This is a genomic window from Acidovorax sp. IB03, from assembly GCF_016406015.1.
In the GTDB taxonomy this organism is placed as follows: Bacteria; Pseudomonadota; Gammaproteobacteria; order Burkholderiales; family Burkholderiaceae_C; genus Acidovorax; species Acidovorax temperans.
Genome location: NZ_JAEFCH010000010.1, coordinates 1 through 113,291 on the forward strand (window position 1 = coordinate 1; position 113,291 = coordinate 113,291).

Here is a 113,291-nt window from a genome sequence, read left to right on the forward strand (position 1 = left end):
GCCCATTCTGTAACAATCAGCAGGGTCTTAGCAACCCCTTAACGGAACGGCTAGCCAGATTGGAGCCATTTTGTTTTCCAGAACATGCTGCGCACGTGGTGGTGCATGCTCTGCAAGAAGTGATTTGACGGGTCAGTCGCGCACCACCAGCACAGGCACATGCACCAGGCCCAGCACGCGTTGTGTGACGCTGCCCAGCACGAGCTTTTCGAGGCCACGGCGGCCATGGGAGCCCATCACGATCAGGTCAGCGCCAGTGCTTTCCAGTGCGCGCACGATGCCGTCGTGCACTGCGTGGCCTTCGCCCACCACGGTGGTCACGGAAACGCCCGCTTCGGTCATGGCCTTGCGCGCTGCGTCCAGGGCAGTGTTGGCTTCGGCCGTAGCGGCGCTCAGGTACTGCGATTGGCCGTAGGCAAAATCAGCGCCCACGCCGGTAAAGGGATAAGGGTCCACCACGTACAGTGCCGTTACGACGCTGCCGAAAGTCTTGGCCAGGGCAGTCGCCTTGGATACGGCGAGCATGGAGGTTTCGGAACCGTCGATGGGAACCAGAATGTGCTTGAACATGGTGTTGCTCCTTAGGTAGTGGAAATCAGGCGGTGGCCCGAATACAAGCCAGAGTGTGACCCCGCACCGCCTTCAGCGACTTGATTCGCATCAAATCTGGGCGGTTCATTGCGTGGCGTTCTGATCAGGCTCGGGTGTTTATAAACCAGAGGCTCACGCCCCCAGCACATCAGCGCCCTGAAAGTTGCCGCGCCGGCAGGTGACGACCAGTGTGTCGCGGTAACCACCTTCGGCCACAGGCTGGATTGGCGTGGTTTCGTGGATCATGCGCGCGTCATCCAGCAGCAGCAAGGACCAGGGCTCGGTCAGGGTAAATCGCACGCCGCTGGGGCCGTCGGCCTCAAAAACACGGGTTTCACCGCCTTTGACGGCGTGGCGCCCCACCAGGAACACAGCCACCAGATCCACACCATCGCGGTGCGCGCCTTCCGGCGTCGGGCGGCCAATGCCGTCCCTGGTGTCGATGCGGAACTGGTGCGCTTCCAGGTACCAGGGCTCAGCACCTGCGGCATGGGCAAAGACTTCACCAGACACACCCGCCAAAGAGCGCAGCAGCTGGTTCCACACGGGGGTTGTCACTGTCGCATCCTGCATGGGGGCAAACAAGCGCTGCATGCCGCCGTGCAAGGCGTTGTACTCCACCGGCTGCCAGTGGGGTCGATGCGGCACCTGTTGCACCTCCGCGCCCGTCACCACAAAGCACGAGTGGCGCCTGCGCCGGTAGCGCCCGCCGTCTTTCAGGAATTCATCGGGCGGCAAGCCACTCCAGTCGGCATTCAGCGCCATCAAGGCTTGCAAGTCGCATCCAGCCCAGGCGGCCACATCGGCGGGGGCCAGCACCGCGTAACCGGCACTGCGCAGTTGCTCAGACACCTGGGAAGGACGAACAAAAGGCGGTGAAAAAGTGATTTGGCTCATAGAGCTGCCGAGCTTAACCGCAGCGCGGGCCTGCCAGGGCGAGCTGCAGCGCAAGCCACACCCGGCACAAGGCAGATCAACAAAAAAGCCGCTTGCCCGTGCGGGGAAGCGGCTTTGTTGAGGAACACGGCTCAGCGCCGTGCCAGGGGCAAACGCCGTGGTTACACGCGCTCTGCCACCCAGGCTTGCACCGATGCCAGCGCGGCAGGAACCTTGCTGGCATCTGTACCGCCTGCCATGGCCATGTCGGGCTTGCCGCCGCCCTTGCCGCCCACTTGCTGGGCCACAAAGTTCACCAGCTCACCAGCCTTGACCTTGCCCACGCTGTCAGCCGTCACCCCAGCAGCCAGTTGCACCTTGTCACCGTCCACCGCGGCCAGCACGATGGCGGCGGTCTTGAGCTTGTCCTTGAGCTTGTCCATGGTGTCGCGCAGGGTCTTGGCGTCCGCGCCAGGCAGTGCCGCAGCCAGCACCTTCAGGCCCTTCACGTCCACAGCCTGGGTCAGCAACTCGTCGCCCTGGGCAGAAGCCAGCTTGCCCTTGAGGGCGGCCACTTCTTTTTCGAGCGCGCGGGCGTTTTCCAGAGCCTGGGCGATGCGGGCATTCAGCTCGGCCACGGGGGACTTGAGCGCGCCAGCAGCCTGGTTCACGGTGTCTTCCAGGCTTTGCAGGTAGGCCAGCGCGTTGGCACCCGTCACGGCCTCAATACGGCGCACACCAGCGGCCACGCCGCCTTCGGCCACCACCTTGAACAGGCCGATATCGCCCGTGCGCTGCACGTGCGTGCCGCCACACAGCTCGCGGCTGGTACCGATGTCGAGCACGCGCACGGTCTCGCCGTACTTTTCGCCAAACAGCATCATGGCGCCGGTCTTCTGGGCGGATTCAATGTCCATCACACGCGCATCGGTGGCGGTGTTGGCCAGAATTTCTTCGTTCACGCGGCGTTCAATCTCGCGGATCTCGGCGTCGGTGAGGGGAGCGTTGTGGGCAAAGTCAAAGCGGGTGCGGTCGGCATTCACCAGGCTGCCCTTTTGCTGCACATGGCTGCCCAGCACTTCGCGCAGAGCCTTGTGCATGATGTGCGTGACCGAGTGGTTGCGCATGGTGGCAGCACGCACGGCCGTGTTGACCTGGGCCTGCACGGTGTCGCCCACGTTCAGGGTGCCTTCTTCCAGCGTGCCGTGGTGGCCGAACACATCGGCCTTGATCTTGAGGGTGTCGCGCACCGCAAAACGTGCCGAGCCGCTGGTGATCACGCCTTCGTCGCCCACCTGGCCGCCGCTTTCTGCGTAGAACGGAGTCGTGTCCAGCACCACCACGCCGTTTTGACCAGCCTTCAGGGCTGCAGCGCTTGTCCCGTCTACGTAGATTGCTACGATTTTTGCAGTTTCTGCAAGATGCTCATAGCCGGTGAACTGGTTGGCTGCACCGGTGTATTCCAGCGCCTTGTCCATCTTGAACTTGCCAGCAGCGCGGGCCTGGGCCTTCTGCTTTTCCATGGCCGTCTTGAAGCCAGCCTCGTCCACTTCCACGTCGCGCTCGCGGCACACGTCGTTGGTCAAATCGAGCGGGAAGCCATAGGTGTCGTGCAGCTTGAAGGCCACTTCGCCGGGCAGCACCTTGGCACCGCCGTCCAGCGCAGCGTCCAGAATTTCCATGCCGTTGGCCAGCGTTTCAAAGAAGCGCTCTTCCTCAGTCTTGAGCACGTCGGTGATGCGCTGCTCTTGCTCGCGGATAGCGGGATAGGCGTCGCCCATCAGGCGCACCAGGTCGGCCACCAGCTTGTGGAAGAACGGTGTCTTCTTGCCCAGCTTGTAGCCGTGGCGGATGGCGCGGCGCACGATGCGGCGCTGCACGTAGCCGCGGCCTTCGTTGCTGGGGATCACGCCGTCGCTCACCAGGAAGGCGGTAGCGCGGATGTGGTCAGCAATCACGCGCAGGCTCTTGTTGTCCAGGTCGGTCACGCCGGTCTCGCGGCCTGCGGCCTTGATGAGTTGGTCGAAGATGTCGATTTCGTAGTTGCTGTGCACATGCTGCAAGATGGCAGCCAGGCGCTCCAGGCCCATGCCGGTGTCCACGCAGGGCGCAGGCAGCGGCACCACAGAGCCGTCTTCCTTCATGTCGAACTGCATGAACACGTTGTTCCAGATCTCGATGAAGCGGTCGCCGTCTTCTTCAGGGCTGCCCGGAGGGCCGCCAGGAATCTCGGGGCCATGGTCGTAGAAGATTTCAGAGCAAGGGCCGCAAGGGCCGGTGTCCGCCATCATCCAGAAGTTGTCGGACTTGTAGCGGCCACCCTTGTTGTCGCCAATGCGGATCACGCGCTCGGGCGGCAGGCCGATTTCCTTGGTCCAGATGTCGTAGGCCTCATCGTCTTCCTGGTATACCGTGGCCAGCAGGCGCTCGGGCGGCAGCTTGTAGACCTCGGTCAGCAGTTCCCAGGCCCACTTCAGCGATTCGCGCTTGAAATAGTCGCCAAACGACCAGTTGCCCAGCATTTCAAAGAAGGTGTGGTGGCGCGCGGTGTAGCCCACGTTTTCCAGGTCGTTGTGCTTGCCGCCCGCACGCAGGCAGGCTTGCACCGACACAGCGCGGTTGTAGGAGCGCTTGTCGGTTCCCAGGAACACGTCCTTGAACTGCACCATGCCCGAATTGGTGAACATCAGCGTGGGGTCGTTGCCCGGCACCAGCGACGACGACGCCACGATGGTGTGGCCCTTGGAGGCAAAGAAATCCAGGAAGGTCTTGCGGATATCGGCAACGGTGAATGTGGGGGTCATGGGCTCTTCTTCACGAACAAGAATGCTGCGGCAGGATTGCACTGCAAAAAGCAGGCGAACTGGGCATTTTAGGGGGTTTCAAGCGGATTCTGGCGGCGCACCGCCGCAGTGCCTCACCTCCACCTGCCTGTAGAAGTTCTCAAAGTCCAGCATGCAGCCATGCGGGGGCAGGCCGACCACCGGCGCACGGGTACCGTGGGTACACCGGGCGCATTGCTGGTGCTTGCAGCCTGGCCAAGCGGATACCGCGCATGGCAAGCCCTGAGCCACAGCATATTCAGAAGAACTTGTCGTGCAGCACAAAGGCGTTCGCGGTGCTACGCTCCCGGTTTTCAGCCGCAAAACATCAGACAACGATACGAGGCAAACATGGACATCCAAAGCACTCCCCTCGCCCTGTTGAAAGACCCCAGCTTGCTCAAGACCGCTGCCCTGGTCAACGGCCAGTGGCTGGACGGCAGCAACCGCTTTGACGTGAACGACCCGGCCACCGGTCTGAAGCTGGCCGACGTGGCCAACCTCGGCCCGGCAGACGCCGAAGCCGCCATCGCCGCCGCCAACGCCGCCTGGGCCCCCTGGAAGACCAAGACGGCCAAAGAACGCAGTGTCATCCTGCGCAAATGGTTCGACCTGCTGATGGCCCACCAGGACGACCTGGCCCGCATCATGACCGCCGAGCAAGGCAAGCCCTTCCCTGAAGCCAAGGGCGAAGTGGCCTACGGCGCCAGCTTTGTCGAGTGGTTTGCCGAAGAAGCCAAGCGGGTCAACGGCGAGACGCTGCCCCAGTTCGACAACAACCGCCGCCTGCTGGTGCTCAAGCAGCCGATTGGCGTGTGCGCCGCCATCACGCCATGGAACTTCCCGCTGGCCATGATCACCCGCAAGGTTGCGCCGGCCCTGGCCGCCGGCTGCCCCGTGGTCATCAAGCCTGCTGAACTCACGCCCCTCACCGCCCTGGCCGCAGGCGAGTTGGCCATGCGCGCGGGCATTCCTGCAGGTGTGCTCAACATCCTCACGGCCGACAGCGCCAACTCCATCGCCATTGGCAAGGTGCTGTGCGCAAGCGACGTGGTGCGCCACATCAGCTTCACCGGCAGCACCGAGGTGGGCCGCATCCTGATGGCGCAGTCGGCCCCCACCGTCAAGAAGATGTCGCTGGAGCTGGGCGGCAACGCGCCGTTCATCGTGTTCGACGATGCCGATGTGGACAGCGCCGTGGAAGGTGCTTTTGCCAGCAAGTACCGCAACGCGGGCCAGACCTGCGTGTGCAGCAACCGCTTTTATGTGCAGGAAGGCGTGTACGACGAGTTCGTGGCCAAGTTTGCCGCCAAGGTGAAGACTGCGAAGGTGGGCAACGGCTTTGAAGACGGCGTGAACCAGGGCCCGCTGATCGAGGAAGCCGCGCTGAAAAAGGTGCAGCGCCACCTGGACGACGCCCTGGCCAAGGGCGCTCAAGTGGTGGCCGGCGGCCAGCGCCTGAAGACCCTGGGCTCAGGCCAGTTCTTCGAGCCCACCGTGGTGGCCAACGCCACGCCCGACATGCTGTGCGCCCGCGAAGAAACCTTTGGCCCCTTCGCCCCTGTCTTCAAATTCAAGACCGAGCAAGAGGCCATTGATGCCGCCAATGCCACCGAGTTTGGACTGGCCAGCTACTTCTACAGCCGCGACGTGGGCCGCATCTTCCGCGTGGGCGAAGCGCTGGAATACGGCATGGTGGGCATCAACGTGGGCATTCTGGCCACCGAACATGTGCCCTTCGGCGGCGTGAAGCAGTCCGGCCTGGGCCGCGAAGGATCACACTACGGCATGGATGACTACGTGGAAATCAAGTACCTGTGCCTTGGCGACATTCAGAAGTGACCACCCCGCGCAGGGCGCGCCAGCGCCCCTTAAAGCGCGCAGGACATGCCTATAATGCGCGGCTGTGCGGGTGTAGTTCAATGGTAGAACGGCAGCTTCCCAAGCTTCATACGAGGGTTCGATTCCCTTCACCCGCTCCACTGCATCATTCTGCGGACTTCCGCAGAAGTCCAAGAGAGTCTGCAAGTCGTTGCCGCACAAAGACTTTTCCTCTCTTTGACGGTCTGCCGTAGTCCACTGCGATCCATCTACAGCCGGGACTTTTAAGTCCACAAACAAGTCCATTTTTGTGGGCGCGGCTGATTCCGGATTGTTGATGGAGGGGCGAGGTCGACGTGACCAGCATCTGGTTCCTGACTCATGTTCAGGAGCAAGAGCATGGCACTCTCAGACCTGGCCGTTCGACAGGCCAAGGCAACTGGCAAGGCATACACCCTCCCTGACTTGGATGGCCTCTCCCTGGCCGTCACGGCTGCAGGGGGCAGGACTTGGCACTTCCGCTACTACTGGGCGGGCAAGCAGAAGCGGATGTCGCTCGGCACCTACCCGGAGGTGACGCTTCGCGAGGCCCGCAGCCTGCGCGACGAAGCGCGCGCCCTGCTGGCCAAAGGCACCAATCCTCGCGTTCACCGCAAGCAGAAGCGCACCGCTGTCCGGCTCGCCGACGAAAACACCTTCGAGGCGGTGTATCGCAAGTGGCTCAAGCATCGCGGGCTCAGCCTCAAGGAAGGCCGGCAGACGACCCTCTCGATACTTCCGCGCATCTTCGACAAGGATGTGCTGCCCGCCTTGGGCAAGCGGTCGGTCTATGAGATCAAGCGTCCCGACCTCTTGGAGGTGATCGCCAAGATCGAGAAGCGCAAGGCGCTCTCCGTCGCCGAGAAAGTCAGGACGTGGTTCAACCAACTGTTCCGTTACGCGCTGGTGATCGTGCCGGGCCTGGAGCAGAACCCGGCCTCCGATCTCGATGTGGTGGCGCTGCCGCTGCCACCTGTCAACCACAACCCGTTCCTGCGCATGGCCGAGCTGCCGAAGCTGTTGCAGCGGCTGCGCAGCTATCGCGGCAGGCGGCAGACCCAGCTCGGGCTGCGGCTGTTGCTGCTGACCGGCGTGCGAACCGGCGAGCTGCGACAGGCGATGCCGGATCAATTCGATCTGGACCGTGGGTTGTGGATCATCCCGCCCGACGTCGTGAAGCAACTCCAGTTGGATATGCGCAAGAAGCGGCAGCAGCCGAAGGACATCCCGCCCTACATCGTGCCTTTGTCGATTCAGGCCATGGAGATCGTCCGGCACCTGCTGGATGAGTTCAAGCCGGCCCAGCGCTACCTGTTCCGGCACGACAGCGACTTGAAGAAGCGCATCAGCGAGAACACGCTCAATGGTGCCCTCAAGCGCATGGGCTATCAGGAACGCCTGACCGGACACGGCATCCGCGGCACGATGTCCACTGCGCTCAACGAGATCGGCTACCCGAAAGTCTGGGTGGATGCACAGCTCTCGCATGTCGATCCCAACAAGGTCAGCGCGACCTACAACCATGCCGAGTACGTGGAGCAGCGTCGCCGCATGATGCAGGACTGGGCCGATCGGCTCGACCTCTTCGAGCAGAACCAGGTCGAGGCGGCCAGCATGCCGCTCACCGTGCATCTGGAAGGCGTGCCCGCGTTCCCGAATGAGCAAACCGCAAGCGCACCCTCCACGCCGGTTGCCGCTTCGCCAATCCTGCTCGTGACGAAGCCGGGTGACGCCATGCCGTTGGTTTCTGCCGCCGCACATCGGCTGCCGGCGGTTCCGCCCCCTCGATCGGCCGCGCCGCTGGTGCCTTCGGACATTCAGCGCGAGAGGATGGAACTGTTCGATGTCTTCGAAGCGCCGCACAACCTTCCCGTCGCGGCGTTTGCCAAGATGGCGGGCAAGTCCCGCAGGTGGATCAGCTACGAGATCAAGGCGGGCAACTTGCTGGCGTTGAACGTGGGCAACCGCGGCCAGCGCGTGCCGGACTGGCACCTCGACCCACTCAAGCACGAGCTGATCCAGTCCGTCCTCAAGCTGACCAGGGGTGCGGACCCTTGGCAGATCTACCATGCACTGCTGCAGCCGCGCTCGATGCTGCGGGGGCATTCGGCACTGGAGGGCGTGACGGCCGGCAATCTCGACAAGCTCGTCATGGCCGTGAGCACAGCCGTGAAGGAAAGCGAATGGACCCCGCCGCGAGTCGTGGTCGCCTAGCAGCAGGAATGCGGGATCGTGGCGAAACCGCGATCCCCGCGCGTCCGTCAGGACACCAAGCGCGCGCGGCGGGCGAATCTTGCCTGGGTGTCCGACAAGGAAGCCTCGCGACGGAGCAGATAAGCCATCACGATCGTTGGTGCGCCGGCCAGCGGCCGCATGGCGATGCCTCGGCGTAGGTAGCTCGCCAGTCTCGCGGCGGGCGCAATGGTGATCCCGTACCCGGCGGCAACCAGCGTCATCACCACATCGAATGTCTCCACCGTTTGCTCCCGCTCCTGCAGCGCGTTCTCGAACACGCGCTGCACGGTCATGCGCCATGGTTCATCGGCCGTGGACTGCGAGCAGATCAAGGGCTGCTTGAGCACTTCCCCGCACGGCACTTCACGGTGGGCCAGCAGGTGGGAGCGCTTGGCCACGGCGACCGCCAGCGTGTCATGCCACAGCGGTTCGCATACCCAGCCAGGCCACTGCCGGGCAACCGCAGACAAGGCGAAGTCGAAGCCGTCGTCCGGCATCTCCGCGCCTCGACCGGGATCTGTCCAGCCGGCCAGGACGGCATGAGTCTCCGGCTCTTCGGCACGCTGCAGGGCGAGCACGTCGGCGAGCTGGGGAGGCACCCATTCGCCGAGGACGGCCATGCGAATTTCGGCGGTGATGTCACTCGATTCCACGTCCAGCTCCCCCCAGGCGGTGAACTCGTGGCAACTGATCTCGAAGCCGTTGAATGAGTTAAGTTTAACGTGGTTTAAATCGTGACCGTGTTCGACGCTCTTGGCAATGCCAAAGCGTTCGATCCAAAGGGGCCGCCCCACCGGCACCACTACCTACGAAGCGGAACCAGCCATCGCGTTTGGGGCTGCCGTGCGGGAAGAGAGAACCAACCAGGGCATCGCTCAGGAAACGCTGGCCCACATGGCCGGCATCGAGCGGTCTCACATGGGCAAGATCGAGCGCGGCGAGCATGTCCCCACGCTCCCTCTCATCCTCAAGATTGCCCGTGCGCTGAAATGCAGTTCCGCCCACTTGATGACTCTGACCGAAGCCAAGCTGGCAGAGTCGGCCCCATCCGCGGATTGAAGCCGGCCTGCGCAGCGGCCGCACGGCTACCCCTGATCGTCGTTGTCCTTGCCCCCAAGGGCTGAATCTTCGCGCTTTGCGGCCTCGTTGAGGAGCCGCAGGTATGGGTTGTCTGGCGGCGTCTCCCGGAACAGCGCCTCCGGGCTGGCGAGCAGATAGCCGTGCAGCCGGCGCGACTTGCGCGGCCCCGTGACTTCGCAGGTCCAGATGTTCAGCCCGCTCGGCTGCTTGCGGTGCTGTCCCAGCTTCTCGAAGCGCTTCTGTACCCACTGCCACCCCTCCAGCTTCTCCTGCTTGGCCAGCGCGGCGACTTGAAGGTACTCCTGCGCGTAGCGCTGGAACACGCCGGGGCTGACGAGGTAGCTCGTACCGGCGACGGTATGCACCAGGGCCTTGGCGTCGTTGATGATGAGCTTGCGCGTCTGGATGCTCTGACGCAGCCAGGCCATGAAGTGCGCCCCGGAGGGCTCCGCGCGATCCTGGGAAGGCGCGAGGCTCATCTGCGGCGGGGGCATGGTCGAAGGGGCCGGCTCGGGCTCGGCGATCTCCGGCGCTGTGGATGGAGCAGTGTCGCCCAGCAGGTCGAGCAGCGCGGCCACGCCGATGTCCGTGGCTGCGGATGCGATCGGCGCCGCGCTCGCGGATGCAGCTTCGATGCCTTCGGCGCGCGGCCCATCGGCCACCGCCGGCGCCTGCGGCTCCGCCTGTTCCTCCTCGACCTGCACACGGCCTGCGAACGGCGCCGGCCGGTCGACGGCATCCCAGATCATCGCCGGCGAGAGTTTCAGGAAGGTGAAGGCGTGCGACCAGCCGGCGTCGCTGGTGACAGAAGCCTTCCAGATCGCCTTGCCATCCGGCGTTGGCTGCACGATGCCGTGATCCTGCAGCACGTTGAACACCGCCGTGTTGCTCGCCGGAATGCCGTCGATGCCTTGCGATAGCAGATGTGCGCGCAGCTTGTCGGAGACGGTCTTGCTCACCAGCCACAGAGCGTCTTGGGTCAGCCAACCGTCCGCCGGACCGGCCTGGTTCAACTTGAATTCTTCCTTGAGCAGGTAGCGCAAGCCGTCGAGCAATTTGCGTTGCAGCGCATGCTTGGGCGCCGCCAGCGCCTTGCTGGGATCGCCGCCGAGTTCTTGGGCGACCGATGCCTGGTCGGCCTGCACGACCAGCTCGCCGAGCGTGCCGGCGTGCTCGTACTGGCCGGCCAGCACGTACCGCAGCGCGGCCCAGAGGTCGGGATAGCCGCTGAGCCAGTCGAAGATGTCCCGATCGAGAAGGCGCGCGTAGAGCAGCCCGGTGGCGGCGCTGTGCAGGCGGTACTCGCGCTCCTTTCGGTAACGGAAGCGGTAGGGCTTTCGCAGCGGGCCGTGCCAGGGATGCCAGACGCTGCCGTCGGCATGCTCGACGTGCAGATCGACCGCAATCTTGCCGATGTCGTGCAGCAGGGCCGCGTAGGCCGTGCCTGCGGTCCAGGCTTCGGCCTGGGCCGCCTGTGCCTCCGGCGTGACGCCCGCAGGCAGCAGGTATGACTGCCGCAGCTTCAGCGCATAGGCGACGATCTCCAGGCCGTGGTCCAGCATGCCGCCCGGATAGGCGTGGTGGTGGTTCTCGGAGGCCGGGAACTGCTGGACCAGCTCGGCGTAGCGCTCCAGTGGGGCGAGGTAGAGCGTGGCGAACTGCCGGCGCGAGAGCGAGGTGCGCTGCCAGATGTGTTCCAGCAGTTTCTGCCGGCGCGGCGTGGCCAGCAGCGATGCGGCCGACTCCGGCCGCGTCAACCCTTTCGGAGTTTCGATGGCGGAGGTGGGCGGTGTGCCGGCGGTGGGTGGCACCCGTTTGCGCTGGAACAGCGAGAGCATGGCGAACCCCGGATGACGGGCTGCTCGGGGCGCCTTTTGGCCTTTTCAGGATAGGGCCTTTCCCCTTGGCGCCCTTCCTTTGCCCCTTCCCAGCCCTTTGGCCTTTGTCGGAAGCCTTTGGGTATAGGGCCGCTGCTTCGCGGCTGCCACGATGAATGCGGCATGGGGCAACCCCGGCAAGTGGGGCGCTGCGGGACGTTCGTCAGCTCTGGCCCAAGCCGGTGTCGAGGGCGGCGGATTGCGCTGCGAAGTCGTCGGGACGGCGCTTGCGGAAGGTTTCGAGATTGCTCAGCTTCCAGCGCAGTGCCGGCAGTTGAGCGGCGTGTTGGCATTGCACCAGCGACCAGTCCGGTTCTGCGCGCACCAGCCCGCTCAGAAACTGCTTGTGAGCGGTGCTCAGTCGCTGTGGCAGCTCGCGCCGCACCCTGGCGCGAGCTTCGAGCAGTGTCTCCAGGGAGCAGTCCACTTCGGTCATGCCGACAAAGGCCCGCTCGTACTCGCCGGCGATGTCCTTGTCGTTGCCGAACAGCACTTCGTGGGGCGGCCGGTTGTGGCCCGCCAGATAGATCACGAAGCACTCGACCATGCCGTCGCTGATGTCGCCCGATTCGTAGAGCTGCCACACGTCGAACAGGTCGCGGGGGTGCTGCCGATCCAGCGCAGCCACCAGCTTGCTGGCGTACAGCTCGTCCGGTGCCAGAACCGGCAGCTCGAACTCGACGCCGAACAGATCGCTGGTCTTGGCACTCAGCGGCCGCCGCTCCACGGGCAGCACGCTGCCTCGGAACACGACGTTGACCTCGATCTTCACCTGGTTGGCGTCGTTCTCGACGATCAGCTTGGTGTCCCCCAGGTCCTTGGCGCGAACCAGGCGTGTCTGCACGCCCAGTGGTGCAACGCGCGTGGCGATGGCGGCCAGCTCCTGGTTGATGGCTTGCAGCGCTTCGTCGCGCGGCGTCTGCCACGGGAGGTACACCACGTCGATGTCCACCGACAGGCGCGGCATGTCCCGCACGAAGAGGTTGATGGCCGTGCCGCCCTTCATAGCGAAGATGTCGTTGGCGAACACGTCGGGCGCGACGGCCAGCAGCAGGCGAACGGTGTCCGCGTAGGTCTTATCCATGAGGTCTCAGGCTCAGCAAGGTGCCGTCATCGAGCCGGCTCATCCAGCGCGTGTTGCTGCCGGTGCGAACCGGGTACTGCTCCAGCAGGGCATCGACATCCACGAGGCTGGTCTCGCGCGCCCAGGTGAGGAACAGGCGCACGGCCTTCACGCTGGTGCAGCAGGACAGCAGTTGTCCGAGCAAGTCCTTGCGGGGGGAACGCAGTCCATCAAAGAGGTTGCGGGCCTCTTCGAGGCTCTGCTTGACGCCGGCTTCGTACAGCAGCTCCAGAACGGCACGCTCGGGGGCTGCCACCCGCAGATCCTCGGGCAGGCCAGGCGGCGTGGTCAGGGTCTTGCCGGCCAGCACCGTGTCCGGCCAGTCGAACAGGCGGGCGTGGACGTAGCGGGCCGGAAAGCGCGAGGTGAACCAGGCCGGCAACGCGAAGCGACCGTCGCCCCACAGCACCAGCGCCTCCCGGCTGCCCAGGTTGTGCCGCACCCCCTGCAGGGCCAGGGCGCTCTTGCCGCCGACGTGCAGGCCGGGCACGCGCTGTTGAAGGAACTTCAGCGCACCGTAGACCCCGAACTCATCGTTCGGGAAGGCATAGACGCCATGGGCCAGGCGCACGAGCCACCCGCCGTCGGCATAGTGGGCGGCGAGCTGGGGCGACACCCCGAACTGGCTCAGGGTGGCAAGGTCGAACGGCGCCCCGCGGGGGAGTCCCGCCTGCAGCCGCTTGATTACCTGGTGCCTAGAATTTCCATCCATGGTGTAAAAATAGCACGGAATCCAATCAGCCCCTAGAGCTATCGCAGGAACGTGCATGGAAAGTAGCATAAGGTTTGATTTATAGTGCAGAATCTAATCGCCCTGCGACCCGAGCCAACCCGGCTCTGCCAGCCGCAACCCGGCCTCCTGATCGCGGTCTATGCTGGAGGGCAAGCCCCAACCGGCCGCTCTTGAGGTGAGGCACCACTGAAACCGAGGCACATGAGCATGACCACCAACACGCACAACGGGCGCTGGAGCCACCGGCTGGGCCGGGGGGCTGGCCGTGCCTGGCGTGGATACCTGCGCCGCGAGCAGCGTGTCGCCGGCTGGCTGGTGACGCGCGGGGTGCCCGCAGGCGCGGCGACGGCGGTGCTCTGGATCGTGAAGCTCGCCGTGCTTGGTATGCTGCTGTACTCCGTATCCTGGCTTGTCCTGCTGCTGGCCTTTGCTGTGGTCGCCGCATGGCTCGCGCGGAATGCCGATGAGGACGACGAGAAGCAGCCGGAACTCAGAGACGGACACTCGGGCGTCGGCCTGTACGACAAAGATGACTGGCGGATCGACATGGGCGATCCCGACGAGCCGTAGCTGTCGCATCAACGCGAGAGAGTGCTCCTTACTTCGCCGCACCTTTCGATACGGCCGTCATCGCAAGGCGAGAGCCACTACCTCCGGCCGACTTCGCATCGGACGTGCCAGTGATGAGACCGCCTAGGAAGTTTCCAGCGCGAACTCCTGCCCATCCGAGTGCCATGACCCAGAACGTCGGCAACACGATGAACATCGTTGCCATGACGAAGTTCAGCAGCATGTCACCGAACGCATTGTTCAGGCCGATCAATGGGTCGAAGTTGGCGTGCGGCCTGTCCGCGCCAAACCCCCAGCCGTAGAGCGCGTCCAGGATCGTGCTGTCGATCCAGCGCGCGAGCAGGAACCAGAAGTCCACGAAGAACAGCGCGAACTGGACGCAGCTCACCGTCACCACCGTCTTCAGGTCGTAGGTGCCGATCAGCAGCACCAGCGGGATGCAGATGACGAGCGCCATCTTGAGCATCGTCAGCACCATCGGCAGCGCCTGGCGTACCACGTCCATCGCGGGGAAGAAAGCCAGCGAGCCGACGGTCAGCCCCAGGTCGCCCACGCCGCGCGTGACGACGTTCGGCAGCGTCTTGTCGATCTGGCCGCCGTAGTCGGTGTAGACGACGCCCTGGTTCATCTTCTGCTGTCGCGGTGAGACCACGGCGCGGATCACCGAGTCATTGACCTCGCTCTGCGACAGGAAGCCCGCCCAGCGCCCGATGCGGGTCAGCAGATCCGGGTCGACCTGTGCCAGCAGCCGGCTGCGCAGTCCCTGGCCGCCATCGGCCCACCACTGTCGGCAGGACGGATAACCGCCACCGCTGTCCACCTGTGCCAGCCCTGCATCGCGGGTCGCGTCGTAGGGCCAGGCCGTGCGTGGGGTCTTGGAGCGATAGGTGTCATAGAAGCCGGGCGTGTCGAGGAAGTAACTCGACCCGATCCAGGTGACGTCGTTCATCTGCTCGTCGGAGAGCGTCGGCCGGTTCATGAACAGCTTGGCGCGCGACGGCCCGTAGCAGTCGTGCGTGAAGTCGGCGACCTCCTGTGCCAGAACCGGATCGTCGATGCGCGTGGCATCGACATCCATGCGAATCTGACGCAGGTCCGTGCCGCAGGGAATCGCCGCCACCGCGGCGCCCGTCACGGCTTTCGACAGCGCGTGCATGAAGAACCACCACACCGGCACCAGCGCGCTCTGGTCGTTGAGCGCCGTGTAGACGTTGGACCAGCCCGTGTCGTTGGGCAGCGGGACGTTGACCTGGCATTGCGCGGACCGCGTGGTGTCGAACTTGATCGTGGCGAGATCCACCGGGATGAACGGGATGCCGGCGAACAGGATGACCACGATCGCCACCCACACCCGGTTCTCGATGCGCATCGACGACAGCACGCCCTTGTTGCCCTCGTCCGCACCTTCGCTGCGGGCCTTGAGCCATTCCTGGATCACGATGGCCACGAACGGCAGCGCGAACACGCCGCTGGCCACGAGGATGCTCCAGATGCCGTTGTTGACCACCCAAGCCACCAGGGTCAGGTAATACTCCAGGTAGTCCGTGGTGTAGAGCGTCATGCCTGCCTCCCGGTCTCAGCCGTGCCGCAACAGTTGGCTGGCTTCCAGCGCGACCACGGCGATCACGGCCGCGATCTCCGTGCGCAGCAGGCGCTGATGCGTCTCGCGGGACGGCTCCCGCCGCAGCAGGCGCCGGCGCATCCACCACCAGCCGTAGGCCGTCGCTCCGTAGAGGCACAGCCGCCACACGAAGAAGTGGCCGGCATGCGCCTGCAGCCAGTGCTGCCAGCCCTCGACGCCGCCGACCAGGTGGATGCCGGCGATGTTCACTGCTACTGCGGCGGCCACCACCAGCAAAGTCCACAGCAGCGCCACGCCGACGCGGCGATTGAACAGCCATGGCAACCGCAGCCAGACCAGCCGGCTCATGGCGTACCGCTCCGCGGCTTCTGGACTTCCCGCAGCCGGTCGCGCGTGGTGTCGCCCTCGAAGACGCCGCGCGAGCCGGCAGCGCGGGTGCTGTGGCGCTGGATGATCGCCATCGCCGAGTTGCCGGCCAGCGTGCGGCGCAGCTCCAGCTCGGTCTTGAGGTTGTTGATCTCCTGCTCCAGCGCGCTGTTCTCCTGGTCGACCGCCCGCACGGCCAGTTCGTTGGCGGCGACGTTCGGCTCCTTCTTGCCGGTGAGCAACGTGCGTTGCAGCAGCAGGGCTTTCTCCAGCACGCTGGACAGCGCCGCCTCCGACGCCAGGCGCTTGCCCAGCACGTCCTGGTCGGGTTCGTCCCGCAGGGCCTCGATCACGCCGCGGGTGATCGGCAGCGAGCTGCTGCCGGCTGCGTCGAGATTGGCCGGCGTCGTCGGCCGGGCGCCCGTCACCAGCTCCTGCAGCACCTGCAGCTTGGTCTCGTACTCTTCCTGGATCACTGGCGTGAGCCCGACGCCAGGCGTGGTCTGGGTCTTCGTGCAGTTTTCGCAGGTGCGTTGCTCGCGTTCGCCCAGCACGCGGTTCGCAAAGGCCGCGGCCGCGCCAGGCGACGACCAGGTCTGGCAGGTCAGGCGGTTGCCGCAGGCGCTGCGCGCGATCGACGAGGTATCGGTGACGCTGCGCCCGTTGAGCAGGTTGTAGCCCGCTCGCGTCACGTCGCCGACCACCTTGATCGAACTCTGGCCGGAGCCACCCGCGTTGCCGCCGCCGACCCATGGCACGCCGTTGTTTCCTTTGTTGGACTCGGCCTGCTCGATGGCGGAGACGGCATCGGTGCTGCTGACCGCATCCCGCAGCGCCATCCCTTCGGCGAGCTGGTCCCAGCCGGCCTGGCCGCCGGCCATGTCCGCCATGCGATTGGCGATGGCCCGGCAGGTCATCTTCGAGCGGTCGAAATCCAGGCGCGCCTGCAGGATGCCGTTGGTGAGCAGGTTGTACAGGCCCGGGTCAGCGCGCTGGATGATCAGGGCCGGCAGCGAGGCCACGGCGCTGGTGGCGTTCTGGATCACGTTGCTCATGATCGTCTGGAAGCCGTTGGTAATGCCGTTGAGCTGGTTCTGCAGCGTCGTGGTGATGCTCATGTCGCCGCAGATCAGGTTGCTGTTCCAGCCGATCCCCACGCCGATGCTCTGCATGTTGCCGGCACCACCCATCGACACGGCCCGGCCGCCGCCAATGCTGTAGAGCACGTCGTCGCCGATCACGCTACCGCTGACGTTCACGCCATTGGGATCGATTCGGGTCTGCGCCCAGGCGAGCCCACGACCAGCGTGATGGCCGCCACGAGCAGCGTGGCCCGCAGGGGCGACTTCGCGCGGCGCAGGAAGTCAGGGAGGGATGCGGTCATCGTGGGTTCCTCACATGAAATCGACGCTGCCGAGGAAGACCTGGCCACGGCGCCGGCAGCAGGAGTACGGCCGCCACAAGGCCCAGGCGTAGTCGCCCTGCTGGGCCTGCACGCGGGTGCGGCTGTGCGGGAAGACCACGCAACTGTTCGAGAGCGTGGGCGTCAGCTCCTGCCACTTGCCCGTCGAGGCGTCGGTCTCCATCAGCGCGCCGGCCGGCCAGTAGCCGTCGCGGGCGTTGGCCAGCAGGGGCTGATACACGTGAATCTGGTTGCGGCGCGTCACGATGTCGCCGGCGCGCTGCGCGACTACGGCGCCGCTCTTGTGGTCGTCGGTCTGGTGCAAGAAACCGCCGCGGGGATACACGTTGCCCCAGAGGTTCAGGCCGGTGCGCGTACCGATTTCGCGCCGGCCGGGGATGAGCGCTTCGGGGTAGAACGCTTCCGGGATGTTGTAGCGCCAGGCGATCGTGTCGAGCGTGCTCAGCAGATACGGCATGAAGGCCGTGCCAGCGCCTTCGCAGGTGTAGCCGGAGGCGCTGGCGAACTGGCTGAACACCATCCCGGCCGGATGGCCGATGACATCGGCGTTCTTGAACTTGGCGAGGTTGTTCTCGTTGTCGTGATTGGTCGTGCCGTCACCGCCAGCCTTGGCGCTCGGGTTGGGCATGCTCATCGCCCTGACTTCCAGCCACGGGTTTTCGCCGGTGTTCGAGTAGCTCGACACCACCGCATCGGGGACGTAGTGGCGCACCTTGACGGAAGTGCGAACCGAGCAGCCGAAGGGCGTGCAGTACAGCCAGTAGCAGATTCCGACCACGCGGTATTCGAGGCAGTCGGGGGACAACGCCGACGAGACGATGGTGGCGGTGTCCAGGGCGAACGTCGACGTGGCCGCGCACAGCAGCAGCGAGGCGACGGTGGCGCGCAGGCGCCGGGATGCCAGCAGGAGGCTCATGGCTGCGTGCTCCGGTAGGCGTTGATGCGCGCGACGGCGCGGGGCACGTCGGGCTCGCCGTAGACCACGTAGCGTCGATCGACCACCACGGCGGGAATCTTGGCGATTCCCAGCCCCCAGGCATCCGCGACACCTTGGTAGGCATGGCCGATGCGGCGCTGCAGGGCCTCGCCGCCGTCATGCAACCGCTGCCGCACACGGGCCGCGGCCTGTTGGGGGTCGGCCGGCAGGTGCGCCGCGAGTTCGACCTCGATGCGCGTGGCCTGGTCCAGCTCGATGACCTGCACGCCGGCCGGGGCCTGCACCGGATGACGGCTGTCGGTGACGACGAGCACATCGGCTGCTGCAGTCTGGGTGAACAAGAACAGCACTGCCCACAGTCCGGGCGCAATGCTGATGGTCGGCAGCCGGGGCGAAGCCTTGAAGAAGGGGACCGGCATATCGGGCGTCCTTGGAGTCGATCAAGGTCACAGTCGACTTCAAGTGCCGATGTGGCGCGACAAAGAAACCGCATCCGGCCCCTGCCGGTTTCATACCCTATGCCGTTGTGAGCGTTGTGATTGCCTCCTGCCGGAGGCGGAGATCAGGTGCGGGACGCTGAGGTGCCCGCGAACCCAAGAAACGCGTGATGTAAGCGAATCGGCATCGACGGCTTGGAGCGTGCATGTAGGCTCTGCCAAGTCCCGTCACTGATGTCGCTCGGGGCGAGGCAGTCTGAGCGCGAAACTCGTCTCAAGTAAGCGTTGACGCCATCCGCGGATTCCGAAGGCGAGCCGGAGAGAACATAGCCCACCATGAAGCCGATTGCGTGGTTCTCTCCGTACTTCTCCCGGACGAATCGATCCATGCCTTCGACCACGTACTCGCGGCACAGGTGGGTGTCCGACCCGGCAATGCGTTTGCATTCGATGACTGCATGCGGGTCATGCTCCTGCGTGCGGAGGAAGACTTCGATCAACATCAGAGGAATATCGGTGCGCCCGTCCGGCAACACCACGCTTGCTTTGGATCGCGACTCAGTTCCAGGCAGCACGATCAGCTTCCATGGGGAGTTTCTTAGCGCTCCACGCATTCCATCGCGCAGGCGCTCCGTCATGAGCACCTCGCCAGCGTTGGCATTCACGTCCTCGGCTGCGCATGCTCGCTGCCAACCTGCGGCCAGTGTCAGCAGAATGACCGCCACGACCTCAGGCCCCAGTTCAATGAACTCTCTGCCCAATGCGGGAGGTGTCTCATAGGGAATCCTCAAACTTTGCCCCCTGAAAAGCTCTCCGCGACCACTGCGTCGGCATCTTCCAATGCCGCTATGCCCATCCAGTGGCGCCGTGCTGCTGGCTTGATGATCACGACTTCGTTGCGTCCGTGTACTCGCAATTCCCGCTCTGCACTGAGCGCGGTCGCGATCTTGACTTTCAGGCGCCTGCCGATACGTGCCAGTACGTCACCCAATTCGCCTTGTGGTGCCACAACGCTCACGCTCGCATTGCCCGGTCCCTCTTCCAAGACAAAGCGCACGACGCGCAAGGCCGAACTGCTTGGCAAGTCGAGCACTTCGGCGCGCATGTGCCGCTTATTGCGAACGGAAAGCCAACCCTCGATAACGGACAGGAACGTCTTGGCATACGCCGCGACCTCAGTACGGCTGTCCGAAGGGAAAATGGACGACTCGCGACCGCTTTCCCATTGCCACCCGGCGCGTAGAAGCCCGTCTCGAATAACAACTCGGTCAGCATCGTTCAGCTCGTACAGGTCGAAGACTGCCTCATCCAATGCGTTCCACTCTTCTGCCTCGACTTCACGTTCGCGCAGCGCCTTCTCCAACACCAACAAGCGCTGGCCAGCCTGCGACCTCACGGCAGATGTGAAGTCGGGCACCGGCAGGAAGGCGACGTCGCGCATCAGCAGCTTTCGCTTGTAGATGCCGAACTCGGAGGCCGTCAAACCGAAGAACCACGATGCCAGCGCGGAACTCAGGATCGCTGCGAGCAGATGCGCCGTTTGCTTGTGACCTGAAGGCAGTGACGCGGCGAAATAAGAGTCCGTGAAGACAAGGTCTCGATCGGCCACAGCAACCAGAGCCCGCGGGTGACCCACCACCATCTCTTTGACGATCAACAGGGGGGCTCGGTAGGTGTCGCGAGAGCGTGGCCACTGTGCTTTCGAGCGGTTGTACGTCAGAAGATCGTCGGGAATGCAAAAGTGCTGCATGTCGTTGGCCTGCAGCAGTTCCAAGCCTTTCATTTCACGCGCATCGCGCGTCTGGTTCGCAGGACTGCCTTGAGTCAATCCATCGCGGAATTTTGTGCCGAGTGATGCCAGTCGCTCGCCCAGGCCTTGATGCACCGATGTCAGCTCCTCCAACAAGAGAAGATCGCGGCGACGACCTACGGCAGCAGCCTTCAATTTCAGTGGTTGCCTCTCGATCTCACCCAGGCTCAACTTGATGACGTCACTCGGCGCCACTTCGAACGAATGAGTCCTTGCGCCACTCGGCGTCCACGGAATCTGAACGACCGTGATCTGATCCGCCCGCTGAGTCGGCCGATGACGTGCAAAGAGGACCACCGCTGGCATCGTTGCGGTCGCAAAGAGCCAACTGCATAGGTTGGACAGGTTGACCAAGGTGACAGGGGCCAAGGTGCTCATTACATGCTGCGCCGCCGCCATGCCCGTCCCGCTGCGGCTGAAGAATGGCGTCGCACTGAGAATGACGCCGAAACGCGTCTTCCCATGCGAAAACTCTGCCGCCCGCAATACGAAGTCGAGACCTTCTCCGCGCGGCTGCGCGGGAATGCCCGCAACCCTGGTCTTGCGCCGCGCTTCGGTTCCTGTCTGCCCTTTAAAGCTCCAAGGGGGATTGCCTACGATCAGGTCGAACTGCTTCAGTCCTGTCGGCGTCGCCAGCACGGCCTTGCCATCTCCATCACGTTCGACCGTACGAGCGTCACCGACGAGCAATGTCCTGCCGATCAATGGCTGGAACTTCAGGGACTGCGGTGGCTGCGGGTCAGGGTCCAGCTCAAGCGCTGCCAGGTACAGGCTAAACGCAGCGACGCGAATCACGGCTTCGCTAATGTCCACGCCATAGACTTGCCCGTAGAGCGTCGAGCGGATCAGTTCCCTCGTGGGCGGCTGACCTTGCGAGCGAAGATGAACCAAGCGCCGCAGCGCTTCGACCAGGAAAACACCGGAGCCGCACGTCAAATCCAGCACCGACTCCCGTCCCGATAGGCCATCCATGACCTCATCGAGGATCAGCGAGACGACGGACAGTCGCGTGTAGTGCACGCCGTTTCGCAACGCTTCTGTGCGCTTTCCATCCGTCCGCGGCTCAGCGTGCGCAAACTGCTCGTAGATCGAGCTGATGAGCTCGACCGGAATCACGTCGAACTGGTAGGGGAAGAAACTGAGCTGCCCGCTTTCAGGATCGACAGCCTCCAGGAACTCCGCAACCCGCGTCAAATGGTGAGCGGCTGGTGTCGTTTTCACCGACGAGGGCGGAAACATGTCGCCGTTGAAGGTCTGGGCCAGCCATGCGAACAGCTTGTTGGTCGCTGGCCGGTCTCGCAGGATCGCCGGCAACGCCGTGCGGCCGCATACCCGCTTCAACCGCGCCGCACTGACGATCTCGCGGTCAATCAGGTACTGGGTGAAGATCACGCGCCCGATCAAGGCCTGCGCCGCATCGCGCGCGAGATTGCCTGCGACCAAATCGCGTTCGAGACATCCAAGGTCAGACAGGAGCTTCTGATCGACGCTGGTCTTGCGATCGATGGCCGGCACCTGGGCCCAGAATTGGCCCGTCTCGATCGCCAGTCGGCCGGCCAACTCGTCCAGTTCATGAAGCGAAGCTTCGATGTTCTCGAAACGCCGAATCAAATGTCTCTGGGCATCGCCTTCTTTCGCGGGTGTGCCGAAACCGTTGTACAGGTCGATACGCTGCGGCGAGATCACCCACAGCAACGGCGCGACCCCCTCGTTCCAGACCTCTCGTCGCCACTGGCTGACCAGATCGTCTGCAGGCGCGCTTTGCTCAAACTTGAAGTAGACGGTCAACGACGACGCGCTGCGCCACAATGCGTCCGGAACAAAAACGCGGCCGTGGCGCGAGGACTGCGCCTCAGCCCCCAACCGAAGGCCGGGCGCGGGTCGCCCGTCCGGCAGGTAGCCGGTTGCGGCGAGCACCTGTTCCAGCGTGGCAGTGTTCACGCCCTACTCCGGATAGCTTCGGGCGGAAACGGCAACGCTGCCTGGCTCGGGGCCGGGACGATCGGCAGCATGTGCTGCTGAAGCCGCGTGATCAACGGATCGAGCGGGATGACGAGAGTCGGTTGCGTCGGCGCCGGCCCAATCCCCTCGGGGCCGATATCGCACAGGGCCGCCGAAGTGGGCGTCACGAACGCCACGGCCCCATTCAGCGCCAATGCGCTACTCGTGCCCAGCAACCGAAAGAGCGCGTCAACGCCGACGCTGACGGTGGCGATGTGCACTCCCAACGAGCTGACCAACTCATTGGTAACGGCCAAGCCGAGGAGATCGGCGAAGGTGAAACGGGCGGCCTTCCCGGTCTTGGACGCCAAGTAAGGCACGGTCTTGCGCCAATGCCGCACCGTTTCGACGGACACGCCGGTTAGCGTGCGCATCTGATCCTGAGTGTACTGGATGGCGGTAACGGCAGACATTTGCGTTGTTGGCAACTAGAAAATTTACATATTCTGCCATGTAAAGGTGTTCTTCTCAACAGATACAGGCCGGTTCAGCCGCCTATCCCACAAGTCTTCCAAGCTTCCGGAAGTCGCGACCATCAGAGCGCATCGCGAACGTGGCAACCGGAACTTTCCATGGCAGTTCGTGTGGATAGGGGCAAGACGCAGGCGCCCCCGGAAGGGGCGCCTGCGGACTACAGCAAGCCGGCTTCGGCGAACGAGTACGGGCTGCCCTTGCCGACGATGAAGTGGTCCAGCACCCGGACATCGACGGTGGCTAGGGCGCTCTTCAGCCGCTCGGTGATCGCACGATCAGCGGCCGATGGCTCGGTGGTCCCCGAGGGGTGCTGATGCGCCAGGATCAGCGCCGAGGCGTTGAGCGCCAGCGCACGCTGGACCACCACCCTCGGATACACCGAAGTCTGGTCGACCGTGCCCTGGAACAGCGGCTCAAAGGCGAGCACCTGGTGCTGGTTGTCGAGAAACACGACGGCGAAGATTTCGTTCGGCTCCGCGACCAGTTTCAGGCGCAGGTAGTCGCGCACGGCGGCGGGACTGCCCAGCGCTGGACCGGCCTTGAACACGCGGTTCTCCAGCAGGGTGATGGCCTGCCGGATGATCCAGTCTTCGTGCTGGGCGGCGATCAGGGTGAGCGACTCCGGGCGGGAGTCGGCGATGACGAGAGACATGGCGAACCTCCAATGGATGAGATCGGAGGGCGCCTGCCCCTGGAGGGCAAACCCTCCTGGGGACGATGGGGATGGAACGGGTGACGAGCGGGCATCCACCACCGCGGATGCGGTGGCTGTTCGCGTCAAGGGATGCGATGCGAACGGGTTTCGATCAACGCGGACGAGCCGCGCCGCAGCCTTGAAGATCGATGGCTACCTGGGCATGTCACCGGCAACGCCGGCGGGCATGTCTGGGGAATGGGCGGGTTCGGCTGCGGTCGTGCTGCCGGCGGCGAGCAGGTCGATGGCCGACAGCAAGGCATCGCCTTCGACGGGACCGTGCAGCAGGAGGGTCTTGCCGGACTCGCGGTCGCGCAGTTGCAGGGCCGGCGTCGCCGCGATGCCCTGCTGTGCCGCTTCCACCGCCTGGGCACGGATGACGGCATCGGGGCGATCGCTGTCGAGACAACCCTGCATGGCTGGCGTGAGGTCGGGATAGCGCAGGCCTTCCGGCAGGCCCTGCCCGTCGCCACGGGTGTTCGCGTAGAGCCACGCCACGGCTTGCCAGAACGTGGCATGCCCGCCCGTCTCGCCCGCGCACTCGGCCAGGCGTGCCCCGGCAGTCGCAGCCGGCTCGTGCATGGACAGCGGTAGGTGGTGCCACTGCCAGTTCACCTCGGGATGGGCGTCGATCCAGCGCTTGAGCGCGGGGAAGTAGGCCCGGCAGTACGGACACTCCAGGTCGGCGTACCCGACCACCGTGAAGCGCGCATCGGCACGGCCATACAGCCAGGGCGGGCCGGCCGGTTTCGACGCTTCGGACCCGGCGGCGGCCAGGGACATGGGCTCGGTTGCAGGATGCGGCGCGCGCAGCAGCATCCACGAGGCCACCGCAATCGTCGCCACGATCAGCAGACCGATCCGGGGATGACGGCGGGCGAATGAAGGCAGGCGCATCGTGTCGCTCCCGTCAGGCCAGCGTGTCCAGCGCCAGGGGTTCGATGCCCCGCGCACGGTCGATCTTCTCGGCCACGCGGAAGGCGGCATCCAGCTCGCTGATGCCGTGCTGCTGCATCAACTGGAAGCGTTCGGCTTTCTCTTCGGGCTCGGTCATCGCCATCGCCAGGTAAAGGCTGGGCGGCACGGCGCGGAACAGCACTTCCATCGACTTGGACAGGATGACGCCTTCGGAGAACTTGCCGGCCTCCTTGCGTGCCGAGAGCATCAGCGCCTTCTGCGAAGCGTTGAGTTCGCGGAAGCGCGCGATCTTCTCGACTTCATCGGGTGGCATCGACAGGCAGATCCACCACTCGATCATGTTGAGCATGGGCTCGGCCGCTTTCGGCAAGTCGTCCAGGTTCTGCGTGGCGAGCCAGAACCAGGCGCCGAGCTTGCGCCACATCTTGGTGATCTTGACCACGTAGGGCGCGAGCAGCGGGTTCTTGGTGATGATGTGGCCTTCGTCCGTCACGTTGATGATCGGTCGGCCCAGGAACTGGTCGCGCTCGGCGATGTTGTTGACGGTGTTGATGAGCGAGATGTAGGCAATCGAGAGCTGGGCGTTGTAGCCCTCGCGCGCGAAGGTGGCGAGATCCACGATGGTGATGTCCGCCTCGGGCCACGGCGTGCCGGACCGGTCGAACATCTCGCCGTCCACGCCCTGGCAGAACATATCCATGGCGTCGGCCATCTCCAGCAGCCGTGCGCGCCGCATCTCCGGCAGCGTCGCATCGCGGGCGCGCTCGCGCAGCGCCTCGCGCACATCGCGGGTCAGTACCGTGCGCTTCTCCGCTACGCAGTGCTGTGCCGCATCGAGAATGCACTGGCGGATCAGGCTGCGGTCGGCGCGCGTCATGCGCGCTTCTTCCTTGTCCTCGCCGCCGGTGATCATCAGCCGTGCAGTGATCTCCAGCTCCCCGAGCACGTCGCGCTGCTCGTCGCCTTCCACGGCCATGCCGGCATCGGTCTGGTCTTCGTCGAGCGCATCGGCGTCCAGCGTCTGTACCTGGCTCGGCGTATCGACCAGGCGCCAGGCGTCGGCGAACGGAGCCAGACTGACGCCCGCGCCGGGCGCGAGCTTCACGCGATGCACGGTGAGGCCCAGCCGTGCCGCGAAGTCGCCGAACAGGCCGAAGCTGTTGCCAGCCTCGACGATGAACAAGCGCGGCCGATAGATCGCCGTCACCTGATTCAGGATGTTGTTGAGCGTCGCGCTCTTGCCCGAACCCGTGGGGCCGAACAGGAACAGGTGCGCGTTCATCTGCCGGTCGAGGCGGTTCAACGGATCGAAGGTGATCGGGCCCCCGCCGCGGTTGAAGAACGTGATGCCCGGATGCCCCGTGCCCTGGCTGCGGCCCCAGACCGGCGCCAGGTTCGCCGCGTGTTGCGCGAACATGAGCTGGGTGTACCACTGGCGCTTGTCGGCCGCCGGATCGAACACGCACGGCAGCCAGCGCAGATAGCTGTTCAGCGGCGCCACCTCGTCCTCTTCGCGTACCGGTTGCAGACCGGCGTTGAGCATCACGTTGACGAGCTGCAGGCCGCGCGCATCGAGCTGGGCCAGGTCGCGGCCGCGCAGGTAGAACGCCAGCGTGCCGCGGTAGAGCTTGTGCGCGCTGCCGATCAGGCCGCGCGCCTGCTGCACGTCCTGCCGGGTCTGCTCCGAGGCCAGGGTCTCGCCGACGGCCTTCCTGGCGAGGTGGTTGAGGTGCGCCTCCAGCACGTCCTGGGGCGTGGCGACCAGCGTCAGGCACATCACCGTGCCCTCGGGCATCTGGTCGAACAGCGCGTTCATGGCATCGCCGCCCTTGCGCGTCTCGCCCGTCAGATGGCCCGTCACGGGTGGCGTGCGCAGACGATCCATCACGATCACCCGATGCGGCATGCCGTCGAAGAACCACAGGCCGTTGGGCACGTCCGAGCGCGGTTGGCCGAAGAACAGGCGCTGCGCGAAGTCGGTGCCGCTGGCGAGTTCGATCTCGCCCTCCTCCCGCTCTTCCGGGTAGCAGGTCAGCGCGTAGAAGCGTTCCCGATCTTCGGCGGTGGCGCCGAGCAGGGTCGGATTCGGGTTGAACCAGCGCAGCAGCCAGGCGTGAATGTCCGCAGCGCCGAGACGCCGGGCTTTCACGCCGGCATTGGCCAGCCCGCCGGCGAGACGGTCGCAGATCGTGGTCAGTGCCTGCTCGGGCGACTGGCCGCGCCGCGGGGTCGGCGCCGCGGACGTGCTGCGGTAGACGACCATGCGCACGCGCCGGACCTGGCCGCGCCACGGCAGGCGCGTCACCGTGGTGTCCTCGAACAGGCCCCCCGGCTTGGCGATGGCCCGCAGGTGATGGGCGAAGAAGCGCAGGTAGAAGTCGCTGAACGCGCTGCCCTGCGCACGCGGCTGCAGATAGTTCGCCAGGGACCGCAGATAGTTGTCCCAATCGGCCTCATCCTGGGCGTAGAGCTGCACCACCCAGGGGTTGTCGTCCAACTCGTCGAAGGAGTCCTGCAGGGCGTTCTCCAGCGCATCGCGCGCCTGCCATAGCCAGGCCATCTCGCGGCCCTCGGTGCCGACCGGCGCCAGCTCGAAGAATGCCGCCACCGACTGGCCATCTTCCAGCAACATGCACTTGCTGCCGGGCAGTTACTCGACCCAGGGCAGCAAGTCAGCGAACGACGGCGCAACGCCATAGAGCGCATCGCGGTCGGCCTGGGTGGCCGGCCGGCGCCGGCCCCGGCCCCGGCCGAACGCGCTGCCCGGCTCGGCGACACCCTGTGCCGCCAGCGCCGTTACGTGCCGTGCCCAGGCATCATCGGCCGCATCCATGGCATCAGCAGGCGATGCGTCGGGCTTGCGTGACCACGGCAGCGACCAGGCCATCAGTAGTCCTCCACGCGCTCGCCCGGCATCGCGTACTGCACGCGCTGGTAGAGCGGGAACACCGTGCTGTAGCCGGGCACCGGCACCGGGTCGGTGCCCGCCAGGTGCGGGAACACGTACATCACCAGGTCGGGGTTCGGCAGGCGGTGGAACTGGCGGTAGATCTCGTTCTGCGCGGTACGGGTGTAGCGCGCCTGCACGCCGGGCGCCGCCTGCACAGCGGCCTCGGTCAGCGGCCGGCGCAGGCCCTGGCGCGCGTCGAGCAGTTGCCGCGCGGCCTGGCCGCCGCCCGCGCCGCCGCCGGTCTCCTGATGCCAGATGTCGAGCATGGTGCTGTCGCCGTGTGGCAGCAGCTTCTCCTTGCTGGTGGCGCAGCCGCCGAGCAGGGTGGCCGCCAGCAGCACGGCGGCCGCGTCAATCCAGATCCGAGGCATGGGCTTCTCCGGTGCGGTGGTGGACCCGACGCCCCTTGGCGTCGTAGTCGATGTCGAGCGGCTGCTCCAGATGCACGGCCACCCTGGCGCCGGGCTGCACGTAGACCGCCGCGAAGGCCTGGCCGTAGAGCTTGTTGACCCAATCGGCCATGTCGCGCACGCCGCCCGCGAGGATGCGGCCCATCGCTTCGTTGCCGCTGATGCCGACGGTGCCCAGCGAGCCGTTGTTGTTGGCGACCACGGCCACGCTGCCGTTGTCGGACTTGATGAGCGAGGCCGCGCCGGCGCCGGCCGCGGTGATGAGCGCCTGGCTGCCCAGGTACTGCTGGGCGTTGCTGCGCCGCTCGCCGCTGACGCAGGGAATGCCGTAGGGGTCGCTGATCCAGCCCAGGCCGCCCTGGATGCTGGCGCCGTTGTGACCCGAATTGCCGCCACTGCTACCGCCCTTGCTCCTGTCCTCCGGCACCGTGCGGATGGTGCCGTCCTGGAACACGAACGTGACCGAGCGGATTTGCCCGCGCACGCACGAGAGCGTCCAGTCGCCCGAGGCCGTGCCGCTGACCACGGCGCCGGCCACGTCGGGGATGTCGATGCCGTTGGCCGTGAGGTTGTCCGGGCCGATCAGCACCTTGAACGGATAGGGATCGTTGACGGTTCCATCGATCGGCACGCGCCCGATCAGCGCCGTCATGGCAATCGACCCCATGAGCGTCGAGTTCGACGGCACGGTGTAGACAGCCTTCGTGGATGCGCCCACCGCGCGGCTGCCGACGTCGGCGACGGATTCCACAGCGGCCGACAGGCTTTTCTGGGCCGGCCCGAAGCTCAGGGGAAAGCTCGGCTCCTTGCTGCCGCTCTTGGCGTCGACCTTGGCATCGTCGGGCTCGACCCACTGCGTGCCACCGACGCCGCGGTTGAAGCGCTTGCCGTCACCCTCTTCCAGCCCCAGCCCGACGGGCAGGTCGGACGGGCTGTTGAATCACGTTCAAAACTGAGCCGGGCGTCACGTTCAAAACTGAGCCACTAGGTTGAAGAAGAAATGGCTTGCTCGGTTGTGGACAAGTCTACTGTGTGGTCGGTCTGTGGTGCTCCTTTCTGGGCTTTGGTGCGAGTGGTTTTTGCTGTGCTGGGTGCGTGGGCACTGGAGTTGCGAAACCGCCAGCTCTGATTGCCGGTCTCCACGATGTGGCAGTGGTGGGTGAGGCGATCGAGCAGCGCGGTGGACGTTGGGTGCGGCGATGTCGCCGAGCGTTACGCAGGGGGCAAACCTCCTTGCGGAGCCCGCTACACCTCAACCATAATGCACCTGCGAAAAATCTTGTTACCGGCGCAACGGTCTGAAAAGCCGCGCATCCAAGTTCGATCAGGAAGGGATGCCGCGCTTTACCGGAAAACCAGGGCAAAGTTTTCGTAGGAATACGGGCGGGGTAAAGCGCCAATGCGACTTCCGGCTGAGCCGGTTTGCATCCAGCAAGGGCTCATGCGTTCTGCGTCACTGCTGTGACCTCGACAGCTTGAAGGTGCCTTGCTTGATGCCGGGTGGATTGGCCCGATTCGCCATCCATGCCCGTGACGCAAAAGGTCGGCCGCCGATGCAATGCGGGTCAAGGTCCAGACCGAAAGGGAATCGTACCGTCCAAAATCCCCGCGTCACATCGGGCGTTGATCGGTGCCTTGCGGGCGTCCGACACGCTCCACGCGGTCGATGAACTGCCGCAGCGGCTCCATGATTTCGCCTTCGGGTCGCAGTAGATAGGTCGTCAGCGAAGCGGTCTCGTCGGCCAGCGGCCGCACCGACGACATCGGCCTGATGGCAACCCGCCAGATGCGCCGCGCTCGAAAAGCCCACGCCGTAGCCGGCGGCCACGAGGGCCAGCATCAGGGAATGGGTCTTGACGTACTCGGCTACCGTCGGCTGCGCATCCACCGTGCGGAGCAGCCGTTCGCGCTGCCGGCTGCAACCTTCGCAGACCTGGGGATCGCACAGCACCAGCGGATAGCTCGCCACTTCCTCCAGCGGCACTTCCTTGAAAGCCAGCAGCGGATGCCTGGCGGGCAAAGCCACCACCAGCGGGTCTCGCCACACCGGCATGGCGACGATGCCGGCGTCCATTTCACCAGCCAATGCAAAACCTGCGTCATACAAGTCGTTGCGCAGTCCAGTCACCAACTGCGCCAGTGGCGTTTCAAATATCCGAATGCCGACCTGTGGTGCCTCCTCGCGGCAAAGCGCAAGCAACGCCGACAAGCGGGCCTGCCCCATGTCACCAGATAGTGCGATGCGCAGCGTGTTCCGCTGGTTCGCTGCGGCGCGTGCCTTGGTCTGCGCTTGCTCGAAGGCCAGCAGTACGCGCCGGGCTTCTTCGAGGAAGACCTGTCCCGCCGGTGTGAGACGAACACTGCGTGGCAAGCGGTTGAGCAGCGGCACCCCTAAATCCGCCTCCATCTGGCGGATCGTGCGCGACAGTGGAGACTGTTCGATGTGCAGCCGTCGAGCAGCCCGGCCGAAGTGCAGTTCCTCGGCTACGGCGATGAAGCAGCGAAGATGGCGTAAGTTCATGCTTTCTCCCTGCCGATGTGATCAGTCCATATCATCGTAGGGAGCCGAATAGTGCGGAGGATTCACCTCTGTATCGAGATGAGAGCCATCCTGGGGGGTGATGCTCGGATGCTTTTCGCCCATGTCGGCGCCTACGGCGAAGCTCTCGTTCGAGATCGCCCAGCTGCGACGCCTGAAGTTCGGCAAGAAGAGCGAGCAGCTCGATGCCGAACAACGCGCGCTGTTCGACGAGGCTCTGGACGCCGACCTTGCCGCGGCTGAGGCGCAGCTCCAGGAACTGCTGGGCAAGAAGAAGCCGCCGGCTACGCCTGGCGCGATGCCTAAGCGCACCGCCTTGCCGGCGGACCTGCCGCGCGTGGACTGCCACCACGAGCCCGAGAACACCCGCTGCGCGTGCGGCTGTGCGCTCAAGCGCATCAGCGAGAAGCTGGACTACACGCCGGGCGTGTTCACGGTCGAGTGCCACATCCGCAGCAAGTGGACCTGCGCATAGGTGCCGAACGCTGACCCAGGCGCCGGTCCCGGCGGAGATCATCGCCAAGGGCATCCCCACCTCCGGGCTGCTCGCGTAGGTGCTGGTCGCAAAGGACTCCGACCATCTGCCGCTTACATGGTCGTCCCTAGGCAAGCAGGAATAAGCTGCGTGAGTGAATCGGGAGGTTTGCGTAGCTGATGGCTGGCCAGCAGCGTCTGCGCCGGCGGCTTCACCGGCACGAAGCGCATGTGCGGGCGGGTTGCCGCCTCGCAGATCGCTGCGGCATCGGCCGCACCGTTCTTGCGTCCCTTGCCGGCCATGCGGTAGGGCGTGACGAAGTGGCCTGCAATCAGCCGCGCATCCAGCCCATAGCCGCGCAGCTTGCGTGCCCAGTGATGCGCACCGCCGCAGGCCTCCAGGGCCACCAGGCAGCCGGGAGGCAACTGCGCGCACCAGGCCGCAAACTTGTCAGCGGCCAGCGCCTTGGCAACCACCACGCGCGTCCACCGCATGCACCTAGATAACCCGCTTGGCCAGATCCACCCCGACTCGGGCAATCTCGTTCATGGACTTCCCCTTTCACATGGCTGCAGATTGATGACTTGGGGAGCACCATCGCGGTGGCAGCCAACATTTGTTTCCTGGCTGCTTACGATTGAGTCACATCAATCGGCCAGCAGATCGCTGGACGTTGACTCTTGACTGTCGGCATGTTATGCGCAATATCTTGCAAGAATTTCCTCAGGCGAGGCCGCGTTACGACGGAACTTGTGGGGTAATATGACAGCGCGCCAGCAGGCGATCTGCACACTCGACGAGTTCGCTGCCTACTTGAAAGTCGGCAAGCGGACGCTCTACCGGCTCGCCGCGCACGGGGATATTGCGGCCTTCAAGGTCGGCGGGACGTGGCGGTTTCGTCAAAGTGAAATCGATCGATGGATCAATGATCAGACCCAAGCAGGCAGAAAAAAGGAGGTGATACGTACAGATGAGCAGCCGAAGTCAGCGAAACATCCCGTGTCGCCTGGGCGCGCTGTCCGTCGCCGCAGGCAAACGGAGTGAGCGAGAGTCTTCAATTTTTCTTCTGGAGGTATGACATGGACATTGATTTCAAGAAATTGGCTCCCTGGAACTGGTTCAAAAAGGAGCAGGAAGAACAACAGAGCACTGCCTCGCTGCCGGTGCAGCGCAATGACCTGCCGGTGGCGGGTGGGCCCGTCAGTCCCATCCTGCAATTGCATCGCGAGATCGACCGCCTGTTCGACGACGCGTTTCGAGGCTTCGGTTTCCCGACGCTGGCCATGCCACGCTGGCCGTCGGACTGGCCGGGCATGCTGAAGCCGGCGCTGGACATCCAGGAGACCGACAAGCAGTACAAGATCGCCCTGGAAGTACCCGGCATTGAGGAAAAAGACATCCAGATCACGCTCGACAATGACGTGCTGCTGGTGCGCGGTGAAAAGCGTCAGGAGCAGGAAACGAAAGACGGTGGTTTCCACCGGGTGGAGCGCTCCTACGGCAGCTTTCAGCGCGCTCTGAACCTGCCGGCCGATGCCAACCAGGACACGATCAAGGCCGCTTTCAAGAACGGCGTGCTCACGATCACGATGGAAAAGCGCGAGGCCAGTACGCCCAAGCAGGGGCGCTCGATCCCGATCAACGGCTGACGCGGGGCAGCGCGTTTTTCTCAAAAACCACAAAGAGATGAGGCACCGTGATCGGCGGTGCCTCGTCAGATCAATCTTTACAGGAGCATCAGTATGGCCAGAAAACAATGCCAAGTCTGCGGCCAGCCCGCCACGGTGCGGGTGGAAGCCAATCTCAATGGTCGCCACAGCACCATGCTGTTGTGTGACGATCACTATCGCCAACTGGTGCGCCAGCAAAAGCGCACCGTCTCACCGCTGGAAGCGTTGTTCGGCTCGCGCAGCGGGCTGTTCGAAGACTTCCTTGGCAGCGACTTCTTCCGCATCGGTGACGATGCACCGTCCATGGCGGCCGATACCGACGAGGTCGTCGATGCCTCGTTCGGCGAACCCGCCCCGGCCGGTACGGGCACCGCGCGCCGTCGCGGCAGTGGGCTCGCCAGCCGCATCAGCGAACAGTCCGAGGCCCTATTGCAGGAGGCCGCCCGACACGCTGCAGAGTTCGGGCGCGCCGAAGTCGATACCGAACACCTGCTGCTGGCGCTATCCGACAGCGACGTGGTCAAGACCATCCTGGGGCAGTTCAAGATCAAGGTCGATGACCTCAAGCGGCAAATCGAATCCGAAGCCAAACGTGGCGATAAGCCGTTCGAGGGCGAGATCGGCGTGTCGCCCCGGGTCAAGGACGCGCTCAGCCGTGCTTTCGTGGCCTCCAACGAACTCGGCCACTCTTATGTCGGGCCGGAGCATTTCCTGATCGGGCTCGCCGAGGAAGGCGAAGGTTTGGCGGCCAACCTGCTGCGCCGTTACGGCCTCACGCCGCAAGCGCTGCGCCAGCAGGTAAGCAAGGTGGTCGGCAAAGGGGCCGAGGATGGCCGCGCCGAGACGCCGACCAACACGCCGGAACTCGACAAGTATTCGCGCGACCTCACCAAGATGGCGCGCGAGGGCAAGCTCGATCCGGTCATCGGCCGCGCGCAGGAGATCGAGACGACCATCGAAGTGCTGGCCCGGCGCAAGAAGAACAACCCGGTGCTGATCGGCGAGCCCGGCGTCGGCAAGACCGCCATCGTCGAAGGGCTGGCGCAGCGCATGGTCGCCGGCGAAGTGCCCGAGACGCTGCGCGACAAGCGCCTGGTGGAACTCAACATCAACGCCATGGTGGCCGGCGCCAAGTACCGCGGCGAGTTCGAGGAGCGCGTGCAGAAGGTGCTCAAGGAAGTGACCGAGCACCAGGGCGAGCTGATTCTCTTCATCGACGAGGTGCACACCATCGTCGGTGCAGGCCAGGGTGGCGGCGAAGGCGGGCTGGACGTGGCCAACGTGTTCAAGCCGATGATGGCGCGCGGCGAACTGAACCTGATCGGCGCTACCACGCTCAACGAGTATCAGAAGTACATCGAGAAGGACGCCGCGCTGGAGCGTCGCTTCCAGCCGGTGATGGTGCCCGAGCCGACCGTGGCGCAGACCATGATGATCCTGCGCGGCCTGCGCGACACCTTCGAGGCGCACCACAAGGTCAGCATCACCGAGGATGCGATCATCGCCGCCGCCGAGTTGTCGGACCGCTACATCACCGCGCGCTTTTTGCCGGACAAGGCCATCGACCTGCTCGATCAGGCTGCCGCACGCGTGAAGCTGTCGGCCACGGCCCGCCCGGTGGCGGTGCAGGAGCTGGAGTCCGAACTGCACCAGCTGCGGCGTGAGCAGGACTATGTGGCCTCGCGCAAGCAATACGACAAGGCCGCCGAGCTGGGCAAGCACATCGAGGCCAAAGAGGCCGAACTCAAGAAGCTTGTCGAGGAATGGGAACGCGAGCGCGCCTCGGGCAGTGCCGAAGTCAAAGCCGAGCATGTCGCGCAGATCGTCTCGCGCCTGACCGGCATTCCGGTCAACGAGCTGACGGTGGAAGAACGCGAGAAGCTGCTGCATCTGGAGCAGCGGCTGCACGAGCGCCTCGTGGGCCAGGACGAAGCGGTGCGCGCGGTGGCCGATGCCGTGCGGTTGTCGCGCGCGGGCCTGCGCGAAGGCAGCAAGCCGGTGGCGACTTTTCTGTTCCTCGGGCCGACCGGCGTGGGCAAGACCGAGCTCGCCAAGGCGCTGGCCGAGTCCATCTATGGCGATGAAGGTGCGCTGCTGCGCATCGACATGTCCGAGTACGGGGAACGCCATACCGTGGCACGCCTGGTGGGCGCGCCTCCGGGTTATGTGGGCTATGACGAGGGCGGCCAGCTCACCGAGAAGGTGCGTCGCAAGCCCTACAGCGTGTTGCTGCTGGACGAGATCGAGAAGGCTCACCCCGACGTCTACAACATCCTGCTGCAGGTGTTCGACGACGGGCGGCTCACCGACGGCAAGGGCCGGGTGGTGGATTTCACCAATACCATCATCATCGCCACCTCGAACTTGGGCTCGGACATCATCCAGCGTCGGCTGAAGGCCCGTAGCGCCGCCGGCGAGGAATACGAGAAGACCAAGTCCGAGGTGATGGACGTGCTGCGCGGACACTTCCGCCCCGAGTTCCTCAACCGCATCGACGAGATCATCGTCTTCCATGCGCTGGGCAAGGAGGAGATCCGCCATATCGTCGGCCTGCAGCTCGATCGTGTGGCCCGCAACGCCGCCAGCCAGGGCGTGACGCTGACCTTCGATCAGACCTTGATCGATCACTTCGCGGAGGAAGGCTACAAGCCCGAGTTCGGCGCGCGTGAGCTCAAGCGGCTGATCCGCAGCGAGCTGGAAACTGCTCTGGCGCGCGAGATGCTGGGTGGCGGTATCGGCAAGGCCGATCACGCCAGCGCCCGCTGGGACGACAAGGCCGAACGGGTGGTCTTCGAGCGCCAGGAGCCACCCGCAAAGCCGGCCGAGCCTGAGAAGCCCGATGCCGCGAACGTGGCCGAGACGCCGCCTAGCGACGCGAGCAAGCCTGCGCGCAAGAAGAAGTCAGCGGGCGGCGAATCTTGAGCGATGGGAGGCTGTCGTGTCCGACCCCAACGGGCTGACATGGGCAGCCACCCTCGTGTCGCTGGCGGTCGCTATCCCCACAGCGGGGCACGCGGTCATCTACAAGCGTGACCCTCGATCGGCCACGCTGTGGATACTGCTGATCGCCTTGTTGCCGCTGGGCGGTTCGCTGCTGTATGGGCTGTTCGGCATCAACCGTTACCAGCGGCGGGCGCGGCGGCTGTTTCCGGGGGCAGATCCTGCTGTTCGGCAGGATCTCGCGCCTACGATGCCCCAGGCCGTATCGGCGCCGTTTGCCGGCCTGGCGCACCTGGTGGGACGTGCCACCGGCCAGTCGCTGACCAGCGGCAACCGCATCGAGCCGCTTGTCGATGGCGAGCAGGCCTACCCGGCCATGCTCGCTGCCATCGAGTCGGCGCGGCACAGCGTCGCGCTGGCTTCGTACATCTTCGACAGCCAAGGCATCGGGGCGCAGTTCGTCGATGCGCTGCGCCAGGCTCATGAGCGCGGCGTGCAAGTGCGGGTGCTGATCGACGACGTGTATGCCCGCTGGACGCCCCGCAGCGCCTACCGCGCCTTGCAGCGCGCCGGCGTTCCGGCGGCGACGTTCAACCCGACGTTGATTCCCGCGCGCCTGCATGCCGCGCATCTGCGCAATCACCGCAAGCTGCTGGTGATCGATGGCGAGACGGGTTTCACCGGCGGCATGAACATCTTCGGTCCGTATTGGCGGCCCGATGCGCCGGGCCAGGCCTGTCACGATTTGCACTTTCGTCTGCGCGGGCCGGTGATTGCGCATCTGATGCGGTGCTTCACCGATGATTGGTGCGATACCACGGGCGAGCGGCTCAGCAAGGGTTTCTGGGGCGAACCGCCCGTAACGGCTGATGAGCCGGGAACCAGTTGGGCGCGCGGCATCGAGGCCGGTCCCGATGAGGCCCTGGACCGGATGCGCTGGACCTTCATGGGCGCTTTGAGCGCCGCGAAGCATTCGGTGCGCATCTGGACACCTTACTTCGTCCCCGATCAGCCGATGATCGCGGCGCTAAGCACGGCCGCGTTGCGCGGCGTGCGTATCGACGTGCTGACGCCCGCAAACGGCGACCATCCCACGGTGCAATGGGCCGCACGCGCCCACTACTGGCAGGTGCTGGAGCACGGTGTGCGCATCTTCGAACGGCCGGGCCCGTTCGACCACAGCAAGCTGATGCTGGTAGACGGAGCGTGGTGCTGCCTGGGTTCGGCCAATTGGGATGCGCGCAGTTTGCGCCTCAACTTCGAGTTCAATGTGGAGGTGTACGACACCGCGTTGTCTACGCGGCTGTCATCCCTTTTTGATGCCGCTCGTGATGCGTCGGGCGAGATATCGGCGAAGGCGTTGCGCGCCCACCCGCTGGCCATCCGCTTGCGCGACGGGGTGGCCCGTCTGTTCACCCCCATTCTCTAGCGACACGACTTGCGAGGAACATTGCCCATGGAAAAGAAAGATCAATGGAACATTGGCTACTGGATCGTCGCCGGCCTGTTGCTGCTGACGCTGCAGAACTACTGGCAGGCGGCCAAGACCGTCGAGCCCGTGCCCTACAGCGAATTCGAGAAGGCGCTGGCCGAGGGGCGCGTCGCCGAAGTGCTGGTGTCGGACCGCACGGTCACCGGGCGCCTGAAATCGCCGGACAGCCGGGGCAAGACCACCATCGTGGCCACCCGTGTCGAACCCGACCTGGCCGAGCGGCTGTCCAAGTACGACGTGCCCTATGCGCGGGTGGTGGAAAGCACCTGGCTGCGTGATGTGCTCTCCTGGATTCTGCCGGCCGTGGCCTTCTTCGGCGTCTGGTTCTTCCTGTTCCGTCGCTTCGCCGAGAAGCAGGGCATGGGCGGTTTCCTGAGCATCGGCAAGAGCCGCGCCAAGGTGTTCATGGAGAAGAACACCGGCGTGACCTTTGCCGATGTCGCTGGCGTCGATGAAGCCAAGGCGGAGTTGGTTGAGATCGTCGATTTCCTCAAGAATCCGCAGGAGTATGGACGGCTCGGGGCGCGCATTCCCAAGGGCGTGTTGCTGGTCGGCCCACCGGGCACCGGCAAGACATTGCTGGCCAAGGCTGTTGCCGGCGAGGCGGCGGTGCCCTTCTTCTCCATCTCCGGATCAGAGTTTGTCGAGATGTTCGTCGGCGTGGGTGCGGCGCGCGTGCGCGATCTGTTCGAACAGGCGCGTGCGCAGGCGCCGGCGATCATCTTCATCGATGAGCTGGATGCTTTGGGCCGCGCACGCGGTGTCGGAGGACCGATCGGTGGACACGACGAGCGTGAGCAGACGCTGAACCAGTTGCTCACCGAAATGGATGGCTTCGACAGCTCGGTCGGGCTGATCATCCTTGCAGCCACCAACCGGCCGGAGATCCTCGATCAGGCCTTGCTTCGCGCCGGTCGCTTCGACCGCCAGGTGCTGGTGGACCGGCCCGACAAGAAGGGACGGCTGGACATCCTGAAAGTCCACGTCAAGAAGGTGACGCTGGCTCAGGATATCGATCTCGAACAGGTGGCTGCGCTGACCACGGGCTTTTCGGGTGCAGACCTCGCGAACCTGGTCAACGAGGCCGCGCTGGCCGCGACCCGGCGCAAAGCGTCCGCCGTGGAGTTGCAGGATTTCACCGCCGCCATCGAGCGCATCGTGGCGGGCCTGGAGAAGAAGAACCGAGTGCTCAATCCCAAGGAGCGGGAAACCGTGGCCTATCACGAGATGGGGCATGCGCTGGTGGCGCTGGCGCTGCCCGGCACCGACCCCGTACACAAGATCTCGATCATCCCGCGCGGCATCGGCGCGCTGGGCTACACCTTGCAGCGCCCCACCGAAGACCGCTTCCTGATGACGCGTACCGATCTCGAGCACAAGATCGCCGTACTGCTGGGCGGGCGTGCCGCCGAAAAGCTGGTGTTCGGCGAGTTGTCTACCGGGGCGGCGGACGATCTGGCGCGGGCCACCGACATCGCCCGCGACATGATTACGCGCTTCGGCATGGATGAGGGCTTGGGGTACGTTGCTTTTGAGGCACAGAGGCCGCGTTTTCTTGATGCGCCTGAACTGGCCCACGGCGGCTGCCGGGTGGCCGAATCGACCCAGGCGCGCATCGATCAGGCTATCCGCGACATCGTGATGGGCGTGTTCGAGCGCGCCTACCGGATCCTCGACACCAACCGCGCGGTGCTGGAGCGTTGTGCGCGCGAACTGCTGGCGCGGGAAACGCTCGACGAAAGCGATATCCGTCAATTGACTCAAGGACTTGTTCGGAACTGAAAACAGTAGTAGGTGCCATTCAGAGTAAGCCGGCGGCTCTGTTCGGTGCGTCATCCAATTCGCCGGCATTGTTCAAGGAGAACCGATATGTCTGCATTGACTCCGTGGGACCCCTTCCGGGAACTGGAAGAATTGCAAAACCGCCTGGCGACGATGTTGGGAGGGACACCCCAGCGACAGGGCGCCCGTACCGGCAACGAAGCCATGACCACGGCGGACTGGGCACCAATGGTGGACATCAGCGAGGATGAGAACGCATTCATCCTCAAGCTGGATCTGCCGGAGGTCCCCAAGGATGCCGTGCGCGTCAGCGCGGAAAACGGCGTGCTCACCATCAGCGGCGAGCGCAAACTGGAAAAAGAGGAGCAGGGCAAGAAGTTCCACCGCATCGAACGTGCGTATGGCCGCTTTGTGCGCAGCTTTGTCTTGCCTGACAACGTTGATCCGACCAAGGTGACGGCTTCGATGAAAGACGGCGTGCTGGAAGTGCGGCTTGTCAAGGCCGAGCAAGCCAAACCGAAACAGATTGAAATCTCAGTCAACTAACTTCAATCAAGAGCCCAAGATCATGAATATCAAACAGCCACAATACATCTTCTCCGCACTTGCCCTGGCGGTCGTCGTCGGACTGAGCGGACCGGCTCTGGCCCAATCGGCGGCAGGTTCTAGCCCAGGTGCTGCAGCACCCTCTGCCGCATCCAAGGCGGCACAGCCACAGGTAGATGACAAGGCCGCCCGGGAAGCCGATAAAAAGCGTGCCGAGCTCACTCAAGACGCCATCACTGCGCTCACCAAGACCCAGGAGGCTTTGACACTCCTTGATGCAAAGAAGACCAAGGAGGCGCTCGCTGCGCTGGAACTGGCCAGCGGAAAGCTGGAACTGGTATTGGCGCGTGAGCCAAAACTTGCTTTGGCGCCCGTCGATGTAAGCGTCATCACCCATGACATCCACGCCGACGTGGAATCGGTCAAGAAAGCGGTCAAGTTGTCTCGGGAGTTGTTGGATGATGGCGAGGTGCAAAAGGCACGGCCCATTGTTGCCAATCTTGCCAGCGAAATCGTGATCGAAACCGACAACCTGCCGATGGCAACGTACCCGGCAGCGATCAAGTCGGCCGCACGGCTCATCGACAGCGGCAAGATCGACGACGCCAAGGCGGAACTCGCCCGAGCACTGAACACGCTGGTGGTGACCTCGGTCGCCTTTCCTCTGCCCGTGCTACGGGCTGAAGCCGCGATGGCAAAAGCTGAAAAGCTGGCCGAGACCGACAAGCGCGATGCCAAGCAGAACGAGGAGCTCAGCGCCCTGCTGGCCTACGTGCGCACGGAAATCGAGCTGGCGCAGATCCTGGGTTATGGCAAGAAGGCGGACTTCAAGCCCATCTTCGATCAGGTGAAGTCCATTGAGCAAAAGTCGGCTGGTGGCAAAAGCGGCAAGGGATGGTTCGACGAGTTGAAGACGCGCATCCAAAAGCTGTTTTGAGGTGATGAAGGGGCTGACTGCTCTGTCGGTCAGTCTCGCGATGTTCGCAGTCAGCCCCAATAGATTCGCCTATTTTCACTATCTCATACGAGGCATATCACCATGAATGAGCAAACACCGAATCCCAATGCGACGAACGAAGGAATAAACGAACAGGCCGCGGTAAGCAGCCTTCCTGTCAGTCCAGAGTCCAAGCCTGAAGTCGTCACGGAGGTACAGCCTGAGGTTCAGAAGGAAACGGACTCGCTGGCGGCAGACAAACGTAAACAAGTCCTCGATGAGGCCGTCTCGGCCTTGGCGCTGACCAAATCAGCGCTGGCCGCACTTGACGGCAAGGACGCTGCACGCGCATTGGCAACGCTGGCCGAAGTGACGGGAAAGCTGGAGCTGATCGTTGCGCGCGAACCCACGCTCGCCCTGGCCCCCGTTGATGTGCGCACCATCGTGCACGACTTGTTCGCCAACACGGAAACCATTGAGGCGATGACCGACGAGGCGCTGGATGCCCTCAAACATGGCGAGGTGCAACAGGCTCGCCACGTGCTGGCTTTGCTGGCCAGTGAAATCGTGATCACGGTCACCAACATCCCTTTGGCGTCCTATCCCGCAGCCGTGAAGGCAGTCGTGCCGCTGATCGATCAGGGCAAGATCGAAGAAGCCAAAGCCGCGCTGCAGGCAGCGCTCAGCACGCTGGTCGAGACGCGCAGCGTGCATCCGCTGCCCGCCCTGCGCGCCAGGCTGCTCCTGAAGCGCGCCGAGACCTTGGTAGAAGATGGTCAGCGGAGCGAAGCGTCCAATGAGAGCCTGGAGACATTATTGAACGAAGCGCGGCAGCAGTTGGAAATGGCAGAACTGCTGGGCTATGGAAAGAAGAAGGACTTTGAGCCCCTGTATGCTGAACTCAAGAAAGTCAAGCAAAAGACGGCTGGGGGAGGCGGCGGAAAAGGCTGGCTCGATGAAATCAAGGCAAAACTGTCCAAGTTGTTCTGAAACCCCTGGAGAGGGGGCGCATAGCGCCCCCTCTCCAGTCCCATGAGTGTTTGATTTTTTATTTTGTATAGATCTTTAGGAGATATTGCATGAACACAGACACCATCGCTAATTCCAATGCGGATGACCCCACCAAAGCACTGTGTTCGCTGAGCCAAAATTGGTGGCTTTTTGTGCTGCGCGGTGTCTTGGCATTGATTTTTGCAGCCCTTGCGTTCTGGATGCCACAATCGGCTCTGTTGGCCATGACCATCATGTTCGGCGCATTTTCCTTGGTCAATGGCGCTTTCAACTTGGTTGCAGCGGTGCGCCATATCCAGAAAAAAGAGCGCTGGGGCTGGCTGCTGTTCAGCGGCATTGTCGGCATACTTACCGGCGTCGTCGTCCTGGTTGCTCCTTGGGTCGCCACGATGGTCATGGCTTCTTTTTTATGGGCTAGCGTGGGGTTCTGGGCGATTTTCACCGGTGTGCTGGAGATATCCGCCGCCGTTCGGCTGCGTCAAGAAATCAAGGGTGAAATCTGGCTTGCCTTCAGTGGACTGCTCTCGATTGTCCTTGGCGCTATCGTCTTGTGGATATTTTTTTCCCGTCCGGTCGAGTCATTCCTGGCCGCAGGCTGGCTGTTGGGCTTCTATGCGGCAGTCTATGGTGTCACGCTTTTGTTCTTGAGTTGGCGTCTTCGCAAAACGCGCCAGGGATAAGAGCGGGTCAAACTAAATTCTATGGATATGAGCATTTTCGGTTCGTGCCTCCATAGAAATGACATCGAAGGAGTCATACATGCAGATTCAATATAGCTATCGAGCTATCGACAAAGAGTTTCATGAACCTTGGCAGAGAGCTTTGGGAAATGTGATCGAGCGCGACCTCAAGCCATTGCTCGACAAACACACTAAAGATTCAGTGCGACTTCAAATCGTCCTTGATCGCGACAAGATCAAGCGGCAATTTCTGGCCAGTGGCTATATGCACCTGCCCGGCAAAAAGACTGTCAGCGTTACTGCATCACATGACGAGCTGACGCCCCTCGCGCAGATGCTCGCACAGTCGTTGTTCCGTCAGGCCAAGAAGCATTTTGACCGACTGCATGCTCAGGATCAAATCAAGCGCAAAGCACGACGCGAGCGCTTGCGCGAGCTCAAGGTGCGAATTGCCGCAAAACCCGCGTCAGCCGCCCATGAGGCCAAAGAGACCCGAATGCCTCTACTGTCGAAACTTGAGGCTGTCGCAAGGCGTGAGCTGGCTTATCTGCGGGCCGTCGGCGATTTACCGCGCGATTATCCGACGCTGCGCGACGTGGTGGATGAAGCGATTGTCCAAGCTGAGGTTGGATGGCAATCCGTGCCGGGGGAAAAAGAGGCTTACACCGGTCTTTTGAAGCATCTGTTCGCCGTCCTGGATAACGAAGTGGCAAACAGCCGGCAATTTGGCGAATTCGTTTCTCTGGACGCGCCGGTCGAAGCGGATGCCCAGGACGTCGCCGAGGCCATGGTGGAAGAGGAAGTCTTCGAATTTTATCAGCCCGATGACACACTCAGGCTGGCCGATATCATCGCTGACAGTCAGCATCCCGATGCCGCAACGATCGCGGAACAGGAGGAGCTAGTTGATCGGTCGAGCGAGTTCGCTTTTGCATTCGACCTGCTGAAGGACATGCCGCGTTTGTGGCGGCGCATTTTTCTGCTTATCCGTGTGGACGGGCTGGATGCCAGCAGCGTCTCTGAAATCCTGCTGATTCCTAGTAAGGAAGATACTGTCCAAAGGTGGCTCATGCAGGCCGAAGCGTTTATCGCTGCTCATTTGGAAGAGGCCGGAGTAAGCAAAGACGGGAACGATTGGCTCCAAGGCGTTGATTGGTCGGCATTGTCTGTGACCCGAAGCGCGGCAGCCTCACTGTGGTCCAAGGAGGCGAACCATGAAGAATGATCTTCACCTCGTCTGTCCGCATTGCCAGTCCATCAACCGCGTACCGACTGCGAAGCTATCGGAACATCCCAACTGCGGCCGCTGCCAGCAGCCCTTGTTCACGGGCGAGCCCATCGAGTTGACCACGGCGACGTTCTCGCGCCACGTGGAGCGCAGCGATTTGCCGCTGCTGGTCGATTTCTGGGCGCCATGGTGCGGGCCGTGCAAGATGATGGCCCCGCAGTTCCAGCAAGCGGCGCGCCAGCTCGAACCCAGGGTCAGGCTGGCCAAGGTCAATACCGAGGCAGAACCCCACCTGGCCGCGCAGTTCGGCATCCGCAGCATTCCGACGCTCGCCCTGTTCCAGGGTGGGCGGGAGATCGGGCGTCAGGCCGGCGCCATGGGCGCGCAGGACATCGTGCGCTGGGTATCGGCACAGCTTGGGCGCTGACCGATGCAGGGCCTGCTGGGCGTTACGCTGAGTCTGCTGGCGGCGTGCAGTCTGGCGGCCGTGGTGACGGCTGCGCTCAGAGTGCCCGCCTTGCTGGGTTACCTCGCCGCCGGCGCCTTACTGGGCCCCTCAGTCACCGGCGTGATCGCGCCGGGAGAAGCGCTTGATTTTCTGTCCGAGCTGGGCGTGGCGCTGCTGCTGTTCATGGTCGCACTGGAATTCTCCCTCGGGCACTTTTGGCTCACTCGCAAGACCGTACTGGTGGCTGGCAGTTTGCAGATGGTCGTTGTGGCCGCACCTCTGACCCTGATGCTGATGGGGTTGGGGCAGCCAGCTCAGAGCGCTGCGCTGCTCGGCGCTGCGGCGGCCATGTCTTCCACGGCGCTGGTCAGCCGGCAGTTGGCCGACCAGGGTGAACTCACCACACGCCATGGCCGCAGCGCCATCGCCGTGCTGGTCTTTCAGGACCTGGCCAGCGTGCCCCTGCTGGCCCTGCTGGCGATCTGGGCGCGCGGCGAGTCGCCGAAGATCGAGAGCGTGCTGCTCGAAGTGTTGGGCGTGCTGATGTTGTTCGCGGCAGCGGCCCTCGCCTCCCGTCGTCTGTTGCATGGCCTGCTGGGCTGGGTGGCGCGGCAGGGCCACGAAGAATCCTTCGTGCTGGTTTCCTTGTGCGTGGTGGTGGCTGCCGCCGCTGCTGCACACGCGGTCGGCGTATCCGCCGCCCTGGGTGCGTTTTTGGCCGGCATGGTGCTGGGCGAGAGCGACTTCCGTCACCACATGGAAAGCCACCTCAAACCGTTTCGCGATGTGTTGTCGGGGGTGTTCTTCGTGACCATCGGCCTGCAGTTGGACGGAGCGCAGATTCTTTCGGCACCACTGGCGGTGTTCGCGTGGCTGGCAGTGCTGGTACCGGTCAAGATCGGGCTCAACACCCTGGCCTTGCGGGCGGCGCGCCTGTCCGCCCTCGATGCCTGGCGCACGGGCATAGCGTTGGGGCATGGCGGCGAGTTCGCCCTGCTGTTGTTGGGCATGGTCTTGCAGCAGCATCTGATTCCCGCGACCGTCGTACAACCCATGCTGGTCGCGCTGGTGCTCAGCATGGCCTTGGCACCGCTGCTGATCCGCCATCACGATGTACTTGCCCGGTTCTTGAGCCGCACCGGCGGCGTCATTCAGCCACCCCAGGCTGAAGAAGTCGAGATCGCCGCGCAGACAGCGCGATTTCGAGACCACGTCATCATCTGCGGCGCGGGCGAGCTTGGCCTGACAGTCAGCGAGATTCTTCGCCACGCCGGCGTGGCGCATCTGCTGCTGGAGGCGGACGCGCAGAAGGTAGAGGCCGCGCGTGCCGCCGGCGTGCCGGTGTTCCATGGCGATGCGAGTCGGCCCGATACCCTGCTGGCTGCCGGGTTGGCGCAAGCGCGTCTGGTGGTGCTCACGTTCGACCATGCCCAGCAAGTGCTGCGCATCGCCCTGGCGATTGCCGAGCGCCGTCCGGTGCTGACCTTGTGGGTGTCATGCAGAAGTACGACCACGGCCGATGCATTTCGCGCCAAGCCCAACGTGCGTGTGTACCAGCAATCCTTTGCCGCAGGCCTTGGGCTGGCGGAACAAGTGATGTCGTCGCTTGGCATGTCGGCCGAGCTCGTCGAACGAAACATCAGTGCTATGCGCCGCCGTCTCGACAGCGGCAATGTCGCAGGGAGTCCATCTGCATGAAGTCAACAGGCCGCAATCCATTTCAGGTCTTACGTGACCAATGGGCCATCATGAGTTTATACGAGCGCTTCGAGCAGGTCGTCGCGCTCGTGCTGTCGGCGGTGATTGCCGTCATCATCGTGGTGTCGCTGGTCCAGCTCATCTCCATCGTCTTCACGATGCTGGTTCTCGATGCCTTCAATCCCCTGGATCACGGGGTATTCCAGAGTGTGTTCGGCATGATCATGACGCTCTTGATCGCGATGGAGCTCAAGCATTCCATCGTGCGCGTGGCGCTGCGTCGGGACAGCATCATCCAGGTCAAGACCGTGATCCTCATCGGCCTGATCGCGCTGGCGCGCAAGTTCGTGATCCTCGACCCCGAGGCGAGCCCTGGCAAGATCGCCGCGCTTGCAGGCGCCACGCTGGCGCTTGGTGCCACTTACTGGCTGCTGCGCGAGCGCGAGGACCGCGCCGCCGAGACATCTGAGCATGACCCGTCATCATCCCAGTGACCCGCGCACGGCGCTGTTGCAACACCGCTGGCTCAACCGCCTGCAGACCGGACTGTTGGTCCTGACCCTGGTCGGGATCGCAGCCGCAGCAGGGAGACTGCCGTTTGGGGAAGGCGGCCTGTGGCTCGCGCTGTTTGCCGTTGCAGGTGCGTTGCTGCTGGAACCGGTAGCCGCGTCGGCGCTGAGCTTGCGCCTGTACCGCGTACGGGCCTTGCACCCGCAAGAAGCCCACGAGATGTGGGCCCTGTTGCGCGAGCTGCCCGCCCGTGCCGGTTTGCCCGCCACGCCGGTGCCGCACTATGTGCCCAGTGCCGTCGTCAACGCCTTCGCCACCGGATCGAAGCAGGAGGCATCGATCGCCCTCACCGATGGCCTGCTGCGCCGCCTGAGCCCTCGCGAGCTGGCGGGTGTGCTCGCGCACGAGATCGCGCACATCACCAATGAGGATCTGCGCGTCATGGGGCTGGCGGATTCCGTCAGTCGCCTCACGAGCCTGCTGGCCCTCATGGGACAAATCGCGATCCTGCTCAACCTGCCCGCGCTGCTGGTTGGCGCGGCGGAGGTCTATTGGCCTGGTCTATTGTTATTGGCCGCATCGCCCCAGCTGGCCCTGCTCGCACAGCTCGGCTTGTCTCGCGTGCGTGAGTTCGACGCTGACCGCCTCGCGGCGGAACTGACTGGCGACCCGCAGGGGCTGGCGTCCGCGCTGGCGAAAATCGAGCGGGTCAGCCGCTCCTGGCGCGCCTGGTTGTGGCCGGGATGGGGCAATCCCGAACCCTCCTGGTTGCGCACGCATCCGGCCACGCAAGAACGCATCTCACGCCTACTGACGTTGGCGCCTGGGCCAGCATCAGCGTTGCCACTCCACGCGCCCCATTTCTTGCCGGAATCCGCTGTGACGCCGCGCCCACCGCGCTGGCGCCCGAGCGGGCTGTGGCGCTGATTGCCTATCAACAGGAGACTTCTCATGGCCTACCCCGACCCGTACCAACGTCCCGCGCCGGACCACTTCGTCCGGCGCTGGCTCTTCATCACCGCCTGTATTGCCGCGCTCATGCTGCTGTGGCAGTTCCTGCCCGCCATCGAGGCCTGGTTCAGTCCGCGCGAGGCGGCAGATCGCACCGTGACGGCGCGTGGCGATCTGGCGGCGGACGAGAAAGCCACCATCGAACTGTTCGAGAAATCGCGCGCCTCGGTGGTCTACATCACTACCGCACAATTGGTACGCGATGTCTGGACGCGCAACGTCTTCTCCGTGCCGCGCGGCACTGGCTCGGGCTTCATCTGGGACGACGCCGGCCACGTCGTCACTAACTTCCACGTCATCCAGGGCGCGTCCGAAGCCACCGTCAAACTGGCCGACGGCCGCGACTACCAGGCCGCACTGGTGGGGACGAGCCCCGCGCACGACATCGCTGTGCTCAAGATCGGCGTCGGTTTCAAGCGCCCGCCGGCCGTGCCGGTCGGCACCAGTGCCGACCTCAAGGTGGGTCAGAAGGTGTTCGCTATCGGCAACCCCTTCGGCCTGGACTGGACGCTCACCACCGGCATCGTCTCCGCGCTCGACCGCTCGTTACCCGGAGAAGCGGGCGGCCCGGCCATCGATCACCTGATCCAGACCGACGCCGCCATCAACCCTGGCAACTCCGGTGGGCCGCTGCTCGATTCGGCAGGAAGGCTCATCGGCATCAACACGGCGATCTATAGCCCCTCCGGCGCCTCGGCCGGGATTGGTTTCGCCGTGCCGGTGGACACCGTCATGCGCGTAGTCCCGCAACTCATCAAGACCGGTAAGTACATCCGTCCGGCGCTGGGCATTGAAGTGGACGAACAGCTCAATCAGCGCCTGCTGGCACTGACGGGAACCAAGGGCGTGTTCGTGTTGCGTGTTACCCCTGGTTCGGCAGCGCACAAGGCCGGCCTCGCGGGTGTCGAAGTCACGCCGCAAGGCATCGTGCCCGGCGACCGCATCACCGGTGTTGATGGCAAGGCGACGGACGATGTGGCCAAACTGCTCGCGCGGCTAGACGACAGGAAGGTCGGCGATGTGGTGGTCTTGTCAGTGGAGCGGGCCGGCAAATCGCGCGAGGTGCGTGTGGAGCTGCAACCCGGGAATTGATTGAACTGAACCTGTGGATCAGGCGGTAGTGCAGCGTCGCGGCGATTGAGGTTCTCAGGTCTTCGGCCAGGTAGCGTTCCGCCTCAACCTCCGTAATTTTCGGATGCGATCTGCCTATCCGAATAGGCAAGCATGCAACGCCGGAGCCTCTTGCCAATCATCGAAGGAGAAAGCGAGGCGCAATCCGCATGAGGTGGACGCAGGCCAGGAACGAGGCAAACAGGAGGCCGCATTGGAACTCAGACTACTGCGCTATTTCGTTGCGGTCGCGGAAGAACTGCATTTCGCGCGAGCGGCCGAGCGCCTTGGCGTAGAACAATCGCCTGTGTCGCGCGCAATGCGAAATCTCGAAGCCACGCTCGGCGTGCAGTTGTTCGACCGCAGCGCGCACCAGACGCGACTGACCTGGGCCGGTCAAGTGTTCCTCGGTGAGTGCCGGCGCGTGCTGGCCACCGTGGAGCAGGCGGTGAGTGCCGCAAAGGCGGCGGCGCAGGGCTATCAGGGTTATCTGCGCATCGCCATCTGCGACAGCTTGGCGCAGCCCCACATTGCCACCTTGCTGGCGCGCAGCCGCGAGGAAGAGCCCGAACTGGAGATTCGCGTCTTCGAGCTGCCTTTCGCGCAGCAGCTCAAGGGCCTGCACAACGATCTACTGGACATCGGCTTTGCGCTGTCGGACGCGGTGAGCGAAGGCCTTGTCGCCGAGCCCGTGTGGACCGATCCTCTGTCGGTGATCGTGCCCGTGCGCCACCCCTTGTTGGCGCACGCGGAAGTGCCATTGGATGAAGCCTTGAAGTTTCCGTTGGTACTGTGCCATCCGGACGCGGGATCGGGCTGCCACCACCAGATCCAGGCGGTGCTTCAATGTGCGTCCAAGCCGCTCAAGCTGGTAGATCAGGTGACGAGCCTAGGCGTGATGCTGACTCTGGTCGGTGCCGGTTATGGCCTAGGTTTCGCCATTGCCTCGCAGGTGCAGACCCTGAACCGCCCCGACATAACCGTTCGCCCCTTGGCCGGCACGCCGCCCATGCTGTCCACCTACCTGCTGCGCCGCAGCGCCGAACCCTCTGAGCCCATGAAGCGGTTTCTGCAGCGCGCACGCGAGGAGTTCTGCCAAAGGGAGATGAACCGGCCTCGTGACGTTGAGCGCTCGGGTACATTGGCTACTGCTGGCTGTCCATGGCTCGCACTGGACTTGCTCGGAGCGCGCGTTGACCAAGCGTGGTTTTCAGTCCATAGTTATGTCCATCTCGGTTCGCCGAGTGCGGAAAACTCGTTATCAATCAACGAGTTGGGAACACGATGATGTTCCCTTCACCCGCTCCAAAAATACTGAAAAGCCCGATGTGCCTTGCGCCCATCGGGCTTTTTCTTTGGGCGCGCCTGTCGCGGCAATTTTCAAAAGCCAGGCAGCGCTTGGGTGTCACCCCAGCAAGCCCCCTCGATCTGCAGCATGCGCAGCTTGGTGGCTGTGCCGCCGGTGGCAGAGAAGCCGCCCGCCTGAAACCCCGCACCCAGCACCCGGTGGCAAGGCACCACGGGCGCAAACGGGTTCAGGCCCAGTGCCTGGCCCACGGCGCGTGCCAGGCCTTTGCTGCCCAGTTGCTCGGCGATGTCGCCGTAGGTGCGGACTTGGCCGGGTGGAATGGCGCGGGTGATGGCGTACACGCGTTGGTGAAAGTCTGACACCTGGGTCATGTCCAGCACCACCTCGCGCAAGTCCAGCTTGTGCCCCTGCAGCAGCGCCTGTATGCCTTGGATGGCAGCAGCAGCATCGGGTGGCGGGGTCGCTGCATGACAAGGGCCGCTGGCGCGCAGCAACCGGGCCACCGTGGCCGCGTCGTCCTGCTCGGGCAACTGCACCGCGCGCAAGCCTGCGGCGCCCCATGCCAGAGCGCAACGGCCCACGGCCGTGTCGAACAAGGCATGGCCCAGCGCGGGGCTGGGCCGCATGGATGGCTCACGCATTGCTATACAAACAATAGCTGCCTGCGCTTATATCTCAAGCGCTAGCGGCCCATTTGGCTTCAAAAGCACGGCCAGCACTGCCGGTGCTCAGTCTTCGCTACGCAAAGCCGCGCGCAGCTTGGCGCCCAATTCAGGCTTGCCGGCAAAGGGGTCGGTGGGGTTGCGCACCTGCAGCACATCTTCCATGCGCGTCTGCACCGAAGCCAGCGCCTGAGGATGGCTGTAGATGTAGAACTGGCCTTGCGCGGCCGCGTCGAACACTTTCTGCGCTACCTCGGCTGCCGTGACCTTGCCGCTGCCCACGGCCTTGTCGCTCATGGCCTGGCCGATGAGCTGGCTCTTGGTGGGCTTTTCAGAACGCAGGTCCTGCGGGCGGTTGCGGTGGCTCTGGCTGATGCCGGTGGGCACAAAGTACGGGCACAGCACGCTGGCGCCAATCTGGTCGGTGACCAGCGACAGGTCCTGGTACAGCGTTTCAGACAGCGACACCACGGCGTGCTTGCTCACGTTGTAAATGCCCATGTTGGGCGCGTTCAGCAGGCCAGCCATGCTGGCCGTATTGATGATGTGGCCACGCCAGGCGGGGTCGGCCTTGGCAGCCGCCAGCATCATGGGGGTGAACAGGCGCACGCCATGCACCACGCCCCACAGGTTCACACCCAGCACCCATTCCCAGTCTTTGACCGAGTTCTCCCACACCAGGCCACCAGCGCCCACACCGGCGTTGTTGAACACCAGATGGGGGGCGCCAAAGCGCTGCTGCACATCAGCGGCCAGTTGTTCCATCTGGGCGGCGTTCGACACATCGACCTTGCGGGCCAGCACCTGGCTGCCTGCGGCCTGCATCTCGGCAGCGGCGGCGTCCAGCGCGTCTTGCTGCACATCCACCAGCACCAGGTTCATGCCCAGGCGCGCGCCAATGCGGGCACATTCCAGTCCAAAGCCCGAGCCTGCGCCGGTCAGCACCGCCGTCTTGCCAGCAAAGTTGTCGATCATGTTTTTATCTCCTTGAGTTTGTTGTTGGATGTTCTGTGAAGGGCACGGCCCGCGCCGTGCTTCAGCCAGCAGCCTTCTTCAGCACGTATCCGATGCGCGGAAAGTGCACATGCACCGTGCCTGCGCGCGGGTCGGTACGGCGCAGGGTGTAGCGGGTGCGGGTGGCGGCCAGCAGCTCGCCTTCGGTTACTTCAGTGCCGAAGCTCTCGGCAGCAATTTGCACCTGGCTGCCCAGTGCAATGCCGTGCTCGTCCTGAAAAATATCGTCCAGCAGCGGCATGGGTTCGGCCCCTGCCGCCACGGTGATCGCGTCGGTAGCGCTGAATTTTTCGATGCGCCCCTGGCCCAGTGCCTCGATGCGGTCCATCCACTCCAGCACGGCGGGGGTGGCGTCAAAGATGCTGTCCATCAACGGCACCACGCGGCGGGTGAACCACAGCGGGTGGTAGGCGGCAAAGTCGGCCACGCAAGGCTCGGTGCCGAAGAGGAAGTCGTGCTCTTCCACCATGTGCGCAATGCGCCGCAGGTACGAGCGGTAGGCGGCCGTAGCGTCTTGCGGGCGCTGGCGCACCATGCCTGCACTCATGGCCTTGCGGTCTTCTGCAAACGCCTGGGCGGCAGCGGGCGGCAGGCTGGCAAACAGCATCTCAGCGCCTTTGGGCTGCAGGTTGTAGGCCATGGAGGCCCAGAACAGCGTGCTGTCGGCCCACTGCGCAAACACGCGCGACACACCCTTGAGGTGCGGCGGGTACAGCACCGGTTCAGGCTGGATGTGCTCCAGCACGTCGCAGATCAGTGCGGTGTCGCAATAAATATCCGCCCCCACCTGCAGCACGGGGGTTTTGCGGTAGCCGCCCGTCAGGGCCACCAGATCAGGTTTGGGGCTGATGCTGGGGATGATGACGGACTTCCACGCCAGTTGTTTGAACCCCAGCACTGAGCGGATTTTTTGCGCAAAGGGCGATGAGGGGTAGTGGTGAAGAATCAGGGCAGACATGGCGAAATCTCCTGTACAGCGTTTTCAACCAAAAGCACTTGCGTGTGCACTGCGGCGTAACAAGCTGGGGCACACGCGCGGCGCGCCCGTTCAGCCCTGCACCACGGGTGGGGTCCACAGCATTTCGATGTGGGGGATGTCATCTTCGAGGTATTCGTCCGACACCGCCACAAACCCAAAGCTGCCGTAAAAGCGCTGCAGGTGCGCCTGCGCACTGATGCGCACCGCCCTGCCCGGCCACACCTGCTGGCAGCGGGTCAGCCCTTCGGCCACCAGCAGACGGCCGGTGCCGTTGCCACGCGCTTCCTTGGCGGTGACCACGCGGCCAATGGAGGGCTCGGGGTAGTTCACGCCCGGGTCCACCACGCGCAGGCAGGCCTGTAGCACGCCCGCCTCGTCGTAGCCCAGCAGGTGATAGGACTGCTTATCAGCGCCATCCGGGTCCTGGTACGGGCCCTGCTCCAGGATGAACACCTTGCAGCGCAGGGCCAGCGCATCGTGCAGCGCATGCACGCCCAGGTCGTCAAAGCGGGCCCAGACCCAGCGCAGCATCATTAGCTCATTCCCCGCAGCGGGATATTCAGCGAGGCCTGTGTAACTGGCGCGAACCAGGCCAGGGCCGCCGTGCAAGGGCCGCCCCGCCGCACGGGCGGCGTCCCCCTTGGGGGGGAAGACGCGAAGCGGCTCAGGGGGGGCTTCATACCAGCTTGACCAGTTGCTTGCCAAAGTTCTTGCCTTTGAGCAGGCCCAGGAACGCCTCGGGTGCGGCAGCAATGCCCTGGGCAACCGTCTCGCGTGGGCGCAGTTTGCCGGTGCCCACCAGCATGCCCAGCTCCTTGAGCGCATCGGGCCACACTTCCATGTGTTCGCTCACGATGAAGCCCTCGACCTTCATGCGGTTAATCAGCATGAGCGCAGGGTTGGCCATGGGCAAGGGTGCGCCGTCGTAGCCAGCGATCATGCCGCACAGGGCGATGCGGCTGAAGGCGTTCATGCGCAGCATCACCGCGTCCATGATCCAGCCGCCCACGTTTTCAAAGTAGCCGTCGATGCCGTTGGGGCAGGCTTCCTTGAGTGCCTTGGACATGGCTTTCACGTCGCCGTGCACCTTGTAGTCAATGCAGGCGTCAAAGCCCAGCTCTTCAGTGGCGTACTTGCACTTGTCCGCACCACCGGCAATGCCCACCACACGGCAGCCGCGGGCTTTGGCCAGGGCAGCAAACGCGCTGCCCACCGCGCCGGTCGCAGCGCTCACAACCACGGTGTCGCCTTCCTTGGGGGCAATGATCTTGACCAAGCCATACCAGGCCGTCACGCCGGGCATGCCGACGGCGCCCAGGTAGTGCGACAGCGGCACATGGGTCGTATCGACCTTGCGCAGCGCACCAGGGGCATTGGCATCCACCACGCTGTACTCCTGCCAGCCGCCCATGCCCACCACCTTGTCGCCCACGGCGTACTTGGCGTTGCGGCTTTCCACCACCTCGCCCACCGTGCCGCCAATCATCACTTCGCCCAGGGGCTGCGATGCCGCGTAGCTCTTGCTCTCGTTCATGCGGCCGCGCATGTAGGGGTCCAGACTCAGGTAGTGGTGGCGCACCAGCACCTGGCCATCGGCCAGCGCAGGGGTCTCTGCCGACACCAGCTTGAAGTTGCTGGCCACGGCTTCGCCCTGGGGGCGGTTGTCGAGGAGGATCTGCTGATTGATGGGCATGGAAAATCCTTTTGCTATGGTTTCAATAGCTGCCAGCGCTTTATCTGCAAGCGCCAGAGGCCAAAAATAGGCTCTTCTAGCGAATAGTAGTGATGGAAATCGCCGCACGTCTGTAAACGACGATTTCGACGTACGACATTTATCGAGTGCATCACTAGCATTCGCTAGAAGAGCCCAAAAATACTTGAAGTGCTGGTTTGCACTTCGCCGCTTCAGTCCGTCGAGACAGACTTGAGCTGGTTGATGTTGCGCCCGTCCACCGGCAGGCGCTTGACGTACTTGAACGTGCCGGTGGCATGGCTGCAGATGCGCCCTGCCGTGTCATACACCGAGCCTTCGGTGAAAGCCAGCGTGGCCGTGCGGTGAATCAACCGCCCCTTGGCCACCAGCGGGCCCTTGGCGGGCTGCATGAAGCTGGTCTTCATCTCGATGGTAACCACGCCCATGTCCGGCGTTTCGCTGCGCGCGGCCGTGGCCATGGCCACGTCCAGCAGGGTCATCGACGCACCGCCGTGCGTCACGTCAAAGGAATTGAAATGCTCGGGCTTGGCCTCGTAGTGCAACTCTGACCCACCACCTTCCATGCGGTGCAGGGTGAAGCCCAGGTGGGTGACAAAGGGGATTTCAACGCCAAAACTTTTCAAAACAATTCCTCGGTGGGCAAATTAGGAGACGCGCGTGAGGCAGGCCAGGGACCGTCCCGCCGCGCTGGCGGGCTCCCCTTCCCGGCAAAGCCGAGAGAGGGGGACACCGGCAAGGCCGCGCAGGCAGTTGTACTCTAGTTCAACCGCCTGTGACCACGCTCACACCCCCATCCACCGCCAGCCACTGGCCGGTGATGTGCTTGCCCGCATCCGACGCATACAGCACGCACAGGCCCTTCAGGTCCTCATCGTCGCCCAGGCGGCCCAGTGGTGCGCCGGCCTTGAGTTTTTCCTCGCCCAGGGCCTTGAGCGTGCCCACCGTCATCTTGCTGGGGAAGAAGCCGGGGCAGATGGCGTTCACACGGATGTTGTACTTGCCCCATTCGGCCGCCAGCGCGCGGGTGAAGTTGATCACCGCGCCCTTGGACGTGTTGTAGGCAATGGTATTCATGCCGCTGGGGTTGCCACCCAGGCCGGCGATGGACGCCACGTTGATGATGCTGCCCTGCTTGCGGGCAATCATGCTGTGCTTGGCGATGTGCTGGCTCAGGATGAAATAACCGCGCACGTTCAGGTTCATCACCTTGTCCCAGGCGTCCACAGGGTGGTCTTCGGCGGGCGAGCCCCAGGCGGCGCCTGCGTTGTTGACGAGGATGTCCACATGGCCGCCCAGGCGGCGAATGGCTTCGTCGGCCAGGGTGCGGATGTCGGCCTCGTTGGCGCAGTCGGCTGCAATCCATTGCGCATCAATGCCAGCGGCTTTCAGCTCGGCAACGGCCTCTTCCAGGTCAGACGCCTTGCGCGAGCTGAGCAGCACCTTGGCACCGGCTTCGCCCAGCGCGTGGGCCAGTTGCAGGCCCAGGCCGCGCGAGCCGCCGGTGACCAGGGCGGTCTTGCCCTTGAGGTCGAAGAGTTGCTGGATGGTGCGATGGGTCATGGTGTGTCTCCTTGTGTTTGCAATCGGGGTTGGGCGCCGCTAACGGTTCACGGCCCGGCGCCGCACCGCTGTGGCAGCTGCCTTTGCGGTGTGTGCCGCACATTGTGGTGATGCAGGCGGCACAACCGTGTCGCCTGCGCGATCCTGCGCGCGGGGGCTTCCCGCGCGCGGTGCTGGGCGCCTCAGAACGCGTCTTCCGGCATCCGTGCGCAGGTGGCGTCGCGGGTGCTGACCACCTGCAGCCAGGCACCAATCTTGGGCAACTCGTAATGGAAGAAAAACTGCATGGCACCCATGCGGCCCACGCTGGCCGGTTGTGCCACGGCAGCGTCTTTGGCCAACGTCGCCAGGGCCAAATCCAGCCACACCCATGCCAGCACCGTGTGGCCGAATGCCTGCATGTAGGGCACGGCATTTGCCAAGGCGTCACCGGGCTCGCCCGTGGCCCACGCAGCCTTGGTGGCGGCACCCACCTGCTGCAAGGCGCCAGCCAGTGCGTTGGCATGTGCGGCCAGGCGCGGCACCTGCAGGGCACGCTGCACGGTGCCGTTGATGCGGCCTGCCAGCAAGGTCAGGCCTTTGCCACCTTCCATCAGTACCTTGCGGCCCAGCAAATCCATGGCCTGGATGCCATGCGTGCCTTCGTGGATCATGTTCAGGCGGTTGTCGCGCCAGTACTGCTCTACCGGGAAGTCGCGCGTGTAGCCGTAGCCGCCGTGGATCTGGATGGCCAGGCTGTTGGCCTCCAGGCACCACTCGCTGGGCCAGCTCTTGGCGATGGGGGTCAGCACCTCCAGCAGCAGGCGGGCTTCGTCGGCGGCTTCGGGGGTGCCTGTGTGCTGCTCGTCCACCAGCAAAGCGCAATACAGATTCAACGCCAGGGCACCCTCGCCGTAGGCCTTTTGCGCCAGCAGCATGCGCTTGATGTCTGCGTGCTCAATCAAGCGCACTTGGGGGGCGCTGGCGTCCTTGCCGCCCTTGCCCGCAGCGCTGGCGCTGCTTGACTGGATAGGGCGGCCTTGGGGACGGTTCTTGGCGTAATCCAGGCTGGCGTAGTAGCCTGCCAGGCCCAGCATGGTGGCAGCCATGCCAATGCCAATGCGCGCCTCGTTCATCATGTGAAACATGCACTTGAGGCCATCGCCCGGCTTGCCAACCAGGTAGCCAATGGCGCCGCTGCCGGCGCCGTCCAGGCCTGCGCCCGCAGCGCCGCGCACGGGGTACTTGCCTTCGCCAAAGTTCAGCAACGTGTTGGTGGTGCCGCGCCAGCCCAGCTTGTGGTTCAGGCCCGCCAGCGCCACGTCGTTGCGCTCGCCGGTCAGATGGCCTTCGGTGTCCACCAGCTTCTTGGGCACGATGAACAGCGAGATGCCTTTGACGCCCGGAATCAGTTTGCCGTCTGGCCCTGGAATCTTGGCCAGCACCAGGTGCACGATGTTTTCCGTCAGCTCATGGTCGCCCGAGCTGATCCACATCTTGTTGCCCTTGAGGCGGTAGCGCGGGCCCAGCGGATCGGCTTCAAATCCTTCACCATCCGGCACGGCGCGCGTGGCCACGTCTGACAGCGAAGAGCCCGCCTGCGGCTCTGACAGGCACATGGTGCCTGACCAGCGGCCATTGAATTCATTGAGCGCGAACACCTGCTTTTGCAGGTCGGTGCCATGCACCATCAGCAGGTTGGCGTTGCCCGAGGTGAGCAGGTTGGACCCGATGCTGATCGACGCCGCCGCAAAGAAGCTGTTGGCCGCAGCCTCGACCGTGTAGGGCAGTTGCATGCCGCCAATGTCGTAGTCCTGCGCGGCGCTCAGCAGGCCGGATTCCGCATAGGCGCGACGTGCTTCATAAGTGGCCTGCGGCAGCACCACGCGCAGCGTGCCATCGGGCTCGGTTTCGGTGCGAGGCTCTTCCAGATCGACCAGCCGGTTGAACGGCGCGTACTTCTCGCGGGCGATGCGTTCGGAGGTGTCGAGCACGGCATCGAAGGTCTCACGCGAATGGTCGGAAAAGCGCGAACGCTGCTGCAGCGTCTCGGCCTCAAGCCATTGGTAGAGCAGGAAATCCAGGGTGTGGCGCAGGGAGGAGGTCATGCAGAAATTATGGGGAATGCAGCCCCGCAATCCCTGTCTTGTGCGCGACGGGCATGGGCCTGCGATGGCAAGCTAAACCCCCTCGCTCTAGTGCGACACCCGCGCGCGAAGGTGCTTTTGTTGGGGCGGCACTTTAAAATGCGCAACTTCTCGAAAGAACCGTCATGGCCATAGCCATGAAAGGCTTTCATTCTTGCAGCCAAATGTGGTGAAGATGACTAAGCCTTTCATATCTCTGTGCCCCGAGATCACTCGGGCCGACGCGTTCAATCTCATGGACTGGCTGGAGGACGAGCACGTCACCCGCTACCTGAGCGATTCCCGCCACGTTTCCCGCTTCATTGAGCAAGTCGTCGGCCGGGTGCAACTCCCCATCCTCACCCATCTGTTCAACCAGGGCGGCCGCTTCTTCATGGCGTATGACCGTGATGATGTGCCGGTGGGGTTTGTGCGCCTGGTCAAAATGGGTAGAGATTGTGAGATGGTGCTGGTCATCGGCAACCGCGAGAACTGGGGCCGCAAGCTGGGCGCCAGTGCGATTCGCGAAGGCATGAAGCTCGCCTTCTTCGACATGCGGGCCGAAAAGCTGATCGCCAAGATCCATGCCGACAACGCACGCTCGCGCAAGGCCTTTGAGCGCTGCGGCTTTCTGCTCGAAACCCAGACCCCTGCCCTGCACTCCCTGGCCATGACGTCGGAGCGCTACCTGCGCCTGCTGCGCGAAAACCCCGCAGAACACGTCACCCACATCCACATCACCGAAATTGACAAGGCGCGGCTCAGAAACATGCTCGCCTTCGAAGAACCCTCGGGCATTTTCGAGCTGGAGCACGAAATCGAGCGCGCCATCGTGGTGGACCCGCTGGCCGTAGCGAGCGATGTGGTGACCATGAACTCCAAGGCCGTGGTGCAACTGGACGACGAGGCCATGGAAGTGGCACTGGTCTACCCCGAAGACGCAGACGACAGCGCAGGCAAACTCTCGGTCTTCTCAGACATGGGCACCGCCATCCTGGGCTACAAGGAAGGCGACACTTTTGCGTGGCGCTTGCGGAACCGCACCCGCCACATCCGGATTGAAAAAGTGCTGTACCAGCCCGAGGCGGCTGGCGACTTCCACCTGTAATTCAAGCCTTTTCGGCACCCAGCGCTCATCCAGTAAGCGCCAGCAGCTATCAAAAATGAAGCAAAAAGCCCCGCGCAGGCCTTTGGCTGCGCGGGGCTTTTGGGTTGGCTGACAGGCGACGAATCAGCGCTTACAGCACTTCAAACACGCCCGCAGCGCCCATGCCGCCACCAATGCACATGGTCACGCACACGCGCTTGGCACCACGGCGCTTGCCTTCAATGAGGGCGTGGCCCGTGAGGCGCTGGCCCGACACACCATAGGGGTGGCCCAGGGCAATGGCGCCGCCGTTCACGTTCAGGCGGTCGGCCGGAATGCCCAGCTTGTCGCGGCAGTACAGCACCTGCACGGCAAAGGCTTCGTTCAGCTCCCACAGGTCGATGTCCTGCACCGTGAGGCCCAGCTTCTTCAGCACCTTGGGCACGGCAAACACGGGGCCAATGCCCATTTCATCAGGCTCGCAGCCAGCCACCGCAAAGCCGAGGAAGCGGCCCAGGGGCTTGAGGCCCTTCTTGCTGGCGTACTCTTCGCTGGTGACCACGCAGGCACCGGCGCCATCAGAGAACTGGCTGGCATTGCCGGCCGAAATCAGGCCACCGGGCAGCGCCGAGCGCAGGCCGCTGATGGCCTCCACGGTGGTGCCTTCGCGTGTGCCTTCGTCCTTGCTCACCGTGACTTGCTTGGTGATCAGGCCCAGCGTCTTGTCGGCCACACCGGCCGTCACGGTGATGGGGGCGATTTCAGCGTCGAACAGGCCAGCGGCCTGGGCTGCGCAAGCCTTTTGCTGGCTGGCAGCACCGTATTCGTCCATGGCTTCGCGGCCGATGTTGTAGCGCTTGGCCACTTGCTCGGCGGTTTGCAGCATGCTCCAGTAGATCTCGGGCTTTTGCTTGGCCAGGGCCAGGTCCTGGATCATGTGCAGGTTCATCTCTTGCTGCACGCAGGAGATGCTTTCGACGCCACCGGCCACGAACACATCGGCCTCGCCAGCGATGATGCGTTGCGCTGCCATGGCAATGGTCTGCAGGCCCGACGAGCAAAAGCGGTTGACGGTAACGCCCGATGCCGTGATGGGCAGGCCCGCTTTCAGCGCAATCTGGCGCGCGATGTTGCTGCCCGTGGCCCCCTCAGGCGTGGCGCAACCCATGATGACGTCGTCCACGTCGGCGCCGTCGATGCCTGCACGCAGCACAGCGTGCTGCACGGCGTGGCCACCCAGCGTGGCGCCGTGGGTCATGTTGAAAGAGCCCTTCCAGCTTTTGGCAAGCGGCGTGCGGGCGGTGGAAACAATCACTGCGGATGTCATGTGAATTCCTTTATTCGGTAATGCGGTGCAAGCGGCTGCTTACTGGAAGGCCTTGCCTTCAGCGGCCAGCTTGACCAGGAGCGGTGCGGGCGCCCAGGCGCTGGCGTCGTCCATGGGGTTCTGGGCAAAGCGGTTCATGGCTAGCACCACGTTGAACAGGCCGACTTCGCTGGCGTAGTGCATGGGGCCACCACGGTGGATGGGGAAGCCGTAGCCCGTCACGTACACCATGTCGATGTCGCCGGACTTGCTGGCAATGCCCTCCTCCAGAATCTTGGCGCCTTCGTTCACCAGCGCGAACACCAGGCGCTGCACGATTTCCTCGTCGGACACCTTGCGCGGAGGAACGCTCAGCGTCTTGCGGTGTTCTTCGATCATCTTGTTGACCACATCGCTCGGAATCGCATCGCGCTTGCCGGCCTGGTAGTCGTACCAGCCTGCGCCAGTCTTCTGGCCGAAGCGGCCCATCTCGCACAGCAGGTCTGCCGTCTTGCTGTACTTCATGTCGGGCTGCTCTACCGCACGGCGCTTGCGAATCGCCCAGCCAATGTCGTTGCCTGCCAGGTCGCCCATGCGGAAGGGGCCCATGGCAAAGCCGAACTTCTCGATGGCCTTGTCCACCTGCTGGGGCGTGCAGCCTTCGTCCAGCAGGAAGCCGGCTTGCTGGCTGTAGCGCTCGATCATGCGGTTGCCGATGAAGCCATCGCACACGCCCGAGACCACGGCGGTCTTCTTGATCTTCTTGGCCACAGCCATCACGGTGGCCAGCACATCCTTGGCAGTTTCCTTGCCACGCACCACTTCCAGCAACTTCATCACGTTGGCAGGGCTGAAGAAGTGCATGCCCACCACGTCCTGCGGACGCTTGGTGAACGCAGCGATCTTGTCCACATCGAGTGTGGACGTGTTGGAAGCCAGGATGGCGCCGGGCTTGGCCACAGCGTCGAGCTGCTTGAACACAGCTTCCTTCACGCCCATCTCTTCAAACACGGCTTCGATGATGAGGTCGCAGTCTTTCAGGTCGTCATAGCTCAGAGTAGTGCTCAGCAACGCCATGCGCTGTGCGTACTTGTCTTCCTTGAGCTTGCCCTTCTTGACCTGGGCTTCATAGTTCTTCTTGATCGTGGCCACACCACGGTCCAGGGCTTCCTGCTTGGTTTCCAGAATGGTGACAGGAATGCCTGCGTTCAGGAAGTTCATGCTGATGCCGCCACCCATGGTGCCTGCACCGATCACGCCCACTTTTTGAATGTCGCGCTTGGGGGTGTCAGAAGGCACGTCTGGAATCTTGCTGGCAGCACGCTCTGCAAAGAACAGGTGGCGCAGTGCGCGCGATTCAGGCGTCCACATCAGGTTGATGAACAGCTCGCGCTCGTACGCCAGGCCATCGGCAAACTTGCGCTTGGTGGCGGCTTCCACGGCGTCCACGCACTTGGCGGGCGCAGGGAAATTCTTGGCCATGCCTTTGACCATGTTGCGCGCAAACTGGAAGTACGCGTCGCCTTCGGGGTGCTTGCACGGCAGGTTGCGCACCAGGGGCAGTGGGCGCACATCGGCAACGCTGGCCGCAAAAGCCAGGGCTTCTTCAGCCAGGGCTTCGGGCGATGCAGCCATCTTGTCGAACAGCTTCTGGCCGGGCACCGCACCGATCATTTCGCTCTTGACGGGCTCGCCGCTCACGATCATGTTCAGCGCGGCCTCGACACCCACCACGCGAGGCAGGCGTTGCGTGCCACCGGCACCGGGCAGGATGCCCAGCTTCACTTCGGGCAGCGCCACCTGACAACCCGGGGCGCCCACGCGGTAGTGGCAGCCCAGGGCCAGCTCCAGCCCCCCGCCCATGCACACCGTGTGAATGGCAGCCACCACGGGCTTGCCAGAGTTCTCCACCGCGTTGATGACGGAGTGCAGGTTGGGTTCCTGCATCGACTTGTCGGTACCGAATTCCTTGATGTCGGCCCCGCCGGAGAAGGCACCGCCAGCGCCCGTGATGACGATGGCTTTGACGGCGGCATCGGCATTGGCCCGCTGCAAACCGTCCACAATGCCTTGCCGGGTGGCAAGACCAAGCCCGTTGACGGGCGGGTTCGACATGGTGATCACGGCAATAGAGCCGTGGACTTTGTATTCAGCGGTCATGCTGTTGTCCCTTGCAAAGTAAAAAAGAACGGTCGTGCGATTTTATTGTAGTGGCTGAGCGTGACTTTGCCAGTGACAGAGCGTGTCTGTTTGTCCCGCTTGGGACAAAACAAGGGAAACACCGCACTGCGGCGCCCCATCCAAAAAAAACCCCGTTGTGGAAACGGGGCTTGGAGTCACTCGCAATCACACTTGAAATCCTGGCATCAAACTTCCAGCCACTCCTTGCGGATGTAGTTGTCGGCCCGCAGGCTGTCGGGCGTTCCCTGGAACACGATGGCGCCATGGCCCATGACCAGGGCCCGGTCTGAAATCGCCATGGCGATGGTGAGCTTTTGCTCAATGAGCAGCACCGAGATTCCCCGGGCCTTGAGGGCCTGCAGATACTCGCCCACCAGCTCCACGATCTTGGGCGCCAAGCCCTCGGTCGGCTCGTCGATGATGATGAGGTCGGGGTCGCCCATGAGCGTGCGGCACAGCGTGAGCATCTGCTGCTCGCCACCCGACATCACGCCCGCTTCTGTGTGCTGGCGCTCCTTGAGGCGCGGGAACATCTGGTACATGTCGTCAAACGACCAACGGCTATTTTTGCCATTGCCCTTTTGCCCCAGCATCAAGTTTTGGTGCACCGTCAGGTTGGGGAACACATCGCGGCTTTCGGGCACATAGCCCAGGCCCAGATGGGCAATCTCATAGGCCTTCTTGCCGTGGAGCTCCTGCCCTTTCCAGTGGATGGAGCCTTCCCAGTCCACCATTCCCATGATGGCCTTGGCGGTAGTGGAGCGGCCCGAACCGTTGCGCCCGAGCAGCGCCACGATTTCACCGGGTTGCACATCGAAGCTCACGCCATGCAACACATGGCTTTTGCCGTAGTAGGCGTGGAGGTTGTCAATTTTCAGCATAGGTCAGTGTCCCGCTCCCTGCGCATCTGCCACGGCAGAGCCGAGGTAGGCCTCTTGCACGCGCTGGTTGGCGCGCACGTTGGCAGGCGTATCGAATGCAATCACCTCGCCGTACACCACCACGGCGATCTTGTCGGCCAAGCCAAACACCACGCCCATGTCGTGCTCCACGGTCAGCAGTGTGCGGCCCACGGTCACTTCCTTGATGAGGTGGATGAAACGTGTGGTTTCGCTCTTGCTCATGCCGGCGGTGGGCTCGTCCAGCAAGATCACGTTAGCACCGCCTGCGATGGTGATGCCGATTTCCAGCGCACGCTGTTCGGCATAGGTCAAATTCATGGCCAGGGTGTCACGCTTCTTGTCGAGCTTGATCATCTCCATCAGCTCTTTGGCGCGCTCGTTGGCATCGTCCAGGTTCGAGAGAAAGCGCAGGAAGGTGTACTTGTAGCCCATGCTCCACAGCACGCTGCAGCGCAGGTTCTCAAACACCGACAGCTTGGGGAAGATGTTGGTGATCTGGAAGCTGCGCGACAGGCCCCTGCGGTTGATCTCGTACGGGGCCATGCCGTTGATGCGCTGGCCGTTCAAGATCACGTCGCCGCTGGTGGGTGCGAAGCGCCCGCTGATGAGGTTGAACAGCGTGGACTTGCCCGCGCCATTCGGGCCGATGATGGCCACCCGCTCGCCAGGAGCCACGGCCAGATTGGCGCCGCGGATGATTTCTGTCTTGCCAAAACTCTTGCGCAAGTCGCGCAGTTCCAGCGCGTAGGTTGCGTTGTCAGCCGCCATGGTTACAAAGCCTCCCCGCGCTTGATTTCATGCTCGATCTCTTCCTGTATGGAACTCCACTGCTTGGCAAACTGCCGCCGGCACAGCTCAAACAACCCGCCACCCGTGAGCAGCACAAAGCCCGCGCCAAACCAGCTGGTCAGGCTCTTGGCGTTGATAGTGGCACCCAGGAAGTTCATCTCGGGCCCCACGGCTGCGTTGAGTTGCAGGTGGTAGGTCATCTCCACCATGCAGGCTGCACCCAGCACGCCCACCAGGCCCGTGCCAGCCAAGCCCAGGTACGAAACCCACAAGGACCGGAGCTTGCCGTACTTGGCCAGGCGCAGGTTCATCATGATCAGGCTGGCGATGCCGCCAGGCGCGTACATCACCATGAACAGGAACACCAGCCCCAGGTACAAGAGCCAGGCCTTGGACAGCTCGGACAGCAGCACCGAAGCCAGCACCAGCAGCACCGCACCAATGATGGGGCCAAAGAAGAACGTGGCCCCGCCCAGGAAGGTGAACAGCAGGTAGCCCCCGGAACGCAACACACTCAGGCTGTCAGCCCCGGTGATGATTTCAAAGTTGATGGTGGCCAAGCCACCGCCAATGCCCGCAAAAAAGCCCGCGATGATGAACGCAAAGTAGCGCACGCGCTGGGTGTTGTAGCCAATGAACTCCACACGCTCGGGGTTGTCGCGCACCGCATTCAAAATGCGGCCCAGCGGGGTGCCCGTGAACGCAAACATGGCTGCAGTGCACACAAAGCAGTACGCAGCAATCAGGTAATACACCTGGATGGCCGGGCCGAAGGTGATGCCGAAGAAGGGCGTTCCGTACACACGGTCGGTAGTAATGCCGCCCTCGCCCCCGAAGAACTCAGGGAACATCAGCGCCATGGCTGCGACCAGCTCGCCCACACCCAGCGTGATCATGGCGAAGGTGGTGCCAGACTTCTTGGTGGTCACAAAGCCCAGCAAGATGGCAAAGAACGCCCCAGCCAGGCCGCCCACCAGTGGAATGAGCACCAGCGGAATACCTGCCGAGCCCTTGGTGGCCATGTTCATGGCGTGGATGGCGATGAAGGAGCCCAGCCCGGTGTACACCGCGTGCCCGAAGCTGAGCATGCCCCCCTGCCCCAGCAGCATGTTGTAAGACAGGCAGATGATGATGAGGTAGCCGATTTGCGAGAGCATGGTCAGCGCCAGGCTGCTGCGAAACAGCATGGGCGCCACGATCAGAGCAATCGCGAAAAGCGACCAGATCACAACGCGCCCAATGTTCCAGGGCTTGAAGCGGTAGTACGACACAGGGCCTGCGGCCGATGATGTGGTGGATGCATTCATGGGGTCAGTCCTCCCGGGTACCCAGCAGGCCCTTGGGGCGGAAGATCAGGATCAGAACCAGGAACAGGTACGGCAAGATGGGCGCGACCTGCGAGACGGTGAGCTTGAGCAAGGGGTAGCCAAAAGTCTGCTCGGTGACGGTCACACCGATCATCTTGAACGCGTGAATCAGCGAGTAGTCCAGCGCCACCGCAAAGGTCTGCACGATGCCGATGAGCAGCGAAGCGAGAAACGCCCCGGCCAGCGAACCCATGCCGCCCACCACCACCACCACGAAGATGATGGAGCCCACCGAGGCCGCCATGGCCGGTTCGGTGACATAGGTGTTGCCGCCGATCACGCCCGCCAGGCCCGCCAGCGCAGCGCCGCCGCCAAACACCAGCATGAACACGCGCGGCACGTTGTGGCCCAGGGCTTCTACCATCTCGGGGTATTTGAGCGCGGCCTGAATCACCAGCCCGATGCGTGTGCGGGTGAGCAGCAGCCACACCGACAGCAGCATCAACAGCGCCACCAGCATCACGAACGAGCGCGACTTGGGGAACTGCGTGCCGTACAGCGTGAACAGCGGGCCCTGCAGTTGCTCGGGCAGGCCATAAGGCACGGTGGAACGGCCCCATACCAGCTGTACCACTTCCAGAATCAGGTACGACAAGCCAAAGGTGACCAGCAACTCTGGCACGTGGCCGAACTTGTGCACCCTGCGCAGGCAGTAGCGCTCAAACCCGGCACCCAGCGCAAACGCGACCAGCGGGGCCAAGACAAGCGCTGGCCAGAAACCCACGACCCCTGAGATGGTGTACGCAAAGTAGGCACCTAACATGTAGAAGCTGGTGTGCGCAAAGTTGAGCACACCCATCATGCTGAAGATCAGCGTGAGGCCTGAGCTCAGCATGAACAGCAGCAGCCCGTAGCTGACGCCGTTCAGCAAAGAGATCACGAAAAACTCAAGATTCATGGGAATTTTTCAATGCTGGGTAAAAAAAAGGCCCGAGTACGTCGGGCCTCGAAGCTAAGCGGCCGAACTCAAGGGCGCTTCATCTGGCACGACGTGGGCGTGCTGGCCACATAGGGCTCGTAGTACTTCACGGGCACGAAGGTGTGGCCGGTGTTCTCCGAGTCGATGGGGTACTTGCCGCCGGCCTTTTCCCACTTGGAAATGAACAGGCCTTGCTGGAGCTGGTGGTCCGTCTTGCGCATTTCCACTTCACCGTTGAAGCTGTTGAACTTCATACCTTCCATCACAGCCGCCACCTTGACGGGGTCGGTGGACTTGGCCTTCACAAACGCTTCGGAAAGCATGGTGTAGGCGTGGTAGATGGAGCCGGTGTACATGTCGTCGTTGAACTTTTGCTTGTAGTCCAGCACGATCTTGTTCAGCGGGCCAGGCAAGTTCATGTGGGCATAGGCGACCATGTACACGCGGCCTGCAGCGGCGGCGCCCATGGCGGTGGGGCTGCCCGTGACGGAGCCGTAGTAGGTGTAGAAGTTGACGTTGTTCAGGCCAGCATCGTTGGCGGCCTTGATCAGCAAAGCCAGGTCAGAGCCCCAGTTGCCGGTGATCACACTGTCTGCGCCCGAAGCCTTGATCTTGGCGATGTAGGGGGCAAAGTCACGCACCTGTGCCAGTGGGTGCAGGTCGTCACCTACGAACTGCACATCAGGGCGCTTGCGGGCCATCATTTCTTTGGCGTACTTGGACACCTGTTGGCCGTGCGAATAGTTCTGGTTGATCAGGTAGACCTTTTTGACCTCGGGCAGGTCCTTCATGTAGGTCGTGAGAGCTTCCATCTTCATGGAAGTGTCGGCATCCAGGCGGAAGTGCCAGTAGCTGCACTTGCTGTTGGTGAGGTCTGGATCCACCGCAGCGTAGTTCAGAAACAGTACTTCCTTGCCGGGGTTGCGGGCATTGTGCTTTTCCAGCGCATCCATGATGGCAAGAGCCGGGCCCGAGCCGTTGCCTTGCACCACATAGCGCGCACCCTGATCCATTGCGGAGCGCAGGGCGCTCGTGGTCTCCTGGGGGCTGAGCTTGTTGTCGATGCCGATGATTTCAAATTTGACGCCGGCAGGGTTCTTTTTGTTGAACTCTTCTGCCAGGAACTGGAAACTCTTGAGCTGGTTGGTTCCCACCGCTGCCATCAAGCCCGAGAGAGGGTCAAGCCAGGCAATTTTGACGGTCTGCCCCTGTTGGGCAAAAACTGCGCTAGCGCCCATCAAAAGGACGGATGCCGCTACGGTCTTGATAGCAAATTTCATGGTTTTGTCTCCTTGTGAATCAGACAGGGCTCAGCGTACCTTGTTGCAATCCCTGATCCCTCAGGGATTGCCCCTAGCAGCTATCGCACACGCGACTGACCAAGGAAAAACCCCATGTCACGCAAGCTTCAAAGTCCTGGCAGACGGTAGTCCTTGAGCAGCTCGCGCAGCTTGGTCTTGAGCATCTTGCCGGTGGCACCGATCGGGATGGCATCCACAAACACCACGTCATCGGGGATCTGCCACTTGGCTGTCTTGCCTTCGTAGAACGCGAGCAGTTCCTCTCGGGTCACCTCGGTGCCGGGGCGCTTGACCACCGCCACGATGGGGCGCTCGTCCCACTTGGGGTGGGGCATGCCCACGCAGGCTGCCATCTGGATGGAGGGGTGCGCCATGGCGATGTTTTCAATGTCGATGGAGCTGATCCACTCGCCGCCAGACTTGATCACGTCCTTGCTGCGGTCAGTGATCTGCATGAAGCCATCGGCATCAATCGTGGCCACGTCACCCGTGGGGAACCAACCCCGGCCACGCGAATCCTTGATGAGCGGGTCACCGCCCTCGCCCTTGAAATAGCTGCCCACAATCCACGGGCCCTTGACCAGCAAATCGCCGTAGGTCTTGCCATCCCAAGGCAGTTCTTCCCCATCGCCGCCCACGATCTTCATGTCCACGCCATAAATGGCGCGGCCCTGCTTTTGCACGATCTTCATCTGCTCGTCCTTGGGCAGGGAAAGGTGCTTGTTCTTCAGGGTGCACAGCGTGCCCAGCGGGCTCATCTCGGTCATGCCCCAGGCGTGCAGCACCGTGACGCCATAGCCTTCCTGGAAGGCCGTGATCATGGCAGGCGGGCAGGCCGAGCCACCAATCACCGTGCGCTTGAGCGACGAGAACGTCAGCCCGGCGGGCTTCATGTGGCCCAGCAACATCTGCCACACGGTGGGCACGCCTGCGGCGTAGGTCACCTGCTCGGCTTCGATCAGTTCGTAGACCGACTTGCCATCGAGGGCGGGGCCGGGGAAAACAACCTTGCACCCCGTCAGGGCCGCAGAGTAAGGAATCCCCCATGCGTTGACGTGGAACATGGGCACCACGGGCAGCACCGAGTCGCGCGCCGACAGGCACATCACATCGGGCAGCGCCGCAGCGTAGGCGTGCAGCGTGGTGGAGCGGTGGCTGTACAGCGCCGCCTTGGGGTTGCCTGTGGTGCCGCTGGTGTAGCACATGCTCGATGCAGAGTTTTCATCAAACTCGGGCCAGCTGTAATCCGCCGATTGCGCGCCAATCCAGGCCTCGTAGCTCAGCAACCCTGGAATGCCCGAATCAGCAGGCAGCTTGTCGGCATCGCACAGTGCCACCCATTGCTTCACGGTGGGACACTTGGCGTGCACCGCCTGCACCAGCGGCAGGAAGGTCATGTCAAAGCACAGCACCTGGTCTTCGGCGTGGTTGACGATCCAGGCAATCTGGTCAGGGTGCAAGCGGGGGTTGATGGTGTGCAGCACGCGGCCCGAGCCACTCACGCCAAAGTACATCTCCATGTGGCGGTAGCCATTCCAGGCCAGGGTTGCTACACGGTCGCTGAATTGCAACTGGTGGGCATCCAGTGCGTTGGCCAGCCGGCGGGCGCGGGCCGCCAGGTCGCGGTAGGTGTAACGGTGGATATCGCCTTCCACCCGGCGAGAGACGATTTCTGCATCACCGTGGTGGCGCTCGGCAAACTCGATCATCGACGAAATAAGCAGCGGTTGGCTCTGCATCAAACCCAGCATGTTGGCTCCTAAGATGTTGTGGTGGATAAAGCAGCCATCGTACTGCGCGCAGACCCTCCGTTGTGTCGCAAAGGGGCTCGTGAAATCCCTTACTGTACGCCCAGCCATCACCCTTGGCATGGCCCCGGAAAATGGGGGAATTTGACGGCTGCGAGACAATGCCGCATGCGTTTTTCCACCCCCAGCCCCTCTGCGCCCTCTCTGTCTTTGCCATGGCAAAAAGGCTTTGCCGCGCTGGGAAGCGACTTCTACACCGAGCTGCGCCCCACTCCCTTGCCATCCCCCCACTGGGTGGGAACCAGCCATTCTGTGGCGCAGCTGCTGGGGCTGCCCGAGGGGTGGCATCAAAGTGAAGAAGCCCTGCAGGCGCTCACAGGCAACCAGGTGCTGGCAGGCTCTACCCCGCTGGCCAGCGTGTACAGCGGCCACCAGTTCGGCGTATGGGCGGGTCAGCTGGGCGACGGCAGGGCCATTTTGCTGGGCGAGCTGGCTGGCGGGCACGAAATCCAACTCAAGGGCGCTGGCCGCACGCCCTATTCCCGCATGGGCGATGGGCGGGCTGTTCTGCGCTCCAGCATCCGCGAATTCTTGTGCAGCGAGGCCATGCACGGCTTGGGCATTCCCACATCGCGGGCTCTGTGCATCACGGGCTCGCCTGGGCTGGTGCGGCGTGAGGAGCTGGAAACCGCCGCCGTCGTCACCCGCGTGGCCCCGAGCTTTGTGCGCTTTGGCCACTTTGAGCACTTTGCGGCCAACGACCAGGAAGAGCAGCTGCGCACACTGGCCGACTACGTCATCGACCGCTATTACCCCGAATGCCGCAGCCCCGAGGCCACCAGCCCCTGGGGCGGCAACCCCTACGCAGCACTGCTGCACAGCGTGAGTGAGCGCACCGCACAGCTCATGGCCCAGTGGCAGGCCGTAGGTTTTTGCCACGGGGTGATGAACACCGACAACATGAGCATCCTGGGCCTCACGCTGGACTATGGGCCGTTTCAGTTTCTCGATGCGTTCGTGCCCGGCCACATCTGCAACCACAGCGACCACCATGGCCGCTACGCCTACAACCGCCAGCCCAACATTGCGTACTGGAACCTGTTTTGCCTGGCGCAGGCGCTGCTGCCGCTGATCGAAGACCAGGACACCGCACTGGCCGCGCTGGAGTCGTACAAGACGGTATTCCCCGACGCCTTCATGGCGCAGATGCGCAAAAAACTGGGGTTGACGCAGGCACAGGATTCCAGCGAAGCGCTGGTGGAACCACTGCTGCAGTTGCTGGCTCAAAACGCCGTGGACTACACCATTTTTTGGCGCCGCCTGTCCCATGCCGTGGCCGAGGGGCAGTTTGAACCCGTTCGTGACCTGTTTGCGGACCGAGCGGCTATCGACGCCTGGTTGCTATCATATTCAGAGCTACTTGCGCTTGAGGATAAAGCGCTAGCAGCCGATTTGATGCTCAATAGCAACCCTAAGTTCGTGCTGCGCAATCACCTGGGTGAACAAGCCATACGCGCAGCCAAGGGTGGTGATTTCTCGGAACTCGCCACCCTGCAGCGCCTGCTGGAGCGCCCTTTTGACGAGCACCCTGGCCATGAGGCGTATGCCGACTTTCCGCCCGACTGGGCATCCTCCATCTCCATCAGTTGCTCATCATGAACTTTCCGATCCAAAAATCCGAAGCCGAATGGCAAGAAATTCTGCGCAGCAAAGGCGCAGAGCCCGTGGCTCTGCAAGTCACGCGCCACGCGGCCACCGAACGCCCCTTCACCGGCAAATACGAGGCCCACTGGGCTGATGGCAGCTACCACTGCATTTGCTGCGGCTCCAAGCTGTTTGACTCTGACACCAAGTTTGACGCGGGCTGCGGCTGGCCCAGCTTTGCACAGGCCATTCCTGGCGCCATTCACGAAGTGGTAGACCACAGCCACGGCATGGTGCGCACCGAGACAGTGTGTGCACAATGCGGGGCTCACCTGGGCCATGTTTTTGAAGACGGCCCCGCGCCCACTGGGCTGCGCTATTGCATGAACTCCGCGTCACTGGACTTTGAACCCGACGCTCCCTGACAAGCCGCACCTGCGTGCGGCCTCGCCCCATGAAAATATTGATCGACTTTTTCCCCATTCTGCTGTTTTTTGGCGCGTACAAGATGTTCAACATCTACACCGCCACAGGCGTGCTGATGGCCGCCACCGTGCTGCAGATGGGACTGATCTACGCCATTGACCGCAAACTGCAGGCCATGCACAAGATCACTCTGGTGCTGATCCTGCTTTTTGGCACGCTCACCCTGGTGTTGCAGGACGACCGCTTCATCAAGTGGAAGCCCACCGTGCTGTACGGCGCCATGGCCATGGCCCTGGCCATCGCGGTATGGGGCATGAAGAAAAACATCCTGCAAATGCTGCTGGGCAGCCAACTAACCCTGCCCGACGGTGTTTGGATGCGCTTGAACCAGGCATGGATTGCCTATTGCGCCTTCATGTCGGCGGTCAACGCCTATGTGGTGATGAACTTCAGCACCGAGTTCTGGGTCGATTTCAAACTGTGGGGCTATGCCTTCCCCCTCGTGTTCCTGGTGGGTCAAGGTCTTTACATCGCCCCCCACATCAAGGGCGACGAACCCGCCCGTTGAGAATCCCCTCTACCAACTCCCACCATGTCCTCGATTGCAGAACAAATGCACCGCCAGCTGGCGCAGACCCTGTCCACCACCGCCCTGGAGGTGATCGACGAAAGCGCCGCGCATGCAGGCCACGCGGGCTCCAACGGAACCGACTTTGGCACCCACTTTCGGGTGCGCATCGCGTCACCTTTCTTTACAGGCAAGTCGCGCGTGGCCCAGCATCGCCTTGTGTATGATGCGCTGCAGGAATTTATTGACCAGGGCGTCCACGCACTCGCCATTGAAATTCTCTGAGGCGGTCTGCAGTTTTTGGTGATGACCGGCGCTCAGCCGCAAACAACTTCTCATTTTTGGATTTCGCATGAAGAAACAGCTCCTGTCCGGCCTCGTGGCCGCTGCCGTGCTGGGCACGATGGCCCTGCCCGCTTCCGCTCAGAACATCGCCATCGTCAACGGTAAGGCCGTTCCCAAGGAACGCGCTGAAGTGCTGCGCCAGCAAGTGGAACGTTCGGGTCGCCCTGTGACCCCCGACGTCGAAGGCCAGATCAAGGAAGAAGTGATTGCCCGCGAAATCTTCATGCAGGAAGCGCAAAAGCGTGGCCTGGAAGGCTCGGCAGACTTCAAGGCGCAAATGGAACTGGCGCGCCAGACCATCCTGATCCGCGAGTTGTTCACCGACTACCAAAAGAACAACCCCGTGACCGACGCTGAAATCCAGGCTGAATACGACAAATTCGTGGCAGCCAACGGTGGCAAGGAATACAAGGCCAGCCACATCCTGGTCGAAAAAGAAGCTGACGCCAAGGCCATCATCGCTTCGCTGAAGAAGGGCGCCAAGTTTGAAGACCTGGCCAAGAAGCAATCCAAGGACCCCGGCTCCGCAGCCAAGGGTGGTGACCTGGACTGGGCCAATCCAGCCAGCTACGTGAACGAGTTCACCGAAGCCCTGTTGAAGCTCGAAAAGGGCAAGACCACTGAAACGCCCGTGAAGAGCCAATTTGGCTGGCACGTGATCCGCCTGGTGGATGTGCGCCAAGCAGAGTTACCCAAGCTGGAAGACGTGAAGCCCCAAGTGGCTCAGCAATTGCAACAGCAAAAGCTGGTGAAGTTCCAGGAAGACCTGCGCGCCAAGGCAAAGGTAGAGTGAAAAGCACTGCTCCCCAAAGGAGCGCTCTGCTCAAAAACGCGGCCTTGGCCGCGTTTTTTTATGGGCACGCCGCTCGCACGCGAGATTTCAAGACATCAAGATTCGCCGTGTGGGTCTTGCAAGAGCCCCGTATCGTTTCGCTTCATCATTGCAACAAAAACAAAGCGATTCGTCCAAGACGGTGCATGGCGTGCTCAACGCCCAGCAAACCACAACCACGCCATCAGCCCCCCGATCAACACGGGCTGGTGCAGCATGTAGTAGCTCAGGCTCCACCGCCCCAACACGGCCAAAGGCGCGAACAGCCCCACCATAGGCCGCTGTATCCAATGCAGGCGCCGGGCCAGCACCCATTGCCCGCAAGCCAAGCCCCACCACATTACGCCCAGCCAGGGGAACACTGGCACGAAGTCCTGGGTGAATGGCTTGCGACTGACCAAACCTAACCAGTTCAAAGGACGGCCGTTCAGCCAAGGGGCCAAAGACTCCCAGCCGTGGCTCAACGCATACGCAGCTAGCGTGGGCAGACCTAGGGCAATACCACCAGCCAACCACAGCCAGGGGCCCCATCCGGCCGTCAGGCGGGCTACGATCAACATCACAGCCATGCCATGCAGCACACCAAAGTGAATAAAGCTGGTTGGGAACATGGCATATGAGCCCGCACTGACCAACACGGCACACCCAGCGATTTGCGTCCAGCGCTTCCAAAAACGCGTCCAGTCTTGCCCATGATGTACTGCCACAGCTTGTGAAAAGCCTGCGCAGAACAGAAAGAGGCTCACAATGGCCGTACGCTGAAGCGTCCAGAAAGGGTCTATACGAAAGTTTTGGTTCCACAGCCCAAAATGGGCCAGATCAAAACCAAAGTGGAACGCCGTCATCCACACCATGGCTGCGCCGCGCAGGGCATCAATGGCTGCGTAACGGGGTGATCCTTGGGACAAGATAGGCGTGTGTGGGGACATGCGGCAAACAAGAGCGGACGAGTTCAGTGCGCGCCAACGGCATCGGCTGAAAACGCAAGCGTAGCTGCATTCAACAAAAAGCGAGTGCGCAAAGGCGCATGCTTACCGAACGATGGTAGATGCTGAAGCACACAACCCCAAAAGCCCAATGTAAAAAGGCCCTGCAACACAGTTGCAGGGCCTTGAACAATGGTCGGAGCGGCGGGATTCGAACTCGCGACCCTCTGCTCCCAAAGCAGATGCGCTACCAGGCTGCGCTACGCTCCGACAGCTCGTATTCTAACCTGTTTTTTTACGGGTTCTGGCTTTGTAGACAGATTTTTGAATTTTTCATAATCTGCCTATTACGAGGAGCCAGTTCGAACTTCCCCATTAAGGGGCGCCGAAAGAATTCAAAATTATAGCTGCAGTTTCTACCCCAAACCCTTCAGATCAGCGGGAGCCGCCTGCGGGGCCGGGGCCACGGCCTGCCAAGTGGCGGAAGGTGATGCGGCCCTTGGTCAGGTCGTAGGGAGACATCTCCAAAGAAACCTTGTCGCCCGCCAAGATGCGGATATGGTGCTTGCGCATCTTGCCACCGGTGTAAGCAATCAGTTGGTGCCCATTGTCCAGGGTTACGCGAAAGCGCGAGTCCGGCAAAACTTCGGTAACGGAGCCTTGCATTTCAATGAGTTCTTCTTTAGCCATGTGTTTCTATCTAATGATCTCAAAAACAAATTTTGTATGTGCGCCCGGCACACAAGATGTTTGCTTGGCAGTTCCTCGGTGGTGACCGGGAAACGCTGAGCACGGTGCTTTGCGGGCTGGGGGAGTCGCTGCACCCGGGGCGCAGATCAGAAAGAAAAGTGGCCTGGATGAGACGGCTTCGATGAACAGGCTTGGCGCTGTGCATGAGCCCGTTGATTGTAGCGCGACCAAGGTTTTTTGCCTACGTGCCACCATCTTCCCCACAAGAGCACCCACCCGTGCAAACCACTGCCTCCACAACTCAGCCAACACCCCAGGGGTCGCAGGATGCGCTTGACCGCAACCATGAGGGCCAAAAGCGGTGGCGCGGGCAGCGAGTGACGTGCCCAATTTTTTGTCCTGAAACCACCCGCTTAGAATGCGTCGCACTGCCCCCAATGAAGGAAGCACCCTTGTCTGACCGCCTTGCCGTCCTGCCTCAGTACCTTTTGCCCAAACAGGCTTTGACCTCTACCGCAGGTCGTTTCGCACGGGCGCGGGCCGGGCGCTGGACCACCGCAGCCATTGAGCGCTTCATTGCCCGTTATCAGGTGAACATGGCCGAGGCGGAAAATCCCGACCCGGCGGCTTACGCCACGTTCAATGATTTCTTCACACGCGCACTCAAACCGGGAGCGCGCCCGTTGGCGGACGCCGACTGGATCTGCCCCGTGGATGGCGCCATCAGTCAGTTTGGCCGCATAGAGCGGGACCAAGTCTTTCAAGCCAAGGGACATTCGTACTCAACCACCGCACTGGTGGGTGGCGACGCAGCGAGGGCTGCAGTTTTTGACGATGGCTACTTCGCCACACTGTACCTTAGCCCCCGCGATTACCACCGCATCCACATGCCCTGCGCAGGCAAGCTCACGCACATGGTGCACGCACCGGGCGATCTGTTCTCGGTCAACCCCACTACGGCGCGGGGCGTGCCTGGGCTGTTCGCTCGCAACGAACGTGTAGTGTGTTTCTTCGAATCTGACCAAGGCCCCTTTGTGATGGTGCTGGTGGGCGCAACCATCGTAGGCAGCATGGCCACGGTATGGCACGGTTTGGTGAACCCGCCGCGCACCGGCCAACTGCGCCAATGGGACTACGCCCCGGGCCAGGTCAGTCTGCAGCAAGGACAGGAAATGGGGCGCTTCTTGCTGGGCTCCACCGTGGTGATGCTCTTCCCCAAGGGCCCCATGCGTTTCAACCCTGCGTGGGCTCCAGCACGCCCGATTAGGCTAGGCGAAGCCATGGCGCACCGTAGCTAGAAGCCCTTCCCAAGCAAAACAGGCGCCGAGGCGCCTGTTTTGTTTTAGTGACTGCGTCACTCTTTTTCTGGTCTGCGCGTGAGGTGAAACGCGGTGGGTTCGAGTTGGAGAGACTCGGGACGCACCGGATTGTCGTGCCCTTGCAGGTACACCATCAGGGCACAACGTCGGATCAAGACGTAGCTGACTGTTTCGCGCTTCGTTCCCATCAGGACAGAGGCGCCGGGGCTGAATAAAGGCATGTAGTAATAAGCCGCATCTTGCATGGTGTGCGGCTCCCTCCGCATGGGTGGTGCAACCACCGCTCCCTTCGGGGCGAAGGGGTTGATGAGTCAATGGTAACACCTCGGACACAATCTCAGTCACACGCCCACCCGAAAACTGACGCAAGTCAAGCAGGCCAGGCGACCACCTCTTCGGCCGCAGGCTCACTTCTTGGCTCACCCACTCAAGTGCAGTTTGCCCGCGCAAAGTCCAGGGCGGCCGCCAGCATGCGCTGCAGATGTGGTTGCACTTGCGCGGCACGGTCTGGCAGGTAGTCAAACGGTGGGTATTCCTGCATGTAGCTGCATTGCGTCATCTCCAGTTGCACCGCATGCACGCCCAGCCCCGGCTGACCGTAATGGCGGGTGATGTGGCCGCCCTTGAAGCGGCCATTGAGCACGGCGGTGTAGCCTTCTGCGGCCTTGGCAATCTGCAGCAGTTCTTGCGCCAGTGCAGGGTCACAGCTCTCGCCGTTGGCCGTGCCCAGATTCAGGTCGGGCAGCTTGCCTTCAAAAAAGCGGGGCAGCACCGAGCGGATGGAGTGCGCGTCCCACAAAACGGCCACACCATGCTGGGCGCGGATGCGGTCCAGCTCCGCACGCAATTGCGCGTGGTACGGCGCCCAGATGGCATCGCGGCGCGCAGCAATCTCTGCTTCATCGGGCACATCGCCTGCTGCGTAGATGGGCGTGTCGTCAAACGTATCGACCGGGCACAGGCCGGTAACGCTCTGCCCCGGGTACAGGCTGGCGCCATCGGGCGGGCGGTTCAGGTCGACCACATAGCGCGAGTGCGTGGCCATGAGGATGGACGCCCCCATATCTTTCGCAAACGCATAGAGGCGCTCCATGTGCCAGTCGGTATCGGGCACCTGGCGGGCCTCATCGGTGAAGCGTGCGGCCAGCGCAGGCGGCACGTAGGTGCCTGCATGGGGCATGGACACCAGCAGCGGTGCAGTGCCGGGGTAAAAGACAAAAGGAGGTGGAGAGGTATCGGTCATCACAAGCTCGGGGGTATGAATTCAATCTCAATCGGACGCTTCAATCGGGCGCAATGGTGGCCGAGCGCGCTGCTACAAACGCATGGGCCGCCGCATCGTGCAGCGTGTGCCGGCCGCCCGTAATGCGCTGCTGGCCCGCCACCCACACGCTGTCGATGGCCGAGGTGCGGTGGCTGCCGAATACATGGGCCGACAACATGCTGGGTGCGGGCAAATCGCACAGCGCCACATGCTGCGCATCCAGCGCCACCAGATCGGCCTGCTGGCCCACGGCCAGGCCGCCAATAGCCCGGCCCGCAGCCTGCGCCCCGCCCTGCACGGCCTGCAAGGTCATGGCAGTGGCCACCTCGGGCTGCGCAGCGGTGGCCAGCACATTGCGCTGGCGCAGCGACAGGCGCTGGCCGTATTCGAGCACCAGCAATTCCTCGACCGCATTCACGCAGGCATGGCTGTCCGAGCCCACGCCCCAGCGCCCACCGTGCTGCAGCCACAGCGGCATGGCGAAGATACCGTCACCCAGGTTGGCCTCGGTGGTGGGGCAGATGCCCGCCACGGCGCCTGAGCGCGCTGCGTCCTGGTACTCCTGCGGGGTCATATGCGTGGCATGCACCAGGCACCAGCGCTCGTCCACGGGGGCGTGCTCCAGCAGCCACTGCACCGGGCGCTGGCCGCTCCAGGCCACGCAATCATCCACCTCCTGCGTCTGCTCGGCAATATGGATGTGGATGGGCGCCTGCGCATTGAGTGCCGTGAGGCCCTGCACGGCAGCCGCCAGGCTGTCGGGCGGCACCGCGCGCAATGAGTGCGGAGCCAGACCCAAAACAGCCTTTTGCGCTTGTGCGGTGGGCGCAAGGCGCTCCAATAAGGAGAGCATGTTGTCGGTGCTGCAGATGAAGCGTGCTTGGTCCGCGCGCGGTGGCTTGGCGCCAAAGCCGCTCGTCTGGTACAGCACCGGCAGCAGCGTGATGCCGATGCCCGCACGCTGCGCTGCACGCAGCAGTGCCAGCGACAGCGTGGCGTCATCGGCATAGGGTGTGCCGCCCTGGTCGTGGTGCACGTAGTGGAACTCGCACACGCTGGTGTAGCCCGCCTCCAGCATCTCCACATACAGCCAGGTCGCAATGGCCTCCAGCGATTCGGGCGTGATGCGCGCCGCAAAGCGGTACATGAGGTTGCGCCAGCTCCAGAAGCTGTCCTCCGCCTGGCCCCGGTATTCCGTCAGCCCCGCAAAGGCGCGCTGGAAGGCGTGCGAATGCAGGTTGGGCATGCCGGGGATCACCGGGCCTGCGGCAGTGGGCACGCCCGCAGGGGCTGTGGCGCCGGGGGTGACCTGAGCGATGCGCCCTGCCCCATCCCATGCGATCAGCACATTGCGCGCCCAGCCCGTGGGCAGCAGCGCATCGGCTGCAAAGAGCTGGTTCATGGCTGGACTCCGTAAATGCGCCCTTGCCGCACGATGGTGCAGGCGGGCTTGTGGCCAAACCAGTAGGCCAGCTCGGCCGCATCGGCCAGTGGCCACAGCACAAAGTTGGCGGGTCTGCCGGATGCGATCAGGCCGTGCGAATCTTGCAGCCCCAGCGCACGCGCTGCGTGGGTGGTGATGCCTGCCAAGGCCTCGGGCACCGTCAGGCGGAACAGCGTGCAGGCCATGTTGGCCATGAGCAGCAGGCTGAGGGCGGGCGAAGTGCCGGGGTTGTGGTCGGTCGATACCGCCATGGGCACGCCCGCATCGCGCAGCGCCTGGATGGGCGGCAAATGCGTGTCGCGCAGCGCGTAGTAGGCGCCCGGCAGCAGCACGGCCACGGTGCCAGCGGCTTGCATGGCGGCGATGCCATCAGCAGACAGGTGCTCGATGTGATCGCACGACAGCGCGCCGTAGCGGGCCGCCAGCGCCGCGCCCCCCATGTCCGAGAGCTGCTCCGCGTGCAGTTTTACGGGGATGCCCAGCCTTTGCGCGGCCTGGAAGACCTGCTCGGTTTCGGCCAGCGTGAAGGCGATGCGCTCGCAGAACACATCCACCGCATCCACCAGGCCTTCGGCGGCGAGCGCGGGCAGCATGTCGTTGCAGACGAGGTCGATGTAATCCTGGCTGCGCCCTGCGTATTCGGGCGGCAAGGCGTGCGCGCCCAAAAAGGTGGTGCGCACCGTCACCCCAAACACCTCGCCCAGGCGGCGCGCCACGCGCAGTTGCTTGCGTTCGTGCGCCAGCGCCAGGCCGTAGCCGGATTTGATCTCGATGGCGCACACGCCCTCGGCCAGCAGGGCTTGCAGGCGCGGGGCGGCCTGGGCAAAAAGTTCGTCTTCCGACGCCGCACGCGTGGCCTTGACCGACGACACAATGCCCCCGCCCGCCTTGGCCACTTCTTCGTACGTGGCACCGGCCAGGCGCATGGCGAATTCGTTGGCGCGTTGGCCGCCATACACCAGATGGGTGTGGCAATCGACCAAGCCCGGCGTGACCAAGGCGCCCGCGCCTTGCCTGTGCGGCAAGTGCTGCCAAGCGGCTGGCACTGACGCATCGGGGCCCACCCACTGGATCTGCCCCTGCTGCACCACGATGCTGGCGCGGGCGCCGGGCGGCACAGGCACATCGGGCTGCATCAGGGCCTGCACCGGCAGCAGGCCGTGCCAGATGCCATCAGCGCTGGGGCCAGGGCCGGATGGGGAAGGAATGCAATCACACATGGCGCTCAGCCCTTTACTACATTATTGATAGCTGCTAGCGCTTATTGAATAAGCGCTAGAGGCCCATTTGACTACATATTCACAGGCGCCACATCGACCCACACCAGCGCAGGCCGCGCATCGGGCGCAAACGGATGGGGGTTGGCCACCTCGGGCGACAGCGGCTGCAAGGGCTGCAGCACCCGTGCGCCCATGGCATCGGGCCACCACAGGCCCTGCCCAGCTTGCAGCACACGCGCCGCATCGCCACCCAACACCGCCCACTGGCCCTGCAGCACCATGCACAGCCCGGCCCCTGTGGCGCCTACGGTGCCCGTGTCGTGCAGCATCTGCATGTGACCTTGCCACTGGCCTCGGCGCAGCATCAGGTTGAAGTCGGTCGATGGCCCGCCAATCAGGCGGCAGTCCAGCGGCTGCTCGCCCGCAAAGCCCCACGGCTGCCAGCGCTGCTGCAGGGTGTGGCACAGCACGGCATCTTCTCCGTGCAGCGTCACGCCATCGCCGTCGAGCAGCATGATCTGCCGGTCCACCCCCGTGAAGGCCGAAAACGGCCCAGCGGCCGCAATGCGGGCCACGCTCACGCGCCAGCCAAAGGCATCGGTGCCCGCACCAGGCGGCCAGCACACCAGCTCGCGGGTGCTACCACCGCCGTTCTTCCACGGGGTGGCAGGCACCGTGCGCAGGTCAAACCAGTGCACGGCTGCGCCCGGCGCAGCGCCGTCAGCAGACATCAGCGCGCTCCAGGAACCATGGGCAGCTTCAGGCCTTGTTTCTTGGCAGTCTCAACGGCCAGTTCGTAGCCCGCATCGGCATGGCGCATCACGCCGCTGCCGCAGTCGTTGACCAGCACATTGGCCAGCCGTGCCGCCGCCGCATCGGTGCCATCGGCCACGATGACCATGCCTGAGTGCTGCGAGTAGCCCATGCCCACGCCACCGCCGTGGTGCAGGCTGACCCAGGTGGCGCCGCCCGCGGTGTTGAGCAGCGCGTTGAGCAGCGGCCAGTCGCTCACGGCGTCGGTGCCGTCCTTCATGCCTTCGGTCTCGCGGTTGGGGCTGGCCACGCTGCCGGTGTCCAGGTGGTCGCGGCCGATGACGATGGGGGCTTTGAGCTCACCGTTCTTCACCATCTCGTTGAAGGCCAGGCCTGCAATGTGGCGCTCGCCCAGGCCCAGCCAGCAGATGCGTGCGGGCAGGCCCTGGAAGGCGATGCGCTCGCCCGCCATGTCGAGCCAGCGGTGCACGTGTTTGTTCTCGGGGAACAGCTCCTTGATCTTGGCGTCGGTCTTGCGGATGTCTTCCGGGTCACCCGACAGGGCCACCCAGCGGAATGGGCCCTTGCCTTCGCAGAACAGGGGGCGGATGTAGGCAGGCACAAAGCCGGGGAAGTCGAATGCGTCCTTCACGCCTTCGTCAAACGCCACCTGGCGGATGTTGTTGCCGTAGTCCACCACCGGGATGCCCATGTGCTGGAAGTCGAGCATGGCCTGCACATGCACGGCGCACGACTTGGCGGCGGCCTTCTTCAGCACCTCGTGCTGCGTCACATCCTGCTGCGCAGCGCGCCACTGCGCCACCGTCCAGCCTGCGGGCAAATAGCCGTTGACCAGGTCGTGGGCGGAGGTTTGGTCGGTGACGAGGTCGGGCTTCAAGCCACCGGCCTTGGCGCGGCGCACTAGCTCGGGCAGGATTTCTGAGGCATTGCCCAGCAGCGCAATCGACACGGCCTCTTTGGCCGCCGTGTGCTGCTGGATCAGCTCGAACGCGTGGTCGATGTCACGCGCCTGCTTGTCCACGTAACGCGTGCGCAGGCGAAAGTCGATGCTGCTTTGCTGGCATTCAATGTTGAGCGACACCGCGCCCGCAAAGGTGGCGGCCAGCGGCTGCGCGCCGCCCATGCCGCCCAGGCCAGCGGTCAAGATCCACTTGCCTTCGAGCGAGCCACCGTAGTGCTTGCGGCCCGCTTCGGCAAAGGTTTCGTACGTGCCCTGCACGATGCCCTGCGTGCCGATGTAGATCCAGCTGCCCGCCGTCATCTGGCCATACATGAACAGGCCCTTCTGGTCCAGCTCGCTGAAGTGCTCCCAGTTGGCCCACTTGGGCACCAGGTTGGAGTTGGCCAGCAGCACGCGGGGTGCGTTGGCGTGGGTCTTGAACACGCCCACGGGCTTGCCGGACTGGATGAGCAGGGTCTCGTCGTCGTTCAAGTCCTTGAGCGAGGCGAGGATCTGGTCAAAACATTCCCAATTGCGCGCAGCACGGCCGATGCCGCCGTACACCACCAGGTCTTGCGGGCGCTCGGCCACCTCGGGGTCGAGGTTGTTCTGGATCATGCGGTAGGCCGCCTCGGTGAGCCAGCTCTTGCAGGTGAGCTGGCTGCCGCGCGGTGCGCGGATCACCCGGCTGGCGTCGTGGCGGGGGGCGGCGTGGGAGGCGTGGGAAGAAGCTGAGGCGGCGATGATGGCGTCGTTGGCGTTCATGGTGGGCTCCTGGGGTGTTTGGCTAGAAGGGGTGATGCCTATCAGGCGTGGCTGGGCTGGCAGGCGCGCAGCGGTGCGGGCCAATCGGCCTGCAGTGCCCACTCGCGCATGGCGTCAATGTCGGGGGCCAGGTAACGGTCTTGCTCCAAAAAGGCAACGCGCTGACGAATGGCGGCGAATTGCGCTTCGATCAGTGGGGAGGATTTCAGCGATCTGTCGAACTCCATGCCCTGCGCAGCAGCCATGGCTTCGACACCCACCACCACGGCGGCGTTGTTCACCATGTCGGCCAGGCGGCGGGCGCCGTAGGTGGCCATGGAGACATGGTCTTCCTGGTTGGCCGAGGTGGGCAGGCTGGTCACGCTGCTGGGGTTGGCCAGGCATTGGTTCTCGGCAGCGAGTGCGGCGGCGGTGACCTGGGCAATCATGAAGCCCGAGTTCACGCCGCTGTCGCGGATCAAAAAGGCAGGCAGGCCCGACAGGCCCGTATCGAGCAGCAGCGCCATACGGCGCTCAGAGATCGCACCGATCTCGGCCACGGCCAGCGCAATGATGTCGGCCGCAAAGGCCACGGGCTCAGCGTGGAAGTTGCCGCCTGAGATCACATCGCCGTTGTCAAAGACCAGCGGGTTGTCAGATGCCGCATTGGCCTCGACGGTCAGCACACGCGCAGCGTGGTGCAGGTTGTCCAGGCACGCGCCCATCACCTGCGGCACGCAGCGGATCGAATAAGGGTCTTGCACGCGGCCGCAGTTGGGGTGCGAGGGGTCGATGGCGCTGCCATCCAGCAGCGCACGCACAGCGGCGGCCACGGCGATCTGCCCTGCCTGGCCACGTGCCTCATGAATGCGTGCGTCAAACGGCTTGACCGAGCCCTTGATGGCTTCGAGCGACAGGCAGCCTGCCACCAGCGCGGCAGCAAACACGCTCTCGGCACCGAACAACCCGGCCAGCGCCAGCGCGGTGGACACCTGCGTGCCGTTGAGCAGCGCCAGCCCCTCCTTGGGGCCCAGCACAAAGGGCGTGAGCCCGATGGCGCGCATGGCATCGGCACCCGATACCACCTTGCCATCGACCTTGGCCTGCCCTTCGCCAATCAGCACACAAGACAGGTGCGCCAGCGGCGCCAGGTCGCCCGAGGCACCCACAGAGCCCTTGGCCGGAATCACAGGCAACACATTGGCATTGGCCAAGGCCAGCAGAGCATCCACGATGGCGGGGCGAATGCCCGAATGGCCGCGCGCCAGGCTCACCGCCTTGGTGGCCAGGATGAGGCGCACCACGCCGTCGGGCAGCGCATCGCCCGTGCCCACGCTGTGCGACAGCACAAGGTTGCGCTGCAACTCGGCCAGGCGGTCGTGGGCAATTTTGGTGCTAGCCAGCTTGCCAAAGCCGGTGTTAATGCCGTAGACCACCTGATCCTCGTCCACGATGCGCTGCACCACGGCCTGTGCGGCCTGCATGCCCGCCAGCGCACTGCTGTCGAGTTGCAGGGTCACGCCGCCTGCATGGATGCGGCGCAGTTCTGCCAGGCTGACGGAGCCCGGCACCAGGTTGATGGCGGCTGGCAATGAAGAGGCAAAAGATGTGGAGGCGGTCATAAGTCTCATCCTGTATATACAGGTCAGTATCAGCGAAAAAATTAAATTTGAAAAGGGGGTCAAACCTGATGGGTTTTGGTGGCGCGAGTCAACCCGCTGCCGGGTTCCCATCCGCCCGAAAACGGCTGCCCAGCCGATAGCGCGACGCCGGATGCAGGCAGCGCACCACCGTGATGGGAATGCCACGCGACCAGGTACGCCGCGTGAGCAGCAGACAGGGTTCGGTGGCCTGCATCTCCAGCAGCGCTGCCTGCTCTGCACTGGGCATCACCGCATCCACCACATGCTCGACCTGGTCAAACGGCACATTGCGCACCAGGTATTCGGACGGCTGCAGTTGCGCAAAGTCTTGCACCGCAAATTGAGGCACCTGGCGGGGGTTGACGTAGCGGTCTTCCAGTTGCACTGGCAGTCCGTCTTCGCGGTGAATGCACAGCGAATGGAACACTGACTCGCCTGTGCGCAAGTCCAGCGCAGCGGCCACCTCCAAGGAAGCTGATACACGCTCCACCGCGAGCACATCGCAGCGGTAGTCGTGCCCGCGCTGGCGGATTTCGCTGGCCAGGTTGGCAATCTGTAGCAGCGTGGACTGGGGCTTTTCTTCGGCCACAAAGCTGCCGACGCCCGCCACGCGCACGATGCGGCCCTGCTCGGACAGTTCACGCAATGCCCGGTTCACCGTCATGCGCGAGATACCGAACTGGGTGACCAGTTCGCTTTCTGACGGAAGCCGATCCCCCGCGCGCCAGGCGCCCTCCTGGATCTTGCGGGCAATGAAGTCCTTCACCTGCTCGTACAGCGCCATCGCCGAGGTGGCCGCTGCTACCGGCGCGGGCGCTGTACCACGCCGCCCTTTCGACATCGCATCGCCCTTGGCACTAACTTTGCCAACGACGCCAGCAGGCGCCGACGCCGGGGCGACGCGCTGCGCCTTGGTGGCTGCAGCGCGGCGGGCCGTGGATGGTTTGCTGGCGGGGGCAGTGGGCACCGCAGAGCGGCGTGGCGAACGGGCAGGCATAGGAAGCAATCTCAGTGCAAATCGGCAGCCATGGATTCTGCGCGAATCTCCTCGGTCAGCCGGGCCTTGAGGTCCATGAACTCGGGGCTGGTCTTGATCGTGTAATGGCGTGGGTGCGCGAGTTGAACCGCCAGCTCGGTCTTGATGCGGCCGGGCCGCGCGCTGAACACGGCCACGCGGTTGGCCATGAAGATGGCTTCGTCGATGTCGTGGGTGACGAAGAGCACCGTCTTGCGTTCGGCCTCCCAGATGCCCAGCAGCAGCTCTTGCATGAGCACCCGGGTCTGGTTGTCCAGCGCACCAAAGGGCTCGTCCATCAGCAAAATCTTGGGGTCGTTGGCCAGTGCGCGGGCAATGGCCGTGCGCTGCTGCATACCGCCGGACAGTTGTTTGGGAAAGTGCTGCTCGAAGCCGCGCAAGCCCACCTTGGCGATGAAGTATGCGGCGCGCTCTTTTTGCGCGCTTTCCAGCATGCCCCGCTCGCGCAGGCCGAAGCGGATGTTCTGCTCGATGGTGAGCCAGGGGAACAGCGTGTAGCTCTGGAACACCATGCCACGGTCGGCGCCAGGGCCTTCGACCGGCACACCATCCAGCAGCACGCGGCCGCTGGTGGCGTGGTCCAGGCCCGCGACGATGCGCAGCAGCGTGGATTTGCCGCAGCCCGAGGGGCCGAGGATGGTGACAAAGTCGTTTTCACGCACTTCAAAATCAACAGGCTGCAGCGCTTGCGTGCGCTGGCCCTTGGCGGTCTCGAAAACACGCGAGACGGCTTGAATCGATACGCTGCTCATCGCACAAAACTCCAGGCAAACAGATGGTGGTTGAGCGCCTTGAAGGCGAAGTCGGAGACCAGCCCGATGAGGCCGATGACGATGATGCCGAAGATGATCTGGCCGGTGTTGAGCAGCGACTGGCTGTCGGTGATCATGTGGCCGATGCCGCTCGACGAGCCGATCAGCTCGGCCACGATCACGTAGGTCCAGGCCCAGCCCAGCACCAGGCGCAGGGTCTCGGCGATCTCGGGCGCCGCGCCGGGGATCAGCACCCGCGTGACGATGCCCTTGTGGCCCGCACCCAATGTGTATGCAGCTTCCACCAAGTCGCGCCGCGCACCGCCCACGGTGACGGCCACCATCAGCGTGATCTGGAAGACCGAGCCGATGAAGATGACGAGGATCTTCTGCGCCTCGCCAATGCCCGCCCACAGGATCAGGAGTGGAATGAAGGCCGAGGCCGGCAGGTAGCGGCAGAACGAAATGAAGGGCTCGAAGAACGCCTCGACCCCCTTGTACGCGCCCATCGCAATGCCCAGCGGCACGGCAATGACCGCCGCCAGGATGAAGCCACCGACGACGCGCCAGATGGTCATGCCGATGTCTTTGATGAAGCCGTATTCGGTGAACAGCAGCCAGCCTTCTTTCACCATGGTGACGGGGCTGGCCAGGAAGGTGGGCGATACGAAGCCGCCCAGGGTGAAGAACGCCCACACCGCCACGAACAGGGCGAAAAAGGCCAGCCCGAGCATCCAGCGGGATCGGCTGCTCACAGGCTCCAGCGGGGCCAGCGAGCGCCTCCGCACGGTGGCCTTTGGCTGTTTTGTTGGCTCGGTAACGGACAGGGGTTGTACGGCGGACATGGAGCGCTCTTCTTCCGTCTATTTACTTGATGAAGCTGGCGTCGAAGGTGACGTTCAAGTCTTCAGGGGCCTTGCGGATGATTCCGGCCTCGAGCAGGATGGCTGTGGCGTCTTTCATAAAGGCCTGCAGCTCGCCCGCAAAGAACTTCTGGTTGGCGGCCTTGTCCTGCCAGCGCAGGAAGGATGAGGACTTGGCGAACTGCTCGCCCGTCTGCTTGACGGCGGCGCCCATGATCTCGTTGGACTTGGCCGGGTCGGCCTTGATCATGTCGAGCGCCTGGAAATACGAGTTGGCCAGTGCCTGAGCCGCCTTGGCGTTGGCCTTGAGCCAGGTCGGGTCGCAACCCACGGTGTCCATCACCATGGGGTAGTCGAGCGTGGTGGCCAGAATCTTGCCGGCGCTGGGGTTCTCGCGCACGGTGGACAGGTACGGCTCGTACGTCATGGCGGCGTCATTCTGCCCCGCCACGAAGGCTTGTGCTGCGGCCTGGGGCGACAGCGTGGTGGTCTTCACGTCCTTGAGGCTCATGCCGTTCTTGCTCAGCATCCAGGCCAGGCCGAAGTACGGGGCCGTGCCAGGCGCGTCCACGCCGATGGTCTTGCCCTTGAGGTCTGCAAAGCTGTTGATGCTGCCGCGCACCGCGATGCCGTCGGCGCCGTAGGACTTGTCCATCTGGAAGATCTGCACGATGGGCACGCCGTTGGCGTTCCAGGCCACATGGGTCTCCACGGTGGTGGCAGCGCACTGGATGGACTTGGAGGCAAGGGCCAGGTGGCGGTCCTTCTGCGGGATCATCTTGATCTCCACGTCGAGGCCGTTGTTCTTGAAGATGCCGGCCTTGTCGGCCAGAGTGAGGGGCGCAAAGCCCGTCCAGCCGGACATGCCCAGCACGATTTTGGTGTTTTGCGCCTGCGCGGGCGTGGCCACAGCCAGGACACAAGCAGCGGTCGCCGCCAGCGTTGCCATCTTTACAACCGATCCAGTCATCATCTGCTCCTGTTCGAAAAAAGAGTTCGTCGTCGCCCACGCGTGGCCAGGACACCCCAGCAACACCGCGCCATGATGACATTGCGGAAACACCTGTCTATACAGGGTAATCACCAACGAACCACGGCGAAGTGGGTGCGAACAGAACAGCAAGAACGAGGCCAGCTAAAACAGAAGACCATGCCCCCAGACCACGAATCAGCAATGCTATTTATTTGATAGCTTACAGCGCTTATTTAGCGTGCGTTAGCGGCACTTTTCACGTAAATCTCTAACAAACGTAGATATCAACTTGCACCATACAGGTGCAACCTGGGCCTGCGGGAAATGGGCCGCCTACACATCACTGCGGCACTCCACCCGCTGCTCCCATCAGAAAGCGGTGCCAGGCAACACCGCCTCGACCAGCAGGCCCCGGCCAGCATTGGCGATGTGCAGCGCAGCTGCAAGGGTTGGCCAGCAGGGTCGCTCTGGCGCGAAGCGTTGTCCAGCAAGTTGCGCAGTAGCCTGGTGCGCGAACGATCCAACGTGAGCAGCGGCAGGCTTTGTCCCTCGTCCGCCCCACCCTTTTGGCGACAACACTCCAGGTGCACCTGCGGCGCAGACCCATGGCGCAAGGCTAGCTCATCCATCACTTGTTGCACCAGCCAGCGCAGCTCGGTGATTTCGCTGGTCTGCGCTGCGTGGCAGCTAGCCCCCCATGGCCAGGGAGTCGCACAGGTCTTGCAACTGCTGCGCCTGCGGTGCTTGCAGCGTGCCCGCACGCAGCAAAGCGGCGCGCTGCACGCCTCGCAAACGAAAGTAGAGCTCGTCTTCCAGTGCCTCCACCTCCGTCGCATCTGCGCTGAGCAGGGCCGATGGGTTCCACAAACCGCTCTCGTTCCAGCCGGTGCGCAGTCGTCCCAGCAAAAATTCTGCAAGCTTTAGCGCCTGCTGCAGCACAGGCAACTGGGCCTGTGCCCTGTGCCGCCAAAGCGCTCACCCGGCTTTCCGCTGACGCCAGCACCTCGCTCAATGCAGCCAGGCGCTGCTGAATGTCTTCAGGCTCCATCACTACCGATTGGGGTGGCTGTGCGTTGGCAGCCTGGGTGATTTTTCCGACCCAGACCAAATCGAATTCTCCGGTAACTGCACGCAGCGCCACACTGGCGTGCAGCAGGTGGCTGTAGGGGCTGCGCAGCGCGTTGAGGGCGGCTTCCGTCACCGCCCACAGACGGCCCTGCGTGGACATCTACCCCCCAGTCAACGCATTGGGGTAGCCCGATTGGTCAAGCCGCTAGCGATGCTCTGCCACCGCCCTGGCCACGTCGGCGGGATAGTTGGTCAACTGCGCCAAGAGCAGCGACCCCACATGCGGATGAACGACCAGCTGCTGGTAACTGGCAAAGTCCAGATCGCGGTCGGCCTCGGCTTCGCCGTGCTCCGGACCGATGTACATCTCGTCCACACCGTGCAGCAGACCGCAGAGCAACGCCAAGCGCACCGCGGCATCGTCTCCACCTCCTGCAGCCATCAGGGCCCCGTTCAAAGCCATTGCGGCCACAGCGTGGGCGTAGTGTTCAGGCCGCGCGGTCTGCGCGGCGGTGAGCAAAAGCTGGGCTACGGGGTGCAGAGTCAGCCCTTTGATCAAGCTGGCCAAACGCTGGGCATGGGGTTGCAGCAAAGGGAGCAGCGCGGAACCGCCACCCAGCAACTCCTCAAACGCAAGCGCCAGGCTCGCGGCGCTGACGCCATCTTCCGCCACCAAACTGGTTTCCAGCGGCTGACGCAACTCACGGTCCAGCAGCTTGCGTTGCAGCGAGGTGGACACGGGCTGGTTGCCAGCCCAAAGCTTTACGCCGGAAATGTCGTAGATGTCGGTGGCGGAAATGATCCGGCGGGTTTCGCTCGCCTCCAAAATGGTGGCCAAAGCGTGGGGGTTGGCTTTACCGAAAGCACTTCGGTCAGAGGCGGTAGGTGGCGTCATCGTGTGTCCCCCAGAAACGTGATGGCTGATTATGAGCCGCGCACTCCCAAAAGTACCACCCTGGTTTGCCACGGGCGGGGCGATAGCGCGTGAGGCCCCTGAGAGAAATCTGAAATTGGTCATGAAAGACGGCAAGATCTGCAAGAACACGCTATGAACGTCTTCAAACAAGCCCACACAGGGTCCGGCGCGCATTTTGGTGGCCTTGTACAGATCGCCCTGGTGCTTGGTCGCGGGCGAGGGAACACCGTTGCTCATATCACGGCCCTTACGCCTCAAATTCACCGTAGGTTGGGGTCGGCGGTCCACAAGATGGCATACGTCCTGGCTTCAATATCCCAAGTACTGGGATGACGGGATGCTGTCGATACCGCCTCAATGCGCAGATGGGGATCCAAACGAAAAAGCCCTGAACAACTTTGTTGCTCAGGGCTTATCTTGGCGGAAACGGAGGGAGCGTTCCCAAAAAGCCTAAAAAACCGTTATAAATCAACAGGTTAAGAATCCCACACGACCAAAACGGTACATAAAACAGTACACTTTTCGGTACACCTTCAGTCTAACGCAGCTAACTGCGTTAGCACTTTTGCAGCAAAGTTTTTAGACCCTCTTCTGGTTGAACGCCACACGCGTTGCACCAATCCACGAAGAAGAGCACGTCAACGTACCTATCCCCTCTCTCAATCTTGGAGACATAAGATTGATCCTCACCAAGTCGGGCCGCCAATTCAATCTGTGAAAGCTTCGCACCTTTACGCAATGCCTTGAGGCACTGTCGTACAGCAACGTAGCGAGCATGATGGATTGACAAAACCATCAAGCCACGTTAAAGGCCAATTCGGAATAGGTTAGTTTGACCTATTTTTTGCTATAGTGAACCTCCTCACTGGCGCGTGTGCGCTTCTTCACAAACACTCGTACCAACTTAAATCAGGAAGGAAAATTATGAAAGAAATCACGGGTGTACTTAAAACACTGGGTTCCGGATCAACGAGACACGGCAACGTCGGATCTTCTATTGTTAAATACAATACGATTGAAGTCGGGGATAATATTCTTCAAAAAATCGTTACAGCCCAAAGTTTAAATGACTTTGTAGAGCGTGGACTTGGACAAAGCGTAACGTTATTTTTAAATGGAAATATGCTTATCGGTGTAAAACTACCTGACGGAAAAATTTACTATTGGAAAAGAAGTTTCTTGCTATTCTTGTACAGTATTGTTTTGAGTGTATTTCTTCTTGGGTTCGCAACTGCTATTGGAGGAATGGCTGGAAATTTTATCATTCCAATACTTGTGGCCGTAGGATTGATTTATTTCACAGCAAAGCCTTTTATTATGCAGGCAGTTGTTTATCAACCCAAATTATCCTCACTTGGTGGCATTGGTTTAAAAGGTTGAATACCTTCATGCAACAAAAAAGCCAGTCATTTGACTGGCTTTTTTTATTACACTATTGACAATAACGAGATTTTCAATATAAGTATAATAACCGTGTGGAAGCGGACAATTAAATCATAATTGAAAATCATAGATTGTCAATACCAAATAAAGATTAAATTGCCTGACCGGACGGTTAAGGCAATTTTTTTATGCGTCGGTTAATTCTCACGATTCGGAAAATTGCTAATGCGAATGGCTAATATGAAGGCAGGTTAGAAATATTGGGTTGATAACCCATAACTGTAAATCCCCCTTAGCAGGTAGCGAACCAATGATCGTATTGGTAAAGTAGGCAAGAATGAGATTTAAAACAAAGCCACAATTGAGAGTCTTATGGTCCAACCAAGTTTTAAGCTGTGTTAATACGGTGAATGGACTAAACAGAAATGATTAACTATTTTCTGTCCCGGTATGTGGTGTAACTACTATGTTGGGAATGACAACTTTACCAAAATTTTTCAAATTTGGTAAGGGATGTCTTTTCCCAGCTTAGTAGTGAATGAGGGAACCGAATGAACGAATATGCTGGGAAAAGACAGGTATTAATAGTACCAGTACAACCATAATTAATTGTACACAAGCAAAGAATAATCACGCAAGTGAACCATCAAAGCAAAGTAGTTCACGAAGTGGGTATCTATTTACGAAGTAAATAAAAAAGGAAAACGCGAAAATTTTTCTTTATTTTATCTTCGGCAAATTGTCTGGAGCTTTACCAAATTTTTTCTCATACCAATTTGAAATAGTGGCTAGGCTAGAAATTTTTTCTTCTGCAATCTTCAATTCCTTTTCAAGATTTTTATTTTTAATCAATACTTCTGTAATCTGATTACCAACAGTTGCAACACGTTGATCAGCTATTTTTTTAGTGGCCTCTGCATTTTTTTTCGTTTCTTCCTGCAACTTTTCGGCCTCAACTTTTATTTTTTCTGCTGTTGCTATTGCCTTCGCAGAAGGTGAATGCCAACCATTAATAGCACCAGTGAATGCAGAAGCAACCTTCACGCCGATTGATTGAGCTTCCTTCTGTGCGCTCAAAATAATTTCCTTGGCCTGCACCTTAGCTTTCTCTAAACCGGCCTTGTAACCTTTCCTGGCGTGCACCATCGCCATATTTTTTGCATTGGCAAAATAGGCAGCTTGCTTCTTTTCTGCATGCCACTGAGATCGAGTCAAGCGCCTACGGCCAGGACCAATTCTGGTCAACCCATGAGCCATAGCAACGTTTTTGCTGAACTCGTCTTGATAATTTCTCATTGCTTCTTTGTAGGCATAATTTTGATCACTCTTCAACTTGCCATCGGTTTTAGCCTTCTTACTTGCTTTAAAACCATCGTGAATATCTTCAAACTTTTCACCAATATTCGGTACAACAGAGAAATGCAAGTGGGGGTGTGCTTCGTCATCATGAACCACAACACTCTTTAATCTGTCCCCATATTTTTCTTTCAACCATATTAAAGTATCTTCCGCAAATTCTGGAAAGTTGTCTTCCATTGAACGAGGAAGAGAGGCCACACCAATCAAAATACAGTGCCCATCTTTTCTAAGTTTTCGACCTTGAGCATCCTTTGCTTGATCGGCCCACTGATTCATTATTGGTAAAACTTCCGCAGGTTCAACGCCGTAAAGCAATCCAGGTTTACGCGGATTTTCAATATGTGGGCATGCGCCATCCACGCGCCATTGCTCATTCAAAATATCGGAAGCACTGCGTGATTTTGTTGTCGTGGTTACTTTAGCACCGTGCTTATCCATACTTGTTTTTGTTTGCGTAGATCCTTCTCTTCCGTATGAATCTACGTGTATGAATTGATAACTTCCCTCGCTCATGCCAACCTCATTTTTTGTTATTTTTATATATTCAGCATAGCGTTTTATTTTCAAAGGTCAACGATTTATTCATTATAGGGACCGACTATGCTTATTACACTACGTTCCATAAGCGCGGTTCTACCGAAGGTCCTAGCAGGGGCTTAAAACCGAACAGCCTTTGACTTCACCACCATTGCTTATATGGTGTTATTTTGCTTTTCAAGCATTCCCGGCTGGGAGCACCTACTTCATTTATTGCGCTGCAAAAATAAAGCAGGTATAAAAAAAGCACTCCGAAAAGTGCTCTTGACAATTTTTATCCTTTTCGTAATTTAATCAAAAAGGATTAAATTATGACCAATAAAGAAATATTCGATTATTATTACTGCGCACTTTTGCCAAAGCTCCATTTGATCACCGCCGAACTCATGGAGTTGAATAAGAACGATAAAGAGTCAGTCATTCTTATTCTTAAGGCTCATGGCTTTTACCTACCATACATTACTGGAAGACCGGAGAATTTTGCTTCCTATGGCAAGAAAATTGAAAACTAATCGGTTTTCATCGTAATCTTTATTTTAAGATCCTTCGCATTTTTCATGTCATCAATCGACCATTCCGTGAATAAATTTTCGTAGCCTTCAGTGCGCCATATTTTGGCTCTGAAACCATTCCCATACGACTCATATACATCTATTTCCACAATTGAGGAAACAGGCAATGCCTGCCCATTAGTAAGGATTAACAATTGACTCATAAACTTTCCTTTCAAAAATAATGTCTGTGATAGACCATTTGAATAGACCTTCAATTTTATTTCACTTGTCAAACACCAACCAGTGAAGCAACCTTCTTCCTTGCTTCATTTGTTCTATTGTACAAATCATCTACATTGAACTTATTTGTATAAGTTGCAACGTTTACCGCTTCAATTTCGTGTCCAAAATACTGGCAACGCACTTCATAGTCAACACTGTTTTTCATAAAGAAATCATTGAGAAATTTTCTCAGTGAATGGAAAACCAATTTAGGCCGGTGAATTTTTTCGAGCTTAATTTGATAGGAAAACTTTTTCCCAACTGCATTGCCAGCACCTCGACCATCTCGATCAAGATACCTAAAAATAAAATCTGTAGGTTTTTTACCTTCAATAAATTTTGCAAAACCTTGCTCGAATAAAATTTCTGGAATAGGTACTTCCCTTTTTCCTGCCGCAGTTTTTGAATCACGAATCTGTAAAAAGTTGGTTCCTGATTCTGATTTTTTAAGTTGATTTATCTGCAAACTTGTTAATTCATTAACACGACAACCGGTGAAAATTTCCAACATGAGACAGAAATAATAATCGGGATCATTCTTTTTTTCTGCCTTGAATCGTTCACTTTGAAAGTAAAGTTTAATTTCATCCGATTCAAAAATCGCATACCCTTCGGTTAATTTTTGCTTTTTTGTTTGAAGATTTTTAACCGACACCGGATTTTTTCCGTTCAAGTAGCCTTGATCAATTGCGAAATTGAGCAACGACTTCAAGACCTTCATTTTGTTATCAATGGTTTGAACGCCATTCTTTTTAGCCAATTCTTCCCGAAAGCGTGTGACGTCACTTTGAAGAATTTCAGCAATAGGACACTTGCTTTTGCAGAATTCGGTGAACTCTTTGACCACACTTTTGTAAGCAGTCACGGTGCCAGCTTTTGGTTTTTTCAACAAAATGAACTTGTCTAGAAGTTCCACCAGTGGCAGAGATTGCGTAGCTGGAACGCTCCGCCGTTCTTCCAAAACGTGAGGTCCTTGGGGACCGGCGCCAGCCTGGGGAACAGCACCACCACCAAGACTTTCAATGAGATCGGCAAGACTTTCAGCCTGTGCCATTTTTAGCAAGTTATCAACATCAGAACCTGAATTGATATTTTCTATTCTGGTTCCGTTGTTCAGCACAATGTCAAAAACTTTGAACTTGTCTCGATCTAACGTCATTGGAGCACCTTGTACCATTTTTGCCACAAGAACAGATTCTGCCAATGCTGCTCTTTGGCGAATGATATGAGGCTCACCAGAGCCCAGAGCTACCACCAAGTACTTTTTTTCGTTGGAGAGGGTTCTATAAGGTTTTGGAACCATGAACCGTGCGTAGTTGCGTTGACGACGCACAAAAAGAAAAGGCTTCAAAGTAGTACACCTTTCGGTACACGGTCTTTGAAGCCTTTGCCGATAAATCGTTATAAATCAACGACTTACCTATGTTGGCGGAAACGGAGACCGCACAAGCTGAATTCCGAGAGCGTCCCAAAGTGACTGCGGAAGTTTACGAAAGCCGCACCAACAAACGATTTGCAAGCCATAGGCACTCTGCAAACCATCTGAAAAATACCCAGAGAATCCAGCACCATCCAGCCGTAAAATATGGTTAGAAAGATGGTTTGATATTTTGGAGTTTTTGGACGATGAGCAAAGCACGCGACCGGCTGACGGCGGTCCAGATCAAAAATCTAAGCAAGCCAGGCTTTTATCACGATGGCGGCGGGTTGTACCTTCAAATCAGCCGCTTTGGCAGCAAGTCCTGGATTTTGCGCTACACGCTGAATCAAAAAAAGCGTGATATGGGCCTCGGCCCGTTGGCCGACTGGACGCTGGCCGAGGCCCGCGAGCGCGCCAAAAAATACCGCCAGCTTGTGGACGATGGAATTGATCCCATTGACCAGCGCGACCAAGAAAAGGCTCGCATGCATACGGAACGCCTTGAGGCAGACCGGAAGCGCCGCAGTTTCGAGGAATGCGCCAAGGAGTACCACGCAGCCAACAAGGACGATTGGAAAAACGCCAAGCACGCCGACCAGTGGATCAATACCCTCACCACCTACGCTTTCCCAAAATTTGGCAAGCAGCCCATTTCAGAACTGACGCGCGAACAAATCCGTGAAGTGCTGGAGCCCATCTGGAAGACCAAGGCTGAAACCGCCTCCCGTGTGTTGCAGCGCATCCGCACAGTGGTGAACTATGCAGCGGCCCGTGATTACTGCGCTGGGCTCGATAGCGAACAGTGGGATCAACTCAAGAAAGCTCTACCAAAGAACACCAAGGCTCGTGCGGTGGAACACCATGCATCCTGCCCCCATGATCAAGTTGGTGCTTTGCTGGAGCAGGTTCGTCAGAGCCGTTCCACTGACAGCGTGAAATGGGCCTTCGAGTTCATCGTCTTAACGGCCGCTCGTTCCGGAGAAGTGCGAGGTGCTATTTGGGAAGAAATTGATGCCAAGACAAAAACGTGGACGATCCCCAAGGAGCGTATGAAGGCTGGCCGGGAGCATTCCGTCCCACTCTCCACTGCAGCCTGGGACGTACTGCAGCAAGCACAAGGTCGATGGCCTAAAGGTGCAGAGCCATCTGGCCTGATCTTTCCCAGCGAGAAGAACAAGCCAATCAGCGACATGACCCTCACGCAGTTGATGCGTCGTATGAAACAGACCTACACGATCCACGGCTTTCGCGCCAGTTTCCGGACCTGGGGAGCCGAGATCGGTCACTTCGAGCACGACATGCTGGAAATTGCGTTGTCGCACATCGTCGGCGATGCCACGGTGCGTGCCTACCACCGCTCAGATATGGTCGAAAAACGCCGCAGGCTGATGGGCGAATGGGCCATGTACTTGCAAGGTAAAAGTTCCGTCGCAGCCCCCCCCAATAATGGTGGGTAGATCATCAGAAGACCGCTATGCCCTCGATGCAATCCATCTCAAAAAAAGCCGCTCAAGCTGACCACGCGGTAAGCAATGACCCGATGCACACGGCAGCTGAGCCATCCGACGCCAACAAGACGGCAACGGATTCGCCTCAAGCTCAAGAGAAAAAATCTCAGCATATGCCACATTGGCCTAGTTGGAACGAGCGACCTGTTGCGACGCTGCACGAGGCTGTTTGCCTAGCCCACGGGATCAATCCACCTGGGTATTGGAAGTTGGACGACGATGATCCACGCCTCACCCGTTTCCGCCCCCATCTCAAGACACTGAGGCAGTGGGTCACTTATTACAAAATCCGGCTTGCACCGGCCCAGGACTATGACGACGCGCCGGACAAGGACACGCGTATCGTGCTTCGTGACTTTGTTGAATGCGTAGTTGCAAAAGAGTTGTTCCAGGACCTCACCCTACCAGATGAGTTCCTTTCGCTGAATCCTCCCCTTCCTCAAGAGTTTCAAGAAGTGCAAAAGGCGTCACCATCGGACGACGAGCAGCTTCAAGAGACCCGCGCGCCCGACAGAGAAAACGAGAGGCTGAACAAGGCGTGGGCAAGACTGGTAATCCTCATGGCGATGAAACACTATAAGTTCGTTCCGGCATGGCCAGTCGAAGAACTTTCGCAACCTAAGAGAGTTCAGGCGCTGTATCAACCCCTTGCCGACCTCAGCAAAGACATGGGATTTACGCTACTCGGTGACCGCGAGACAGTGCGGTTCGCCATTTTCAAGGCGCTGACGAGGATGGGCAAAGACGAAGTGGAAAGAGTCCTGAGCAAGCTTGAAGAGCGGAAGACGTCTGCTCAAGGTGCATCAGAGGAAGAGACGTAGGAATCTGGAACGCTCGACGTAGGAATCCATTTTTCCCAGTTCCAACAAGAGCCGATAGTTTCCAGAATGCGAGGCATCCGCACCGAAAAGCCTCGCACCATGCAACTGCAAACCACCGCCCCTGACTACCGTCCGAACTTCGGAGCACCCGCCCCAGAAGCGATTCAATTGACTCGAATCAAACTGCCAGAGGGCATGCAAACGCCCAAAGCGCGGCGAGGCACCAAGCCACAACCCCTGGTGGGCGCACATGCCAGCGTGACGACTATCGCAGCCGCGTCCGGAAAAGCCACTGAGAATGGCGGCGAGAAGGCCTCTTCGGTCGAACCCATCACGCCGGATACCGCTGTCGAATTCGACCGCATCGTCCCCTACAAGAAACCAGTCCGCAAAGCCCCCAGCGTGAGCCTGGAGGGTGATGGTTACCTGCGCCTCGAAGACGTGCTTACCGTTTACCCAGTCTCGCGCTCGGCTTGGTACGAGGGCATCAAACAGGGTATCTACCCCGCTCCCGTTCCGCTTGGCCGCCGCTCTGTCGGTTGGTCTCGCGCAGCCATCCGCGCGCTCGTCGAGAGCCCTCCGAAGTTCTAACCCCAGCGTAGTGCTGGGGCACTGAACAGCCCCCATCCACCTGTCATCCAGAACGTACCTGCCGTGCAGGTGCGGGGGCTTTGCATTGTCTGCTTTTCCTTAACCGACCCAAGGAGTCATCGATCCATGAGCACTTCCAACCATCCCGAAAACAGTACGCATAAGCCTGCCACGCCACCTCAGAAGAAAGAGGAGCTTGCTGCGAGTACCCCAACCGCGTCCACAGAGGCTGCCAGCGCGCCCAGCATGCCAGAGCCTCGCAGCTACGCTGTTTCCCTGGGCGCCAACGCCTCCGCCGTGCTCGTTGCCTATGGCATCGCCATTGATCTGCACACAAAGGGCGTGCTCTATGGTCTTGCTGTTGGTAAGCAAAAAGTCATCCAACTGCGCGCGGCCGATCATCCCTCGTCTAGCGAACTGAAACACCATGTGCTGCAGTTTGCCAAGGGAGAAATCGGTGTCTCCGTTCTCAGCCCTTCGACGCGTACGCCACCTGACTACCGTAGTCCAGAGGGCCGGGCGCTCCTTGTTCCCCCCAAAGCACCGGCATGTCAGATCGTGGTTGTGCCCGCAATCGGCAAGAAAGATCGCTGGTCTGATACCGACCTGTATGCGCTCAAGCGTGCTGCAACACCCAAGGGCGTACTCAGTATCTCGGTCTTTCAGGGGTTGAGCAAAGACGAAGAATTCCTGCTGACCGCCTGCCACAACGGGGTGTTCACGGTTGAGCTTTGCGAGCCCGACGAGTCGTTTGCGTCGGCATACATGGCAGCTCCCGTGGCGGGCAGTCTTCTCGCAGCCACTGGTCACAAACCGCTGATCGAAAACGTCCGACTGGATGCAGAGGGCCGCATCCAGCGCCAGTGTCAGAGCTGTGTCTCGCCGGACAAGTTGACCCGTGAAATCCACCATCTGCGTGAAGAAGGTCACTCCCTCGAAGAGATTGGCAAAGCCTTGGGCTTCGACAAAAGCACCATCTCGCGCCGCCTGAGTGCGCTGCCCTACCACCTGCGCCGCCACTGCATGTGATCCCAGCGTTGCAAGTGTTGCGTTGTTTCCATCGAAAGCCGAGCGGCCGATTTTCACGCAACGCCTGCAACTACGTCTTCCATACGTACCAAAAACTCACCATGAAAAATCGCTTCAAAAAGTATTTACCGCTTTTCACCTTTCATCATGACGGCTTCGACCGAGTGAATCTCTGGCTTGATCGCCCGACGGTTCCATTCGACATTCAGCGGTTGGCACCGCATTGCCGTGATTTCTCTCTGACTGCCACCCAGCCCCGGTATCACGCCAATCGCAAGGGGCAACTGGCGCTGTACCAGCCCACTGCGTCGTGCCTGCAGATGTTGCGTGACCTCTGCGGCGCAGAGATTGGGATTGAAGTGGTCTACGCGGAAATCAATCGCGACCTCGGGTTCAAGAGCCTTCACCAGCTCAGCGCGATGCGCAGTGCTTTTATGGAGTCTGCGCACATGCCCTACCAGCGAGGGTTGGTTTCAGATTTCAACGGCACTTTCTATTGGGGCGTTCGCAGTAAGGCCGCGCACCGTCAGGGGAGCGTGATGTGTCTCTACACGGATCGACCTAGCAAGGCCATGAACGCAAGCCAAAACCTGAGTTCAACCCCGTGTTTCCATTTGGAGTGGCGTGTCAGCGGCAAGGCAGCTCTCGCACGGCTCGGGCTGCGCGCGCTTGACGATCTCATCAACTTTGACCACGTCGCTCATTGGCACGACAACCTGAACCTCTACAAGTTGCCGAGCAAGACTGATCTGGGTCGATTGCTTGCTAAGCTCGATGGCGGCAGTCCGGATGTCAGCAGTGTTGCGCACCTCAAGCGTGCAAATCGTTGGCTTGATGCCCATCGCATCGACGGGCAGTTTGTACTCCATAACGCGCTCAAAACCACCCCAAAAATCGCTCGTCACCTCAGCCGGAATGACTGGTTGAATCTGGTGCTGTCCTGCGATTAAAAGCACGGTGGTCGCTACTGATATAGAAGCCAATTCTTTCAGAAAACACGTCGAAAAACAGGGTCTCTCAAGACATTCATTTCATCAAAAAAGACGTGTTTTCTCGATGATTCTTTGCACCGCATGGCACATGCGAGTACCGAATCGCAGTGCTCAAAAACATAACCTTTTATGGACCTGACAGTTCACCAGCGCCGCATTGTGCAGACCACGCTGCCGCACGTGGAAGTGGTCGCCAAGCCTGGCAGCGGCAAGACAACCACGCTCATGCAGCGACTGGCACATCTGGTGCGCTGTGGCATCTCGGTGCGCAAGATTCTGGTGTTGAGTTTCTCTAATGAAGCCGTTGGTGAAATCGACCGCCGTTGGGTCCAGCATGTCACCATGCATGCGCGCAAGGCCAATGCGACAGTACAGCGTGATGAGGCGCAGCCAGTGTTGATGACGGCGCACGCTTTTGCGCGCAGTGTGGTGGCGCGCGCTGGTGGCTGCGGCGACGTGATCACGCCATCAGTTGCAACTGCTCTTTTGAAGTCTGCCCTGCGCCGTTGCCTGCATGACTCCCACCGCAAAAAGCTGTGGTCTCTGCTGGATATGCGCCAGCGTCGGGTGCGGGTTGAATTGGTACGCCGACTACTCAAAAGCTCTGAACTGCTCTCCTTGCTGCTGTCGGCTATGCAGTTCGCGCAGGCTGCTCAGGTGGAACTTGGTGATGTGATGGCCACTCCTCAGTTTGCTGATGATCTGAAGCTCTTTGCCGTGATCGCCCCCGCCGTTCTGCGCCGGTACACACGGGCCAAGCAAGCGGCAGGGCACATTGACTTCGGTGACATGCTGGAGCGTGCGATCACAGCCCTTGGTGATGGCCGCGCAACCATCCCATTCACACATGTTCTAGTGGACGAGTATCAGGACTGCAGTGCTGCGCAAACTCAATTGCTCGCCGCCTTGGCTCAGCATGGCTGCGAACTCATGGTGTTCGGTGATCCCGAGCAAGCAATCTACGGCTTCGGTGGCAACGGCTACACACCGCTGGGCCAGATCGTTGATGGCGCGAAAGTCATGTCGTTGCCCCAGTCGCACCGCCTTCACGCTGAGAATGCAGCGCTGGCCACGGCAGTAGCGAATGCTCGAACATCAAAAATCGTGACGCAACGCCAGGGCACGCAGCCAGTGCTGGTGCGCAGCAGCGACCTCACCGATCAAACGCATTCGGTGGTTCGAGACATTGAGCAGCTACTGAACCAAGGCGTTGATCCCTTGCGCATTGCGGTGTTGGCACGCACGCGCCATTTTTTGGCTCCGGTGGAACAGCGCTTGCTCGCTAGGGGATTGAACGCAGCGCAGCAGGGAATCACACGCGATCTGCGGCATGCCCAGCGCGTGCTACGGCTCGTCAAGTTGGTTGAGTGGCATGGGCGGCGACAAGAGTCCATCGACCCTGACGAAGCGGTTTATGTACTGCGCAACGTCACGTTTGCTGACCCGCAGCTTAGGTTGGAGTCGCTGGCGCGCAGTCTGGAGAGGGCTGCACGCTCGCCTTCGCTGGAAGGTCGTTACCGTGCATGCGGGGATGTGTACTTGCAAGCGTTGGGCGGCGTTCGTGCGAACACAGAGGTGCTCCATGATCTGAATCGCTGGGCGCCAATCTGCCGCAACCATGCGTGTGCCGCCGAGATGCTCCGGGCACTTAAGCAGCCAGACAAGCCAGCTGTCCAGACCATGACCATTCATGCAGCCAAGGGGCGTGAGTGGGATCACGTGTTCGTGGTGGGCGTGGCTGACGGCCAACTCCCGCTGTATCTGGCCAAGGGCGCCAAGATGCTGGCCGAAGAACGTCGGCTGCTTTATGTGGCGATTACACGGGCACGGGAGTCGCTTCGGCTGTACTTCGCGCCAGTGGACCACGCGCGCAGCCAGCAGCATTTTGGAAAGCGGAGCCGGTTTTTGCGTTCGCCGTCAGTGATGCGCACAGTGCGTGTTGTTGAGTCACAGCCGACGCGCTAGATGGTGGTCTTTATGGTTGACTTTGGCTATTTCCGCGCTGGCCGGATCGCGTTTTGAGCGATTTTTTGCCGCCGCTGCGCCACCGGTACCAGCTAAGCAGAAAAGTGCGCTGGTTGGCTGTTCTGGTGGCTGCAAACGGCATGCAGAACATCAGAATTTGGTCCGCCAGCGGCAATTCTTCCGTTCAAAGTCCATCAACATCCAGCACAGCAAAACTCATGCTTCGGTTACATGGTGGCTGTTACCAGCGGCTAAAAACACCTTCTTCGGGACCAACTTTTCATGAGTGCCCCTGATGCTTGCGCAGGACGTAGGCCATTGCTTTTTGTCATCTGCTGGGAAACTCTCGCCGAAGATCGGATATTGACAAGTTATACCTTTTCATATATATTTCAATCATGCCAACCCCTGAAAAACCACTGGAGTGGATCGGCAGCAGCTACAAAGACTTGATGGCATTGCCTGACGACGTGCGGCGCCACTTCGGTTTTGCGCTGTCCCTGGCGCAAGCTGGAGACAAGCACGACGACGCCAAGGTGCTCAAAGGCTTTGGCGGTGCTGGTGTACTCGAAGTGGTGGAAGACGATGCCGGTGGTACCTATCGCGCTGTCTACACCGTCAAATTCGCGGAAGCAGTATTCGTCCTGCACTGCTTTCAAAAGAAGAGCAAGCGCGGCATCGCCACGCCCAAAGAGGACATGGACATTGTTCACGCCAGGCTCAAGATTGCCGAAGCGTATGTGAAGGAGTTGCGCAAATGAAAACTCATCTTGTTGATGGCGTTGAGGTGCATCGCGGTTCTGGCAACGTGTTTGCTGACCTCGGCCTGGCTGACGCAGAAAAGCTCAAGATCAAAACCGGCTTGGTCGTCGAGATTAGGAAGGCCATGCGTAGCAGGGGCCTCACGCAGCAAGAAGCCGCCAAGCTGATGGGCATCACGCAGCCCAAAGTTTCCGGCATGATGCGCGGCGACTTCAGCAATCTGTCCGAGCGCAAGCTGATGGACTGCCTTACCCGGCTGGGCTACGACATTGAAATCAAGGTGCGGCCTGCCAAGTCGGAAGTCGGGCATCTGATGCTCGCTCCAGCGTGAGGGGCTAACGTGCCCGAACCTATTTCCGAATCCCGGTTGGGCATGGCCGCTTCAGCACAGCCAGACGCCCGGATGCGGGCCGATGAAATGCTTGCCGCCATGCCTTACCCGTCTGGTGCTGATCTGGCAGAACTGCAGCAAGGCGGAAGTCACCTTGACCGATTGCTTGCTGCGCAGCAGGTGAATGTGGATAGTCTGGTTGCAGAATTCGAGCAGGCTCGCCATGGCCAGCAGCCAGGAACAGCGAAATCTGCATGATGCGCATCCTGCATGTTGCGGCCTGTGTGCACTACACGCGCAACCACCTTGCAACGTTACCTACAGAAAAGATGCTTGTGCCGGGGCGCTGCTCAAGCCCATCACCGATTCTGATGTGAACTCTGCGACTGGCATTTCCGCCAGCATTGCTCTGACCGTATCGGGAGTGGCAGACAGCCAGTCTGTCCACCTCGAAGGTGGCACAACTACAAGGCTACGCCGCTCATCACCCGGTTTGTGGAACCGCCCCATGATCGGATGCCCGTCTGCATTGATGGTCAACATCGAAAACGACACCACGATCTCGCCAGTGGCCCGTTCGGTCCAACGGTCCCAAATTGCGGCCACCGTGAACGGCTCCCCATCCTGGCGGTGGATGCTCCATTGCACAGCCTTGCCGGTCTCCCAGCAGGGTTCAAAAAATCGCTCCACAGGCACCAGGCAGAACTGCCGCTGGCGCCATGCGGTCCGGTAGCTGGGCTTTTCTGCCACCGTCTCGGTTCGGGCGTTGTAGGTGCGTCGGCCAATGCTCCGGTCTTTGGACCAACTTGGGATCAGGCCAAACATGGCCAGATCGACCCTCAGCCCTGCAGCGGCTTCAGCGTCAGTCCGGATGATTGGCGCCAGATAGCCGGGAAATGACTCTGCCGGGTAGTCTTGAACCGGCTCAAGACCAGTCATCCGCTGCACCGCAGTGGGCCTGGCCGGGGTGATGTGCACACACATGGCTGACAGTTTAGGCGGGTGCGGCCAAGGTTGCTGGCACTGGCGGGGAATTGGCGGCATCTCTACAATACTGGATAAATAACCAGTATTGATTGCCAATCTGCCATGCCACCCACCGCCGTGCTTTCCACGCCACCGCCTCTTGTTGCCGAGACAAGACGCGAGCCGACCGTCTCGCAGGTGCAAGAAGCGATTGCGCTTGACCCTTCGTCGCCACCATTGCGGCTGGTCTTGCACCGGGTGCAGGCGGGTTTCCCATCCCCGGCCACGGACTACATCGAAGAAGGGCTCGATCTCAACGACTATCTGGTGCGCCACCGTGCGGCCAGCTTCCTGTTCACCGTGCAGGGCTACTCCATGCAGGGGGCGGGCATTGTGGATGGCGACAAAGTCGTGGTGGATCGCTCGATTGACCCCCAGCACAACCACATCGTGATCGCCGTGGTCGATGGCGAATACACCATCAAAAGGCTCTACTGGCGCGGCAGCCGGATTGAACTTCGACCAGAGAACCCAGCATTCCAGCCGATCTGCTTTGCGGATGGCAGTCAACTGGAGATATGGGGCGTGGTGGTCGGCGTGGTGCGCCGCTGTTTGGTGTGACGGGCGACCTGAGCAAGCAGTCGATCATGGCAACCAGCTCACATAAACAACCACGCCCGCCCCTGTTTGGCTTGGTGGACGTGAACAACTTCTACGTCAGTTGCGAGCGTGCCTTTAACCCCCGGCTGGCCAACGTGCCGGTAGTAGTTCTTTCCAATAACGACGGTTGTGCGGTGGCACGCAGCAATGAAGTCAAAGCCCTGGGCGTGAAGATGGGGGCACCGTGGTTCCAGATGAAAGAGTTAGCCCGCCAGCATGGCATCTTGGCTTTGTCATCCAACTACACCCTGTACGGCGACATGAGCAACCGGGTAGCGTCGATACTGCGCGAGTTCTCGCCAGACATTGAGGTCTACAGCATCGACGAAAGCTTTCTGCGCGTGGAGACCGTCGATCACCTTTACGGCGGGGCCACGGCTATGGGCCAGGCAATGCGCCGACGTATCCGGCAATGGACAAGCCTGCCCGTGTGCGCTGGCTTCGGTGAGTCCAAGACGCTGGCGAAACTTGCCAACCACCTGGCCAAAAAGAACCTGGTGTTTGATGGCGTGTGCGACCTCACCGCGTTGACCGACGAAGAGCGCCAGCACTGGATGGAAAAAATCGAAGTTGGGGAAGTATGGGGTGTAGGCCGAAAAATTGCCGCCCGGCTGCAAACCATGGGCATCCAGTCGGTACTCGATCTGGCGACCGCCAATCTCAAGCTGATCCGGCGTCAGTTCGGTGTGGTGCTGGAGCGCACCGTCAGTGAATTGCAGGGCACGTCATGCCTCGAACTGGATGATCTGGCCGATCCCAAGAAACAGATCATGGCGTCGCGCAGTTTTGGCGCCATGGTGAAAGACCTTGCAGAACTGGGTGACGCCGTGGCGTGGCACATCGACCGTGCTGCAGAAAAGCTGCGGGATCAGGGCTCGGTGGCCGGTGCCGTGTACGTGTTCATCCAGACGAACCGATTCCGGCAAGCAGACCCGCAATACAACCCCGGTGTGGTGGTGCCGCTGGCCGATGTGTCGGATGACACGCGCTCACTCACCATGGCGGCATTGAAGGGGCTTAGACACATCTACCGGCCGGGCTACTCGTACAAGAAATGCGGTGTCATGCTGATGGAGTTGACGGCCAAGCAACAGCGCCAAGAGACACTGTTCGATGATGCTGCTGCACGCGCCAAGTCAGCCAAGCTGATGATGGCGATGGATGCGGTCAACAGCGTGTGGGGCCGTGGCACGTTGCGCACCGGGGCGGCTGGCATGTCTAAGGGATGGGCGATGCGGTCGGAGAACAGGTCGCCGCGCTATACGACCCGGTGGGATGAACTGCCGGTCGCCAGTTGATCAGCCCCAACTTGTCGAAAAACTAAGTGTGGGTGTTTGTATAGTCCCGAGGATGACGAAACCTTTCCGCATTGGCAGTTACTACACCCGCGACGAGATCGGCGCCCGCTTCGGGGGCACCAATCAGTGGTACCTGCCAACAGTAGACAGCAAAGTTGTAGCAGTTTGCCTGCGCAAAGAACACAATCCAAAGGCGCCAAATGTTGTGCTCTGCGGCTCGGGGCCAAAGATTGCCAAGACTGGTGAATGGCTGGCTGCCGCAACGTGGACTCTCCCGGTGTTCGTCAAAGAAGCAGAGAACCGCTGGCAATACTGTGGTCGATACAAAGTAGCATCTTCCTGCACCAGCGGTCCGATTTTCAAACGCGAGATTGCTGGTCATGAAAACCCTGGCAGCATTACTCGTGTTGTTTTCCTAAAGCGTGCCTTCAGGTAGCGATTAACCGCTATAGCAAGCTTGGAGTTTTGTTCGAGATCGGTCTCACATACGCGGCAAGGTGCACATCGTTGACGTGGCGTGATACCGCCCTGATCTGCCAGTTAGCTAAACCAGCAGTTGAGGCCTCCGTGCAAAACCCCGCTCTCAGTGAGTGCCCGCTGAAATCCTTGGCATTTGCACCGATTCGTGCCGCTGAGCGCTTCACGATTAGCGCGACACTCTGAGCAGACAAAGCCCCCGGCAACACGCGGTCACTCCGCGACACCGCCCGGAACACCGGCCCCTCTGTGATTTGCCCTATTGCCAGCCATTCCGCGACTGCAACAACAGGGCAGCGGTTGCCCTTGGCTTTTGGAACAAAGATCGTGTGTCCGTGACCATCGGCATCCGTTTTACTGCGGCGGATCAGCACATCCATTCCTCCATCCAAGAAACGTAAGTCAGACACATCCAGAGCGCATGCTTCGCTACGACGAAGAGCACCACAGAAAGCCAGAAGCAAGATGGCCTTGTCGCGGGCAAACACCACAGGATTTTGAGTCTGCTCGCCTACGATCAACATTTCCAGCAACGTGTCCTTAACCACTGGCGCTACACGGCGTGGCCGAACTCCATGCGTGCGGCGAATGCCCGCCAATGCCTGTTGAACCGGCAAGGTTTTCACCGGAGAAGGTAGATTTTTCTGAATCGCTGCCTTGTGCAAAGAGACCAATCGACGTTCTAGCGTGCCAACCTTGTGAACCCCAGCAAATTTCGCCAGATATTCAAGGACAGCAGTAGGCGGACTCTCTGGAAAAATCTCGTGGGACTCCAGGTGTCGCATGTCACTGGCGAAGTTTCGGCGAGTGGATTCCGCAGTGGCAGCTTGGATGTAGCCATCGGCAATGGCCGAAAAATCGCCGGAAACGGCCCTTGGTGGCTTCTTTGGCGCGTGTCTGCCAGTTGGTCGCTCGATGGTGTCAGCTACGCTCAAAACAGCATCATTTTTAGCCTGAATTTTTGACATTTTTTGCCCTTTCAGATGGGTGAACGGACGTGCTAAAACACACTCCGTAGCTATTGCTTTGGAGACGAAAGCACTACCTTCAATTGGTTAAATAATTCCCCGAGCCATAGTCATACGGACGTGTGAAGTCATCACACGCCAAAGGCATGACCAGAAAAAATCAAACGGGGATCAGGATAGAAAAAATCAAACTGACGAAGGCCGTCAGCCAGCATCTCGCCATTGCAGCGAAATGTTTTTCAATTTTCTCAGGATGTACGCGAATAGGCAAACAGCATGCTTTTCCTGTCTACGAAGCCTGCCGCACCCCGCGACAACTCGGAAAATTTGAACAACCCCAGAATGTCCCACCAGCGTTAGCACCCTTGCGTGCCGTTCTCATAACCATACCCGCACCACACTGCGGACAAGCTGTCTCGACAGCGGCTGTCGGTTGGGCGATTGCTGGCTTGTTTTCTGGCGGCTTGACTGCAGCAGACATGGATTGCTTCGCCTGCTTGATCATGGAAAAAAGCCTGGGACCATCGACCAACTGCACATTGCGGCCTTCGGCAAAGGCTTTGGCCTCAGCAGTAAAGCGCCCGGAAGTGACGACAAATCCGCCAGTTGCCCCCCTGGCAGCCATCACGCCATACAGTTCCCGGACCACATCCACACCGACTTTGAATGCCTTCCATTGCTTGCACTGAACCAAGAACTTTTCTGTGCCCTTGGTCAGGGTGAGGTCCACTCCGCCATCCGGTCCGCCGCCACCAATTTCTAAGACACGGAAACCCTGAAGCCTGAACGCCTCACCGACCAGCAATTCAAACTCTCGCCAGCTCATTCCGTCCAGTGCGTTCACACTCTGCGCTTGGGCCACATCACTGACTAATGACTGGCGCTGCTTGCGCCGCCATGCAGAAAGTGCTGCCCCTGCAAAACAGATGATCGGGATGATGTACTGACCAGCGGTCGCCAGCCCCTTAATGACAGCTTGTTGCATCAATCCAGCCACTTGACCAGGCTGAACGCCTGTCACCGAAATCGGCGTGGCCAACCGATGCAACAGCAGATACCCCGCGACTCCCAGAGCTACACCAGCCCACCATGGCAGCAAGGCCACCAGATCGAGGATGTCCTCCAATGGGCTTGATTTGCCTCTTCGCGCCATCCTGCTCCCCTATTGAATTTGGTCGTTATTGAATGTGCCACGGGAGGCGTCATGCCAGGTTATGGCTTATTCTTTCAGGTCTTCAAGAAACTCCGAGGCGGGATCAGCACTGGTGACTAACAGCCGGTCCCGCGCCCGTGTACATGCCACGTATAGCAAGTTGCGCTCGGTGTTGTAGACCTCTTCAATGTCAGCTTCGTCCGTGACCGCCTCGACGCGTTCCTGCAATGGGATCACCTCGTCGTCGCAGGCCATCACAACCACTGCGCGGAACTCCAACCCTTTTGCCAAGTGCATGGTGCAGACACTGGCTTGACCGTTGGTTGTCTCCACATGCTCGTCCAACACGCTGAATGGAATGCAAGCAGCGGTGACGGCAGCCACCGCCCGCGGAATCTGGGCATCAGAGCGAACGAAGACACCTAACTCGTGCGGAGCCAAACCATCTTTCGCCCGGTCAAGAAGCCAAGCGGTAACCGCCTTGCACTCAGCGACCTCGGACTTGAACGAACGAATGTCGGGGGGCGGCCCGTTGAAGACCGATACCGTACCGCGACGGTCCTCGCTGTTGCCATCCACGTCTGTGACATCCGGTCCCAGCAATTGGTCGGCTTGGGCTCGGATTTGATGCGAAGTTCGGTAGTTGATGTGCAGCGTGCGTGACCGCCCCCGGATATCGACACCCAGCGACTTCCACGAAAACGGCTGCTGGAAAATGCGCTGCCCCAGGTCACCAGCAAAGAACAAGCTGTTCGGTCGGACCTGCCCTCGGCTGGTGCTGACCGCTGCCAGAAACTTGAGCTGCGAGATGCTCACATCCTGCGCTTCATCAACCACCACGAAATCGAAGGGCTGATGTGGCAGCGTCGCGGCTTTCTCTGCCAGGCGGCTGAACATCTCCGCATGCGTGATCAGTCCGGCCTGCTTCAACGCTTCTTGCGTTCGCTCGAAAACAGCCCATAGAGCAACGCGCTGGGACTCCGAAAGCCGGGTCTTGCGCCCAAGCCGCTTCACATCCTTGTAGGCCTCCCACGTCTTCAACTGCCAAGCATCAACAAGATCATTCCACTCACCAAGCAGGAAGCGTTGGCCAAACTTCAGGGTGGTGTCAGCCTTTGCAGCGTCAAGCAAGACCCGAACGATCTGTGCCTGAGAGGCAAGCTTCGGCTTTCCCCAATGCGCCGCATACAAGCGCGCTCCAATGGCCGACATGGAGTGAACCTCAAGCCTCTCGGCCAGCCTTGGCTGATTACTGATCAGGTTTTGCAGCTTGGTGGCCAAAGCACTGGCCAAAGTTTCGGAGAACGTCGCCAACAACACCCGGCTGTCTTGGTTCTGGCGGGCCAAGTGAACCGCACGATGCAATGCCACGATGGTCTTGCCAGTACCGGCCGAGCCGGAGATCCGTGCTGGTCCGGTGTAGTCGCGCTCAACCCATTGCCGCTGCGCTGGGTGAAGAAAGACGGTCCACTTCTCCCACGGGAAGTCGAGTGCACGCTCCAACTCCTCAACATCTTTCATCACCCGGAATCGCCGCTGTGCATCCGGGTGGCTGAATGGATCGGCACCCGGTTGGATCGCCGCCACTGGCTTCGGCGCTCCGCCCGTTGCCAGTTCTAGCAAGGCCTCGGCAGCCTCGGCAGGAAGATGGTCAGCCAGCACCAAGAGACTGTCTTCATCCACCTTGCGCACGTCAGCCAGCCATTCGGGTGGAACGCCATAGCTCAACAGTTCGTCGTCAGTGCGCCTGTCGAACAACAAGCTCTTTGCCTTTGGAACGTCAACCGGCTTCGGTGCCTTGGGCTTGACACCATCAGGCGCCCCTGCCGCCTCGCCAGTGCGAACCACGACTTCTTCAACGCGTTCGCGAATCTCGACCCACTGAGCGGCACCCGTCTTGGGATGCACTTTCAGCTTTCGGCGCTCGGCCCACTTGTAGGCCTTGTCGTGGTGATCAACATAGCAGAGCAGGAAACTGGTGGCCGTCTTGTGCACGATCAGGCGAATGTCGCTGCTGACCCTGACAGACCAGAAACTCTTGTCTTTTGACTGCTCGATCTTATGCAAGCTCATGCTCGGGTGAGCTGGATTCAGCTGCAAATCGAACGCGGTCGTCTTCACCGATTTCTGCTCATCGCCCGTGAGTTTGACAAGGCTATCGGTAAAGGTATCTGCAATGCGGAATTCCATCAATCACCAACCTTCTTTTGCACAGCCGCAACCACTGCTTTATTGCCATCTAGGATGGCCTCGATGAGTACTTGAAGATCAGCTGTTGTCTGCGCATGTGCTCCGATGTATCCGCACCTAACCAGATCAAGAAACGGTGTCTGGCGAAGATACCGTCCGCTCAAGCTCTTGAAACTCAGACGAAGACCTTTCTTCGGACCTTTGAAAGAAGGATCGGCACGTACTTTCTCGAAGTGATCCAATGGAGTAATGATTCCACCATCGCCGATTGATGCGTCTCGCTTAACGAACTTCATGTAGAAAACCTGCGGGTTTAACCTGTATTCCTTTGGTCCCGGCGGATGCGCTGCGGCAAAGGCGTTCATTCTGGCGATCTCCGCATCCAGTTGCCCGTCCGGTCGATAGACCCAATCAGTTTGATCATCAGACTTACTTGACGGCTCCAGCATCTTGTACTGGAGCATCACAACGTTTTGCTTTGTCAGATTGACATAGATGAGATCAACCCCAAAGCAATGCTCCAACTCTCGCCGATTGGCGGTGAATACTTCCAATTGGTCTTCACCCTTTTTGAATAGTGCCCGCCCTGTAACGTCACTTTGGATCAGAGAATATCCGGGAACGCTGCGGGCATCATGTTCAACGACGGAGTCTTCCATGATTGCCACCCGACCGAGGGCTGTCGAACGACCTTCAGCCAATTCAACGCTGGTCGCTTGATCGCTCGAACCCAACCCAAAGGCCGCGAGTGCAGTTTGGACTGCGTCCTCCTGCATGGCTGTATTGCCTTTGAATCGCTTAGGGACAGACAACTTTTCTGCGACAGCCCGCAGACTGCCATTATTGGAAGAGATAGTTGCCAGCCTCTTTATGAGGTAACTGCTCAGCTTCGGCGATAGCAATGAAACTGCTTGTTCGTCTTTGACGCGAGATGAAAAATTCTTCGCGTGCGGTGCGTCGCAAATCAATGCTGACAATCCTGCCACTGAAGAGGGGGCAACAACCACCGACCGCGTCACCTTAATTCTTGAATCCAACGTAGTGATTGGACTTCTTGAGGAAACCAGACCAAAAAGTACCTGCTCAGCTTCACCGTCCTTCCCGAGTAGCAAGCAAGGTGCGGGAGCTTTTACCCCGCTGACCAGAGCATGAGGTAAGGCAACAGTGAACTCACCGACACCGCGACGCGAATTAGACAGGGACTCCCACTCGTCCGAGCCAAATCGCAAGACAACAATTGGGTGTTGTTCCGCATAGTCTTTGAGTGTCTGAAGCCAACTCATGGTCACGCGCCAATGTTTCTGGTTTGACTACGTAAGGCCTCGACGGCTTTTGCAAGTGCTGCCACATCAGGCGCCTGCGCCCCCCAGTCCTTCCAGAAATCACGCGTAGCACTGTCGGGCGCGACAGTCGGCAGGTCCAGCTTGATCCGCGATGGCAGTAGGACAGCATCGCCCAGCATCAGCGCCTCGCCGGTGTCCAGCAACGGAAGTACGCTAGTCAGACCAGCCAATGAGTCGGGCATCAAACGCTTGATAACCCCTTGGTCTGCGTCATTTGTCAAACGCAAGGACAGGAAGTTGTTGCACTGGCTCAGGATCGTCCTGCTGACATCGGATGGACGCTGACTCACCACCAGCAAGGAGAACCCGTACTTGCGGCCTTCTTTCGCAATCCGCTCAAAGGCCCCAAGCGCCTGACGCTGAACAGCGTCGGCATCGTCACGCACCGGCAGATACAGGTGGGCCTCATCGCACAGCAAAGTAACTGGCGTTCGCTTTTCGGCAGCCATCCAGAACTGCACGTCATAGAGCAGCCGCGCGAGCGTTCCAGTGACCACAGGCAGAACGTCAGACGGGACTTCTGAAAAGTCGATGATCTTTATGCCTTTGCCGCCGTTCGATCCGAGCTGTTTGACAATCTGCGCTGCAAGCCAGTCATACGTATTCGCAGCAGCAGGCGGCGTAAACATGAAGCCATAACGACGATCTTCGAGCTTGGCCTCCATTCGAGAAATAAACCGTGTGAGCTTATCTTCCCACTCGCCCTTGACCGGCCCAGTCTTGCCGACGCCTTTTGTCGTGTTGTCTGTATTCAGAATATCCAGCAAGTCTTTGATCGCATACGGAATTGGGGAATCAACGGTGAAAGTTTTCGCGACTTCATTTTTCCCTTCGGCCTTGAGTTTCGCCTCCTTCAACGCACGAACGTGCGACGTGAACCGCGACGCCTGATTGGGTGCATTCTGGTCGCTGCGGTCGAGAATCATTGACAGCATCTCGTCACGATTCAGCAGCCAATAGGGCAGAAACAACGCATCATCTGCCGGTGCTGCCAGGTCACCTGGGCCAGCGATGCGTAGCCGAGTCGCGAAACCGCCCTTGCTCTCATCGGCCAGCGGGGCATACTCTCCGTGCATGTCGAACACCAGAATGTTCGGGTACTTAAGCTGAGCCGCCCTCTCAAGAATCAACGCCACCGCGTAGCTTTTCCCTGAGCCCGTACTGCCCAAAATCGCGGCGTGCCTTTGGAAGAACTTGTCGCCGCTGGCAATGGCTTCTGCAGTCCTGTCTGCGACAAACACCCCCAACTTCAATCGCTCATTGGGTGGGTAGTCCGCGCCGAGGATGCCCATAAATCGCTGGAGGTTTGCGCCTTCCACGACGTAGCATTCCCGGTCAATCTGCGGAAAGCTATCCGCCCCACGCTTGAACGTATTCTTCTTCTCGCCATCGACAGTCCGAAAGGTGCCGATCAACGCGCCACGTACCGTGTCCGTCGGAACGGCAGTCAACGGCAAGTCATCCCCATCAGCAGGTAACTCGTCTGGCAGCGCATCGCTCAGGCTCCGCGTGACGCGCTCGGTGATGGCAATCAGGAACTCGCGCTCAGTGCTGCCCTTGATGGCGATCAGGTTGCCGATGCCGAT

General features: G+C 61.2%; 99 protein-coding genes, 2 tRNA genes and 7 pseudogenes (1 of these 108 running past the window's edge). 43 read left to right on the forward strand and 65 right to left on the reverse strand.

All coding sequences use genetic code 11. The features are described 5' to 3' along the window. Positions 1 to 132: 132 nt before the first annotated feature. The 3 genes from IHV84_RS07805 to alaS form a co-directional block, all read right to left on the reverse strand. The gene (locus IHV84_RS07805) at positions 133 to 570 is read right to left on the reverse strand and encodes a universal stress protein (protein WP_066696042.1); all 438 of its coding nucleotides are present in this window, start codon (positions 568 to 570) and stop codon (positions 133 to 135) included. A gap of 153 nt (positions 571 to 723) precedes the next feature. Next, positions 724 to 1,488, reverse strand: coding sequence for a 2OG-Fe dioxygenase family protein (locus IHV84_RS07810; RefSeq protein ID WP_066696081.1), 765 nt, complete (start codon positions 1,486 to 1,488; stop codon positions 724 to 726). Between the two features lie 161 nt (positions 1,489 to 1,649). Further along, positions 1,650 to 4,271 carry an alanine--tRNA ligase gene (gene alaS / locus IHV84_RS07815; protein ID WP_198846440.1) on the reverse strand — a complete coding sequence of 874 codons (2,622 nt, stop codon included), beginning with the start codon at positions 4,269 to 4,271 and terminating at the stop codon, positions 1,650 to 1,652. A 369-nt stretch (positions 4,272 to 4,640) separates the two neighbouring features. On the opposite strand from alaS, the gene IHV84_RS07820 reads away from it, so the two are divergent. The 3 genes from IHV84_RS07820 to IHV84_RS07830 all read left to right on the forward strand — a co-directional run bounded on the left by IHV84_RS07820 (position 4,641) and on the right by IHV84_RS07830 (position 8,363). Then, positions 4,641 to 6,131, forward strand: coding sequence for an NAD-dependent succinate-semialdehyde dehydrogenase (locus IHV84_RS07820; RefSeq protein WP_198846441.1), 1,491 nt, complete (start codon positions 4,641 to 4,643; stop codon positions 6,129 to 6,131). Between the two features lie 66 nt (positions 6,132 to 6,197). Beyond that, positions 6,198 to 6,271: transfer RNA gene (locus tag IHV84_RS07825), tRNA-Gly, on the forward strand. 238 nt (positions 6,272 to 6,509) lie between these two features. After that, the gene (locus tag IHV84_RS07830) at positions 6,510 to 8,363 is read left to right on the forward strand and encodes an integrase arm-type DNA-binding domain-containing protein (protein WP_198846442.1); all 1,854 of its coding nucleotides are present in this window, start codon (positions 6,510 to 6,512) and stop codon (positions 8,361 to 8,363) included. A 47-nt stretch (positions 8,364 to 8,410) separates the two neighbouring features. Here IHV84_RS07830 and IHV84_RS07835 read toward each other — a convergent pair whose 3' ends face one another. After that, positions 8,411 to 9,037 carry a LysR substrate-binding domain-containing protein gene (locus tag IHV84_RS07835; protein WP_068636845.1) on the reverse strand — a complete coding sequence of 209 codons (627 nt, stop codon included), beginning with the start codon at positions 9,035 to 9,037 and terminating at the stop codon, positions 8,411 to 8,413. 106 nt (positions 9,038 to 9,143) lie between these two features. Between IHV84_RS07835 and IHV84_RS07840 the strand changes: the two genes are divergently transcribed. Further along, positions 9,144 to 9,443 (forward strand): helix-turn-helix domain-containing protein, encoded by a 300-nt coding sequence (locus IHV84_RS07840; protein WP_003282197.1) that lies wholly within the window; start codon positions 9,144 to 9,146, stop codon positions 9,441 to 9,443. A 26-nt stretch (positions 9,444 to 9,469) separates the two neighbouring features. On the opposite strand, the gene mobH is transcribed toward IHV84_RS07840, so the two are convergent. From mobH to IHV84_RS07855, 3 genes are all read right to left on the reverse strand, one after another. Continuing rightward, complete coding sequence (gene mobH, locus IHV84_RS07845) at positions 9,470 to 11,302, reverse strand: MobH family relaxase (protein WP_198846443.1); 1,833 nt, start codon at positions 11,300 to 11,302, stop codon at positions 9,470 to 9,472. A gap of 202 nt (positions 11,303 to 11,504) precedes the next feature. Beyond that, entirely contained in the window at positions 11,505 to 12,425 is a 921-nt protein-coding gene (locus IHV84_RS07850) for a nucleotidyl transferase AbiEii/AbiGii toxin family protein (RefSeq protein WP_198846444.1), read from the reverse strand. After that, complete coding sequence (locus IHV84_RS07855; RefSeq protein ID WP_198846445.1) at positions 12,418 to 13,176, reverse strand: type IV toxin-antitoxin system AbiEi family antitoxin domain-containing protein; 759 nt, start codon at positions 13,174 to 13,176, stop codon at positions 12,418 to 12,420. The genes IHV84_RS07850 and IHV84_RS07855 overlap by 8 nt, the downstream gene beginning before the upstream one ends. A gap of 222 nt (positions 13,177 to 13,398) precedes the next feature. On the opposite strand from IHV84_RS07855, the gene IHV84_RS07860 reads away from it, so the two are divergent. Then, entirely contained in the window at positions 13,399 to 13,767 is a 369-nt protein-coding gene (locus tag IHV84_RS07860) for a DUF3742 family protein (RefSeq protein WP_031633433.1), read from the forward strand. A gap of 28 nt (positions 13,768 to 13,795) precedes the next feature. Here the strand turns inward: IHV84_RS07860 and IHV84_RS07865 are convergent, their stop codons facing one another. The 15 genes and pseudogenes from IHV84_RS07865 to IHV84_RS07935 all read right to left on the reverse strand — a co-directional run bounded on the left by IHV84_RS07865 (position 13,796) and on the right by IHV84_RS07935 (position 30,290). Beyond that, complete coding sequence (locus IHV84_RS07865) at positions 13,796 to 15,328, reverse strand: conjugal transfer protein TraG N-terminal domain-containing protein (protein WP_198846446.1); 1,533 nt, start codon at positions 15,326 to 15,328, stop codon at positions 13,796 to 13,798. Between the two features lie 15 nt (positions 15,329 to 15,343). Further along, positions 15,344 to 15,697 (reverse strand): hypothetical protein, encoded by a 354-nt coding sequence (locus tag IHV84_RS07870; RefSeq protein WP_023109290.1) that lies wholly within the window; start codon positions 15,695 to 15,697, stop codon positions 15,344 to 15,346. Further along, positions 15,694 to 17,099 (reverse strand): annotated as a pseudogene (locus IHV84_RS07875) (integrating conjugative element protein). The gene IHV84_RS07870 and the pseudogene IHV84_RS07875 overlap by 4 nt, the downstream one beginning before the upstream one ends. A gap of 10 nt (positions 17,100 to 17,109) precedes the next feature. Then, a complete protein-coding gene (locus IHV84_RS07880) occupies positions 17,110 to 18,054 on the reverse strand; it encodes a TIGR03756 family integrating conjugative element protein (protein ID WP_023109292.1) in 945 nt (314 codons plus the stop codon). After that, entirely contained in the window at positions 18,051 to 18,494 is a 444-nt protein-coding gene (locus IHV84_RS07885; protein WP_198846447.1) for a TIGR03757 family integrating conjugative element protein, read from the reverse strand. The genes IHV84_RS07880 and IHV84_RS07885 overlap by 4 nt, the downstream gene beginning before the upstream one ends. Positions 18,495 to 18,637: 143 nt before the next feature. Continuing rightward, a complete protein-coding gene (locus IHV84_RS07890; protein ID WP_347287434.1) occupies positions 18,638 to 19,237 on the reverse strand; it encodes a hypothetical protein in 600 nt (199 codons plus the stop codon). Between the two features lie 62 nt (positions 19,238 to 19,299). Then, the gene (locus IHV84_RS07895) at positions 19,300 to 22,263 is read right to left on the reverse strand and encodes an N-6 DNA methylase (protein ID WP_198846448.1); all 2,964 of its coding nucleotides are present in this window, start codon (positions 22,261 to 22,263) and stop codon (positions 19,300 to 19,302) included. Next, a complete protein-coding gene (locus IHV84_RS07900; protein WP_141020238.1) occupies positions 22,260 to 22,736 on the reverse strand; it encodes a MerR family transcriptional regulator in 477 nt (158 codons plus the stop codon). Before IHV84_RS07900 ends, IHV84_RS07895 begins: the two co-directional genes overlap by 4 nt. A gap of 218 nt (positions 22,737 to 22,954) precedes the next feature. Next, on the reverse strand, positions 22,955 to 23,449 hold the full coding sequence (radC, locus tag IHV84_RS07905; protein WP_133072753.1) for a DNA repair protein RadC: 495 nt from the start codon (positions 23,447 to 23,449) through the stop codon (positions 22,955 to 22,957). Between the two features lie 195 nt (positions 23,450 to 23,644). Then, a complete protein-coding gene (locus tag IHV84_RS07910) occupies positions 23,645 to 24,388 on the reverse strand; it encodes a thioredoxin domain-containing protein (protein WP_198846449.1) in 744 nt (247 codons plus the stop codon). Positions 24,389 to 24,401: 13 nt separating this feature from the next. Beyond that, positions 24,402 to 27,296: pseudogene (locus IHV84_RS07915) on the reverse strand (conjugative transfer ATPase). After that, positions 27,296 to 27,730, reverse strand: a complete 435-nt coding sequence (locus tag IHV84_RS07920) for a TIGR03751 family conjugal transfer lipoprotein (protein ID WP_198846450.1) — start codon at positions 27,728 to 27,730, stop codon at positions 27,296 to 27,298. The pseudogene IHV84_RS07915 and the gene IHV84_RS07920 overlap by 1 nt, the downstream one beginning before the upstream one ends. Then, positions 27,711 to 28,700 (reverse strand): annotated as a pseudogene (locus IHV84_RS07925) (TIGR03752 family integrating conjugative element protein); the annotation flags it as partial. The pseudogene IHV84_RS07925 and the gene IHV84_RS07920, both read right to left, overlap by 20 nt. A gap of 53 nt (positions 28,701 to 28,753) precedes the next feature. Further along, positions 28,754 to 28,954, reverse strand: a pseudogene (locus tag IHV84_RS07930) (ATP-binding protein); the annotation flags it as partial. Positions 28,955 to 29,222: 268 nt separating this feature from the next. After that, positions 29,223 to 30,290 carry a LysR family transcriptional regulator gene (locus IHV84_RS07935; RefSeq protein WP_370541225.1) on the reverse strand — a complete coding sequence of 356 codons (1,068 nt, stop codon included), beginning with the start codon at positions 30,288 to 30,290 and terminating at the stop codon, positions 29,223 to 29,225. Positions 30,291 to 30,429: 139 nt separating this feature from the next. Here IHV84_RS07935 and IHV84_RS07940 point away from each other — a divergent pair. Beyond that, positions 30,430 to 30,859 (forward strand): annotated as a pseudogene (locus IHV84_RS07940) (IS66 family transposase); the annotation flags it as partial. Between the two features lie 121 nt (positions 30,860 to 30,980). On the opposite strand, the pseudogene IHV84_RS07945 reads toward IHV84_RS07940, so the two are convergent. Further along, positions 30,981 to 31,272 (reverse strand): annotated as a pseudogene (locus IHV84_RS07945) (IS110 family transposase); the annotation flags it as partial. A gap of 273 nt (positions 31,273 to 31,545) precedes the next feature. On the opposite strand from IHV84_RS07945, the gene IHV84_RS07950 reads away from it, so the two are divergent. The 16 genes and pseudogenes from IHV84_RS07950 (at position 31,546) to IHV84_RS08025 (ending at position 48,968) form a co-directional block, all read left to right on the forward strand. Then, a complete protein-coding gene (locus IHV84_RS07950; protein WP_198846452.1) occupies positions 31,546 to 31,827 on the forward strand; it encodes a helix-turn-helix domain-containing protein in 282 nt (93 codons plus the stop codon). A gap of 35 nt (positions 31,828 to 31,862) precedes the next feature. Further along, on the forward strand, positions 31,863 to 32,432 hold the full coding sequence (locus IHV84_RS07955; RefSeq protein WP_016446189.1) for an Hsp20/alpha crystallin family protein: 570 nt from the start codon (positions 31,863 to 31,865) through the stop codon (positions 32,430 to 32,432). Between the two features lie 93 nt (positions 32,433 to 32,525). Further along, positions 32,526 to 35,375 carry a heat shock survival AAA family ATPase ClpK gene (gene clpK / locus IHV84_RS07960; RefSeq protein ID WP_066695978.1) on the forward strand — a complete coding sequence of 950 codons (2,850 nt, stop codon included), beginning with the start codon at positions 32,526 to 32,528 and terminating at the stop codon, positions 35,373 to 35,375. A 16-nt stretch (positions 35,376 to 35,391) separates the two neighbouring features. Next, on the forward strand, positions 35,392 to 36,822 hold the full coding sequence (gene cls / locus IHV84_RS07965) for a cardiolipin synthase (protein WP_198846453.1): 1,431 nt from the start codon (positions 35,392 to 35,394) through the stop codon (positions 36,820 to 36,822). A 27-nt stretch (positions 36,823 to 36,849) separates the two neighbouring features. Next, positions 36,850 to 38,667: an ATP-dependent zinc metalloprotease FtsH gene (gene ftsH, locus IHV84_RS07970; protein ID WP_198846454.1), complete on the forward strand. Its 1,818-nt coding sequence runs from the start codon at positions 36,850 to 36,852 to the stop codon at positions 38,665 to 38,667. Positions 38,668 to 38,754: 87 nt separating this feature from the next. Further along, positions 38,755 to 39,213 carry a small heat shock protein sHSP20-GI gene (gene hsp20-GI / locus IHV84_RS07975; RefSeq protein WP_198846455.1) on the forward strand — a complete coding sequence of 153 codons (459 nt, stop codon included), beginning with the start codon at positions 38,755 to 38,757 and terminating at the stop codon, positions 39,211 to 39,213. 22 nt (positions 39,214 to 39,235) lie between these two features. Continuing rightward, entirely contained in the window at positions 39,236 to 40,150 is a 915-nt protein-coding gene (gene yfdX1, locus IHV84_RS07980) for a heat resistance protein YfdX1 (RefSeq protein ID WP_198846456.1), read from the forward strand. A gap of 102 nt (positions 40,151 to 40,252) precedes the next feature. Next, entirely contained in the window at positions 40,253 to 41,140 is an 888-nt protein-coding gene (yfdX2, locus tag IHV84_RS07985) for a heat resistance protein YfdX2 (RefSeq protein ID WP_198846457.1), read from the forward strand. An 89-nt stretch (positions 41,141 to 41,229) separates the two neighbouring features. Then, complete coding sequence (hdeD-GI, locus tag IHV84_RS07990) at positions 41,230 to 41,841, forward strand: heat resistance membrane protein HdeD-GI (protein WP_066785458.1); 612 nt, start codon at positions 41,230 to 41,232, stop codon at positions 41,839 to 41,841. A gap of 79 nt (positions 41,842 to 41,920) precedes the next feature. Next, positions 41,921 to 43,066: a hypothetical protein gene (locus tag IHV84_RS07995; protein WP_198846458.1), complete on the forward strand. Its 1,146-nt coding sequence runs from the start codon at positions 41,921 to 41,923 to the stop codon at positions 43,064 to 43,066. Further along, positions 43,056 to 43,496: a heat resistance system thioredoxin Trx-GI gene (gene trx-GI / locus IHV84_RS08000; RefSeq protein ID WP_198846459.1), complete on the forward strand. Its 441-nt coding sequence runs from the start codon at positions 43,056 to 43,058 to the stop codon at positions 43,494 to 43,496. The genes IHV84_RS07995 and trx-GI overlap by 11 nt, the downstream gene beginning before the upstream one ends. A 3-nt stretch (positions 43,497 to 43,499) precedes the next feature. Beyond that, complete coding sequence (kefB-GI, locus tag IHV84_RS08005) at positions 43,500 to 45,215, forward strand: heat resistance system K+/H+ antiporter KefB-GI (RefSeq protein WP_198846460.1); 1,716 nt, start codon at positions 43,500 to 43,502, stop codon at positions 45,213 to 45,215. Next, the gene (gene psiE-GI / locus IHV84_RS08010) at positions 45,212 to 45,709 is read left to right on the forward strand and encodes a heat resistance protein PsiE-GI (RefSeq protein ID WP_198846461.1); all 498 of its coding nucleotides are present in this window, start codon (positions 45,212 to 45,214) and stop codon (positions 45,707 to 45,709) included. Before kefB-GI ends, psiE-GI begins: the two co-directional genes overlap by 4 nt. Beyond that, the gene (locus IHV84_RS08015) at positions 45,687 to 46,652 is read left to right on the forward strand and encodes a zinc metalloprotease HtpX (protein ID WP_198846462.1); all 966 of its coding nucleotides are present in this window, start codon (positions 45,687 to 45,689) and stop codon (positions 46,650 to 46,652) included. Before psiE-GI ends, IHV84_RS08015 begins: the two co-directional genes overlap by 23 nt. Positions 46,653 to 46,676: 24 nt before the next feature. Next, on the forward strand, positions 46,677 to 47,828 hold the full coding sequence (locus tag IHV84_RS08020) for a S1C family serine protease (RefSeq protein WP_198846463.1): 1,152 nt from the start codon (positions 46,677 to 46,679) through the stop codon (positions 47,826 to 47,828). Positions 47,829 to 48,060: 232 nt separating this feature from the next. After that, a pseudogene (locus IHV84_RS08025) lies at positions 48,061 to 48,968 on the forward strand (LysR family transcriptional regulator). 258 nt (positions 48,969 to 49,226) lie between these two features. Here the strand turns inward: IHV84_RS08025 and IHV84_RS08030 are convergent. From IHV84_RS08030 to IHV84_RS08065, 8 genes are all read right to left on the reverse strand, one after another. Further along, on the reverse strand, positions 49,227 to 49,781 hold the full coding sequence (locus tag IHV84_RS08030; RefSeq protein ID WP_198846464.1) for a methylated-DNA--[protein]-cysteine S-methyltransferase: 555 nt from the start codon (positions 49,779 to 49,781) through the stop codon (positions 49,227 to 49,229). A 102-nt stretch (positions 49,782 to 49,883) separates the two neighbouring features. Then, positions 49,884 to 50,792, reverse strand: a complete 909-nt coding sequence (locus tag IHV84_RS08035; protein ID WP_198846465.1) for an SDR family oxidoreductase — start codon at positions 50,790 to 50,792, stop codon at positions 49,884 to 49,886. A 61-nt stretch (positions 50,793 to 50,853) separates the two neighbouring features. Then, positions 50,854 to 51,789, reverse strand: coding sequence for a glutathione S-transferase family protein (locus IHV84_RS08040; protein ID WP_198846466.1), 936 nt, complete (start codon positions 51,787 to 51,789; stop codon positions 50,854 to 50,856). 90 nt (positions 51,790 to 51,879) lie between these two features. Then, positions 51,880 to 52,344 carry a GNAT family N-acetyltransferase gene (locus IHV84_RS08045; RefSeq protein ID WP_198846467.1) on the reverse strand — a complete coding sequence of 155 codons (465 nt, stop codon included), beginning with the start codon at positions 52,342 to 52,344 and terminating at the stop codon, positions 51,880 to 51,882. 142 nt (positions 52,345 to 52,486) lie between these two features. After that, the gene (locus tag IHV84_RS08050) at positions 52,487 to 53,503 is read right to left on the reverse strand and encodes an NADP-dependent oxidoreductase (protein ID WP_198846468.1); all 1,017 of its coding nucleotides are present in this window, start codon (positions 53,501 to 53,503) and stop codon (positions 52,487 to 52,489) included. Positions 53,504 to 53,715: 212 nt separating this feature from the next. Next, positions 53,716 to 54,147 (reverse strand): PaaI family thioesterase, encoded by a 432-nt coding sequence (locus IHV84_RS08055; protein WP_198846469.1) that lies wholly within the window; start codon positions 54,145 to 54,147, stop codon positions 53,716 to 53,718. Positions 54,148 to 54,286: 139 nt separating this feature from the next. Then, a complete protein-coding gene (locus IHV84_RS08060) occupies positions 54,287 to 55,084 on the reverse strand; it encodes an SDR family oxidoreductase (RefSeq protein ID WP_198846470.1) in 798 nt (265 codons plus the stop codon). Between the two features lie 182 nt (positions 55,085 to 55,266). After that, the gene (locus tag IHV84_RS08065) at positions 55,267 to 57,171 is read right to left on the reverse strand and encodes an acyl-CoA dehydrogenase (RefSeq protein ID WP_198846471.1); all 1,905 of its coding nucleotides are present in this window, start codon (positions 57,169 to 57,171) and stop codon (positions 55,267 to 55,269) included. Between the two features lie 214 nt (positions 57,172 to 57,385). Between IHV84_RS08065 and IHV84_RS08070 the strand changes: the two genes are divergently transcribed. After that, a complete protein-coding gene (locus tag IHV84_RS08070) occupies positions 57,386 to 58,297 on the forward strand; it encodes a bifunctional GNAT family N-acetyltransferase/nucleoside diphosphate kinase regulator (RefSeq protein ID WP_198846472.1) in 912 nt (303 codons plus the stop codon). Positions 58,298 to 58,427: 130 nt separating this feature from the next. Here IHV84_RS08070 and IHV84_RS08075 read toward each other — a convergent pair whose 3' ends face one another. The 8 genes from IHV84_RS08075 to IHV84_RS08110 form a co-directional block, all read right to left on the reverse strand. Next, positions 58,428 to 59,603, reverse strand: a complete 1,176-nt coding sequence (locus IHV84_RS08075; protein WP_044398446.1) for an acetyl-CoA C-acyltransferase — start codon at positions 59,601 to 59,603, stop codon at positions 58,428 to 58,430. A 39-nt stretch (positions 59,604 to 59,642) separates the two neighbouring features. Next, a complete protein-coding gene (locus tag IHV84_RS08080) occupies positions 59,643 to 61,742 on the reverse strand; it encodes a 3-hydroxyacyl-CoA dehydrogenase NAD-binding domain-containing protein (RefSeq protein WP_067512033.1) in 2,100 nt (699 codons plus the stop codon). Positions 61,743 to 61,948: 206 nt separating this feature from the next. Next, entirely contained in the window at positions 61,949 to 62,644 is a 696-nt protein-coding gene (locus tag IHV84_RS08085) for an ABC transporter ATP-binding protein (protein ID WP_198846473.1), read from the reverse strand. Between the two features lie 3 nt (positions 62,645 to 62,647). Next, the gene (locus tag IHV84_RS08090; RefSeq protein WP_044398437.1) at positions 62,648 to 63,433 is read right to left on the reverse strand and encodes an ABC transporter ATP-binding protein; all 786 of its coding nucleotides are present in this window, start codon (positions 63,431 to 63,433) and stop codon (positions 62,648 to 62,650) included. A gap of 2 nt (positions 63,434 to 63,435) precedes the next feature. Next, a complete protein-coding gene (locus tag IHV84_RS08095; RefSeq protein ID WP_198846474.1) occupies positions 63,436 to 64,761 on the reverse strand; it encodes a branched-chain amino acid ABC transporter permease in 1,326 nt (441 codons plus the stop codon). Between the two features lie 4 nt (positions 64,762 to 64,765). Then, positions 64,766 to 65,719, reverse strand: coding sequence for a branched-chain amino acid ABC transporter permease (locus IHV84_RS08100; RefSeq protein ID WP_198846475.1), 954 nt, complete (start codon positions 65,717 to 65,719; stop codon positions 64,766 to 64,768). Between the two features lie 68 nt (positions 65,720 to 65,787). Next, on the reverse strand, positions 65,788 to 67,020 hold the full coding sequence (locus IHV84_RS08105) for a branched-chain amino acid ABC transporter substrate-binding protein (RefSeq protein ID WP_198846476.1): 1,233 nt from the start codon (positions 67,018 to 67,020) through the stop codon (positions 65,788 to 65,790). A 128-nt stretch (positions 67,021 to 67,148) separates the two neighbouring features. After that, positions 67,149 to 68,792 (reverse strand): 3-(methylthio)propionyl-CoA ligase, encoded by a 1,644-nt coding sequence (locus IHV84_RS08110; RefSeq protein WP_198846477.1) that lies wholly within the window; start codon positions 68,790 to 68,792, stop codon positions 67,149 to 67,151. Positions 68,793 to 68,957: 165 nt separating this feature from the next. Between IHV84_RS08110 and IHV84_RS08115 the strand changes: the two genes are divergently transcribed. From IHV84_RS08115 to IHV84_RS08135, 5 genes are all read left to right on the forward strand, one after another. After that, entirely contained in the window at positions 68,958 to 70,448 is a 1,491-nt protein-coding gene (locus tag IHV84_RS08115; RefSeq protein WP_198846478.1) for a YdiU family protein, read from the forward strand. After that, positions 70,445 to 70,858 carry a peptide-methionine (R)-S-oxide reductase MsrB gene (gene msrB, locus IHV84_RS08120; protein ID WP_198846479.1) on the forward strand — a complete coding sequence of 138 codons (414 nt, stop codon included), beginning with the start codon at positions 70,445 to 70,447 and terminating at the stop codon, positions 70,856 to 70,858. The genes IHV84_RS08115 and msrB overlap by 4 nt, the downstream gene beginning before the upstream one ends. Positions 70,859 to 70,887: 29 nt before the next feature. Next, entirely contained in the window at positions 70,888 to 71,427 is a 540-nt protein-coding gene (locus IHV84_RS08125; protein ID WP_198846480.1) for a septation protein A, read from the forward strand. Between the two features lie 24 nt (positions 71,428 to 71,451). After that, positions 71,452 to 71,712: a BolA family transcriptional regulator gene (locus IHV84_RS08130; RefSeq protein ID WP_044398423.1), complete on the forward strand. Its 261-nt coding sequence runs from the start codon at positions 71,452 to 71,454 to the stop codon at positions 71,710 to 71,712. A gap of 67 nt (positions 71,713 to 71,779) precedes the next feature. After that, complete coding sequence (locus IHV84_RS08135; protein ID WP_198846481.1) at positions 71,780 to 72,565, forward strand: peptidylprolyl isomerase; 786 nt, start codon at positions 71,780 to 71,782, stop codon at positions 72,563 to 72,565. Between the two features lie 194 nt (positions 72,566 to 72,759). On the opposite strand, the gene IHV84_RS08140 is transcribed toward IHV84_RS08135, so the two are convergent. The 3 genes from IHV84_RS08140 to infA form a co-directional block, all read right to left on the reverse strand. After that, the gene (locus tag IHV84_RS08140) at positions 72,760 to 73,533 is read right to left on the reverse strand and encodes a heparan-alpha-glucosaminide N-acetyltransferase (RefSeq protein WP_198846482.1); all 774 of its coding nucleotides are present in this window, start codon (positions 73,531 to 73,533) and stop codon (positions 72,760 to 72,762) included. Between the two features lie 190 nt (positions 73,534 to 73,723). Beyond that, positions 73,724 to 73,800: transfer RNA gene (locus IHV84_RS08145), tRNA-Pro, on the reverse strand. A 165-nt stretch (positions 73,801 to 73,965) separates the two neighbouring features. Further along, positions 73,966 to 74,220 carry a translation initiation factor IF-1 gene (infA, locus tag IHV84_RS08150; protein WP_044398417.1) on the reverse strand — a complete coding sequence of 85 codons (255 nt, stop codon included), beginning with the start codon at positions 74,218 to 74,220 and terminating at the stop codon, positions 73,966 to 73,968. 452 nt (positions 74,221 to 74,672) lie between these two features. Between infA and asd the strand changes: the two genes are divergently transcribed. After that, positions 74,673 to 75,518, forward strand: a complete 846-nt coding sequence (gene asd, locus IHV84_RS08155; protein ID WP_142084533.1) for an archaetidylserine decarboxylase — start codon at positions 74,673 to 74,675, stop codon at positions 75,516 to 75,518. Between the two features lie 56 nt (positions 75,519 to 75,574). Here the strand turns inward: asd and IHV84_RS08160 are convergent, their stop codons facing one another. From IHV84_RS08160 to IHV84_RS08225, 14 genes are all read right to left on the reverse strand, one after another. Further along, on the reverse strand, positions 75,575 to 75,784 hold the full coding sequence (locus IHV84_RS08160; protein WP_066696065.1) for a hypothetical protein: 210 nt from the start codon (positions 75,782 to 75,784) through the stop codon (positions 75,575 to 75,577). Positions 75,785 to 75,966: 182 nt separating this feature from the next. Next, the gene (hutG, locus tag IHV84_RS08165) at positions 75,967 to 76,782 is read right to left on the reverse strand and encodes an N-formylglutamate deformylase (RefSeq protein ID WP_198846483.1); all 816 of its coding nucleotides are present in this window, start codon (positions 76,780 to 76,782) and stop codon (positions 75,967 to 75,969) included. Positions 76,783 to 76,822: 40 nt separating this feature from the next. Then, positions 76,823 to 78,205, reverse strand: coding sequence for a formimidoylglutamate deiminase (locus IHV84_RS08170; RefSeq protein ID WP_198846484.1), 1,383 nt, complete (start codon positions 78,203 to 78,205; stop codon positions 76,823 to 76,825). Further along, positions 78,202 to 79,467: an imidazolonepropionase gene (gene hutI / locus IHV84_RS08175; RefSeq protein ID WP_198846485.1), complete on the reverse strand. Its 1,266-nt coding sequence runs from the start codon at positions 79,465 to 79,467 to the stop codon at positions 78,202 to 78,204. The genes IHV84_RS08170 and hutI overlap by 4 nt, the downstream gene beginning before the upstream one ends. A gap of 71 nt (positions 79,468 to 79,538) precedes the next feature. Further along, the gene (locus IHV84_RS08180) at positions 79,539 to 80,198 is read right to left on the reverse strand and encodes a HutD family protein (protein ID WP_233099897.1); all 660 of its coding nucleotides are present in this window, start codon (positions 80,196 to 80,198) and stop codon (positions 79,539 to 79,541) included. Then, a complete protein-coding gene (gene hutU, locus IHV84_RS08185) occupies positions 80,198 to 81,946 on the reverse strand; it encodes a urocanate hydratase (protein ID WP_198846486.1) in 1,749 nt (582 codons plus the stop codon). Before hutU ends, IHV84_RS08180 begins: the two co-directional genes overlap by 1 nt. A gap of 41 nt (positions 81,947 to 81,987) precedes the next feature. Beyond that, the gene (gene hutH, locus IHV84_RS08190; protein WP_370541226.1) at positions 81,988 to 83,556 is read right to left on the reverse strand and encodes a histidine ammonia-lyase; all 1,569 of its coding nucleotides are present in this window, start codon (positions 83,554 to 83,556) and stop codon (positions 81,988 to 81,990) included. Positions 83,557 to 83,635: 79 nt separating this feature from the next. Continuing rightward, positions 83,636 to 84,409: a histidine utilization repressor gene (gene hutC, locus IHV84_RS08195; protein WP_198846524.1), complete on the reverse strand. Its 774-nt coding sequence runs from the start codon at positions 84,407 to 84,409 to the stop codon at positions 83,636 to 83,638. 167 nt (positions 84,410 to 84,576) lie between these two features. Further along, on the reverse strand, positions 84,577 to 85,356 hold the full coding sequence (locus tag IHV84_RS08200) for an ABC transporter ATP-binding protein (RefSeq protein WP_198846488.1): 780 nt from the start codon (positions 85,354 to 85,356) through the stop codon (positions 84,577 to 84,579). After that, positions 85,353 to 86,201 carry an ABC transporter permease gene (locus tag IHV84_RS08205; RefSeq protein ID WP_198846489.1) on the reverse strand — a complete coding sequence of 283 codons (849 nt, stop codon included), beginning with the start codon at positions 86,199 to 86,201 and terminating at the stop codon, positions 85,353 to 85,355. Before IHV84_RS08205 ends, IHV84_RS08200 begins: the two co-directional genes overlap by 4 nt. Before the next feature lie 22 nt (positions 86,202 to 86,223). Continuing rightward, positions 86,224 to 87,189, reverse strand: a complete 966-nt coding sequence (locus IHV84_RS08210) for an ABC transporter substrate-binding protein (RefSeq protein WP_198846490.1) — start codon at positions 87,187 to 87,189, stop codon at positions 86,224 to 86,226. A 690-nt stretch (positions 87,190 to 87,879) separates the two neighbouring features. Continuing rightward, positions 87,880 to 88,098, reverse strand: a complete 219-nt coding sequence (locus IHV84_RS08215; protein WP_198846491.1) for a hypothetical protein — start codon at positions 88,096 to 88,098, stop codon at positions 87,880 to 87,882. Positions 88,099 to 88,465: 367 nt separating this feature from the next. After that, positions 88,466 to 89,155 (reverse strand): hypothetical protein, encoded by a 690-nt coding sequence (locus IHV84_RS08220; RefSeq protein WP_198846492.1) that lies wholly within the window; start codon positions 89,153 to 89,155, stop codon positions 88,466 to 88,468. Between the two features lie 577 nt (positions 89,156 to 89,732). Continuing rightward, on the reverse strand, positions 89,733 to 89,972 hold the full coding sequence (locus IHV84_RS08225; protein WP_198846493.1) for a helix-turn-helix domain-containing protein: 240 nt from the start codon (positions 89,970 to 89,972) through the stop codon (positions 89,733 to 89,735). 128 nt (positions 89,973 to 90,100) lie between these two features. On the opposite strand from IHV84_RS08225, the gene IHV84_RS08230 reads away from it, so the two are divergent. Then, entirely contained in the window at positions 90,101 to 90,556 is a 456-nt protein-coding gene (locus IHV84_RS08230; protein WP_198846494.1) for a hypothetical protein, read from the forward strand. A gap of 723 nt (positions 90,557 to 91,279) precedes the next feature. Here the strand turns inward: IHV84_RS08230 and IHV84_RS08235 are convergent. Continuing rightward, on the reverse strand, positions 91,280 to 92,485 hold the full coding sequence (locus IHV84_RS08235) for a plasmid recombination protein (protein ID WP_198846495.1): 1,206 nt from the start codon (positions 92,483 to 92,485) through the stop codon (positions 91,280 to 91,282). Between the two features lie 281 nt (positions 92,486 to 92,766). Between IHV84_RS08235 and IHV84_RS08240 the strand changes: the two genes are divergently transcribed. Further along, on the forward strand, positions 92,767 to 92,967 hold the full coding sequence (locus IHV84_RS08240; protein ID WP_198846496.1) for a hypothetical protein: 201 nt from the start codon (positions 92,767 to 92,769) through the stop codon (positions 92,965 to 92,967). Between the two features lie 271 nt (positions 92,968 to 93,238). Here the strand turns inward: IHV84_RS08240 and IHV84_RS08245 are convergent, their stop codons facing one another. Then, positions 93,239 to 94,582, reverse strand: a complete 1,344-nt coding sequence (locus IHV84_RS08245) for a phage integrase SAM-like domain-containing protein (protein ID WP_198846497.1) — start codon at positions 94,580 to 94,582, stop codon at positions 93,239 to 93,241. 275 nt (positions 94,583 to 94,857) lie between these two features. Here IHV84_RS08245 and IHV84_RS08250 point away from each other — a divergent pair, with 275 nt between their 5' ends. From IHV84_RS08250 to IHV84_RS08290, 9 genes are all read left to right on the forward strand, one after another. Further along, complete coding sequence (locus IHV84_RS08250; protein ID WP_198846498.1) at positions 94,858 to 96,108, forward strand: site-specific integrase; 1,251 nt, start codon at positions 94,858 to 94,860, stop codon at positions 96,106 to 96,108. A gap of 17 nt (positions 96,109 to 96,125) precedes the next feature. Further along, on the forward strand, positions 96,126 to 96,980 hold the full coding sequence (locus tag IHV84_RS08255) for a hypothetical protein (RefSeq protein WP_198846499.1): 855 nt from the start codon (positions 96,126 to 96,128) through the stop codon (positions 96,978 to 96,980). A gap of 99 nt (positions 96,981 to 97,079) precedes the next feature. Continuing rightward, complete coding sequence (locus tag IHV84_RS08260; RefSeq protein ID WP_233099898.1) at positions 97,080 to 97,571, forward strand: AlpA family transcriptional regulator; 492 nt, start codon at positions 97,080 to 97,082, stop codon at positions 97,569 to 97,571. A 126-nt stretch (positions 97,572 to 97,697) separates the two neighbouring features. Continuing rightward, the gene (locus tag IHV84_RS08265; RefSeq protein WP_198846500.1) at positions 97,698 to 98,600 is read left to right on the forward strand and encodes a helix-turn-helix domain-containing protein; all 903 of its coding nucleotides are present in this window, start codon (positions 97,698 to 97,700) and stop codon (positions 98,598 to 98,600) included. 101 nt (positions 98,601 to 98,701) lie between these two features. Beyond that, on the forward strand, positions 98,702 to 99,550 hold the full coding sequence (locus IHV84_RS08270; RefSeq protein WP_198846501.1) for a hypothetical protein: 849 nt from the start codon (positions 98,702 to 98,704) through the stop codon (positions 99,548 to 99,550). 171 nt (positions 99,551 to 99,721) lie between these two features. Further along, complete coding sequence (locus IHV84_RS08275; RefSeq protein ID WP_198846502.1) at positions 99,722 to 101,557, forward strand: UvrD-helicase domain-containing protein; 1,836 nt, start codon at positions 99,722 to 99,724, stop codon at positions 101,555 to 101,557. Positions 101,558 to 101,573: 16 nt separating this feature from the next. Continuing rightward, a complete protein-coding gene (locus IHV84_RS08280) occupies positions 101,574 to 101,843 on the forward strand; it encodes a hypothetical protein (protein ID WP_198846503.1) in 270 nt (89 codons plus the stop codon). Between the two features lie 112 nt (positions 101,844 to 101,955). Next, positions 101,956 to 102,318 (forward strand): type II toxin-antitoxin system RelE/ParE family toxin, encoded by a 363-nt coding sequence (locus IHV84_RS08285; RefSeq protein WP_198846504.1) that lies wholly within the window; start codon positions 101,956 to 101,958, stop codon positions 102,316 to 102,318. Then, positions 102,315 to 102,650, forward strand: coding sequence for a helix-turn-helix domain-containing protein (locus IHV84_RS08290; RefSeq protein WP_198846505.1), 336 nt, complete (start codon positions 102,315 to 102,317; stop codon positions 102,648 to 102,650). The genes IHV84_RS08285 and IHV84_RS08290 overlap by 4 nt, the downstream gene beginning before the upstream one ends. A gap of 51 nt (positions 102,651 to 102,701) precedes the next feature. Here the strand turns inward: IHV84_RS08290 and IHV84_RS08295 are convergent, their stop codons facing one another. After that, positions 102,702 to 102,875, reverse strand: coding sequence for a hypothetical protein (locus IHV84_RS08295; RefSeq protein ID WP_198846506.1), 174 nt, complete (start codon positions 102,873 to 102,875; stop codon positions 102,702 to 102,704). Positions 102,876 to 102,968: 93 nt separating this feature from the next. After that, entirely contained in the window at positions 102,969 to 103,634 is a 666-nt protein-coding gene (locus IHV84_RS08300; protein WP_198846507.1) for an SOS response-associated peptidase, read from the reverse strand. A gap of 105 nt (positions 103,635 to 103,739) precedes the next feature. On the opposite strand from IHV84_RS08300, the gene IHV84_RS08305 reads away from it, so the two are divergent. Genes IHV84_RS08305 through IHV84_RS08315 form a run of 3 tightly spaced genes read left to right on the forward strand, consistent with a single transcriptional unit; the run spans position 103,740 to position 106,010 of the window. Then, complete coding sequence (locus tag IHV84_RS08305) at positions 103,740 to 104,237, forward strand: LexA family transcriptional regulator (RefSeq protein WP_198846508.1); 498 nt, start codon at positions 103,740 to 103,742, stop codon at positions 104,235 to 104,237. A 26-nt stretch (positions 104,238 to 104,263) separates the two neighbouring features. Continuing rightward, the gene (locus tag IHV84_RS08310; protein WP_233099899.1) at positions 104,264 to 105,574 is read left to right on the forward strand and encodes a Y-family DNA polymerase; all 1,311 of its coding nucleotides are present in this window, start codon (positions 104,264 to 104,266) and stop codon (positions 105,572 to 105,574) included. 52 nt (positions 105,575 to 105,626) lie between these two features. Then, entirely contained in the window at positions 105,627 to 106,010 is a 384-nt protein-coding gene (locus tag IHV84_RS08315) for a DUF6697 family protein (RefSeq protein ID WP_198846509.1), read from the forward strand. A gap of 10 nt (positions 106,011 to 106,020) precedes the next feature. On the opposite strand, the gene IHV84_RS08320 is transcribed toward IHV84_RS08315, so the two are convergent. The 5 genes from IHV84_RS08320 to IHV84_RS08340 all read right to left on the reverse strand — a co-directional run. Beyond that, the gene (locus tag IHV84_RS08320) at positions 106,021 to 107,019 is read right to left on the reverse strand and encodes a site-specific integrase (protein ID WP_233099900.1); all 999 of its coding nucleotides are present in this window, start codon (positions 107,017 to 107,019) and stop codon (positions 106,021 to 106,023) included. 289 nt (positions 107,020 to 107,308) lie between these two features. After that, positions 107,309 to 108,172, reverse strand: a complete 864-nt coding sequence (locus IHV84_RS08325; protein WP_198846510.1) for a restriction endonuclease — start codon at positions 108,170 to 108,172, stop codon at positions 107,309 to 107,311. A gap of 66 nt (positions 108,173 to 108,238) precedes the next feature. After that, positions 108,239 to 110,362 carry a UvrD-helicase domain-containing protein gene (locus IHV84_RS08330; protein WP_198846511.1) on the reverse strand — a complete coding sequence of 708 codons (2,124 nt, stop codon included), beginning with the start codon at positions 110,360 to 110,362 and terminating at the stop codon, positions 108,239 to 108,241. Beyond that, positions 110,362 to 111,645 carry a hypothetical protein gene (locus tag IHV84_RS08335; RefSeq protein WP_198846512.1) on the reverse strand — a complete coding sequence of 428 codons (1,284 nt, stop codon included), beginning with the start codon at positions 111,643 to 111,645 and terminating at the stop codon, positions 110,362 to 110,364. Before IHV84_RS08335 ends, IHV84_RS08330 begins: the two co-directional genes overlap by 1 nt. A 2-nt stretch (positions 111,646 to 111,647) precedes the next feature. Next, positions 111,648 to 113,291, reverse strand: partial view of an ATP-binding protein gene (locus tag IHV84_RS08340; RefSeq protein ID WP_198846513.1) — the 3' portion only. The gene runs 117 nt beyond the window's last position; 1,644 of the gene's 1,761 nt are visible here — the last part of the coding sequence; the start codon falls outside the window, past its right edge; the stop codon is at positions 111,648 to 111,650.

What these genes read in the sequence shown, in the direction of transcription:
- IHV84_RS07805 (WP_066696042.1), bottom strand. Translation starts at nt 570, where the DNA reads ATGTTCAAGCACATTCTGGTTCCCATCGACGGTTCCGAAACCTCCATG.
- IHV84_RS07810 (WP_066696081.1), bottom strand. Translation starts at nt 1,488, where the DNA reads ATGAGCCAAATCACTTTTTCACCGCCTTTTGTTCGTCCTTCCCAGGTG.
- alaS (WP_198846440.1), bottom strand. Translation starts at nt 4,271, where the DNA reads ATGACCCCCACATTCACCGTTGCCGATATCCGCAAGACCTTCCTGGAT.
- IHV84_RS07820 (WP_198846441.1), top strand. Translation starts at nt 4,641, where the DNA reads ATGGACATCCAAAGCACTCCCCTCGCCCTGTTGAAAGACCCCAGCTTG.
- IHV84_RS07830 (WP_198846442.1), top strand. Translation starts at nt 6,510, where the DNA reads ATGGCACTCTCAGACCTGGCCGTTCGACAGGCCAAGGCAACTGGCAAG.
- IHV84_RS07840 (WP_003282197.1), top strand. Translation starts at nt 9,144, where the DNA reads ATGCCAAAGCGTTCGATCCAAAGGGGCCGCCCCACCGGCACCACTACC.
- mobH (WP_198846443.1), bottom strand. Translation starts at nt 11,302, where the DNA reads ATGCTCTCGCTGTTCCAGCGCAAACGGGTGCCACCCACCGCCGGCACA.
- IHV84_RS07850 (WP_198846444.1), bottom strand. Translation starts at nt 12,425, where the DNA reads ATGGATAAGACCTACGCGGACACCGTTCGCCTGCTGCTGGCCGTCGCG.
- IHV84_RS07855 (WP_198846445.1), bottom strand. Translation starts at nt 13,176, where the DNA reads ATGGATGGAAATTCTAGGCACCAGGTAATCAAGCGGCTGCAGGCGGGA.
- IHV84_RS07860 (WP_031633433.1), top strand. Translation starts at nt 13,399, where the DNA reads ATGAGCATGACCACCAACACGCACAACGGGCGCTGGAGCCACCGGCTG.
- IHV84_RS07865 (WP_198846446.1), bottom strand. Translation starts at nt 15,328, where the DNA reads ATGACGCTCTACACCACGGACTACCTGGAGTATTACCTGACCCTGGTG.
- IHV84_RS07870 (WP_023109290.1), bottom strand. Translation starts at nt 15,697, where the DNA reads ATGAGCCGGCTGGTCTGGCTGCGGTTGCCATGGCTGTTCAATCGCCGC.
- IHV84_RS07880 (WP_023109292.1), bottom strand. Translation starts at nt 18,054, where the DNA reads ATGAGCCTCCTGCTGGCATCCCGGCGCCTGCGCGCCACCGTCGCCTCG.
- IHV84_RS07885 (WP_198846447.1), bottom strand. Translation starts at nt 18,494, where the DNA reads ATGCCGGTCCCCTTCTTCAAGGCTTCGCCCCGGCTGCCGACCATCAGC.
- IHV84_RS07900 (WP_141020238.1), bottom strand. Translation starts at nt 22,736, where the DNA reads ATGTCTGCCGTTACCGCCATCCAGTACACTCAGGATCAGATGCGCACG.
- radC (WP_133072753.1), bottom strand. Translation starts at nt 23,449, where the DNA reads ATGTCTCTCGTCATCGCCGACTCCCGCCCGGAGTCGCTCACCCTGATC.
- IHV84_RS07910 (WP_198846449.1), bottom strand. Translation starts at nt 24,388, where the DNA reads ATGCGCCTGCCTTCATTCGCCCGCCGTCATCCCCGGATCGGTCTGCTG.
- IHV84_RS07920 (WP_198846450.1), bottom strand. Translation starts at nt 27,730, where the DNA reads ATGCCTCGGATCTGGATTGACGCGGCCGCCGTGCTGCTGGCGGCCACC.
- IHV84_RS07935 (WP_370541225.1), bottom strand. Translation starts at nt 30,290, where the DNA reads ATGAACTTACGCCATCTTCGCTGCTTCATCGCCGTAGCCGAGGAACTG.
- IHV84_RS07950 (WP_198846452.1), top strand. Translation starts at nt 31,546, where the DNA reads ATGACAGCGCGCCAGCAGGCGATCTGCACACTCGACGAGTTCGCTGCC.
- IHV84_RS07955 (WP_016446189.1), top strand. Translation starts at nt 31,863, where the DNA reads ATGGACATTGATTTCAAGAAATTGGCTCCCTGGAACTGGTTCAAAAAG.
- clpK (WP_066695978.1), top strand. Translation starts at nt 32,526, where the DNA reads ATGGCCAGAAAACAATGCCAAGTCTGCGGCCAGCCCGCCACGGTGCGG.
- ftsH (WP_198846454.1), top strand. Translation starts at nt 36,850, where the DNA reads ATGGAAAAGAAAGATCAATGGAACATTGGCTACTGGATCGTCGCCGGC.
- hsp20-GI (WP_198846455.1), top strand. Translation starts at nt 38,755, where the DNA reads ATGTCTGCATTGACTCCGTGGGACCCCTTCCGGGAACTGGAAGAATTG.
- yfdX1 (WP_198846456.1), top strand. Translation starts at nt 39,236, where the DNA reads ATGAATATCAAACAGCCACAATACATCTTCTCCGCACTTGCCCTGGCG.
- yfdX2 (WP_198846457.1), top strand. Translation starts at nt 40,253, where the DNA reads ATGAATGAGCAAACACCGAATCCCAATGCGACGAACGAAGGAATAAAC.
- hdeD-GI (WP_066785458.1), top strand. Translation starts at nt 41,230, where the DNA reads ATGAACACAGACACCATCGCTAATTCCAATGCGGATGACCCCACCAAA.
- IHV84_RS07995 (WP_198846458.1), top strand. Translation starts at nt 41,921, where the DNA reads ATGCAGATTCAATATAGCTATCGAGCTATCGACAAAGAGTTTCATGAA.
- trx-GI (WP_198846459.1), top strand. Translation starts at nt 43,056, where the DNA reads ATGAAGAATGATCTTCACCTCGTCTGTCCGCATTGCCAGTCCATCAAC.
- kefB-GI (WP_198846460.1), top strand. Translation starts at nt 43,500, where the DNA reads ATGCAGGGCCTGCTGGGCGTTACGCTGAGTCTGCTGGCGGCGTGCAGT.
- psiE-GI (WP_198846461.1), top strand. Translation starts at nt 45,212, where the DNA reads ATGAAGTCAACAGGCCGCAATCCATTTCAGGTCTTACGTGACCAATGG.
- IHV84_RS08015 (WP_198846462.1), top strand. Translation starts at nt 45,687, where the DNA reads ATGACCCGTCATCATCCCAGTGACCCGCGCACGGCGCTGTTGCAACAC.
- IHV84_RS08020 (WP_198846463.1), top strand. Translation starts at nt 46,677, where the DNA reads ATGGCCTACCCCGACCCGTACCAACGTCCCGCGCCGGACCACTTCGTC.
- IHV84_RS08030 (WP_198846464.1), bottom strand. Translation starts at nt 49,781, where the DNA reads ATGCGGCCCAGCCCCGCGCTGGGCCATGCCTTGTTCGACACGGCCGTG.
- IHV84_RS08035 (WP_198846465.1), bottom strand. Translation starts at nt 50,792, where the DNA reads ATGATCGACAACTTTGCTGGCAAGACGGCGGTGCTGACCGGCGCAGGC.
- IHV84_RS08040 (WP_198846466.1), bottom strand. Translation starts at nt 51,789, where the DNA reads ATGTCTGCCCTGATTCTTCACCACTACCCCTCATCGCCCTTTGCGCAA.
- IHV84_RS08045 (WP_198846467.1), bottom strand. Translation starts at nt 52,344, where the DNA reads ATGATGCTGCGCTGGGTCTGGGCCCGCTTTGACGACCTGGGCGTGCAT.
- IHV84_RS08050 (WP_198846468.1), bottom strand. Translation starts at nt 53,503, where the DNA reads ATGCCCATCAATCAGCAGATCCTCCTCGACAACCGCCCCCAGGGCGAA.
- IHV84_RS08060 (WP_198846470.1), bottom strand. Translation starts at nt 55,084, where the DNA reads ATGACCCATCGCACCATCCAGCAACTCTTCGACCTCAAGGGCAAGACC.
- IHV84_RS08065 (WP_198846471.1), bottom strand. Translation starts at nt 57,171, where the DNA reads ATGACCTCCTCCCTGCGCCACACCCTGGATTTCCTGCTCTACCAATGG.
- IHV84_RS08070 (WP_198846472.1), top strand. Translation starts at nt 57,386, where the DNA reads ATGACTAAGCCTTTCATATCTCTGTGCCCCGAGATCACTCGGGCCGAC.
- IHV84_RS08075 (WP_044398446.1), bottom strand. Translation starts at nt 59,603, where the DNA reads ATGACATCCGCAGTGATTGTTTCCACCGCCCGCACGCCGCTTGCCAAA.
- IHV84_RS08080 (WP_067512033.1), bottom strand. Translation starts at nt 61,742, where the DNA reads ATGACCGCTGAATACAAAGTCCACGGCTCTATTGCCGTGATCACCATG.
- IHV84_RS08085 (WP_198846473.1), bottom strand. Translation starts at nt 62,644, where the DNA reads ATGCTGAAAATTGACAACCTCCACGCCTACTACGGCAAAAGCCATGTG.
- IHV84_RS08090 (WP_044398437.1), bottom strand. Translation starts at nt 63,433, where the DNA reads ATGGCGGCTGACAACGCAACCTACGCGCTGGAACTGCGCGACTTGCGC.
- IHV84_RS08095 (WP_198846474.1), bottom strand. Translation starts at nt 64,761, where the DNA reads ATGAATGCATCCACCACATCATCGGCCGCAGGCCCTGTGTCGTACTAC.
- IHV84_RS08100 (WP_198846475.1), bottom strand. Translation starts at nt 65,719, where the DNA reads ATGAATCTTGAGTTTTTCGTGATCTCTTTGCTGAACGGCGTCAGCTAC.
- IHV84_RS08105 (WP_198846476.1), bottom strand. Translation starts at nt 67,020, where the DNA reads ATGAAATTTGCTATCAAGACCGTAGCGGCATCCGTCCTTTTGATGGGC.
- IHV84_RS08110 (WP_198846477.1), bottom strand. Translation starts at nt 68,792, where the DNA reads ATGCTGGGTTTGATGCAGAGCCAACCGCTGCTTATTTCGTCGATGATC.
- IHV84_RS08115 (WP_198846478.1), top strand. Translation starts at nt 68,958, where the DNA reads ATGCGTTTTTCCACCCCCAGCCCCTCTGCGCCCTCTCTGTCTTTGCCA.
- msrB (WP_198846479.1), top strand. Translation starts at nt 70,445, where the DNA reads ATGAACTTTCCGATCCAAAAATCCGAAGCCGAATGGCAAGAAATTCTG.
- IHV84_RS08125 (WP_198846480.1), top strand. Translation starts at nt 70,888, where the DNA reads ATGAAAATATTGATCGACTTTTTCCCCATTCTGCTGTTTTTTGGCGCG.
- IHV84_RS08130 (WP_044398423.1), top strand. Translation starts at nt 71,452, where the DNA reads ATGTCCTCGATTGCAGAACAAATGCACCGCCAGCTGGCGCAGACCCTG.
- IHV84_RS08135 (WP_198846481.1), top strand. Translation starts at nt 71,780, where the DNA reads ATGAAGAAACAGCTCCTGTCCGGCCTCGTGGCCGCTGCCGTGCTGGGC.
- IHV84_RS08140 (WP_198846482.1), bottom strand. Translation starts at nt 73,533, where the DNA reads ATGTCCCCACACACGCCTATCTTGTCCCAAGGATCACCCCGTTACGCA.
- infA (WP_044398417.1), bottom strand. Translation starts at nt 74,220, where the DNA reads ATGGCTAAAGAAGAACTCATTGAAATGCAAGGCTCCGTTACCGAAGTT.
- IHV84_RS08160 (WP_066696065.1), bottom strand. Translation starts at nt 75,784, where the DNA reads ATGCAAGATGCGGCTTATTACTACATGCCTTTATTCAGCCCCGGCGCC.
- hutG (WP_198846483.1), bottom strand. Translation starts at nt 76,782, where the DNA reads ATGACCGATACCTCTCCACCTCCTTTTGTCTTTTACCCCGGCACTGCA.
- IHV84_RS08170 (WP_198846484.1), bottom strand. Translation starts at nt 78,205, where the DNA reads ATGAACCAGCTCTTTGCAGCCGATGCGCTGCTGCCCACGGGCTGGGCG.
- hutI (WP_198846485.1), bottom strand. Translation starts at nt 79,467, where the DNA reads ATGTGTGATTGCATTCCTTCCCCATCCGGCCCTGGCCCCAGCGCTGAT.
- IHV84_RS08180 (WP_233099897.1), bottom strand. Translation starts at nt 80,198, where the DNA reads ATGTCTGCTGACGGCGCTGCGCCGGGCGCAGCCGTGCACTGGTTTGAC.
- hutU (WP_198846486.1), bottom strand. Translation starts at nt 81,946, where the DNA reads ATGAACGCCAACGACGCCATCATCGCCGCCTCAGCTTCTTCCCACGCC.
- hutH (WP_370541226.1), bottom strand. Translation starts at nt 83,556, where the DNA reads ATGAGACTTATGACCGCCTCCACATCTTTTGCCTCTTCATTGCCAGCC.
- hutC (WP_198846524.1), bottom strand. Translation starts at nt 84,409, where the DNA reads ATGTCGAAAGGGCGGCGTGGTACAGCGCCCGCGCCGGTAGCAGCGGCC.
- IHV84_RS08200 (WP_198846488.1), bottom strand. Translation starts at nt 85,356, where the DNA reads ATGAGCAGCGTATCGATTCAAGCCGTCTCGCGTGTTTTCGAGACCGCC.
- IHV84_RS08205 (WP_198846489.1), bottom strand. Translation starts at nt 86,201, where the DNA reads ATGTCCGCCGTACAACCCCTGTCCGTTACCGAGCCAACAAAACAGCCA.
- IHV84_RS08210 (WP_198846490.1), bottom strand. Translation starts at nt 87,189, where the DNA reads ATGACTGGATCGGTTGTAAAGATGGCAACGCTGGCGGCGACCGCTGCT.
- IHV84_RS08220 (WP_198846492.1), bottom strand. Translation starts at nt 89,155, where the DNA reads ATGACGCCACCTACCGCCTCTGACCGAAGTGCTTTCGGTAAAGCCAAC.
- IHV84_RS08225 (WP_198846493.1), bottom strand. Translation starts at nt 89,972, where the DNA reads ATGGTTTTGTCAATCCATCATGCTCGCTACGTTGCTGTACGACAGTGC.
- IHV84_RS08230 (WP_198846494.1), top strand. Translation starts at nt 90,101, where the DNA reads ATGAAAGAAATCACGGGTGTACTTAAAACACTGGGTTCCGGATCAACG.
- IHV84_RS08240 (WP_198846496.1), top strand. Translation starts at nt 92,767, where the DNA reads ATGACCAATAAAGAAATATTCGATTATTATTACTGCGCACTTTTGCCA.
- IHV84_RS08250 (WP_198846498.1), top strand. Translation starts at nt 94,858, where the DNA reads ATGAGCAAAGCACGCGACCGGCTGACGGCGGTCCAGATCAAAAATCTA.
- IHV84_RS08255 (WP_198846499.1), top strand. Translation starts at nt 96,126, where the DNA reads ATGCCCTCGATGCAATCCATCTCAAAAAAAGCCGCTCAAGCTGACCAC.
- IHV84_RS08260 (WP_233099898.1), top strand. Translation starts at nt 97,080, where the DNA reads ATGCAACTGCAAACCACCGCCCCTGACTACCGTCCGAACTTCGGAGCA.
- IHV84_RS08265 (WP_198846500.1), top strand. Translation starts at nt 97,698, where the DNA reads ATGAGCACTTCCAACCATCCCGAAAACAGTACGCATAAGCCTGCCACG.
- IHV84_RS08270 (WP_198846501.1), top strand. Translation starts at nt 98,702, where the DNA reads ATGAAAAATCGCTTCAAAAAGTATTTACCGCTTTTCACCTTTCATCAT.
- IHV84_RS08275 (WP_198846502.1), top strand. Translation starts at nt 99,722, where the DNA reads ATGGACCTGACAGTTCACCAGCGCCGCATTGTGCAGACCACGCTGCCG.
- IHV84_RS08285 (WP_198846504.1), top strand. Translation starts at nt 101,956, where the DNA reads ATGCCAACCCCTGAAAAACCACTGGAGTGGATCGGCAGCAGCTACAAA.
- IHV84_RS08290 (WP_198846505.1), top strand. Translation starts at nt 102,315, where the DNA reads ATGAAAACTCATCTTGTTGATGGCGTTGAGGTGCATCGCGGTTCTGGC.
- IHV84_RS08295 (WP_198846506.1), bottom strand. Translation starts at nt 102,875, where the DNA reads ATGGCGAGCCTGCTCGAATTCTGCAACCAGACTATCCACATTCACCTG.
- IHV84_RS08300 (WP_198846507.1), bottom strand. Translation starts at nt 103,634, where the DNA reads ATGTGTGTGCACATCACCCCGGCCAGGCCCACTGCGGTGCAGCGGATG.
- IHV84_RS08305 (WP_198846508.1), top strand. Translation starts at nt 103,740, where the DNA reads ATGCCACCCACCGCCGTGCTTTCCACGCCACCGCCTCTTGTTGCCGAG.
- IHV84_RS08310 (WP_233099899.1), top strand. Translation starts at nt 104,264, where the DNA reads ATGGCAACCAGCTCACATAAACAACCACGCCCGCCCCTGTTTGGCTTG.
- IHV84_RS08315 (WP_198846509.1), top strand. Translation starts at nt 105,627, where the DNA reads ATGACGAAACCTTTCCGCATTGGCAGTTACTACACCCGCGACGAGATC.
- IHV84_RS08320 (WP_233099900.1), bottom strand. Translation starts at nt 107,019, where the DNA reads ATGTCAAAAATTCAGGCTAAAAATGATGCTGTTTTGAGCGTAGCTGAC.
- IHV84_RS08325 (WP_198846510.1), bottom strand. Translation starts at nt 108,172, where the DNA reads ATGGCGCGAAGAGGCAAATCAAGCCCATTGGAGGACATCCTCGATCTG.
- IHV84_RS08330 (WP_198846511.1), bottom strand. Translation starts at nt 110,362, where the DNA reads ATGGAATTCCGCATTGCAGATACCTTTACCGATAGCCTTGTCAAACTC.
- IHV84_RS08335 (WP_198846512.1), bottom strand. Translation starts at nt 111,645, where the DNA reads ATGAGTTGGCTTCAGACACTCAAAGACTATGCGGAACAACACCCAATT.